Source organism: Pedobacter psychrotolerans (assembly GCF_004340665.1).
GTDB lineage: Bacteria > Bacteroidota > Bacteroidia > Sphingobacteriales > Sphingobacteriaceae > Pedobacter > Pedobacter psychrotolerans.
In genome coordinates this window covers 485,464-600,806 of record NZ_SLWO01000001.1, presented here as the reverse complement: position 1 = coordinate 600,806, position 115,343 = coordinate 485,464, and the positions used below count along the sequence as shown (strand labels likewise).

Below are 115,343 nucleotides of genomic sequence, written 5' to 3'. Positions count from 1 at the left end.
GCAGGTTAAAAAACAAGTAAATTAAATACCCTCCGCCCAAAACCAACAACAACAACAAAATTTTAGTGAAGTTCCCTTTAGTAATGGCCAGACTGAGCTTAATGGATTCAAATGGTGGTGCATTTTTATCGATAATAAAAAAAGGAAAAAAGGAAATCCTTAACCAGGTGATGAACAAAGCCAGAATCGCGATCCCTACGGCGATTTGTGTAATAACAACACCAGTAGTTTGAAAACTTTCTACCCAGCCAATTTTAACGAGATAACGCAAAACCGGATCCAGTACATACAGAATAGGAAAAAGGATTAATCCGATGAATAAGATACAGCCAATAAAATATAATGTGGCTACTAAAAACCTGATAATCTGTTGCCTTGTTGGAAGCGTACCAACAATGGTAACGTCCTCATCTTCGTTATCAATAAGGTGAAAAATGTACTTAAAAAGCGAAAGATTGATGGTAAAGTATAACATGATGAAAATAATCACCATAAAGAAACTAAGTACCTTGCTCACATCCTTAATAAAAAAAGCCATTAAACTAGATGCGCTCGCTGTGATAAACATCAGAAAACATAGCGTAGCAATAGAAAAATAATGCTTTGTCATGATGCTCCAGGCTTTGCGGATCACATCATTAACAGCAAATGTACTTTCTTTTAGATAGTTGATCATTTTAATTTCTGATTCTTATTTTTTTTGCAAGGTGTTCCACTTTCCGTATCATTTTTTCAATTTCCACTGAATATCCCCTTTCCTCTATTCCCTATTTCTCTTCTCTATTTTATTTCCCTGAAAAAATCACTCTTTTAAATAAATCCTGTATAAATCCTAACCCATAGGCAGTTAATTGGATGAACGAAGATATAATGCTCAAAAATGCAACTTTTAAAGATTTATTTACAGACCAGGAGTGAAAAAATATCAACATAAAATACAATAACACCATGAAATCCAAAACATATGCCAGAGGTGGATAGATGATGTTCATAAGCAATGTAACAATCATCCCAATGGTAGCAACTGCTGGAAAAAAATGGATTAACTTTAATTCCTTTGGAAAGTGTTTATAAATATTAATTCTCGCCCTGCCAAAAAAGTGCAATTGTTTGTAAAACTGACTGAAGCTTGTCCGGCGTTTATGGTACACTTTAGCTTCGGGAATTAAGCCAATTTTAAAGCCATTTTCATGAATGCGGATGCTGTACTCAATATCTTCCCCTAATCGGGTTAAAATAAATCCACCAACCTTTTCCCATGCCTGACGGGAAACCCCCATATTAAAACTACGTGGATGAAATTGCCCCACATGCTTTTTATTCCCCCTGATTCCTCCCGTGGTAAATGGGGAAGTCATGGCATAGCTGATGGCCTTTTGTACCGGAGTAAAACTTTCATGTGCCGCATCCGGACCGCCATAGGCATCCAGCTTATGCTCATAAAGATAATTCTTTACAATTTCCAGGTAATCCGCAGGAACCAGGATATCCGAATCAAATATGATAAAGTAATCTCCTTCGGCCCTTTCAAAAGCATAATTGCGGGCAAAACCCTGTCCGGCGTTTTCCTTAAAATAATATTTAATATCAAGCCGATCGGCATAACTGTCTACGATTGCTTTCGCATCATGGATGGAACCATCTTCAATAACCAGTACTTCAAACTGTGAATACGTTTGTTTGGTTAAAGTATACAAAAGCTCATCAATTTCTTGTGGACGGTTGTAGAGCGGGATAATGATGGAGAAAAACATGTCTTGAAGCTGAAAGTGTAAAGACTAAAGACTAAAGCAATTTTGCTTTAAGCTTTAGTCTTTAAGCCTATTTAAGTTCTTTTTCAATTAAGTACTGATTTCTTTCTGGTGCATTTCGCGACAAAAGTTCGGCAATAAAACCAGCCAGAAACATTTGAGAACCCACTACTATAGCCACTAACGACAAGTAAAATAGCGGTTGTTGGGTTACATCACGGTAAGCTAAACCATTCCAGATAAGATATTGCTTTTCGATTAATGTATAAAGCGACATGATAATCCCGACAAAGAAACTCAATACCCCTAAAGATCCAAAAAAGTGCATGGGGCGTTTTCCAAATTTGCCAACAAAGAAGATAGAAAGCAAATCTAAAAAGCCATTAATGAATCGGCTAAATCCAAATTTAGTGGTGCCATATTTACGGGCGCGATGTTCTACAACTTGTTCGGATATTTTATTAAACCCAGCCCATTTTGCAATTACAGGGATGTATCGGTGCATTTCACCGTAAACCTCGATGGTTTTGATCACATCGCTACGGTAGGCTTTTAAGCCACAATTAAAATCATTTAATTCAATGCCACTCATTTTTCGGGTTGCTGCATTAAATAACTTTGTAGGTACGGTTTTAGTAATGGGATCGTAACGTTTCTTTTTCCAGCCAGAAATCAGATCTAACTTTTCTTCCTTAATGCGACGATATAATTCAGGTATTTCATCCGGACTGTCTTGTAAATCAGCATCCATGGTAATCACCACATCACCCAGTGTGGCTTCAAAGCCAACATTCAACGCTGCAGATTTACCATAATTCCTCCTGAATTTGATTCCTTTTATCGCTGGGTTCTGTAACCTCAACGTTTCAATAACTTCCCAGGATTTATCGGTACTACCATCATCAATTAAAACAATTTCATAACTGAAATTATTTTCCATCATCACTTTATCAATCCATGCCGTTAATTCTGGCAAGGACTCATCTTCATTGAATAAGGGTACTACAACTGATATATCCATTTCTAATATTTAAACCTCACAGGTTTTAAAAACCTGTGAGGTTTGTGCAAAATAAAACGTGCAAATTTCATCAAATTAAATGATAAAACCTGCACGTTCAAAATTTTATAAAAATTAACCTTCCGTAGGGAAAGTATTAAAAGTAACCGGTGGTTTCTTTTTCAAGATCGCGGCCAGGATTAATGAGATTACACCATAAGATGCAATTGAAACACCAAAACTGGTGAAAGTATTCTTAAAACTAGGCTCCAGTTTTTCCTGCATATTGCCAGCCTTTGCCATTGCCTCATCAATTTCATCATTACCTAAACCAAATTTCGCCATCATCGCTCTTTGAGCTTCTTCAATTGCGGCTGCAGCTTTTGCTGGAAGATCAGGATCAATTAATTTCATCAAGATGAAATTATAAAGTGTAGCTGTAATCGCCAGAATCAATGAAATAATCAAAAAGGCTTTAAATGCTTCTCCGAATGTCCAAAAACCGCCAATTTCCTTACGGATATTGATACCTGAAACCACTAAGAGCGCAATAAAAACAACAAAAATACCAATTGAGGCCATTACATTAGTGTAAACCAAAACCGGATTGATGAAATGCATGGTGAGAGAAATTACCACTGAAACAGCGGCAAGTATAAAACCATACTTAAGAGATAACTGGGAAATTTGAGCACTTTTGTCCATTGTAATGAAGTTTAATTTAGTTATTAATCGTTGTAATTAATATATAAGTAGCAGAATCGAACGATTTGTTACTGCTAAATTGAATTATTTCTTTGGTGGTCGTTTCGCTTCCCTCTACATCAAGGAAAAATGCCATAAAAGGAACAAATAATTCCTGCATTTCTTCACTGATATTTAAGGTCGGCGCAGTTTTGCAAATTTCCTCCACACTACCTTCAGCCAATTGCTGGTTGCTGATCATTTCTTCATAAATTTCAAATTCATCCTGAAATTCATCATCTTCAACCAGTAAAAATTCTTTAAGGAAATCGCCCAATTCAGGGTCGATATCTTCATCCTTACACTCTTTAATGTAAAGCAAAAGATTCAACAATTCTGTACCCCTGTCAATGGTTTCTTCCTCAATTTTCGCCCATTCATCACTTTCCAGATAGTCGTCTTCCAGTTTCTGAACATCGCTGCTAAAGAAATTCACCATCAGTAAATCGAAAAATACTTCACGTAATTCTTCAAATTTAGGATAAGAATCAAAAACAGCATCAAACGCAATTACTTTGTCCAAAAATTTGGTTTCAAGCTCAAACGCAGCCAGTAACTCCGTTTCAAAACCTTCAACATTAATTGCCGCAACTTCAGCATATTTATTTAGTGATGCGACCAGCGCTTTTTTTACTCTATTGTCCATATTGTTAGTATCAAGTATTTAGTATCAAGTATCAAGCCCGGGCAAATTGCATTAACCATTTTGCTTAAACCTTTTTGTTTTAATCTTTTAACTTTAGTCTCTTAGCTTTCTTTATATTGATTATTGTTATAGACCAGAATTACTTTTCCGGTAAGTTCAGTTCCTAAAAGCGGGCTATTCGCTGATTTAGAAAAATTACTTGAAGAATTGTACAACCATTTTTCATTCGGGTTGAAAACCGTAAAGTTTGCTGCTGTACCTTCTTCAATCACCGGAATATTTAAATTTAGCAATTTACGTGGATTAATGGCTAATTTCTCAGCGATGATCCCTACATCTAAACCAGCCTTAAGTAATAAGGGAAGCACCGTTTGCAGCGCAATGATTCCATAATGGGCGATTTCAAATTCAACATTTTTAAATTCTATTTCCTCCGGACGGTGTTGCGAGGTAATGGCATCGATGGTTCCATCTTTTAAACCTGCAATAAGGGCCTTTACATCGGCTTTACCACGCAATGGTGGTTTCACCTTATAATTGCTATCAAAGTCGGCCAAAAGTTCTTCAGTAAACACCAGATGATGTGCTGTAACATCGCAGGAAACCTGAACACCGTCTTTTTTTGCTTTCCGAATCAAAGCCGCCGAACCAGCTGTAGAAATATTGCTGATGTGAATTTTTGTTTCATTGTAAGTAGCCAGAAAAATATCCCGGGCAATGTGCATTTCTTCTGCCAAAGCGGGCAAGCCCTTCATCCCAAGAAGGACAGAATTTTTACTTTCGTTAATTTGCGATTTACCTGCAATGGATTTATTTTCAGGATAAACCATCAATAAAGCGTCTAAACCTTTAGCATATTGAAGCGCACGACTCATAAAGCCATCATCCTGCAAAGCTTTATCACCATCAGAAAAAGCAACTGCTCCCGCTTGTTGCATATCAAAAAGTTCGGCAAGTTCCTTTGCTTCTCTGTTTTGGCTGATGGCCCCAACAGGTAAAACATCAACCAGGTTATTCTTAGTTTTATTAATAATATATTCTACCTGTGATTTAGATTGCACCACCGGATAAGCCTGCGGCAATAAGGCAAGGCCAGTAAATCCACCAGCTTTTGCAGCCGCGGTAAGGGTTTCAAGATCCTCCTTGGTTTCAAAACCAGGATCTCCAGCTACACAATTCAGATCAAAAAAACCTGGCGTAAGGAATGCACCTGATGCATCAAAAATAGTTTCGCCCTGTTGAGCCGTTAATTTACCTATGTTTTTAATTTGACCATCAACTACCCTCACATCACATTCTTGTTTATTGAATTGACTTTGAGGGTCGGCAATGATTACATTCTTAACCAGGAGATTCATATTGTTCTTTTAGTGTTGTTAAAAAATCGGATAAGGAAAATTTCTGCTGCAATAAAAATCAGTGACAAAATTAAACAAAGTTTCCATAAAGTTTGCCCGATTTTATCGGCTCCGGCGGTTAGCTTTATGGCGTCTTGATCAGTATCAAATATTTTTAAATGACTGTTTCCAGCCAGATTATTAAGTTCAGCTTTACTCAGGTAATGCATATCAGATTCTTTTCTTGAACTATTAAAAGCATACACAGCAAGAATAGAATCCGCAAGACTCAGGTTATAAAAACCAGCATTCCTAACCTGATCCGCAGTGTAAATTAATGTCTTACCATCCACCTGACGAATTTCAGGAATGGTTTCAAAGTTATCTGCTTTTAGCTTTAAGGTTTGATTTTTACCTATATCAATTTTCTTTCCTGATAGGACATTATCACTTCCAAGATAATGATAAAGCCCACCTGCCGTACCACCACTCAAAGCTATGCGATACATTAATGGCACAAAAACCGGATGACGAGCTAGGTTTCCATCCCCAGTATTTAAACCAGTTGCCGAAAGATAAACGGATCCATTCCCCATGCCATATTTGGCGAAGAATAGTTTCCTGCCAGGAAGCATTAAAATATTTTCCTTATTCGCAGAATTGTGTTCAACGAAATTATAATATCGGTTTATTACTGGCAAATCGAGGTTTTTAGGTATTTCCTCAAAAACAGTTTTAAAAATGGGATGCTGAAGATCTATCTGATCTACCTTAGTTTCTGTTTTATCTAAGTTTTGGATAGCCGGTAAGGATAAGGCTGATAGAAAAGTATTGTAAGTCTGAATATCTGCATCAAGATCTGGAAAGATGACCACCAAACCTCCCGCATTTAAATAAGTTTTTAACTGCTGAGCCAAACCCGTTGATGGATTTTGCAACCCATTCAGTACAATTAAGCTATAATTCGTAAAGCCATTATAATTAACGTTACGCTCATCATTTTCCGTAAGCTTATAATAATTATCAGCTCCAAAAAGTGCCTTAATATAATTCCCCGCACGGGTACCATTAATGCTTAATACCGGCAAGCTTTTATCAACCTTAAAACTAAAAGACAGTGCATCATCAAAGGTGACTGGAAAATCTTTTATACTCACTATCCCCTTTTGCCAACCAGCATTTAGCCCCGAAAAATTTAAAGTATCTCGCACGGTTTGCTCTGCAGGAATGGTAATTGATCCTAAACCTTTTTGCTGATTATTTATGGTTAATTTGAGGGGAATATTTTTGGCTGCTTCCTGCGAATAGTTTTTTAGTTGAACCACCAACCTTTCATTTGCACCAGGCTGATGATTGGGCGATAACATCCATACACTATCCACCGCCACATTAGGCAATGTTGTGGCATTTAACTTAACGAATGCATATTGGACATCAGGATTTGTACTTAGCTTTTTAGCTGATGTAATGCTTTTCTGAAAATCAGATAGTACAAAAACATATGGATTAGCTGAACCACTGAACACATTTTCTTGTCTGTTTAAAATTTGTTGAAGATTGCGGGTGGTTGCAGAAATTTTCACCTCATCAAGGGCTTTAAGAAACTCTTCCTGATTTAATAATCGCTGATGCTTGCCTTCAAAATCATTGGTAAGCAACTGAAACCGATCATTTATACCAAAGCCTTTCACTATTTCTTTTGCCCTTCGCCTCGCTTCATCAAATAGGTTACCATCCTTATTAACGGCTTCCATGCTGTAAGAATTATCTATATATATGCTAACTGTATTATTTTTAAGGCTTCCTTCTTGTGAATTTACTGGGATATAGGGCTGTGCAAAGGCCAATACCAAAAAGATAATGGCTAAAATCCGGGATAAAAGAATCAATAAGTTTTTAAGCTTTTCTTTAGATGAATGTTGCTGCTCTACCGCTTTCAGGAATTGAACATTAGAGAAATAAACTTTTTTAAATTTTCTGAAATTGAATAAATGAATGATAACCGGAATGGCGACCAATAATAGTGCGAAAAGAAAGCCTGGATACAGGAAATTCATTAAAAACCAAAGATAGAAAAATTATGGAAATTGAGAATATTTAATAGAATTCAATTAACTTCAAAAAATGAAATTTCACCAAAATATTGTGAGACTAAACTCAAACAAAATAAAAAGTATGTCTTTTTATTTATCTATAATATGTACTTTATTTTTTTCTTGCAAAACAAAAGAGCAAAAGGCAAATAAATTTGTAGGAGATTTTAATAAAATAATGGAGCATAATCCTCCTACAGCAGTTGTAAGTAGCAAAGCATATTATGTAAATGGAAGTGAAGTGACGATATCAGCTGGATTTAATTATGTTGAAAATCAATTCGAATCTAAAATAACTGAAGATACGGCACCAGAAATATTTATTAATATTATAAATTCAATTCCCTCAGGAAAAGATATCTATAATGACGGGGTAAAGTTTAATTTAAACTTATACGATAAAAACCGTGTAAAATTTGCAGAAACAACTATTAGCAAACAAACTGAAGAAAAAACACAGATTTAAATTTCATCATAGCTAAAATTAATAATAAAATGCCTTTTATTGATAACGAGACTGGAATTTCGTTATTAAAGTTAGCGCTAGATAACAATAGTAATATCACATATACATACGAGTATCCTGATGATGTTTTGAAAGTTTTAGAAATAGCTGGAGCAGAGAAGCTCGTTAAACAAAACATGGCAAACAACCCAACTTTAAAAGAATTAGTGTCAAATAAGAGCTTTTTTACCCTAAATAGTATTACATGTATAATACTTAATAAAAACAAAAAAGAGGTTAAAAGAATAAAAACTACTCGAGATGAGATGTTGGCACAAATTAAATCTAATAAGGTTGTTAATGAAAATGAAATAATTCTTCAAGGTTTAATAAATGAATTAAATAAACGCTTACCTGTAACAGATAAGGATTTTGGCTTTAAATATTTGAATTGTGAATTACAGAACAAAACTATAGTAAACACTTATCTTGTTCCAAATCAATATACCGAAGCACTTGATTTACTTGAAAAACAAGGAAAAGGTGCTATTAAAAAAGGGTTATTAGGAACCTCTTTAGTTGAAAAATTAGTGAATTCTGAAGAGTTTAAAATTGATAAAATAACATCAATTTATAGAAATGAAAAAGGAAAAGAATTAAAAAAATATACGCTTACAAAGCAAGAATTTAATAATATTAAAAATTAATTTTTCTATGATGATGCCTGCTTATGAGAAAATACTTAACATTAAAAGATTAAAAAAAATCATCATTGCGAGGCACGAAGCAATCTTTATATACGCATAAAGATTGCTTCGTGCCTCGCAATGACGACTTCTCGCCAACAATTAAAGGCATTAAAAATTCTTTGTAATTTATATTGTTTTTGTTAATCAATAACTAAACCCTGGAAATTCGATATTCACAATTTTCCAACGGCCATTTTGCAATGCGAAATATAACTTAAAAGGACCACTTACAATTTTAGATTCTTTCTTCAGCACTGCCCTGAAGCCAGCTACACCTTCTACAAAACCCATCCCCTTGCCACCATCAAGCAATTCATAATCGGTATCTATAATATCATATCTTCCTCCAACATACTCATCCGATTGGCCAAAAATACCTTTAAGCCGGGCGATAATCACCTGCTTATCCATTACTTTTCCCCCTGGAAGAATGAAAAAATCGCTCAGCTCTTCCGTAATCGTTTTAGATTGTTTAAACCATGCGTTGGTAAATCTGATCGCACTGTTTACGATATCGGCTCCATGATTGAAAGTTGATTTTTCTTGCATTTTTTGAAGGTGTCTTTCATAATTTAACCGACTAATCTGATGACTAGCCGGGTAAAAACTTGGCGAAGTTAACTATTCTTTAGCCTTTCTCTAATTTCGGCAAGAGAATAATCGATCAATAAGTTTCCATCTCTAAAAACTTCCTTCAATTCACCCTGTGCTTCTTCTGCCCAGGTACATTGATCTTTCAATTCATACTCGCCCTGAGCATTTTTGAAAATCTGCAATAACCCCTTAGCCGATTTCTTGGTTCCATCATCAGTAATGGGATCTTTAAAAATCTCACGTCCAACGCCATCCACTTCTCCGTAGGTAGCTTTCATCGCAAAACCAAAGGTATCACGGGTATTGTACTGATAAGTAAAGGAACCGATCCCAAAAACGACATTGGTAGAAGCAAAGCCTTTGGCTTTCAAGTGTTCACAAATCTGAGTAGCCCGGTCTGTGGTAATGCTATCACCATAAATTGCACCAATCTGTGGTACCAATTCTTTATAGCCTTTATCATTGGTTTTGCCACCAAAAACGTCCCAAAGCAATTCAATTACACCTTTTTTCTCGTTTTCATCTTTACCATCCGGATTCCCGCAAATTATATCAACCGGATCTCCCGAATCTGGCCGAATTACTACCTTGCCTTCTCTATTGATAATATCGTTTTTAAGGGCAGGTAGATATTCAGTAAGCACTTTCCACAAATCCCAGGTATCAGATACGATAGACACAACTCCTTTTGGATACACTTCTAAAATTAACCGCTTAAAAGTTTCCAACTCACCGGTATTTGTACCCATACACATTACAGAATGCTCGGTAGCGGCAACGGAGCCACCAATCAATTCGTGATCTGAATCTGCGTTATAGTATGTTTCCAGAAAATCAATGGCCGGAATAGTATCTGTTCCGGTAAAACTTAATAAGTGTCCTGCCGCAGAAGTTACTGCAGCTTCTATCCCACCCATGCCACGCATGGAGAAATCATGTCCTTGCCAATCTACGAACTCTGGCACAGATGAGGTTTCAGCCGCATATTGATCCATAATTGCCCGATACTGCTTCGCAATGGTAGCAGAATTACAAGGCAGCCATACAACAGCAGAGAGCAATGTCTCAAAATAATTAGTCAGCCAAAAAAATTGCGGTAACGTATTATACATGGTAAACATGGGCACACGTAAGGGAACTTCAGCTCCCTCGGGAAGGGATTTAAAAACCATTGGAATATAGCCCAAATCGTGTAAATCAGCAATGTGTTGCGTACCAACTAAATTTTCGCCAAGATAATTATTAATCCTGCGGGCGTACTTTTTTAAAATTTCATCTTTAGGTTGTTTAAAGAAATTCTGATTGAAATCTTCAATAATATATTTTTTGATAAAGTATTGCAAACCGAACAGTACAATGCGGTCAACATTTTCAAGCCTGCTTTTTCTAGGTGTCCAATTGGAATAAACCAAGGTTGTATTTTCAGGATATTGCCTGCGGTGATCTACTTTGTATCCGTCTGTTAATAATAATGGGTTCATCATGATATTATATTTATAATTTAACGTTTATTTCTACCTTTTTCATTTGGATAAAGGATTTGTAGGGTATCGCTCTGCCAGAAAGCCTTTGTTTGAATATCTAAACAGCTAAGTTTTCCGATAAAAGCAGCACCGGTGTCGATGTTCCAAACATTACATCCGTTCATGGGCACTTCAATATTGTAATATAAAGTTGGCGTATGGCCGATATAGATCTCATTATAAAGCAATAAGCGCTTCGGATAAATTGCAGAATTTTTTTCTATTCTGTTGTCCATGGTTAACGCCATTTCCCACAGGGTTCTGTCCCAAGAATAATTGGAAGAATAACGCTCTTTTTCAGGGCCATGCATAGAAGAAAAACCTGCATGAATAAAGAGATTGTTTTCTTCATCTACATAATAATCTTTCATTCTTGCAAAAAAATTCAAATGTTCCTGCATTTCAGAATCGGAAATTTCCCGGTAGCTTTCCATGGTTGACTGGCCACCATGAACAAACCAAACCTGACTAATGATTTCTTCTTCCAGCCAATCAATACACCAGGCATCATGGTTTCCTTTGATAAAAATGCAGTTATAGCTTTTTTCTAATTGTATCAGATAACTAATGACCTGAGCCGATTCGCTCCATCCATCCACATAATCGCCTAGAAAAACCAGCTTGTCATCTATTGAGATTTCAGCACGTTCGAATAACTGGATCAAACCTTTTAATCCTCCGTGAATATCTCCTATTACTAGTGTTCTCATAGATTAGTTTTAACAAAAATGATTTGAAACTGTTCAGATATTAAGTTTAAAAATCAACATGTAAATCACTAAGTTTCATTTCATCCCTTACCTCCATCAGTGCAAACCCCAGAAGATTTAAGCCTTTCCATTTTTCTGGAATCGTTGCATCTTGATGATCTTCAGCCAAACCAATCCCCCAAATGAGGTCAACCGGACTGGCCTCAGCCAAAACTTTTTCTCCGGTACGGATTAAAAATTCTCTGAGTTCCTGATTTTGGCTAAATTTATGGAAGTTACCTTCTTTAACAATATGATACCTGTTTTCCAACCACATCGCTTCATCATAATTTTTAACCTGCCGACCTAATTTTTTAACTTCTTCTGGAGAGGTTGCTGCCAAAATTTTATTTAACACGATATCATCATTAAATAATTCTGCCTTTTTACTCATCATCCAATGCTCAGCGGTTCTATAATTAACCTGATCAACAATAAAAGGTGCATCCCACCACTGCGTTAAACAAGATTTAGTGAGTATTCCATCTTCCGGTACCTGATGCTCCCAAAAGAAAAAGAATTCATCGCTTTCCTTAATAGCCGAAACACTGTATTTCTGTTTGCTCATAAATGCTTGATCCAATTGTTCACAAAGGTTTTCAATTTCTGTCCGTTTCACCAACACATTCATCCATTCTTGCGGAATGGATTCAAAACCATAAATTAAACCCGCCAGGCCGCCGGCAATTGCAGCCGTTGTATCGGTATCTTCGCCAAGGTTAACCGCTTTCAGCACTGCATCCTTATAGTTTTGCGTGGTGAGGACACACCATAAACTGGCTTCAAGGCTGTGCAGCACATAACCAGATGAATAAATTTCATGTTCCGGAACGTTTGCTATATCGCGCTGTAAAATCCTTTCAAAGAGATTAATTTCTTTTGGTTCGAAAGCATTTTGTGTGATGAACTTTTTAACTGTGCCCTTCATGTTTTGATATGCGGCTTTTTTATCGCAGCCTTTTAACAATTCCAAACCATAAACGATGTAGATAAAGCATGCAAAAACAGAACGGAAATGTGCATGGGTAATGGAAGAAACTTCCTCAACCTTCTCGAATATTACCTGAAGATTATCCTCATTTCGAAGATAAAAGAGCATTGGCAAAATCCGCATTAATGATCCGTTTCCATTATCTGTTTCGTTGTTTCCACCACATAAAACGGGATCAGTTCCATTGGCGATCTTATTGATGGCTTTACTGGTTGCGATGCCAATATCAAATACTTTGCCATGTGGTGTCCAAAGATCAGCGTTATACCATTTCAAAAATTTTTGAGCGATATCATCGAGGTTATAGCCATTACAAAGGCTTTCGGCCAAACAAAAGGTGAGGGAGCTATCATCACTCCAGGTTCCAACGGACTGATTATGCGTTCCATAACCTTTCATCTCTTCAACAGGATTTTGTGTTAGATATACCCTTGATTGAAACTCTACAGGTACACCAAGTGCATCGCCAATGGCTAAACCAAACAGTGCACTTTGAACAACTTTGCTTTTCATGTGATATGGATTTGGTATATATAACCTGTGATCTGATTAATAATAAGCACTAGAATACCCTTTAAACATCTTATTTTTCGGTTTCTAACCACCCCGCCCTCCAGGCACCCCTCCAAAGGAGGAGAATGGCGATTGTAATTCCGGCTTACTGAATATCCTGAAGTTTGATTTGCGTTACGCCCGGATGTTCTACTTCTTTAATGGAATCTGTGGTAAAAATCTGTTCGAAATATTTACCTAAATCATCAAAGCCTTTGCTGAAAATACCATGACTAATGGCCAAATATAATTTACCTGCATTTTTTGCTTTAAGTGCTTCAGCTAAACCATTAAATGTTCCGCCGCCATCGCAAATGTCATCAACAATCAGGCAATCTTCACCACCAAGGTCATCTGCATAAACTTTAAAGCCAGATAGTCTTCCGGTTTTCACATCTCTGCTTTTTGAACATTCCACCACTTCAGCACCACCTAAAAACTCTGAAACTTTATAAATTTTCTTCAGTGCGCCACCATCAGGAGAGATAAGTTTAACCTCTGATCCGATTTTAGCAATCACTTGCTTGATAAATTCATGATTGGAAATGGTGATGCAGTTATTAAGCAATGCAGGTGTTACTTCACTATGTGGATCAAAAACGGTTACACTAGCTAAAGCCATGCTGTTAATGATATCAGCATATACTTTTACAGATAAAGGCTCGCCAGGGATCATCACCCGATCTTGTCTGGCCGCAGGGAAGTATGGAATATAAAGGTGAATTTCCTTCACCCCCATTCTTTTCAAAGCATCAACCGTAATGCAGATTAGACCTAAATCGTTAAAAGAATTTATTCTTTGGGTAATGGTTACAGGCTCTTTCTGATCGAAATTTCCATCAATTTTAATGTGTGGTTCACCTCCTGCGAACAGAAAAGATTTGTGGGTTATGGAGTTGTTTTCGCCTAGCGGAGTAAAACTCGGATCTAAATTTAACATATATTTGCGTATTATTTACACAAATATATAAATGATTTTTATAATCCAAAAATAATTTGTGTTTTTTTTACGCAAACCTAATATCAAACTGAAAATTTTCTTTCATCAGTTGATTATATTTGAGCTTATCAAAGGTAAAAAGCTTGCCTGGTCTGCCACTGGCACCTATTTTTACCACCTTATCTGTTTCATTAACAATTCCGAAACTCAGAATTTTTTTTCTGAAATTTCTTCTGTCGATATCTCTTTCCAGAATGCAGCAGTATAAATTCTCCAAATCTGAAAACAAAAATTCTTCACCTAACAGATCAAAACCTATAGGCTGGTAAGTGAGTTTATTTTTCAACCGCTGATGTGCCAGCTTTACCATATCGCTGTGATCGTAGCCTAAAGCCGGAAGTTGATTCACTGGAAACCATTTGGCATCTTTAGCATCAGTATCCGCTTTCAAAACAAAATTTTGAGGATTTACCAATGCAAAATAGGCGACAGAAATTACCCTAAACCGATCATCTCTGTGAATATCATCACCAAAAGTATGGAGTTGTTCGAGGTAATTAACCGTAATTCCTGCTTCTTCTTTCAGTTCGCGTTCAACAGCTGCCAATAATGGCTCATCATCTTTTACAAAACCTCCCGGAAGAACCCATTGATTAGTCAGCTTTCCGAACCGTTGTTGTACAGCCAATACGTAAAGAATTCCTTTCTCGTAGCCAAATACTATACCATCAACAGCTATTTTGATATTTTGATCGATCATTCCTTATTTGTGTAAAAACAACACAAAGTTAAGAAATTTATATACTTGAATAACTTTTACGAGCCAACAATAATAAATTCGAAAGATTTAGTCTACCCCCTATAAAACTATTCAACAATATATCGCTGATTAATTTATAGCGTATAAATAACTACCTGAATTTCTTCATCGCCACCCAAAGTTTCTCATCCATTTGATATATATCCGGACGATACTCAATTTTATCATTTTGAGACCAGGCGGTGATATAGGTAATAATGATTGGCACTTGTTTTTTTGGTCCGAACCAAGCAGGTTTTAATTGAAAAGACTTTGATGTATCAGCCTTGGCAGCCATCCTTTTTTTATACCATTTCATATGCGTACTATCGATCGGAGGCAAATCAACTTCAGCCCTTAACTTATCATAAGTATAGGAGTCTCCAACTAATTTTTCCGCAAATTCTAGAGGTTTTTCTACGCGTACACAACCATGGCTGATTGCTCGGTTACTGAGGTTAAAACCATTCTTATTATTGGTATCATGAAGATAAATACTAGAGCTGTTATCAAAGATAAATTTAAACTTCCCTAAGGCATTTCCACCGCCCGATCCTTGCTTAAATTTAAAGGGCAATTTATCTCTGGAATACCGACTCCAATTGATGGTATCAGGCTCACCAATCAGCTTATCTTTATAGTAAACTTTGATGTTGCTATTTGATAAATAATAAGGGTCTTTTCGAGCCATCCAATAGATCTCACTTTGCGCAATACTCACCGGAATATTCCACACCGGATTGGCTTGAATAGAGTTTATTTTACTGAACAACATAGGAGTCTCATGGTTCTTCGGTTTATCATCTAAATTGCCCGATTTAGCAAAGGCTTTCAGCTTCTCTTCATAGCCATTTTGACGCTTTCCACCTACGCAAACTTTCATACTGATAACAGTGTCTGCTTTATCGAACCAGGTTAATTTAAAATCAGGAATATTAACCTGAACATAATTGGATCCGGTTTCAGGCATTTTCCATCGAAAACGCTCCATATTTACGAGCAATATCCGTCTCTCATTTTCGTCAGTTGCATTTAAAAAGGCTTTTTGAAGCGCTTTGTATTGTACAGATGATGGTTGTATTGCCCTTAAGGTATCCAGAATATTTTCAGAAGAAAGCAATCTGATCATTCCTGCACTATCAGGCCGTTTTACTTTAATATAGTACCGTGAAAAGATATTTCGTGGGTTTACTACACCATATTTCAGAAAATTATTATAATTTAAATATGCATTTGCAGAAAGTAATTCCAAACGGGCAATCACAGGGTAACTTTCTTCAACTTTCTTAAACTTGTTATCCGAAAGCTCCTTTAATAACGATTTAATTTGGCTAACCTTAAAAATTTCAGGATTAAAACCATGCACTTTACTATTGTCTAAATAAGCGGTAAGGGAATCCAATTCCCCATTAGTGTAGAATTTTGTAACCAATTCTGGCGACCCCTTGTGTTCCAGGTAAAAAGCTTTAACAGTCTTCGGATTGATAAACCCCTTAGCAAGACTATCCATTGTTTTTACGAAAACGCTATCATAAGCTACCGTATCAAAGTCTTTGTAAATCTTGTTTTTAAAGTGTTCTGATAGCACTTTTCCAATTTCAGGTGGTGATTTAAACCAGTTACAGGCTGAAACAGATATAATAAATGGAATGATTAGAAAGCGAAAGTTTTTCAACACGTAATAAGTTAATACAAAATAGATTTAATTATCTAAAGCTTAAATGGCAAATTAAGTGCCATTATTTTTTGATTTACCATTTCAAACACTATATTTGCCAACGCTAGTCAGCTAAAGCATTGATATTGGCAGAAATATATTTATGAACTTAACTTTGAACCATCACTTACATTTGCACCATCGCCGTTAGGCGATATGATATGTTTGTTTTGTACTTCAAAACTTTTTTTCCGTAAAATACTTTCTTGTTCACTCTATATTCAATACTTTGAAAACACTTAAAATTGCTATCCAGAAATCGGGTAGGTTAAACGAAAAATCCGTTGAAATATTAAAAAATTGTGGTCTTTCTTTCGAAAACTACAAAAGTTCACTGATATCAACTGTTACCAACTTTCCATTAGAAATCCTTTTCCTTCGTGATGATGACATTCCCGAGTACGTACAGGATGGCATTGCCGATTTGGGTATTGTAGGCGAAAACGTAATCGTAGAAACCAAAGCTGAAGTTAGTTATTTACAAAAATTAGGCTTTGGAAAATGCACCTTAAAAATTGCTGTGCAGGCCACCAGTAATATTCAAAATCTGGATGAATTAAATGGAAAAGCCATTGCCACTTCTTATCCCGTAATTCTAGAAAAATTCTTACAAGAAAAAGGAATAAAATCTGATATCAGAACCATTTCAGGTTCGGTAGAAATTGGTCCGGGTTTAGGATTAAGTGATGCCATTTTTGATATCGTTTCCACAGGCGGAACATTAAAAAGTAACGGGTTAAAACCTTTTGCAGATGTGATGCAATCGGAGGCAGTTTTAATTGGAAATAAATCAATTGCTGACAACCCTGAAGTAGCAGAATTACTCCAAAGAATCCGCTCGGTATTAAGTGCTAAATCAAATAAATATGTGGTACTTAATGTTTCAAAAGATAACCTTCAGAAAGTTGTTGATTTATTACCTGGTGTTAAAAGTCCAACGGTAGTTCCTTTGTTCGAACCGAATTGGGTTGCTGTTCATTCTGTAATTGCCGAAGAAGATTTCTGGGATAAAATTAACAGCTTGAAAGCTGCAGGTGCAGAAGGAATTTTAGTAATGCCAATTGAGAAAATTATCACCTAAAAAGTGATAAAATCATCTAAAAACACATTAACTAATAGTTAATTTAAAAACATAAGACATTGAAAATCTATAATTATACAGATTTATCTAAATCAAAAATTGAAGAACTCTGTTCGAGGCAAATTGAAGATGATAAATTGATTGGAGAGCGTGTCTCAGACATCATCGAAACAGTAAAAAAAGATGGGGATAAAGCACTCTTTAATTTTGCAAAAACCTTTGATAAAGTATCGCTGGAAAAACTTTTTTTAGATGCTGAAGAATTAAAAGCAATTGCCTCAACCATACCGGATGAAGCAAAACAAGCAATCAATACCGCTTATCAAAACATTAAAACATTTCATCAGTCACAGTTAAAAATTGAAGACAAAGTGGAAACCATGCCTGGTGTGGTTTGTTGGCGTGAATCTAGAGCAATTGAGAAGGTTGGCCTTTATATTCCAGGAGGAACTGCAGTCTTACCGAGCACATTTTTAATGCTTGCCATACCTGCAATAATTGCTGGATGTAAAGAGATTATTGTTTGCTCTCCACCGCAAAGCGATGGCAAAACGAATTGCTACCTGGCTTACTGTGCTATTCTTTTAGGTATAGATAAAATATACCTTGCAGGAGGCGCTCAGGCAGTGGCTGCGATGGCATTTGGAACAGAAAGCATTCCACAAGTATATAAGATTTTCGGACCAGGTAATCGCTATGTAACCACAGCCAAAACAATGGTTCAAAATAAGGTGGCTATTGATATGCCTGCCGGCCCATCTGAGGTTTTAGTGCTTGCTGATGAGACTGCCAATCCGTCATTTGTTGCCGCAGACCTACTTGCGCAGACTGAGCATGGCATTGATAGTCAGGCTATTTTAATTTCTACTTCAAATGAAATTATAGCTGAAACATTAAAAGAGATTGAAAATCAGCTAGCTGAATTACCAAGAAAGGATATAGCAGCCAAAGCAATAGCAAACTCTTACGCTATATTAACCGCTGATTTACAGACAGCTATGGGCTTTTCGAATCAGTATGCGCCAGAGCATTTGATTCTGGCTACTGATCAATTTGAAAGCCTCATTCCTTCAATCATTAATGCTGGATCAGTATTCTTAGGAAACCTTACGCCAGAGAGTGCAGGTGATTATGCCTCAGGAACCAACCATACCCTGCCTACCAGTGGCTTTGCGAAAGCTTACTCAGGTGTTTCACTTGATACTTTTATTAAAAAAATCACCTTTCAACACCTTTCAAACGAGGGATTACAGCATATTGGCCGTACTGTTGAGACACTAGCCGCTGCTGAAGGACTGCAAGCACACAAGAATGCAATTACAATTAGATTAAAAAAGATATAAGAAGATGTGCGATTTGAGAAACTAAACATATCCCTGTCTTATATCTCAAATCTCACCTCTCGAATCTTAAAAAAAAGAAAATGGATATCAACGATTTAGTTAGAGAAAATATAAAGAACCTTAAACCATACTCTACCGCCAGAGATGAGTTTAAAGGACAGGCATCAGTGTTTTTAGATGCCAATGAGAACAGTTACGGCTCTCCCCTACCCGCCAACTACAACCGCTACCCTGATCCTTTACAGCTAGATTTGAAAGATGCCATCAGTAAAATTAAAGGTGTACCAATTGAAAACACCTTTTTAGGAAATGGAAGTGATGAAGCCATCGATTTACTGTTTCGTGCATTTTGTAATCCAGGAAAAGACAATGTAATTGTGCTTCCACCAACCTATGGTATGTATGAAGTTTCGGCTAACATAAACGACATAGAAATTCGTAAAGTAAGCTTGCTTCCAAACTTCCAATTGGACATGGAAAAAATTGCGGAAACGATTGATCAAAACACCAAATTAATCTTCATTTGTTCGCCCAATAATCCAACGGGAAATTCTATAAATCGCGAAGATATTGAAACCATTTTAGCCAACTTTAAAGGTCTGGTTGTAGTAGACGAAGCTTACATTAATTATGCCCGACAAAAAACCTTTATTCAGGAGCTAACCGAGTATGCAAACCTTGTAATATTACAAACTTTTTCTAAGGCTTGGGGCCTCGCAGCTTTGCGTTTGGGAATGGCATTTTCTTCGAGAAAAGTGATTGATATTTTAAACAAAATTAAGCCACCATATAACATCAATCAGGCCACTCAGGATTTAGCTTTTGAAGCATTAAAAAATATCGATCAAGTGAACGATTGGATCAAAGAATCCGTTGCCGAAAGACAACAATTATCTGACGCATTAAATGACCTTAAAATCGTTACAAAAGTATACCCATCCGATGCAAATTTTATCTTGGTTGAGGTAACAGATGCTATCAAAATTTACGACACTTTGGTTGGCCAGGGAATCATCGTTCGTGATCGTTCAAAAGTGACATTATGTGAAGGATGTTTACGCATCACTGTAGGCACAAAAGAAGAGAATGATCATTTATTAAATGTGCTAAAAAACATATCATGAAAAAAGTATTATTTATAGATCGGGATGGTACGCTAAACATCGAACCAGATGATGAACAGGTAGACAGTTTTGCGAAGTTAAAATTTTATCCCCGCTCGCTTTATTACTTGTCTAAAATTGCTAATGAAATGGATTATGAATTGGTTATGGTAACCAATCAGGATGGCTTAGGAACACCATCAAATCTGGAAGAAAATTTCTGGCCGATACATAATTTTATGCTAGATACTTTCGCAGGTGAGGGTGTAAACTTTAGTGAAGTTATCATTGACAGAACTTTTGCAAAAGACAATGCACCTACCCGTAAACCCGGAACCGCATTATTGACAAAATATTTCAGCGAAGATTACGATTTAAAAAATTCTTACGTCATTGGCGATCGTTTAAATGATGTGGTGTTGGCCAAGAATCTTGGAGCAAAAGCAATTTTTCTCCGCCAGAATGATGCGCTGGGTTCTACCGAGGCTTTAGACAAACATGAAACTTTGCTCGACATTATCATTTTAGAAACCCAGAAATGGGAAGATATCTATAACTTGTTGAAGGCAGGTAGCAGGAAAATCAACCATGTTCGTAAAACGAATGAAACCGACATCACCATTAATGTAGATTTAGACGGAACGGGAAAAGCCAAAATCGAAACGGGTTTGAATTTTTTCGATCATATGCTTGATCAAATTGCCAGACATGGCAGTGTTGATTTAGAAATTATCGCCAAAGGTGATCTTCACATTGATGAACACCACACCATTGAAGATACCGGGATTGCCCTTGGAGAGGCTTTTGCCAAAGGTTTAGGTAACAAGCTCGGCATTGAACGTTATGGCTTCTGCCTGCCAATGGATGATTGCCTGGCACAGGTAGCCATTGATTTCGGTGGGCGCAATTGGATTGTATGGAATGCTGAATTTAAGCGAGAGAAAGTTGGAGATATGCCTACAGAGATGTTTTATCACTTTTTTAAATCTTTTAGCGATGCGGCCAAATGCAATTTGAACATTAAAGCCGAAGGAGATAACGAACATCATAAAATTGAAGCTATCTTTAAGGCATTTGCAAAAGCAATTAAAATGGCCATCAAGCGTGATGCAGAGAAAATGGTGTTGCCGAGTACAAAGGGAATGCTATAAGGTTGAAGGCATAGGGTTTAAATGCACAAACATTATTAAATAAACCTGATAGTAGTGGAAAGTTTTTTAATCTCTGCCATGCTGAGGCACGAAGAATCTGTTTCATGGATTGCAGGTGCTTCGTACCTCAGCATGATAGCATTTTCAGGGTTGCTGTAATTAAAAAACTTGCAATAAATAGCAGGACTACAGTACCCATGAAAAACTGACATTGCTTTTCAAATTTTAGAAAGAAAAATAAAGATCTTGTTCTGATACTCAATACCAACTACTTAACACTAATATGATTGGAATAGTAAATTACGGTGCTGGCAATATTTTTTCCCTTACCGCAGCTTTAGAGCGCTTGAACGTAAAATATGGAATGGTGAATACTGAAGCGGATTTGGAAAAATACAGCCATATCATCATTCCTGGTGTGGGTCACGCAGGTGCAGCAATGGAGAAATTAAAGAATACCGGATTAATAAAAGCAATAAAAGCATTAGCCAAACCGGTTTTGGGTATCTGCGTAGGTATGCAGCTAATTACCGAGCATTCTGAAGAAGGGGACGCTGCTTTATTAGATATCGTTCCGTTGAAGACTAAAAAATTCGATAAGTCATTGAATATCAAAATTCCACATATGGGTTGGAATGCGGTGCAGCACAAAAACAATTCTCTATTTCAAAGTATTGAAGATAATGAACAATTTTACTTCGTGCATTCGTACTTTATTGAATATAACCCTACTTTTGACATTGCATCTGCGGAATACGGATTAAGGTTCTCAGCAGCAGTGCAAAAGGATAACTTTTATGGCGTTCAGTTCCATCCCGAAAAGTCGGGCAAAGCTGGCGAACAGATATTAAAAAATTTTTCAAACTTAAGCTTATAAAATGTACATAATCCCTGCTATTGATATTCTGGATGGAAAAGTTGTTCGCCTTCGTGAAGGTGATTACAATCAGAAAACTGAGTATGATGTTTCTATTGCCGACATGATAGAAAAATACCGTTCTAACGGAACAGATTTCATCCATATTATTGATTTAAATGGTGCTAAAGGTGATTTTAGTAATCAGAAATCGCTGTTTGAAATCATCAAAAAAACCGAGATGAAGGTACAGTATGGCGGAGGTATTCGTACTATTGAGCAGGTTACAAATTTGCTCGATGCAGGAATTCACCGGGTAATTGTAGGCACACAGGCCATTACTAATCCCGACTTTTTACAGCAGTTAAGTGAAGCTTTCGCTAAAAAAGACGATTATGCCAACCGCATTGTAATTGCCATCGATGTTTTAGATGAAGTGATTAAATATTCAGGCTGGATGGAAAGTTCTCCAATCAAATTAATGGATTATGTAGATAAATGCCTGGCATTGGGCTTTTTCCGTTTCTTATGTACGGATATTAGCAAAGATGGAAAGTTAGGTGGTGCAGCTGTTGAATTGTATAAAAAACTGCTGGAGCATTCTCCAATGATTAAATTAATTGCATCAGGCGGTGTGAGTTCAATGGAAGATATTGATGAATTGGCTAAATACCCAATTAGAAGCGTGGTAGTTGGAAAAGCCATTTACGAAGATAGAATCACCATTGAAGAGATTAAGGAGTGGAATTTGAAGGCGTTGAGTTCAATTTAAAAAATCTTAACATAAATCGTCATTGCGAGACACGAAGCAATCTCTCTTATTAGATTGCTTCGTGCCTCGCAATGACGAAAAATCAAGCAGATGCTGAGTAAAAGAATAATCCCCTGTCTCGACGTAAAAGACGGACGCACGGTTAAAGGCGTAAACTTTGTTGATTTACGTGATGCCGGCGATCCGGTTGAACTTGCAGCACAATACGCACAACAAGGTGCAGATGAACTGGTATTTCTAGATATTACTGCCACCCATGAACGTCGTAAAACGATGATTGAAATGGTGAAATCTGTTGCACGCCAGTTAAATATTCCCTTTACCATTGGCGGTGGCATTACAGAAATTGCTGATGCAGAAGCTTTACTAAATGCTGGTGCTGATAAAATCAGCATCAATTCTGCAGCGGTAAGAAATCCAAAGCTTATTGAAGAACTGGCCAAAGCTTTTGGTGTTCAGTTTGTGGTTTTAGCCGTAGATACCAAATATGTTGATGGTAAAAATATGGTTCACTTAAATGGCGGACGATTAATTACTGAACTGGAAACTGAAAACTGGATTAAGCAGGCAGAAGATTTAGGTGCAGGAGAAATTTTATTAACCTCCATGGATCATGATGGCACTAAAGCAGGTTTTGATTGTGGTTTGTTAGGCCGGATTAACCAAATGATCAACATTCCGATTATTGCATCGGGTGGTGCGGGCAGCATGGAACACTTTACAGAGGTTTTTCAAAAAGCCAATGTAGATGCCGCATTAGCAGCATCTGTATTTCACTATGGCGAAATCCTGATACCTGATTTAAAGAAAGAGTTGCGAGGACATGGAATCCCCGTAAGATTATAAATTACTAAATACACTCGTCATTGTGAGGCACGAAGCAATCTATTTTGCTCAAGATTGCTTCGTGCCTCGCAATGAAGGCAACATCATAAAAATGAATATCGACATAAACTCCCTTGATTGGGATAAAACAGCTGGCCTACTTCCTGTAATTATTCAGGACCATAAAACCCTGGAGGTTCTAATGCTAGGCTATATGAATGCGGAAGCTTTAGAAAAAACGCAAGCTGACGGTAAAGTAACCTTCTTTTCCCGCTCCAAAAACCGCTTGTGGACAAAAGGAGAAACCAGCAATAACTTTCTTTACGTAAAAGAGCTTTTTGTTGATTGTGATAACGACACCATCTTAATCAAAGCAGATGCCATTGGACCAACCTGCCATACAGGTAGCCGCAGCTGCTTTAAAACTGAGTTTAATCAGAATTTCATTTTTGAACTGGAAAATATCATTAATGATCGCTATGAAAACCCTGTTGAAGGATCGTACATCAATAAGATGCGAAGCAAAGGTTTAAACAAAATTGCGCAGAAAGTTGGTGAAGAAGGTGTAGAAACAGTTATCGCCGCACTTGCTGAAACGGAAGAGGAATTAATAGGTGAAGCATCTGATTTAGTTTTTCATCTGCTATTTTTATTAAAAGAAAAAGGTTTATCAATTCAGGATATTGCGAAAAATTTAGAAAAGAGACATTAATAAGGTAGAAGGCTGGAAGGTTGAGGGGTGTAAGGTTCAGAATCTCTAACCACGCAGATCTTTGGAAAAAACCCCTAACCAAGCCTTATAAAAAAGAAACAATAGGAAAAAAAGATGGGGACATAAGGCGATTTGCCAAAAACCTTCAACCTTCAACCTTCAACCTTCTATCCTTCAACCTTCCATCCTTAAATTAAATATGCTTAAGCACCTCAAAACCCTTTCTGGCCATCAAAATCCTATTTATGCTTTAGCAAATTCAGATCAGGATGAAACATTCTTTAGTGCTGGGAATGATAAAGGTGTTGTAGAATGGTCGCTGGCAACAATGGCTTTCGTAAAGGTTAAAATGCCTGTACAGAGCTCTGTTTATTATTTGCATTATTATAACAAACAGCTTTTTGTTGGAGAGCGTAGTGGTGCTTTCAGTGTTTATGATTTCAAAGAAGAAAAAATAATCTTCAGAATTAACGCCCATACCAAGCCCATCTTCAATATTCAAACGATTAAAAGTAAAAACGAATTGCTAACAACAGGTGAAGATGGTACTGTCGCAGTTTGGTCATTAAATGATTTTACAGAAATTTATCGTTTTCAGGCGGCATATGATACAGTTAGAGCAATTGCGATTTCTTCAGATGAAACGGAAATTGCTTTTGGCTGCAAAGATCATCTAATCAAGATTTACAACTTAGCCGATTATAGCGTTAAGCAAAATTTAGATAGCCACAACTTACCGGTCACTTCTTTGGCATATCATCCCAATGGAAACTATTTGATTTCTGGTAGCAGAGATGCGCAATTGAAAATTTGGACTTTACCTGGCTACGAATTGACTCAAACTATTCCCGCGCATATGTTTACCGTATATGATATCGCCTTCCATCCTATCCTACCTTACTTTGCAACGAGCAGTCAGGATAAAAGCATTAAACTTTGGGATGCAGAAAGTTTTAAACTATATAAAATATTAAGTCTAGAAAAAACTGGTATTGGCCATTCGCATTCCATCAATAAAATCATATGGAGCAGTGATGGGAAGTTTTTGATTTCTACTGGAGATGACAGAAAAGTAATGGTTTGGGAGATGGAAAATTAAGTTTTTTTCTTTTCAAAACAGCAATATTGAGCTCCAATCAACAATATATTCAATATTGTGTGCATTTAAGAGTTCAATAAAATCCTGCTCAAACATTACAGTTTCCTTCTATTTACAACTCTTATTATCTTATCAGGGAAGGAGCCATTAAGCCATGTGAAGTAATTTTACGTAACGAAACCACAGTTTCCAGACGTGCTAAAACAGGTTGATTCAACCAAAAAAGAACATCAAGTTCATCTTCATCCTCCATTTTAACTCTATTAACAACCATTGCCATTTTTCTAACTTTAGGCTCCATAAGCTAAATATTGATACTAACAAATACAACGAAATTTACAATGATTTCTCTACCGTTTAGGTGTAAAAAGCTATTCCACAAACCGTTTAATAATCCTCAACTTATGGCTATATATCCCTAATTCTCTATTAAAAATTCCCTCATCATCAATCGGATCTACCTTTACCTTTGCTGAGGCATGGATAATCTCATTCGGCCCCAGCATAATACCTACATGGGTAATTTTTCCTTCTGCATTATCAAAAAAAGCTACATCTCCAGGCTTACATTCGGCTAAAAAACCAACCAGTTCACCTTGCTCTGCCTGCTGCGAAGCATCTCTGTTTAATTTGATATTCAATAGTTTAAAAACCGTTTGCACAAAGCCAGAGCAATCCATCCCAAACAAGTGCCTACCTCCCCATAAATACGGTATATTTTGAAAAAACTTCGCCGTTGTTTCAACATCCGCCTTAAAATCTACGTTTGTTCGATCATGCGGTTCGAAATTTACCTGATACTTTTCCTGACCAACATAGCAAAACCCTTCCGCTAAGTAAGGCAGGTTGCTTGCAGGACTCAGATGATACAAACTTCCATCGCTAGCAATTAATGTATTATTGAAACTCAAAGGAGCCAACCATTTACATTCCTGCAAGTCTACAAATTGATCCTGGGTAATTGTAGCCAGTTGCCTGAAATCCATCCAACCCTGATATCCATCATATCCATTTTGAATGAGCCACCAGCGCTCATCTCTTTGAAGAATTTCTACATGATCACCAAATAAGAGCTGAGAAACAATTTCTGCTTGATCTGAAGGTTCAGCTCTTAAAGGTGCTACAGCAACCCTACAAATTCCATATTGATTTTCCATCTGGTTATGATCGTATAAGATATCTGTAAAACTAATAAATTAATCAATTGTCTAACATTTAGACCCTAAATTTGTTATTTTTATGATGATTATTTAATCTTTCAGATATGAATTTTAAGAAAATATTAATTGCTGTGGATAACAGTACCTGTTCAGAAAAAGCAGCTAAAACTGGTTATGATATGGCTGAAAAATTTCAGGCTGAAGTGGCACTGGTTAATATTATAGAACCCGTTCCTGCTAATGTGAATCCCGATTTAACCTTAGCGCCTGTATTTTTAGAAACCTATGATAACAGTGAAGAGAATAGCCATATCCTACTTAAGGAAATTGAAAATAAATATGGTAACGGCATCCAGACAACCTATTTGAGTGTGGTAGACACTGCTGCTCATGGTATTATCCAGCAATCAGATGAATGGGGATCCGACCTGATCGTTATCGGAACTTACGGCAGAACTGGTTTATATCATTTTTTAATGGGCAGTGTGGCCGAGCATGTGGCCAGAAAATCTGCATGTCCGGTATTGATTATTCCAAATAAATGGGACGTAGCTGCTGAATAATTTAAAAAAATGAAAAAACTATTTTACTTCCCTGTCCTGTTTGTATTATTTACCTGCCAGTTAGTACAGGCGCAAACCAACAGTACTTCTTTTTCCGTTTCTGAAAAAAAGATCCGTCAAATTGATCAACTCTTTAAACAATACTTAGATAGCGGTTGGATAAAAGGAATTACCGCAAACATTTCCATTGATGGAAAAACGGTTTACAACAAGGCATTTGGCAATCAGGTGGGAAGGCCATTTAAAACTGATGACATTCTAAGAATAGCCTCACAAACCAAAGCGATTACCAGTGTTGCGGTAATGATGCTGTTGGAGGAAGGAAAATTTTCATTGGATGATCCCATTTCCAAATACCTCCCAACCTTTAAAAATCCTAAAATTTTAGATAAGTTCAATCCGAAAGATTCCACTTATACCACCAGGCCTGCAAAAGGCGAAATCACTATTCGTGAATTGCTCACCCATACCTCCGGACTTGGATATGCGCAAATTGGCTCTCCTGAAATGCAGGCCATTTATGCAAAGGCAGATATTTCAGCAGGATTTGTTAATCATAAAAAAAACTTAAAAACCGATATTGATAAATTAGGTAAACTTCCACTTTCATTTGAGCCTGGCCAAAAATGGCAATATAGCTTGGGAATGGACGTATTAGGCAGGTTAGTGGAAGTAACTTCAGGTTTAAATCTTGATCAGTTTTTTAAACAGAGAATTTTCATTCCGCTGGGCATGAACGACACTTATTTCGCTTTGCCTAAAAATAAACAGTCAAGATTATCATCCGTTTACACCGAAGATCCAAAAACCAAAGAAGTTAAATCCTGGAAGGATGGCGCGGTAAATGGATCAACCATTAATTACCCCATCAATGAGAATGGTTATTTTGCAGGTGGCGCTGGCTTGGTTTCTACCTCTAAAGATTATGGAATCTTTTTGCAAATGCTTTTAAATGGTGGCGAATACAAGGGTAAAAGAATTCTATCAAAAAATAGCGTAGCCTTAATGACGAAAAATCAAATTGGCAGTATCCCATTCGGAGATAATTATTTCGGGCTGGGTTTTGAAATTGTTTCGGATAAGGGAAGTAAAAAATTTGGACAAACAGCAGGTTCTTATGGATGGGGAGGATTTTTTGGTTCAACTTATTGGGTAGATCCTCAAAAGAAAATGACAGCGCAAATTTACGTTCAGCAATCACCATTATCTCACGGACAATTGCCTAATCAGTTCAAAGCATTAATTTATCAAGATGCTAAATAATTGAAGTATTGGAAATGATTTAAAATCTAAAGGATAATATTGAATCTGTTTTGCAAAGCAGTGCCATTTGCCTGTAAACCTGTTTTTATTCTTTTGGAATGTCCCAAATAAATGCGATGTTTAAGATTAAGTTTTCCAATCAAACAAAATGAAAATTCATTTATTTGGGGCTTCTGCTTCCGGTGTGACCACTCTTGGCAATGCACTCGGCAAAAAGTTAAATATTCCCTATTTCGATAGTGATCAGTATTTTTGGCTGCCTACTGATCCACCTTTTATATCAAAACGCGATCCTATTGAAAGAAATCAACTTATTAAAGCAGCTTTAACAGAGACTGATCATTGGATTTTTGGCGGGTCGAGCGTAAGCTGGGGCAACAATGTATTTCCCGAATTTGATTTGATTGTATTCCTCTGGATTCCACCTGAAGTAAGAATGAGAAGACTGAAAGAAAGAGAGTTTGAAAGATATGGATCAGCCATTTATGATGATCCTGAACGCATCAAAAAGTATAATGAGTTTATGGAATGGGCAGCCCAATATGATATTGATCCGAAGGAATCAGGCTTCACAGGCAGATCTTTAAAAGTACACGAAGACTGGATAAAGGGTTTGAATAGAGAAGTATTGGAAATTAGAGGAGATTTTAGTGTAGAAGAAAGAATTCAGAAAATTATGAAATATCTTTAAATAAAAAAGGCGCAAAAAGCGCCTTCACATTATATTTTTTTCTAGCTTAACCCTCCTGATGTAACCAGGCCTTTTTAGCTAGTAATTCTTCTTCAGTTTCGCGGATATCTTCATCATCCACACAACAATCTACCGGGCAAACCGCTGCACATTGAGGTTCATCATGAAATCCTTTACACTCAGTACATTTATCAGATACAATATAATAAACCTCATCAGAAACAGCCTCCTGTGCGGAATCAGCCTCTATTTGTTGATTACCAAAATCAATGATACCATCTAAATTCGTACCATCAGAAAATCGCCAAGCAGTACCGGCATCGTAAATTGCGTTATTAGGGCATTCCGGTTCACAAGCCCCACAATTTATACACTCATCTGTTATTTTAATCGCCATGTCTTCGTCTAATTCTTTTGCTTAGTTTACCTTTGCGCTGCAAATATAAGATATAATCAATTAATAATAATTCTAAATATGTCAGTTTTAACACAGGAAAAAGCAATAATTGCATTCAAAACACTTGGCAAAAAACTTGCTCATCCTACTGATGTTTTAGGAGACTCCATCTACCAGGTACAAAACAGCAATGCCTGGTTTACTTTAGAAAATATAGAAAAAGCTATTTTATCTTTTTCCGAAATGTTAAATGATGCAGATGTAGATCAATGGTTTGAAACTATTCAGTTTACTTCATCAGCAAAAAAAATCGGTTTAATCCTTGCAGGTAATATCCCCTTGGTCGGTTTTCATGATGTATTATGCGTGTTAGCCACTGGGAATATAGCACTCATCAAGCTATCCTCGTCAGATGATAAATTAATTAAAACAATAATTTCTGAATTAATAGCTATTGAACCTGCGTTCACTGACAAAATTGAATACGTAGAAAGGCTGAAGGATTTTGATGCAGTAATTGCTACTGGAAGCAACAATTCCTCACGATATTTTGATTACTACTTCAGTAAAGTGCCTAACATCATCAGAAAAAACAGGAATAGTGTTGCAGTTCTTGATGGAACTGAAAGTCAGGAAGATATTCATAATCTGGGTGCTGACATTTTCGATTATTTTGGACTGGGCTGCAGAAATGTTTCAAAGCTTTATTACCCTAAAGGATACGATATCGCCAAATTCTACGAAGGAATTGAAAGTTATCAAAACATCATCAATCATTTTAAATATCAAAATAATTACGACTACAATAAGTCGATTTACCTGGTAAATATGGCTAAACACTTTGACAATGGATTTCTGTTGCTAAAGGAAGATGAGCAACTCACCTCGCCACTTGCGGTTTTATTTTATCAGGAATATGAACATCTGGCCACAGTTGAAAATGAGTTAGCAGCACAAGCTGAAAACATTCAGTGCATCATTTCAAAAGCTGATATAAGTCTGCCAAAATTTCAATTCGGTGAAAGTCAGCACCCTAAGCTTTGGGATTATGCTGATAATGTAGATACAGTACAATTTTTAAATAAACTGGCATAAATCTGTTTTCTTGAATACCATAGGAATACTCAGCCCTATCATCTTTTGCCTTTCAGCTTTCAGCTTAAATAGTTATTTTTGAAAACAATGTATATCGTTAAAGTTAAAGGCATCGCCAAAATTCCAGATTATGTGCAATTAAGAGATGATAAATTTACGCTCTTGGCATATTTTCGGGTAGACAGACCAGATAAGTCCTTAGAAAAATTAGGGCTGGCAGAGAAACAAGATTACATTATGGAAATGATTAAAGATTTGCCTTTTGGGCAGATTGCAAAATTAGAAATATAAAATGGCAGGAAACGCAGTAATTCACTTAAGTAATGTTGATGTTTTTCAACAGAAACACTTGGTACTTTCTAACGTAAATTTACATATCGAAAAAGATGAGTTCATTTTTTTAATCGGCCAAACCGGTTCTGGTAAGAGTAGCTTATTGAAGATATTATATGGCGATTTACACATTGGTAATGGTGAGGGAAATATTGCCGGTTTTGATCTGAAAAATTTGAAAGAAAGCCAGGTGCCTTTTTTACGCCGTAAATTAGGTGTAGTTTTTCAGGATTTCCAATTACTAACCGATCGTACCATTGAAAAAAACCTGGAATTTGTTTTAAAAGCCACCGGCTGGACAGATGCGAAATTAATTAATGAGCGGATTAAAGATGTATTGGATAAAGTAGGCTTACGTTCAAAAATTAAAAAAATGCCCCATGAAATTTCAGGTGGCGAGCAACAGCGGATCGTAATTGCCAGAGCACTGTTAAATGATCCCGAAATTATTCTTGCCGATGAGCCAACAGGGAATTTAGACCCGGAAACATCTGAAGAAATTGTAACGCTGTTAAAGCAAATTTGCCAGGCAGGAACAGCCGTTTTAATGGCTACACATGATTATCACATTATCCGCACCTTCCCATCACGCATTATTAAATGTGAAAATGGTGCCATATTAGAAGGCGCACAAATCGCTTAGAGATTAGATTTGTAAAGAATTACGATTTTAGCCTATTTAAGATTAATTCTGAAGCTAAAATCGTAATTCTAATTTTCAAAATCAACGATCTCTTTCCTGCCAAAATCGTATCTCTAAAATCTACATTCTTACCTCCCCTGTCAATCTGTTCAGATTACTTCAAATAAATCTGCCAGCTTGGCTGATTTACCATAATGGCAAAATAGTTGACATTAACACAAAAAATTCAGCCTGTATATTATGTTTAATAAGAAGAAAAATAACGATAAAGACGAAAATATAGTGAATCCTGAAAATACATCAGAAAACCCAGTTGAAAATGCAGAACAAACTGATGCGACTGTAAATGAGACAGCGGAAGCTCCTGAATTATCGGCAGAAGAAAAATTGCAAGCAGAAGTTCAACAGCTTAATGATAAATATTTAAGGTTATATGCTGAGTTTGATAACTATAAACGCCGTACACAAAAAGAACGTGTAGAGCTGTTACAAACTGCCGGAAAAGACGTAATTGTATCATTATTACCAGTTCTGGATGATTTTGATCGTGCTTTAAAAGCAATGGAAACCGCTGCAGATGTTGCACCTGTTAAAGAAGGTATCCTTTTGGTAAGCACCAAACTAAAAAACACACTAGCACAAAAAGGCCTAAAAGATGTATCAAGCATTAATGAGCCATTTAATACAGATTTCCATGAAGCCATCACCAATATCCCTGCTCCTACCGAGGATTTAAAAGGAAAAGTAATTGATGAAGTGGAAAAAGGCTATACCCTTAACGATAATGTAATTCGCTTTGCTAAAGTTGTAGTAGGCGCGTAAATTAATTATTGAATGTAGAATGATCGAGTGACTGAATGGTTTATACATTCTCTAATTCAATCGTTCAATAATTCAATCATTTTAAAAAGAAGATGAGTAAAAGAGATTATTACGATGTATTAGGCGTTAGCAAAAGTGCCGCAGCTGATGAGATAAAAAAAGCCTATCGGAAGATGGCCATTAAATATCACCCGGATAAGAATCCTGGCGATAAGGCCGCAGAAGATAAATTTAAAGAAGCAGCAGAAGCTTACGAAGTTTTAAGCAGTGCTGAAAAGAAACAACGTTATGATCAGTTTGGTCATGCCGGAGTTGGCAGCAGTGCATCTGGTGGTTATGGCGGCGGCAATATGAACATGGATGATATCTTCAGTAATTTTGGAGATATTTTTGGTGGGCATAATCCTTTTGAAAGCTTTTTTGGCGGTGGTGGCGGTGGCCAGCAACGTGGCGGTCGTCGTGTAGCGAAAGGCTCCAATCTCCGCATTAAAGTTAAATTAACGCTGGAAGAAATTGCACATGGTGCAGAGAAGAAAATTAAGGTAAATAAACTAATTTCTTGTAAAACCTGTGATGGCTCTGGTGCCAAAGATCAATCATCTGTAAGTACTTGTGGTACTTGTGGTGGTAGCGGACAGGTAAGACGCGTAACCAATACTATTTTGGGCCAGATGCAAACTGCATCTACCTGCCCAACATGTAATGGTAGCGGACAGCAAATCACTGCAAAATGTAATGTTTGCCATGGTGAGGGTGTAGTGCGTGGAGAAGAAACCATTACCATTAACATTCCTGCAGGTGTAAGTGAAGGCATGCAGTTAAGCATGAGCGGAAAAGGTAATGCTGCTCCAAACGGCGGCGTTCCGGGAGATTTGATTATTTTAATTGAAGAAACTCCACACGAAACATTAAAGCGTGAAGGAAATAATATTGTTTATGACTTGCACTTAAGTTTCGCTGATGCAGCCCTGGGTTTAAGCATTGAAGTGCCAACTATTGATGGTAAGGCAAAAATTAAAATTGAACCTGGAACTCAGAGTGGAAAGTTATTGCGCCTTAAAGGAAAAGGTTTACCAGAGGTAAATTCTTATCACAGGGGAGATGAAATTATTCATATTAACATCTGGACACCAAAAGCATTAAGTAGTGAAGAACGTAATATTTTAGAGAAACTACGTGAATCACCAAACTTTAAACCGCAACCCGGTAAAAATGACAAAAGCTTCTTCGAGAGAATGAAAGAATATTTTGAATAATCATTTTCTAAATGAATACAACAAAAAACCCGATAGCAAAGCTATCGGGTTTTTTGTTGTGTTAAATATGTTCTTCATTTCCCTTATCTTTTCAGGGGAAAGTACCGATAGGAGAATAGAGGGTAAAGATTGCTTCGTCGTTCCTCATTGTAATTACCACTAATCTGATTTTATTAGCGTTAAATCGAAAAATCGTCATTGTGATGAGCGTCTTTCAGCTGGGGAAACAATATTATTCTACTGACTAACCTACAAAATAATTATAGGTAGTACGCATATACTCATGTTTTCTAACTAAATCTTCGATTTCACTTTCAGTTAATTTGCCTGCTGCAGAAGCATTTCTGAGCGTTTTTTTAGCTTCGATTAGGTATTCCTTAAAACTCTCATTGAATCGGCTAAAGGAACCGTCTTTACTTGGGAATTTTGTAGCATCCGGAGCATCCATTTCAGTGTGCTTTTTATTTTGTGCTTCCAAAGCTGCGTAGGCTGACTTTATTTTAGCTTCGTCTGCTTTAAAATTCTTTGTGTCCATGATTAGCTTGTTAAAATCTCCTACAGCTTTTCTATCATCTTTCATCGCAAAAATATACTCCTTTAAAGGATGTGTTTTTAAAATGATTCTTTCCGCATCATCTCCAATGACTTCAAGTTTTGCTAAAAGGTTCTCATCATATTTATAATAAGCTTTACTCATAGAATAAATAGAATCAATTAATTTTTTCCCTTTAACACTTTTGTCATCCTTCCAATCTTCTGCCTTTAAATAATCATCTAAAGATTTATAAGTATCCTTAATTTTCGTCATGGTTTCATTTAAACCAGCTACATTTTCTTTAAAGTACTTTTGATCATCGCTGCTTAAAGCTGACGGTGGTGTTTCAGGTCTAAGTTTTGAAGTGCTGAAAGCTGATGAAGAATAAGGTGATATAATACCAATAAAAGCAAATCGATCATTGGGATTATCCAACCCCTTATCTATCTGCTGCAAATTTTCATCAAGTCTTTTTAAGTATTCATTGTTTTCATCGGTTAAACCAACCAAAACGTTATTATACTCTACAATTTGATTGGCATCATCATTATCGGCTTCGGCATATTCTGTTTTTGCTCCATCTTCCTTTTTTTTATCTCCACTTTTGCAGGCGGTAAATGAGATAGCGACTGCCACGACTAATAGTTTGATAGTTGACTTCATTTTTTAGTTATTTATATTATCTGATAATTGTTTGAACCGCATTTACCTTCAGGCGAAAACTTTAACAATTACAACTACAAGTTGTTTTGAAAAAAATTCAAATGATCACAAAAAGGAATTTCTATCACTATAAAGTTATTCGTTTAAACGAAACCTTAATTTGATCCTAAAACTTTTAATAATACATCCTGTTTATCCAAATAAAATGGAAAATTAGGTGCTTAGCATTTATATTTAATGTTTCTGATTTTGCACTGACAACTCCAATCAATTTATGGAAAATTTATTTTTAGTTTGCCTCGTTCCACCAGTTTCGATTGTTGAAGATATTGATGCAATCAGAAATTATATTTCTGAAGAATTTAATGTTTATGAGTCTTTAAAAAGGCCTGCGCATATCACCCTATACAATCCGGTAAAAATTACTACACTAGAAATGGAAGAACGATTTTTCAATACATTGGCTTTCGCAACTTATCAGGATTCTTTTATGCAGGTGCTCTCCCATTTTGGTTCATTTCCATCGCATACCTTTTATCTTAATGTAGTGCAAAATCCCGGCATTATGAACCTTCAGGCTCAGATTAAAACTGCACTGAAACCATTAAAATTGCTTCCACAAACTGATCATTTTAAATACACACCACATTTAACATTGGCTTTCAAAGATGTGAAACCTCCTGTTTTTGAAGAGATTATTAAAACATTCAAAGACCGGAAATTTAAGAGAGAATTTTTAGTCTCTGGATTTTCAGTTTATAAACATGTAAACAAAAGATGGCAGCCGTACAAAGAATTTATGTTTAAAAACCCAAAAGATAATCCAAAAATACTTGATCTTTTTAGTTAACTAGAACGGCATTCCAATTCCAAAATTATATTGAACAAAACGATAAGTATCTGGTGAGTGAGTAGCATTATAACTCTCCTTAAATTCTTTTGTTCCTGAAAATAACTTACCAATTACCCATTGATCATTACCTGAAAACTGTGGATCTTTTAATTTGAGGCCAATATCAAAACGAAAAACAAAATACTGTACATCGTACCTAAAACCAATCCCTGTACCTATTGCCACCTGTTGAGCTAATTTGCTTAATTTGAATAGTGTTTTTTCCCTTTCTGCTTCATCTACGTTAAATATGAAGCTTGAATTGTTCAGGTTCCAAACATTTCCTGCATCAACAAACGCAGCTCCTTTTAAAGTTGCTCCAAAAAACTTCTTTACTAAGGTACAACGGTACTCAAAATTAGTTTCAATCTTCATCTCTCCCAATTGATCCAAGCCAAAAAAGGCTTTACGCGCCTCAGGGGTTGGAATCACGTCCCGGTTATAATTACCCGGACCTAAAGTTCTTGCCTGCCATGCCCTAATCCCGCTTGATCCTCCTGCAAAAAAGAGTTTTTCAAAAGGAATACCATAGTTAATTGCATTGCCGTAGGCATAACCTACACCTGCATTTACTCTGGCAATAAATTGTTTTTCTCCGCCCAAATGCTTGTACCATCTTAAATCAATCTCTGGCCTTACATACTGGTTAAATGGTAAACCAAAAATTGTCGCCGTATTACTACGCTCCGGATCGCGCTGGGCTCCTGTTATACTGGTTATAGCCTGTAATAAATTACCTGCTATATCAATTCCTCCCCTGAAATAAACAAACGTTCGATACTGATTTAATTTATCATTATTTAAGGTATAAACATATTTCATACCCAAGGTAAAATCTTTTCTGTTCAATAATGCAGCATAATAAATATTATTATTAAGTGTTACTGAATCTACACCTGGTTCAATATTTCCAAATCGATATTCAAAGTTTAATGGCGTAAAAGAGTGAAGTTTAGATTTGGTCTCAAACCAGTCATAAGTAATAGAGTTGATAAATATGTTTCTTACGGATATGTCTTTCTGCAAAGCATAGATATAACTGGAAGAAAAAGTAGTATGTGGCATTCCATTTCCTCCAAGTTCAGGGTTATAGAATGGAATGATTAAACGCGGAACAGAAATGCTTGCACTTACGGAAAAGTCTCGCTGATAAATATCTTTGAAAGGCTTTGCGCCATTGCCTAATCTAGATTGCAAACCACCTTTAATCTGTAGCTCAAATCGTTCAGCCCCCCTGAAAAAATTATTATTTGTATAGGTATTACTAAGGTTAAAACCTACTGTACCACCATTAAAAGGTACCTCTCCTTCTACCCGGTTACTCATTACCTTTTGAGGCGTTAACAGAATAATTGGAATAATTTTATTGGAGGTACTATCGCGATTGTAATAGTCAATTTTAACATTTTTAAAAATATTCAGTTCATACAGGCGATCGTAAGTTAAGTTTTCATTTCTGATATCGAACATATCACCCCTTTTCAGAAAATCATATCTTACGATTGGATTTCTTCTGTAACGTTTAGAAAAATCTGTAAAAATAACACCACCCACGGTGTCTTTACTTAATTTACTTCTTACTGAATCTGGAAACCCATCAGGGCTAGGCGCAATAAGCATATGCGTGTAATCAATGTTATATTGCTTATGTGGCCCTTTTGGCGGATTAGTGATATTTAACCTAACATCTACCTGATCCGGCTTTGCAGTTTCAATTACATCAAAATTTACATAAGGCCTAAGGAAATAAAAATAACCATTTTCCTTCATCACCCGATAAATCTGCTCACGTTCATACGTAAGTGAATCTACATCATATTGCATTCCCTCGTGCAAACGTGAAAAAGTTGGTTTAGTGCTATTGTAAACACTTTTAACGTTAGCCGTATAAATCGAATCAGATATTTTATCGATGTAAGAAGGTTTTCCTTGATCGGCTTTAAAACGGATATCAGCCTTTTTATCTTTGACCTTTACTTCCGCAGTAACCTTTGCTGAAAAATAGCCCTTACCCACCAAAAACTTCTGAATCTGGTTTCTGGAAATTTCAACCAGTGTACTATCTAAAATAGCTGGTGGTGTACCGAAGGGTTTTATGTTGTTTGTTTTATAACGTCCATCCTTCGTATTAAATAGGTTATAAAGGGGTACATTAATGCTAAAAGCAGAAAGTGGTCTGATATCTTTTTGCACATAATTATATGCCTGCTCTTCAAATCTTTTGTCTACACTATCAATAGTAACCTTCTTAACGATTGATTGATAATCTGCAATGTATTTTGTAGATGAACAAGCCTGAATTAAAACAATAAATAATAGTAATATTGCAAGACTTTTCAGTTTAGAATATATTAAAGATTGGTATGCTTTCAAAATCACAGATTAGTTTTATTAAATCATTACATCAAAAAAAGTATCGTAAAGAAAATGGGCTGTTCCTGGTTGAAGGTATAAAATCAATCAGAGAATTTATATCATCAGATTACCAGATCGACACCATTTATTACGATAAAGAGCAATATCAACACTTACCCAAATTACCTGCAAATATAAACTTATTTGAAGTAAACAACGTCGAATTAAGCAAGATTAGTACTTTACAAACTCCGCAAGGCTTTTTGGCATTGATTAAAACACCAGAAACTAAAAATATTATAAACAAAGACCTCAAAAATAAATTTACACTGGTGCTGGATGGTGTTCAGGATCCTGGAAATATGGGCACTATTATTAGAACAGCAGACTGGTTTGGTTTCGAAAATATTATTTGTTCAATGGATACCGTTGAAGCCTATAACCCTAAAACCGTACAGGCAACCATGGGATCTTTAGCTCGGATAAAAATATTTTATGAGGATTTACCTGCATTTCTTACTGATATTGATATTCCGGTTTTTGGCGCATTATTAGATGGAAATTCTATTTACAAAACCAAATGGGGCCAGGAAGGATTGGTAGTGCTCGGCAATGAGGGTAAAGGAATTACTGCGGAGGTAATTAAAAAAATTAATCATCCTGTAACCATCCCGCGGATTGGAGCAGCAGAATCATTAAACGTTGCCGTAAGTGCCGCTATTTTTTGCACTGAAATAGTGAGGGTTAAAAATTAAATACATATTTATTGCGATATTATTTGCGGACTTAGTAATAATTGCTATTTTTGCAACCTTGAATTTCAAGGTCGAGTGGCCGAGTGGCTAGGCAGAGGTCTGCAAAACCTTCTACAGCGGTTCGAATCCGCTCTCGACCTCCATTTGTACAAATAAAATAATTAAAAGGTTATTACCATGGCAGTTACCAGATTAAAAAGAAAAGACAGAAGAAATAAAAATACAGCTCACCAAGAGGTAGCATTTTTAAAAAGAGCAACTAACATCGAGTTAGGAAGCCGTTCTGCTCAACCTAAAAGCGATCAATTAGCTAAAAACAATGCTGTTTTAGCGAGTTTAGCAAAATAGTTTTTAGAAAGAAATTCTTCTTTAAGATTTAAAGCATCCTTCTGATCAAAGGATGCTTTTTTTATGTGGTGATTTTTGCTTTACTTCAACTGTTTATTCATTTGCGATCCTTATATATCCCCCTAATCAAATTGAAAATAAATTTGCCATGTAGTAACTTATAAGTTACCTTTGTTTATGAAGGTAAGAGAAGTTATAGCTTTTAAAGACTACTTTGAAAAATTCCTCCTTGATCAGTCGCGTAAAGTTCAGGATAAGATATTCAAAATTATTGAAGCTATTGAAACTCTTGAGCGTGTACCTGCATCATACCTAAAATTCCTTGTTGGCACGGACGGCCTTTATGAGGCAAGAATCCAGCTGGGTTCAAACATTTGGAGGGTATTCTGTTTCTTTGATCATGATAAACTGGTAATATTATTGAATGGTTTTCAGAAAAAGACACAAAAGACTCCAAAAAGTGAAATAGAAAAAGGATTACGCCTAATGGCAGAATACTTTGCGCAAAAAAACAAAAAAGATGGAAACTAAAAGTTGGAAAGAAATCAAGGATACAGTTTACGGAAAAAAGGGAACTGATAAACGTGATGAACTGGATAGAGATTTTGCAAGTTTTAAAATCGGATTAATGCTACGCAAGGCCAGGGAAGACAAACACCTTACCCAAAGCGAACTTGGAGAACTTGTAAATAGAAAACGTGAATATATTTCACGGATTGAAAACAATGGCAGCAACCTCACCTTAAAAACCTTATTCGATATTGTAGAAAAGGGATTAGGCGGTAAGGTTAAGATTTCGATTGAGCTATAATTCATAATAAAATATCTTGATAAAACGTAGTTCTGATCAAAAGATGCTTTTTATGTGTTTGATTTTCATGAATCAATTACCAAGTTCAATAATCTAAATGGCTGGTTAAAAAAAATGAAGGCATAACGATTGATGACACCATTGAAATTCTCAATTAAAGTATTTAATAAACCTTTCTAAATACAGGAGGAATAAGTTCAATTGTATGAACAAGCAAGAAAAAGAGCTTTACTTTATAAGCGACTTGCAAATAGATTTAATCAATCCTGGTCCTTCGTAAATAAAGCCAGTGTATAACTGAATCAGGCATGCTCCGGCATCTAACTTTTCTTTTGCGTCTTTAGGAGAGTGGATTCCGCCCACGCCAATAATTGGAAAAGCTTTATTTGATTTTTCTGAAAGGTATTTAATTACTTCGGTTGACCGCTCTTTTACTGGCCTACCGCTTAAACCGCCCATCTCTTCAGCCAAAACTTTTTCTGTAGCTAAGTTTTCCCGACTGATGGTGGTGTTAGTAGCAATGATACCGGCAATTTTTGTCTCTGCCACAATCTCAATAATATCATCTAGTTGTGCATCGGTTAAATCGGGCGCTATCTTCAGTAAAATCGGACGTGATATATCATTTTTACGATTACGCTGCTGGAGCGTATTCAGAATATTTTTAAGCGGTTCCTTTTCCTGTAACTGGCGTAAACCCGGGGTATTTGGAGAACTCACATTCACCACAAAATAATCCACTACATCAAAAAGCCTATCAAAGCATTTAATATAATCGCTTACCGCATCTTCATTTGGTGTGGCTTTATTTTTACCAATGTTCCCTCCTACTACAATATCAGGATGCCTGTCTTTAAGCAGGCGTAAACGCTCTGCCATCACATCTACACCTTTATTGTTAAAACCCATCCTATTGATCAGTGCTTCATCATTTGGTAACCGGAACATCCTGGGTTTATCATTTCCGGGCTGTGGCATTGGCGTAACTGTTCCAACTTCAACGAAACCAAAACCCAAATTACTCAGTGCTTCAACGTATTCGCCATTCTTATCAAAACCAGCAGCCAATCCAACAGGATTTCTGAATTTAATTCCAAAAACTTCTTTCTCTAAACCTTTAATATTGATATCGAAACTGCTTCGGATGATGGTTTTACCCAATGGAAACTTATCATTAAACCATTTGAGCCTTTTAACCACGAAGTAATGTACGTTTTCAGGGTCAAATTTAAAGAATATTGGTTTAATCAGGCGATACATGCCACGAAGATAAATAAAATATGGAAAAAAGGGATGATGTAATATGGAATTTGGATAATCACTTACCCCATCCTCAACACCACATCATCACTTTTATGATATTTTGTATTTTTTAGTATGCTGCTGTAAACTGTTCTTGGTGATGTGCCTTTTTTTCCAGTTCATCAGCAATCACAATTGATAAATCTTCAACAGATAATATTGAACGTCCTTCCTCATTAAAAACCGGGGAAGTTTTTCCTAAACGGTATTTACCTGTGCGGCCAATGGTAATTCCTGGATGCATTTCAATTGCCGGACTGAAGAATACCCAGTCTAATTCTTTTTCTTCTTTCAATTTATTAAAATAGTCTCTCACCGCTGATGCACCAGGGTAAATTTCTTTAGGAAATTCTGGTCCGTCTACCAACTGATTACCATCTATTTGCAAAGTACCGGCACCGCCGATAAAAACAAAGCGTTTTACACCAGATGCTTTAACGCCTGCCTGAATGGCTTCCGCTCCTGCAAGCGTATCTTGATAAAGGTTTGGATTAATCCAACCCGGGTTAAATGCGCTCACCACAGCATCTGCACCTTTCAAAGCCTCAGCTAATGCTTCAGTATTTAATACATCAACCGCAACTTTCGTTACTTTTTCATCTGTACTTTCAATTTTATCCGTATCACGGGCAATGGCAACTACTTCATTTCCTCGACTTACCAACTCATTCAAAAGGGCTTTGCCTACAAATCCTGAGGCTCCTATTAATGCTACTTTCATGTTCTTAAAATTTTATGTTTAACTTAATATTAATTTATAATTGTAATATTTTTAATTACAGTTTAAGATAAAAAAAATCTATTTAAATTTTAAAGCAAAATCTGCCAGGGTTTGCTTCGACAGGTTTTGAATTAAAGCATTTTCAGCATCACTATATAAACTGATTAAATGTTGATTAATTTGTTTTCCAATTGGACATTTCGGATTAGGTTCATTTTTATTCTGACCCAATATATAATCTGATTTTACCGCATTGTAAACTTCACCTAAATTAATGTCAGCTGCATTTTTCGCTAAAAATGAGCCTCCACCCTTTCCTTCCTTACTATCTACAAAGCCAAATTTTCGCAGGTTCATAATCTCTTTACGTACTAAAACCGGATTAATGTTGATACTTCCAGCTAAATAATCAGAACTCAGCAATTCTCCCTTTGCATCATCAAGCAAAGTCAGAATATGTAAAGACACTGGAAACCGATTATTCATTCTGTAATTATTTTTGTTACAGTACAAAGGTAAATACTTTTTTGATTTTTCAAAATTTATTTAAAATATAATAAAAGTGCCTGAATCAGAACGAACAGCAATGATCACTCTTAATCTAACAAATGATTAAGCTGGGCATATTGTAAAAGCATGATCGTTTTTCCATCTTTAATCTCACCTGTGGTAATCTTATTAACAGCATCATTAAAAGACATTTCTAGAACTTCGATATTCTCCTGCTCCTCATGATGACCGCCACCATCGCTCACCTTCATATCTTTTGAATATTCGGCCACGAAAAAATACAGGATTTCGGTAACAGAACCTGGTGACATATAGGCTTCAAAAACCTTTTTTACATCTGTAATTTTATAACCTGTTTCTTCTTCTGTTTCCCGTTTGATGGCTGTTTCCGCATTGTCCTGATCCAATAAACCAGCACAGGTTTCAATGAGCATTCCACTTTCATTGCCATTAACGTAGGTTGGCAAACGAAACTGCCTGGTTAAAATTACGGTTTTGGCCTGTTTATTATAAAGTAAAATGGTTGCGCCATTGCCCCTATCATAAGTTTCACGGGTTTGGGTTTCCACCGATCCATCTTTTTTATGGTATTGAAAAGTGACTTTGTTAAGGGTATACCAATTATCTGAAAGAAGTTCCGTGCTAATGATCTTAATGTTTTCGTTATTCATGTTAAATTACTTTGTGCCCAAATATATTATTAATTTTTAGCTGATGTAATTAAAAGAACGGTAGCGATGTGTTAAGATTGTGTGCATCAATCCTTACATGATAAAATCTTTTTAAACCATACCTATCTGTCTTTTGGCGTCACTTCCCTTCAGAAAGAGAAAACTTTAAATAGCACATTTCATCCTAATTATTTGCGTTTGCAAGTCATCTGCAAATAATTGAAAATGATGTTTTTTCTATTTCATTTTGAAACTGAAAAAAGCCTTTAAAATTCGTACTTTTGCAGCCGAAATGATTTCAATAAATAATTTAACATTCCTGATTGGCTCAAGAGCCTTATATGATGAAGCCAACTGGCACATTAAACCAGGGGACAGGGCTGGCTTAATTGGCGCTAACGGAACGGGAAAATCGACACTTTTAAAAATAATTGTTGGTGAATATGCACCAAGTTCAGGTACAGTTTCCATGTCTAAAGACCTGAAAATCGGTTACCTTAACCAGGATTTACTCTCTTACGACTCACACCACAGCATTTTGCATGTAGCCATGGAAGCTTTTGAGCGCCAGAACAAATTGCATGATGAAATTGAAGAGCTGCTAAAAAAAATAGAAACGGATTATAGCGAGGAAGTTTTATATAAACTAAGTGATAAACAGCAGGAATTTGAGGCGCTTGACGGTTACAACATCGAATATAGGGCCAATGAAATTTTAGCTGGTTTAGGTTTTAGCACAGCAGATCAGCTACGTCCGCTAAATACCTTTTCAGGAGGATGGCGGATGCGGGTAATGCTTGCAAAAATCCTTTTACAAAATCCAGATATTTTATTGCTGGATGAGCCGACCAACCACATGGATTTACCTTCCATTAAATGGTTAGAAACTTATTTAATGGGCTTTGAAGGTGCTATTGTAATCGTATCACATGATAGGTATTTTTTAGATAAAATTGTAAACCGCACCGTAGAATCTCGCAAAGGAAAGTTAAATGTCTATGCTGGAAATTATAGTTTCTATGTAGAAGAAAAAGCTTTACGCGGTGAAATTCAGAAAGGTGAATTTAAAAATCAACAGGCTAAAATTAAACAGGAAGAGCGTTTAATTGAACGTTTTAAAGCCAAAGCATCGAAAGCTAAAATGGCGCAATCGCGCATGAAAGCGCTTGATAAAATGGAGCGTGTGGATGATGTGGATGATGATAACCCTACGGTAAACTTTAGCTTTAAATTTACCAAGCCATCTGGCCGTCACGTGGTTCGTATTGAACATGCTACCAAACATTATCCAAATGTTCATATTCTGGAAGATGCTGAAGCTGTGATTGAAAAAGGCGACAAAATTGCCTTAATTGGTGCTAACGGAAAGGGTAAATCTACCTTATTGAGGATGATTGCAGGTACTGAGAAGTTTGAAGGTTTCTGCGAAACCGGACATAATGTAACCACCACCTTCTTTGCACAGCACCAACTGGAATCATTGCACCTTGAAAATTCAATTTTAGGAGAATTACAGGCATTTGCACCTAAACATAGTGATACAGAATTACGTGGTATTTTAGGTTGTTTCTTATTTACTGGTGATGATGTTTTCAAAAAAATCAAAGTATTATCCGGTGGCGAAAAATCACGTGTGGCATTGGCCAAATCCTTAACCACGGATTCGAACTTTTTAATTCTGGATGAGCCAACCAATCACCTGGATATTCAATCGGTAAATATCCTGATTCAGGCCCTTGATCAATTTGAGGGTACTTTCATTGCAGTGTCTCACGATAGGTATTTCCTGGATAACGTAGCAAATAAGATCTGGTTTATTGAAGGCGAAAAAATCAAGCAATACCCAGGAACTTACGAGGAATATGAAGAATGGAACAGCAAACGCGAAATTCCAATTTCAAAACCTATTCCGGTAAAAATGCCTGAAAAGGAAAAAGAGGCCCCAAAGCCTGTTACGCCTAATACCGCCAATCAGTTAAAAAAACTGAATGATGAGTTAAAGAAGATCGAAACTTCAATCTCTGAGTTAGAAACTGCTGTAAAAAACATTGAGGCAGAACTGGCAGATGAAAATGTTTATGGCAAAGCAGATAAACTGGCTGAAGCGAATAAGCGTTACCTAGCTGCCAAAAAAGATCTGGATCAGCATCAGGCTAAATGGGAAACCTTAGCTGCTGAAATTATGGAGTTAGAAGGATAACGAAATCAAGATATTTGCAAAAGCCACAGGATTATTTCTGTGGCTTTTGCATTATCATCCTTGCGGAGGAGGAACAAAGCGTTTTTAACTCTCTATCTGCCTATCTCTCCCTGTTATCGTCATTGCCTTTGAGGAACGACAGCCTGCCCCAACCTTTCGGGGAAGCAATCTCTTTTATAGACTCCTCGATGAAGATTGCTTCAGCAGATGAAGAATCTGCTTCGCAAAGACGGTTTTTCTTGGGGATGCACTAACCAAACCGTCATGCTGACCTGTAGCGCAGCGGAAAGCTACGCAGTAAATTCAGTTCAGCACCTATTTAGATTAGATCCTGAATCAAGTTCAGGAGGACGAGTCTTTAAAAGTTTCAAAGAGGCATACCAAACCACTAACCACATAACCCACTAACCCCTTTAACAAAATATCCATCAACCCACGCTATCTTTAACGAATACTTTTTACATTTACCTATGCAAAAACTAATCGTCATACTTTTATTTTTTATTTCCTCCCTAGCCTTTGCCCAAACCAATCAAACCTTCAGCAACGAGAATAAAACTTATCTGCCCAACATCAAAACTGTGCTTTGCTACAACAGTTCAAAAGAACAAAGCATTCCGGTTATCATGCTAAATTCGGCAGAAAAAATTATACTGTCATTTGATGATTTACTTGGCGGTACGAAGAACTACTGGTATACGATTGAGCATTGCACTTCAGATTGGCAAACATCCAGAATTTCAACAACAGACTATTTAGATGGCTTCAATGATGACCGGATTATTGATTACCGCTATTCATCAAACACGACCAGAAAATACACCCATTACCAGATCAGCTTACCCAACATGCAAATCCAGCCTAAAATTGGCGGCAATTATATTCTAAAAGTATACTTGGATAGCGATAAAAATAAGCCTGTAATTTCACAGCGTTTTTATATCCTGGATAGTCAGGTTGCAGTAGCGGCAGAGATTACCAACCCTTTGCAGGTTAGCGATCGCAATGCCAGGCAGAAAATCAATTTTAATATCAATTATAGTATGTCTATAGCAAATCCTTATCAGGAAATTAAAGCTATTGTGATGCAAAATTTTGATCCGAATACCGCCATCGTCAATACTCGTCCGGCATTCATCAAACCCAATCAACTGGTTTATAATGATATCAATACCAATGATTTTTTCGGAAATAACGAATTCAGGAAGTTTGATACCAGAAGTTTGCGTTATAAGGCCGGTAATGTAAAAGATATTTATCGAGATAATCAGTCGGTTAATGTAATGCTGTTTCAAGATGCACCCAGAAATACGGGAGCCTTCGGCAATCAATTCGATGAAAATGGAAACTTTTTTATCCGGAACACCGATGGCAGAGATGACCAGACAGAAGCTGAATATACCGATATTCTCTTTACACTAAATGCTACGGCACCCACTGCAAATGGCGAAGCTTATGTGGTTGGACGTTTCAACAACTATACACTGAATAAAGAAAATCAGCTGATTTATGATGCCGGTAGAAAACAATTTTATGCCAACATTTTACTTAAACAAGGCTTATATGATTATGAATATGCGTGGGTAAATCGCGATACTAAAACAGTAGAAACACAACCATTTGAAGGGGCTTTTTTCCAGACAGAAAACAGCTACCAGATTTTTGTCTACTACCATCGCCCTGGTGCCCGCTGGGAAACCCTGGTTGGATATACCAATATGACCAATAAAATCTCAGAGGGCAGATAAAACCTTTTAGCTAAATAATAAATGTCATTTATACTTTTATTGTTACATAAATTTTCTTCATTTTAAAATTGGATAATTACTTTAGTAATCAGATTATTGAGTAACTAAAAATGCCTGTTAACAGGTAAGTCTAACCAATTGGTATGTTGAAAAAAATTCTTGCATTTGCATTAATCATTACTGTTTACGGGCAAATTTTTGCTCAAGATTCAAAACCCTACACACAATCTATCAATGGAACTAAACTAAGTTTCGATATGCTGTCTATTCCGGCAGGTACCTTTAAAATGGGAAACAAAAATGGCAAACCAGATGAACAACCCGTTCACGAAGTTAAGCTGGATGCTTTTTGGATGGGCAAATATGAAGTAACCTGGGATATCTTTGAACCTTTCCTCTATCGTGATTACGAAAAGCAAGCCAGCATCAGTCCGATTCCTGCGGAGGTAGATGCAGTAACCCGACCTACTAAACCCTATTTAGACATGACTTTCGGCATGGGTAAAGAACATCAGCCTGCAGTTGCCATGACCCAATACAATGCCATTCAATTTTGTAAATGGTTATATGTGCGTACAGGTGTCTTCTATCGATTACCAACTGAAGCCGAATGGGAATATGCCTGCAAAGCCGGAACAACTACCGAATATTCGTTCGGCAACGATATAAACAACCTTAAAGATTATGCCTGGTACAAGGATAACAGTGAAAATAAAACACATCCCATAGGGCAAAAGAAACCTAACCCGTGGGGATTATTTGACATGCACGGCAATGTAAGCGAATGGACTTATGATCAGTATTTCGCAGATTTTTATTCAAGGGATAAAGCAAAAGTTGTCGTTAATCCGGTAGCCATTCCCAATCAACTCTATCCAAATGCCGTTCGTGGCGGCTCTTATGATGAAACACCAGATCATTTAACCTCTACCGTAAGGTTGGCTTCCGATCCTTCGTGGAAACAACTCGATCCTCAAATCCCTAAAAGTAATTGGTGGTTTCCAGAAGCGCCCTTTGTTGGTATGCGTTTAGTACGTCCGGCTAAAACGCCCACAAAAGCAGAAATTGATGCCTATTACGACAAGCAACCCATTAAAGATCTTTAACTAACCTCACTGAACCAATATAAACTAATGAAAAAAGAACCAAACACACACGAAAGACGTGATTTTTTAAAAGCCTCTGCCCTATTGGCCGGCGGTGCCATTTTAAGCAGCATCCCGCTCGCTGGTGCTTATGCATCTGGCAGTGATACCATAAAAATTGCACTGATTGGCTGTGGCGACCGTGGAACCGGAGCAGCATTTCAGGCCTTGAGCACTAAATTTAATTTAAAATTAGTAGCCATGGCTGATGCCTTTCAGGACCGTCTGGATAGCAGCTATCAATCATTAAGCACCAAGTTTGCCGCCAAAATGGATGTTCCAAAAGAACGGCAGTTTGTAGGTTTCGATGCTTATCAAAAAGCCATCCCCCTGGCAGATGTTGTTTTGCTGGTAACGCCTCCAGGTTTCAGACCCATCCACTTTGAAGAAGCAATTAAACAAGGTAAACATGTGTTTATGGAAAAACCTGTAGCGGTAGATGCACCAGGCATTAGAAAGGTGTTGGCTGCTGCAGAAGAAGCCAAGAAGAAAAAGCTTAACGTAGTGGTGGGTTTACAAAGAAGATACCAAAGCAATTATCGTGAAGCCATGAAGCGGATTCAGGATGGTGCCATTGGAGATATTGTTTCTGGCCAGGTATATTGGAACAGTGGTGGCGTTTGGGTTCGTCCGCGAACAGCTAACCAAACAGAAATGGAGTATCAAATGCGTAACTGGTATTATTTTAACTGGTTATGTGGCGATCACATTGTAGAACAGCACGTTCACAATATTGACATTGCCAACTGGATTACCGGGCAACATCCAATTTCAGTAGAAGGTACGGGAAGCAGAGCCTGGCGTACCGGAAAAGATTATGGCGAAATTTATGATAACCACGCCAATGAATTTACTTACGCCAATGGTGCTAAAATTTACAGCCAGTGCAGGCATTTTGAAGGCACCAGAAATCGGGTTGATGAAAGCTTTCAAGGCACAAAAGGTAAAGTTTACTTGTCGGCAGGCAACCAGGCCATTATCTGGGATGCCAACGGAAAAGAAATTTACAACCACAATACCAAGGGAAATGCCAATCCCTATCAAACTGAACATGATGAACTTTTTGATGCGATATCAAAAGGAGAATATAAATTTACCAATGCCGATTATGGTGCAACCACCACATTTTCTGGGATCATGGGGAGATATGCAACCTATTCCGGACAAACCATTAAATGGGATGAAGCACTGGCAGCAAACAACAGTTTAATGCCCGAGCGTTTCGCCTGGGATGCCAATCCGAAATTGATGCCAGATGAAAATGGTTTGTACCCTATCCCTACACCCGGAAAAACTAAAGTATTATAAACGGTGATGTATAAACTGCTGTTCCTTTGCCTGCCTCTTATTTTTGCTTTATTTCCTGCGGATGAAATGAAGTCGTACAAAATTAAAGGCTTTGCACAAGGAACAGATTACACCATCATGTATTATGCAAAAGATAGCGTTGCGACAAAAAGCGATATTGACAGTTTATTAAAACTGATTGATCAGTCGATGTCTTTATATCAAAAAGGCTCACTGATCAATCAGTTTAATGCCGCAGAGAAACAAATTCAAACAGACCGCTTTTTAAACGCGGTGCTAAAAAGAAGTTTTGAAATCAACTCGGATACAAAAGGTATATTCGACATTACCGTTGCGCCACTGGTTCAGGCCTGGGGTTTCGGGCCAAAGCCAGTAAGTGCCGAGCCAGATGAAAAGGAAATAAAATTGATCCTTAATCGCATCGGCATGCAAAACCTTAAACTGGAAAAAGGCTTACTCATTAAAACAAAACCCGGTATTCAGATTGATTTAAATGGCATTGCCCAAGGATATAGCGTTGATTTAATTGCAGATTACCTGAATCAAAAAGGCATTAAAAGTTATCTGGCAGAATTGGGTGGAGAGATTAGGGTTGCTGGCCCGAAGCCAGATGGAACACCGATGAAAATTGGTATTGAAGGGCCCGATCAAAATGATGAACCTGACATCAGGCATATTGCTGTTTTAAATCAGGGTGCCATCACCACTTCGGGCAATTATAGAAGATTTCACCAAAGCGGGAAGAAAAAAATCTCACACCTGATTAACGCACAAACCGGCTATCCTTTAGAAAATGAAATGATCAGTGTAACCGTTTATGCCGCAGATGCCATTACCGCTGATGGATATGATAATGCTTTAATGGGCATGCACCTTCATGAGGCTTTAAAATTTGTGGAAGAACGCCCAAATCTGGAAGCTTACTTTGTGTATCATAAACCGGATGGCACCATCGCCGATACCTTAAGCACAGGATTTAAGAAAATTTTGAAAAATTAAAACTGGCTTTTACATTTTAAAAACCAATAAATGAAAAGAAGTGAATTTATAAAAAGCAGCTTGCTTACGGCAGGTGCACTTACTGCGGGCACAGGCATAACCAATACTTTTGCCGCCGAAAAGCAAAACCCTTTTGCAGCAGATAAAACTTTTAACCTGGATTACGCCCCTCACCAGGGCATGTTTGAAAATCATGCAGGCAAAAATTTTCTCGATCAGATTCAGTTTATGTACGATAAGGGTTTCCGTTCCATTGAAGATAACGGTTTTCTAAATCGATCTGTTGAAGAGCAAAACAAAATTGGAAATCTACTTACAAAATTGGGCATGAGAATGGGCGTTTTCGTGGTAGATGGCGGCGACAACTGGAAAACCTCATTAGCTACCGGAAAAAAAGAATTTAAGGATAAATTTATCGAAACCTGTAAAAAATCTGTTGAGGCAGCTAAGCGCTGCAACGCGAAATGGCTTACCGTGGTTCCGGGATTTTATGAGCGCAATTTACCCTACGGCAATCAGTTTGCTAATATTATTGATGCCATGCGAGCAGGTGCAGAAATTTTCGAACCACATGGATTAATTATGGTGCTCGAAACTTTGAGCGATACACCTGAGTTATTCCTGCAGAAAACCAATGAAACCTATGCGGTTTGCAAGGCGGTGCAAAGTCCTTCGTGCAAAATTTTATATGACATTTACCACATGCAACGTACCGAAGGTGATTTAATTAAAACCATCGATCGTTGCTGGGATGAAATTGCTTATATCCAAATTGGAGATAATCCCGGCAGGAAAGAACCCACCACCGGAGAAATCAATTACAAAAACCTGTTTAAACACTTGCACGCTAAAGGCTACAAAGGTGTAATGGGCATGGAACACGGCAATTCAAAAAGTGGAAAAGAAGGAGAATTGGCGGTTATTGCAGCGTATCGTAAAGAAGATGATTTTTTATAGGGTTTGGGGCACCAATCGAAAAGTCGTCATTGCGAAGCAGATCCTTCATCTGCTGAAGCAATCTCCATCGAAGAATCTTCAAAATAGATTGCTTCATCGTGCCTCTTCGCAATGACGAGTTTGCTAGGAGAATCGTTCGTTTTGAAAAGTCGGCCTACTAAAATTGATTCAGGATCTTATCAAGATAGGTGCTGAAATAAATTTACTGCGTAGCTTTCCGCTGCGCTACAGGTCAGCATGACGAATTGGTTAGAGCGTCCGTACGAAAAGCCGTCTTTGCGAAGCAGATCCTTCATCTGCTGAAGCAATCTATATCGAAGAATCTTCAAAATAGATAGCTTCGTACCTCGCAGCAAGGACGAGTTTGCTAGGAGAATCTTTCCTTTCGAAGAATCGTCCTCCTGAACTTGATTAAGGATCTTATCAAGATAGGTACTGAAATAAATTTACTGCGTAGCTTTCCGCTGCGCTACAGGTCAGCATGACGATTCGTTTAGTCCATCCCCACGAAAAAACCGTCATTGCTTCAGCAGATCCTTCATCTGCTGAAGCAATCTCAATCGAAGAATCTTTAAATAGATTGCTTCATCGTGCCTCTTCGCAATGACGGTTTTGCTAGGAGAATCGTTCCTTTCGAAGAATCGTCCTCCTGAACTTGATTCAGGATCTTATCTAAATAGGTGCTGAAATAAATTTACTGCGTAGCTTTCCGCTGCGCTACAGGTCAGCATGAAGAATTGGTTAGAGCGTCCGTACGAAAAAACCTTTACAACAATGACGAGTTTCTCTATTGTCTTTCGCCCTTTCCCTTCAAGGAGAAAGGTGCCGATAGGCGGATAGGGGGTTACGGCCTTTACCTGACTAAAAAATATACAACCACCCCCAGCCCCTCCTTAAAAAAAGGAGGGGAGTTGATTTTACGATGTGATTCAATTTCGTGAAATCTATTGTCTCTCGCCCTTTCCCTTCAAGGGGAAAGGTGCCGATAGGCGGATAGGGGGTTAATCCGTACTAAAACCCTTCTGCCTCTTTCAATATCCAAACCGATACACTTCCGGCATTACAATGAAATTCTGCACAACCTTTATCATCTATCACAACTTCCTGTGGCCTATGACCTAAAGCATCAATAAATGTTTTGCCAGTGAAATTCTTGCCTATTTGCATGGTTTTATATCCTTCCTCACTATTACTCAACACCACTGCCAGGCCACTATTATTATGATCATCATCTCCGCTCCTTGTCCAGCCGATGCAGTTTCCATGATCAAAGTAATCATGCTGTTCACCATATGCAAAAGCAGCCCTAATTTTACTCATTATTTCCACTTCAGGAAGGATGGCGAGTTCGACATGAACCACATCACCTTCTTTATCCTTATCATCGTAGATGCCACCATATAAATCAGGAAAAAACAAACACGGAATACCCTGAGTCCGCAGCAAAATAATGGCATAAGCTATGGGCCTAAACCAGAAATCTACATAACTTTCTAATGCCTGGAGGGGCTGTGAATCATGATTATCAACAAAAGTAACTGCAGAATCAGGTGCCATCTCCACCAAAGTATTGTTTAAGATGGTGCGCATATCAAAAGTATTCCCTTCCTTACTCGCAATGAAAAAATTATGATGCAGCAACGAATCAAAAATTTGTGTCCGCCCCTCCATCAGTTTAATATATTCCAGTTGCGATTCGTAGTTGTCTACATTCCAGTCTTCGGCTACGATAAAAAATTGCTTATCATATTTAGTGTCCAGGTGCTCAAGCCATTCCTTTATAAACTCCGGGTTAATATGTTTAACAGCATCCAATCTAAAACCATCAATATGGGTATTATCCACCACCCACTCACCCCAATACTTCAATTCTTCAACTACTGCACGGTTACGGAAATCGATATCGCTAAACATCAGGTAATCATAATTTCCAAGCTCTGTAGAAGGAACCTCCTCAAAGCCTTCGCCAACAAAATTCTGAATAGAATAAATGGCCGTCTCTTTCCGGTCTTCTGCCCAATCTACCCCACTAAAACACTGATGGTCCCAGGTAAATGTAGAGTACTTGCCCTTTCTGTTCGGAAAAGTAAATTTAGTCCAGGCTTCAATTTCAAAAACATCACTGGTAAATTCATTTCTATTTTCGGGGTTTACTGTCCTAACCTTTACTTTTTCAACCTCATCGGCCCCCGCTTTATGGTTAAAAACAATATCCGCCATTGCAATGATGCCTTGCTGTTGCAAAGCTTGTATCGCTTCTAAATATTCTTGTTTTGATCCATACTTGGTATTGATACTCCCTTTTTGGTCAAATTCGCCTAAATCAAACAGATCATAAATATCATAACCTACCGAGATGGCACCTGTACTGGCCTTATACGCCGGAGGCAGCCAGACACCCGTTACACCTATTTCTTTCAGGTAAGCTGCTTCCTTTACAACTTTAACCCATAAATTTTGAGTGTCATTGTAATACCAATGGAAATACTGGATAAGCGTTTGATTTTGCATGTACGAATGTTTTTCAGGGTAAATATACGTTTGTTTGGTAATAGATCGGTTAGATGGGTTATTGTGGGTTAGATAGTTTAGGGGTTTAGGCGGTAAGTTGAAGAGTCGATGAGGTGATAAGTTATTAAGTTGATCAGGTGGTGAGTTGATCAGTTGGCGAACTGGTAGCTTAGCAAGAAAAGTTTCCTAGTTATTGTGGGTTAGATAGTTTAGGGGTTAGACGGTAAGTTGAGAAGTCGGTGAGGTGGTGAGTAGATCAGGTGGCGAACTGGTCGCTTAGCAGGAAAAGTTTCCTAACCAGCAAAACGTTTTCCTAACCTATACTAAACCATCTAACCAATCTAACCACCTCACCATCTAACCAACACTACCCCTCCAACCAATCTAAACACCTAACCCAACTAACCACCTCACCATCTCCCCACCTAACCTCTACCCACCTTTCCGTCTTTTTAATTACTTTTGCTGAATTATGAGTTTGAAAAATAAATTTGCCAGAGAGAGCTTTACCATTATGAATGAACTGGTATTGCCGAATGATACCAATACGCTGAACAACCTAATGGGTGGCCGACTGTTACATTGGATGGATATTGCGGCAGCTATTTCGGCTCAGAAACATTGCAACCGGATTGTGGTTACCGCTTCTGTAGATAATGTATCTTTTAAACACCCAATTAAACTGGGCGATGTGATTACCATTGAGGCCAAGGTAACCCGGGCATTTAATACCTCTGTAGAAGTACGTTTAGATGTTTGGGCAGAAAACATTCCGAGTGGTGCCCGACAAAAAAGCAACGAGGCTTATTACACTTTTGTAGCACTTGATCAAAGCGCCAGAACCATCCCCGTACCCGAACTCATTCCTGAAACGCCTGAAGAGCTGGAACTTTTTAATGGTGCCTTACGCCGCAGACAATTGCGACTGGTTTTAGGCGGAAAAATGAAACCGGATGATGCCAGCGAACTCAAAGCACTCTTCTTTAAAGCCTAAATTTTACATCAAACTTCTTTCAGGTTAAACTGTTTGTCTTATTTTAGCAGCTTACCATTCGCTCAAAATATATGACTACATATACCATACTTATTATTTTAAGCGGATTAGTGATCTTTTCCTATCTGTTTGATTTGGTGGCCAGTAAAACCAAAGTACCATCGGTTTTATTACTGTTGTTACTGGGCATTGGCCTGCGCTTTTTGGTCGAATACCTTAAAATACAGACTTTTAATTTCCTCTCCATTTTACCCACACTCGGAACCGTAGGTTTAATCCTGATTGTTTTTGAAGGATCACTGGAACTGAAATACGATCGCGAAAAAAATAAAATTATAAAAAGTGCTTTCTTCTCTGCATTAACCATTCTACTGGGAACAGCAACCATCATCACGCTGATTATTTACCAGATTACCCATAAAGATTTATATACCTGTATTGCCAATGCCATTCCGTTTAGTGTAATCAGTTCGGCCATTGCCATCCCCTCTGCAGCGGCACTAGGGAAACAAGACCGGGAGTTTGTAATTTATGAATCTTCCTTTTCAGATATCCTTGGCATTATCATTTTCAATTTCGCCATTACCAACCACTCCATCACCACATCTGCCTTTATTGGCTTAGGGTTAAGCACTTTTTTAATCGTTTTATTATCGGCGATTGCTTGCGTGGTGCTGCTTTATATAATGGGGAAACTGGTGCACCACATAAAGTTCTTCCTCATTATATCTATCCTAATCCTGGTTTATGCCATTGGCCAATCGTACCATTTATCTTCGCTGGTGTTGATTTTGAGCACCGGATTATTTTTGAACAATGCAGATACCATCCAGAATGCATGGTTCAGAGGAGTATTTCTTTATAAAAACCTCTCTGCAGATTTATCACAACTTTATCAGCTCTCTGCCGAAAGTGCCTTTATTTTAAGAACCTTTTTCTTTGTGATATTTGGCTTCACCATGAACATTAGCGAGCTTAACGACAAGCCCGTACTGGCCAATGGTTTTTTTATTTTGGTAACCATTTTCGCCGTACGGTTTTTCTTTTTAAAGGTGTTCAAAAAAGGCGCACTTACCCCTATCGCTTATATTGCGCCTCGTGGCTTAATTAGTATTTTACTTTATTTTAATCTGCCTAATTCGCTGAAAATTGCTGAGGTTGGACCTTCTTTTCTATTCCTCGTGGTGTTGGGTACCAGCATTGTGATGACTTTAGGTATTACGTTGAGCAAAACCAAAACAGAAGAAATCCCTACGGCTTAAGCAAATTAACTTCCCATTTCCAATATTTTATCAAATTCTGTTGCTTTTAAAGGCATCACCGATAAACGGCCCTGGCGAACCAAAGAGATATCAGATAGACTGGGTTCAGCCTTGATTTGCTCCAGTGTAACCGGATTTTTTAATGATTCTACAGGTACTAAATCTACCACCACCCAATTTTTATCATCGGTAGTTGGGTCTTGATAAGATTCTTTCACCACCTTTGCTACGCCCACTACATTTTTGCCTTCATTGCTGTGGTAATAAAGTACCAAATCGCCTTCTTTCATTTCCCTAAGGTTATTTCTAGCCTGATAATTCCGAACGCCATCCCAAAAGGTGCGGCCATCTTCATTAAATTTTTCCCAGCTGTATTTAAAAGGTTCTGATTTTACTAACCAATGGTTCATATTATATTTGATTTTAAAGGGGCTTTGAACTAAGCTCCAAAACTAATAAAATGGAATGGATTAGGAAATAAGGAGGTAGATAAGATGTAAATTAGATGGATGTACTTACTTATGTGTAATTACGGTTTACCGTAATTTGTTTTTAGATTATTAATATACATTCGTAAATATATTGAAGTGTTCGATAGCATACTTGTGCAGTATGCAGATAAAACATAAAATATGTTAGTCTCAAATGCAAACGAGGTACGTATTCGCTTGCGAATGGGATTAAGTAATTTGAGAACACGATTTTCAATCAATTACCCCTAATCAATATAAAATAATTAGCATACTCATGATAACTTTCATACATATAATAATCTCTATAATATTATTTTTTTTAATAAATATTATTGGACATTTTGCCCCTATAGATACTAAATATTATCAGATAACCAGTTTTTTAGAAACTGATGAAGCGCCTGCTTTTAACTTTGCATTTAGGATATTAACTCCTGTAGTCTTTATCATCCTATTAAGTTCAGTGCTATATCATTTTGAACAAGACCATTATGTGAGAAATATTTATTGGGTGAGCATTTATTATGTATCATTCCGCGCAATCTTCAATATTATAACAAATAGAACATATTTAATTAATTGGAAAAAACAGATATTTTATGCTTTATGCGTTGTTGGTACAACCTATTTTGTATATGAACGACTAATCTTCAAGAAAGAAAACTTGTTACCTGATTTCTCTAATATAGCCAATGAGCTTTGGATTATTATTTTAATATTTATTTATAATTTAATTAATAACATTAAAATTAGTGAAAGTGGTGCAGAAAATCGGAAACTTAAATATATTAAAAATGCCCTTAACAATATAAAGCATAGATATTCTAATATTATAAACTCTAAGGTTAGTGACATAAGACTTCGTCAAATAATTTATGCAATAATAATTCATGAAAGCTTCAATAGGCCAAAGATATTTAGAATATTAGAGTACATAAAAAGTAAATTTTCGAGCAAGGAGGTTTCATTAGGAATTATGCAAGTTAAATCGGAACATGCAATTACAGATTCAGAAAGCATTGAAAAAGGAATTGATATTATAATCAAACATTTTGAAACTTTAAAAGTCGATTTCAAAATTGAATATGAAAATGAAAAGGCAAATGAGTATTCACTTGAATATCTAGAACAAGATTATCAAGCCAAATTGATAAGAAAATATAATCATTGTGATGACTACACTTATGAAATTAAAGATCTAGCAGATTATATAAACGAGAAATTCTATCTAGCTAACAAAGACACTCGAAATTTATTTTTAAATTATATATCTAATAATTAAAGGTAAATGGTTCCTGAAAAGCTTAAAGAGGTTAAAAAAAAATTAGAAAACGGTGAAAGAGTTGAGCCAATCAGTGTTCGAGATTTCCTGTATTGGTTTTGGTCCCCTTGCTGGCGCACGCGTGCCGCGTGTGGATTTGATACTGATGCATCCTAATCTTTATTTCACAAGCGACACGCATGGGCCAGCGCAGTGAACTGCAAATACAGAACTATCAGCTACATGATCTGAACTATTGACTGCAAGCATAATGTTGTTAACTGCGCTGATAGAACTATGAGCTAAAAGCATAAACCTACCAACTGCAAGTATAATGTTGTTAACTGCAAGTTCAGAACTGCGAACTCCAAGCATAAAACTGCGAACTGCAAGCATAAAACTGCGAACGGCAAGTATAGAACTATGAACTGCAAGTACAGAACTACCAACTGAAAGTTAAGAACTGCCAACTGCAAGTACAGAACTGCGAACTGCAAGTACAGAACTGCGAACTGCAAGTACAGAACTATCAACTGCAAGTTCTGAACTACTAACTGCAACGATGGAACCACTAATTGCCTTCATTTATACCCATTCTTTAAAAAAATTTCGTGAATTATTTTATTGTATTTACCTTAGTCGTGCAGATTAATAAATAACATATTTTTTCACCTAACTAAGAGAGATCAATTTTCACAATTAAATTTTAAAAATATTCCTGGACGAGCGTTTTAGAAACGCATTTTCTAATTTCTCTGAAAAGAGTTATTTGTTAGTCTGCAGCGTCCAGGGACTTTTATTGTAATGTTATGCAGACTAACAATTGTAAAAACCCAAACACACAGCTCCCAAATCAGGTAGCAGCTGTAACAGAATTCCGGAAACTTATTGGAGGCTATTTTGAAATGAATAGTTTATCGGATGTAAATCAAATACTTACTGAAATGCTCAGCGCAACTACCGGGCCCGATCCTCGTTCAGGTAAACACAAACCCATTACTATTGCCAACGCACTTTATGATGTAAACAATATCATCAGCCTGTTTACCAAAACCAAACCTTTGGCCAATGAAGACACCTTTCAGCAATATGCCCAAAGCCAGACTTATCAATTGCAAGCCGTTGGCCATTTTGATGTAGAACACCTATCCGAACTGTTATATTTTGGCTTAAATGCCTACATCTTTCAAGAAGAAGGTTATGAAGGTGCAACCCTAAACTTTTCTGCCGAAATTACCACTGCATATAAAATGATTTATGATTGGTTTACAGATTGCGATGCTTGGTATACGGCTTTTAAACAAAGAATTCAAATCAATTAATTTGAGTAGCTGTATCACCAACTGATAGGTTATGGCAATCGATACACCCCTCCTTTTTTTAAGGAGGGGTGCCCATCGGGCGGGGTAGTTTAAGCCCCTATCCGCCTATCGGCACCTTTCCCCTGAAAGGGAAAGGCTTTGGAAAAATATTTATCGAAGCTACAAGCGAGCGGTTTAATCGCTTCGAAAAGCTCGTCATTCCGACCGCAGTGGAGGAATCTTTGAACTTCGTAAAGTAAATTTTATCAATCCTGATTTCAAAGATCTCTCCGTTTCGCTGCTGCCTGAAAAAGGCAGGCGCTTCAGTCGAGAAGACGACCTCGGAGTAAATTAACCCCTATCCGCCTATCGGCACCTTTCCCCTGAAAGGAAAAGGCTTTGAAATAAATATTTATCGAAGCTACAGGCAAGGTGGTTTAATCGCTTCTAAAATCTCGTCATTCCGACCGCAGTGGAGGAATCTTTGAAATCGTAAATTAAATTTATCAATCCTGACTTCAAAGATCTCTCCGTTTCGCTGCTGCCTGAAAAAGGCAGGCGCTCCAGTCGAGAAGACGACCTTTGAGTAAATTAGCCCCTATCCGCCTATCGGCACCTTTCCCCTGAAAGGGAAAGGCTTTGGAAAAAATATTTATCGAAGCTACAAGCGAGTGGTTTAATCGCTTCGAAAATCTCGTCATTCCGACCGCAGCGGAGGAATCTTTGAAATTCGTAAATTAAATTTATCAATCCTGATTTCAAAGATCTCTCCGTTTCGCTGCTGCCTGAAAAAGGCAGGCGTTCCAGTCGAGAGGACGATTTTTGATTAAATTTCACTATCGGTTGGTGTCTCACCAACCAAAACAATACTCCTTGTTTCTATCCCAACCGATAAATGAATATCATGCTAATGCACGATTTTCTTTGACTTAATCACCTCCCTAAAAAAAGATAAAACATCATCAATATGATGGTTAAAACTCAGGATTTCTCTTTTACCCCATATTTCCTGCCTCATGCGATTCATCTGTTCCTTATTACTGAGTTGCACAGCCAGATCGTCATAAGAATGATAAAAAATCCCGAATCCATTTTTACTGGTGAAAGATTGAGAGGCGCAGATATGCCCTGTATTATCCCGCTGAATCATCGGGAGGCCGGCGGCGCCAAGTGTAGACATCCTCGCCGCATAGTTGAGATCAAGCCAACTCGCCTTCATCAGCTCACCAAAATTCTCCGCATCATAAATATGTAGCCAGCCTGCATCATATTTAGAAAGTTCTGCTACCCAATGCTGTGGTGAACATGCCGGATGCAAATGAAGATAGCCCGGAGCCAATAAATTGGCCTCATCAATCCATGATTTATAAACACTATGGTAAAAATCTCCATAAAGATGTAAATGGATCTTCCTTTTAGATAATTCCTGAACATCAATCGGCGAAAGCCCCATCGGCCGTCCCGGAACTACGGTATGAATCTCCCCGTCCTCCTGCGAAATCAATCGACCAGGCTTGCCCTCAAATCTTTTTATATGTGGTAAATCTCCATCGAGGATCATACTTAAAGGCACATCAAAATGAAAAAACTGTTCATACCAGCATTTAATTTCCTCATTCAGATAAATTGTTCCGTCAGCATATTGAAAAAGATCAATCATTTTATCCCATAAGTCTTTTTGCCTGCAAAAGAATGGTCCTTCTTTAAAATGCCACACAAAGGGAATTCCCAAATCTGCACGGAGCACATCATGAATAAATGGTATAGCCCTAAAATTTAAGAGCGCATAAATGATATCTGGTTTGAGCTTTTGAACTGCTTGTTGCCAATTCTCTTTAGGGATGTCGATGATATTGCCAAAAGGAAGCGGACCAACCGAGTTATAAAAAGAGGGCTCATCCATCCATAAGCCATATAACTGATGGCCCTTTTCTTCGAAAGCCAAAACCCGCTCAGCATTATAGGCCAGCTCACCTACCAAAAGGATTTTTAAGGATGGCTCATTCGAAATCACAGGAAGATGATCAAAGCCCAAATATTCTACGTTTTCATCTATCAATCCTCCAAAGGCCGATTTGAACTTCAGTTTTTGATTGATCTGGTAAAACTGCTTATACAGGTTGATCCCGCCACCCCAGCGCTCGCTAATAATTTTGTGTCGCTGGCTTGGGTGGGAAGTCCATTCGGCTGTAATTTTCATGGTAAATTTTGGTTCGGCTCCATCCAGTAATTGATTCCAGAACAGAACATTCAGACTATCTGTAACCAATTCATTTCTTTCCAGCCATCTTTGAGTTGTTGTTTTGTGCATTACCTGCACCAACTGGTACCCAATATCTATAAAAAGCCCGAAACATTTTTGTCCGCCACTACCCGTATGATCATCCTGATAATTATGTTTTGCACCCGAACAGAAAAAAGCCGCATCGGGGTTAGACTGTGCCAAACTCCAAAGCGACTGGAGGTGATCTTCAAAGTATAAATCATCAGAGGGTAGGTAGCTAATATAATCATACTTGGCATGCTCCAGTCCCCGGTTAATAGCAGCACCAAGACCTTCATTTGATTTATTAGACAGGCATTTTATTCGATCATCGCTGACGTAGCAATTGATCACATCTATTGTTGCATCAGTACTGCCATCAACGATGATAATCAGTTCCCATTCGCGAAAGGTTTGAAGCTGCAAACTGGTAATTGCCCGGGAGATAAATGCGCCATGCTGATAAGTGGGCATGATTACACTAATGCCTTTATTTTTCATTTATTTGAGAGAAATGGTGATGGAATGCAACATCTGCACCCGATTACCGATACGTTAAAAAAAATTTAGATAGTTAAAAGAGATACTACTGTCACCCGTATCATACAATAATAAATATAATCTTTTACATTATGGAAAGGCTTTTTCCCACTGATTTTAATACCCAGTTCTGCGGAAATCTTCTAGATCTGCGGGGAAATTATTTTTTAGGATATCAATAAAGTGCTGAACTGAATCCGATAACTATCGGATCAGCATGACGATTCGGTTAGAGAATCCTCGAAAAATCCGTCATTGCGAAGCAAATTCTTCATTTGCTGAAGCAATCTCTATTGAAGAATCGTCCTCCTGAGCTTGATTCAGGATCTTACCATAGAAAGTTGCTGAACTAAATCCGATAACTATCGGATCAGCATGATGATTCGGTTAGTGCATCCCTTCAAAAAATCCGTCATTGCGAAGCAGATCTTTCATCTGCTGAAGCAATCTCCATCGAAAAATCCACAAAATAGATTGCTTCCCCGAAAGGTCGGGGCAAGCTGTCGTGCCTCCTCGCAAAGACGATTCTGCTAGGAAAACCCACGAAGAATCGTCCTCCTGAACTTGATTCAGGATCTTATCACAGAAAGGTGCTGAACTAAATCCGATAACTATCGGATCAGCATGACGATTTGGTTGGAGAATCCTTTCAAAAAATCCGTCATTGCGAAGCAGATCTTTCATCTGCTGAAGCAATCTCTATCGAAGAATCGTCCTCCTGAACTTGATTCAGGATCTTATCATAAAAGGTGTTCAACTAAATTCAGCATGATGCAAAAGTTGGTCCCGCAGATTTAAATGATTACCGCAGATTTTTAATACCCAGTTCTTCGGAAATCTTCTATATCTGCGGGAAAAATTATTTTAAAATATAGATATGCTACTAACTGTAGTAGAAGGAAGCCATCATGCGAGCGTTAGTTTAGACTGAAGTCTAGGCTTTAAGTTCACGCTTTATTACTCTATTTTTTCCCTAAGTGATTTCACCAGGTGAAGATGCCATACCGGCGGGAACATAATGGCTTTCTTTTGATGCCACAGACGCAGTAATGGATCAATAATGACTTCTTTCTGAAGTGCAGACACATCCTGTGTTGCTGCCATTTCCTCAATCTGATTCATTATTTTTTCGGCTTGCTGCACATCATTATTTTCTGTAGCCCATTTGGCAAAAGCGATTAAGGTGGTGATTTTGCTATCGAACAATACGTATTTTGGAATAATTCCGGTGCCATCCTCTCCTTCATCCAGCAAGTACAAAATTCTCTGAAGATCTTTTGCCAGAAATTTTTGAGGGAACTCTACCAATACAAAACCGAAATAATCAGATTGTTTTAGTCCTTCAATCAGATTCTCTAAATGGCTTTTAAGTACTTTTTCTGATGCTTTCAAATCAAACTTCCAGCTTCCCCAACTGCCCAAATGTTTGTTCTTACTGGTAAAATCGCCCGAAAGCCAGCCAGATAAATCATAATGAAAATGCCAGTCTTTTGGTAAAAGCGAAGGTTGCTTTTCCTGCCATTTCAAAATTAAACTGTGCTGTACTGCGAGGTTACAGAACAAGGTACTTTCATCTGCATCCAATTTAAACAGCATAAACAGGCGGTGGCCCGGCCCCTCATATTGATCATCATCAATGTCCTGATACCAAAGCCATGTTTTTTCAGGTTCCATGCCAACGTAGTGCCAACCTAAGGGTGTCAGATAGTTATTAATAAAAGGTTGTATTATGCTTATTTTCTCAGGCCCGGTTTCCAATGCCAGCTGATCTTTTTGGTATGCACTGCGTAACTGATCAATGCTTTTTGAAAATTCGAGCAGATAACGGATTTTATAAGTTTCCTCCAAACCTGTTGCGCTAGACAGATTATCTTTTAAATGGGGTAACAACAAATAATCATCCCTTTCGCTACTCGTTTTTTGTTCCATAAGCTGGTTGCGCAAGGCAATATCACGAATTTCAGAAAAATGATCATTCTGCAAAAAACCATCAAATGTGCCTGGCACACCTTCATCTTCTTCAAAATCACCTCCTAAAATGGCATTTGCAAGTAAATTATACCAGTGCTTTAATAAATTGTTATCATGTTGCCTTTCTGCTTCCAGCATAATCACTTTAACCAGTTGTGGCGTTGAAAGCTTTTGAGGGCTTTTATGATCGGCTTTTGGCAAAATATCAAGTTCACATAAACGCTTCCAAAACCAATCTCCAGCATCACAATACAGGTACATCTCGCCATTTTTGCTTTGCGCATAACCCATTTCCTTTTGATCCTGATCATACACCCAATCACCATACTCATCTGTAGGAAGCTGTTCATCGGTAATGCCCAATTGCGGGTATTTTGCTATGGGGATTTGATAGACAAACCGATTTTTAAGCAAAATATCCATCACTCTGAAATGAGTATAGCTGGTATCAAAAAATGCTTCAAAACAATATAGATTAAATAAGAGGTCTCTTTTCGTAATCAACTCATCATTCGAAGACCGATCTATCAAATAGGTGGTTTCTTCAACGAGGTCTTCAATTTCGTGCATTGACATGGCTTTACTTTCTGTTAAGGTCTGTAATCAATAATGGATTATCCACTTTTAAACGATCAATGAGGTCTTTTACGGCATCTGTAGTTGGATTAAGCTTCAGTTGTTCTACCTCAGCATTGGTAATGCCTACCATTTGCAGAAAGCTTACCTCACCGTGTGGTGTCTGGATTTTACCCAGTTCAGGGTCTAGTGTAAAAACAAAACCAGTAATTTCGGTTTCCGTATCCAGCCTGATGGGGCCATTAGCCGGAACAAAATGATTTTCTTCAAACCACTTTCCGCTCGAAAATACATAGCGGGCCAGGTTATTCATCACCTGTATGGCCCAGATGGGATCATTCTGATCATCCTTAAAGGGCACCAGCCTGAGGGTAAATTCAAAACCCCATTTACTAAATTCGCCACCAGCTTTCTCTTCATCATAATAAAGTTCACTCATACCATAACTTACGATGTGGCGGTGAAATTCCTGGTGGTTGCTATCATATACGCTGGCACCATCTATCGGGTCGCTGCCACCTGCCATATAATGGATACCACATAAAGGTGGATAATGACGTGGTTCAATACTGCCATAAATTTTATCCAATTGATGATCAATTGCCTGCCAGCCTGGTGTATCTTCTGTGGTGAATTGTTTTTGATATTCTTCTTTATTCATTACAATTGCTTTTGTGTTCAGGTTATAAGAAACATTTTTTAATGAATGATTATAAACGTATGAATGGATAACTTCTTATCGAATTACGCCAGATCTGCATAAACGAACCTTGCTGCAAACAATTAATCTGTTAACATTCCGTGGCCTTGCCAGCCCAGAATATGTCCATCATCATCACTTACCCGTACCAATTTACCGCTTTTATTAAATACCAGTTGCAGGCCATGCTCCTGTTCCCATTCGCAACTAAAGGTTAAACGAAGGTATACGCCCTTATCTTCATAAGGTTCGCGGGTAACATATATTTCCCGTGGTGTAACATAATTCCATATTTCCTCGTGATCTTTGATGTCCCATAAGTGCTGGTCTGCTTCATCATAACCTATCGCATCTAAAAAATCCATACAGTTTTGATACACATGTGCAGTGGTTGCTTCCCTGTCTTTAAGCGTTTTTGACATAAAATTACGGATGGCTTCATCAGCTTCCTCCATAAAATTTTCATCTTCATTAGGATTATAATCGGTGATGGTGAAGTTCATTTCAACATCATTCAAAAAGCCTATTTTATGCGGTTCAGATACCCACCAATCATCAAAATCTGCATTTTTTAACATGCCAATTACGGTAGAACTTACTTCTGTTTGGGTGATAGGTGCCCGTTGTTTTTGAGGCGGAATTTCATTATTAAGACTTGTGAAAGCAGCTTCCTTTTCTGCGTCCGTTTTAGGCGCAAAACTTTCCAGTTTTAAGAACAGTTCCTTAACATTCGTTACCCGAGTCATTTCTCTGCTGGAAATGGTAATGGCCAAATCTTGTATGTTTTGATCATACCGCACAGATAGCATATTGTAATTAAAATGGCTTGGCAACTCAAAAAAGAAATATGTACTTGCGGTATAATAGGCCAGGCACATCCTAAAACTATCTGATGGATGATTTTGATCATCAGGTGAACAGTTTAGCGTAGGATGATATTTGCGGATGATGAACAGCATTGTCCCATCAGGACTGAGTGCAGACAATGGATAGGCTTTCATAAAAGCCTTTAGATTTTTATCGTTAACAGCCAGGAGATTTTCTCCCGGATTTTCAATTTCCCAACCGGTCATGTCCATGTTATTTAAATTTAAACGTTCATTGATCTGTTTAATTGATTTACCTTTTCGTCAATTTAGCCTCAGCAACTACCGTGATCCCATCAAACAGCTAATGTTTTTTTCTTCAGGCTTTTGTGCCGTTGTTTTAAAACCTGGCAACATTATAAAAAGTGCTATGGCATAGCCATAACACTTAACTTGAGAGGCGCTATACATATTTTGAATAACGGCTTCATTTTAAATTTTTTAAATTTTACTTTCCTTTTCTGAAGCGAAGTTGAATTTGCCTTCAAATATTTTTCCGATGATGGGAACTGGTTTCTCTACTTCATTATTCGCAGCAATGATGCCCAATAACAAAAGCAAAAATGGAATGAGTAAAACGATATAAAAGATAAAACCCAATGAAGGGATAATCGCCAGGATGATGCTACTGATGATACTTAAGGCAAATGAGGTAATGATAATCCCAAGCGACTGACCTAAATGATAATTAACCAGTCTGCTTTTTTCTGTAGATTTTTTAAATTCCAGATAAGAAATGATCCACCCGATGAGGGTAATGTAGGCAACAATGGCCATCGTCTTGCTTTTCATAGTTTTATTTTTATGTGAATGAATACCACAAAATTACCAGTACAGACATTCATGACCAAGAAAACAGGGTCTACTCAGAGACTACGACAAAAAAACAGAACGTCTACAATGCGTCTACAAAAAACATTTAAAGCTCTTTACTTCAATCACTTGAACCAAAAACATCTTTTTGGGTGATGTTTATTTTTTCTATTTTTGGTCCATGCAGCTACCACTGAAATCATTACTATTGATTGTATCCATTTCCTTTCTCATTAATATAAATGCATCCGGACAAAAAATATATTTGGATTCACTAAATCGTTTATTGGCCCAAAAAGACATTTCCAAAACAGATCAGGTCAATACTTTATGTAAACTAGCGAAGGCCAATTTTGAACAACATCTACCACTTTCGTTTGAGCAGGCCAACCGGGCCCTTCAAATCAGTCAGACTTTGACCGATGGGCAAGGTAAAGCCATGGCCTATGCCACGTTGATTCATCTGTATGTTTGGAAAAAAGACCTAAAAAAGGCCTATGCCAGTCGAGACAGCGCCATGTACTACACCAGAAAAACAAAAGACCGGGCAACATTAGGTTTTGTATGGTTTAGAAACGGGTGGTTGGATCTGGTTAATGATGAGAATGATCAGGCAGCAGTGAAGCTCTTAAAAGCGCTTGATTTTTTTAAAGGGCAACAAGTACCGGATTATGAAAGTACAACTTATCATTATTTAGCCAGCATTCACAGCTATGGGAACAATTCTGCGAAACAAAAAAAATATGCCGATTTATGTTATCAAAAAGCATTGGAGAGCCAACAGGTAGATCAATTGAATAATGCTTATTATACCATCGGACAAACCTATTTCGATCAGTTTAAACTCAATACCTCCAAACGGGGCCTATTGGATTCAGCCATTTTTATTTATAAAAAATCTTTGTTGCTTTCTAAAAAACAAGAAGGTCGTTTAATTTTAAGAAGTAATACCGCAGCCATTGCCTTAAATACTGCTAATGCCTATTTCCAATATTTCCCTGTCACTTATCGTGATAGTGCAGAAAAATATCTGGATCAGGCCATCGAAATTGCTACTAAAACCAATTTGCAAGAAGTATTACTAAATTGTTATGGCTTACGTAGTGAATATGCTTTGCGAGACGGGCATCATGATGAAGCCGAAAAGATTCTGCTAAATGGCTTAAATAAAACAGATGGCGTAGTGAGTATGCCTATAACCAAAGCCAGAATTTACCAGGGACTGGCTAATATTGCAGAAAAGAAAGGTGATGATAAACTTGCCTTAAAATACATGAAGCAATATTTTGAGTATTACAAAAAGGCATTTAACGAAGAGAAAATCAATAGCATAACCCGGGTAGAAGCACAGTATCAATCAGCCAAGAAAGAACAGGAAATTGCCTATTTGCATCAAGAAGCTTTATTTGCAAAAAAACGCACTACCTTTTATGTTATGCTAGGGATTATGGGAATAGCGGTACTGCTTTTTCTACTTCGATCTTATAATTTTAAATTAAAAGCATCTGTCAGGAAACAAGAGTTGATAGATAAGGAAAAAACAGCCGCAGAATTAAGGGCACAATTAAAAGAGGCTGAAGCCATACAACTACAAACGGAACAGGTTTTACTTAAAGAGCGCCAGGAACGTTTACAAAAAGAATTGTTGGCTGGCACTTTACAGATAGAAGAGAAAAACGAGTTACTGGAGTTGCTTTCAGGCAAAGTAGATACAGAAAGCCACCTTTCTTTTGATGAACAGATGAAACGAATTTTGAACCAGCAAAAGAAAATGGATAAAGATTTTGAAGTTCAGAAAACCGATTTCTTTGAAACTAACCCAGCTTTTTTTGAACGTTTACAACAGCAAGCCAACCAAAGCCTCACCCGGCTCGACTTAAAATATTGTTCCTATATGCTCATGGGACTTTCAAATAAAGAAGTATCTGTACGTTTAGGTATCGAGCCTAAAAGTGTGCGCATGAGCAGATACCGAATTAAACAAAAGCTCGGACTTGGAAAAGATGATGATCTGAATTTGTTTCTACAAAATCAAAGTTAAAGTTCCCCTCATAAAATCCGTCTTTGCGAAGTAGATCTTTCATCTGCTGAAGCAATCTCCATCGAAGAATCCACAAAATAGATTGCTTCCCCTAAAGGTCGGGGCAGGCTGTCGTGCCTCCTCAGCAAGGACGATTTTGCTAGTAGAATCGTCCTCGGGAACTTGTTTCGTTATCATAAATGGATCAGTATGATGCAAAGGTTGTTCCCGCAGATATAAATGATCAGCGCAGATTTTAATGCCCAATTCTGCGAAAATCTTCTAGATCTGCGGGAAAATTATTTTTTAGAATATCAATAAGGTGCTGAACTAAATTTACTTCGTAGCTTTCCGCTTCGCTACAGGTCAGCATGACGATTTGTTTAGAGAATCCCCTAATAAAATTCGTCATTGCGAAGCAGATCCTTCATCTGCTGAAGCAATCTCCATCCAAGAATCTTCAAAATAGATTGCTTCGTCGAAAGGTCGGGGCAAGCTGTCGTGCCTCCTCAGCAAGGACGATGCGGCTAAGGGATCACTTTCGTGAACCCAAGAAGAATCGTCCTCCTGAACTTGTTTCAGGATCTTATCACAGAAAGATGCTGAAACAAGTTCAGCATGAAGGTTTGGTTATCGCATTCTCCGTTATTCATCCTTATAAACTCACAAAAGTTACTAACGCTACTAGTGATTAGGCAGATAGAGTTAGTAACTTTTCAATGTACTAATCTATCGTAAAATACTTCAGACCCAGCGTTGTACTATTCGCCTTTCTAATTTTATTTACTAAATCCTTATCTTCTGAAAGTTTCTTTTCATATGATGGAATCATTTCTTTCATTCTTGATTGCCATTCTGGCGTAGCCATTTGTTGTGGAAAGCATTTTTTCAATAACGTAATCATAATATCAACAGAAGTTGATGCACCTGGCGAAGCACCTAATAATGCCGCCAAACTGCCATCTTCGGCACTTACCACTTCCGTTCCAAATTGAAGTACGCCACCTTCTTTTTCATCTTTTTTGATAATCTGTACCCTTTGTCCTGCAGTTTCAAGTTTCCAATCTGAAGCCTTTGCCTCTGGAAAATACTCCTTCAAGGCATTTAAACGTTCCTCGTCAGACTGTGTAACCTGACCGATCAAATATTTAGTTAGTGGAATATTATCTGCTCCGGCCGACATCATTGGCCAGATATTTTTTAAAGTAATGGAGCGGGTTAAATCTAAATAAGAACCTTGTTTTAAAAATTTGGAAGAAAAACCAGCGTAAGGACCAAAAAGCAATGCTTTTTTACCATTAATAATTCGTGTATCCAGATGTGGAACAGACATGGGTGGTGCCCCCACTCCTGCTTTGCCGTAGACCTTTGAAATGTGTTTCGCAATAATTGCCTGATTGTTGCAAACCATCCACTCACCGCTCACCGGAAAGCCACCAAAACCTTTTCCTTCCGGAATTTTAGATTTCTGAAGCAGCCTTAAAGCACCACCTCCGGCACCAATAAATACAAATTTCGCCTTTATGTTTCGCTCCTTCGCCGTTTTATTATCCAATACGGTAACCAGCCAGGTACCATCTTCCAGGCGTTTAAGATTTTTCACTTCATGATTCAATTCTACCTTCACGCCATTTTCTTTTTTTAATGAAGCCACTAACCCTCTGGTTAAACTTCCAAAATTAACATCAGTACCAATGGCCATATAAGTTGCAGCAACCTTTTGTTTCCGGCTTCTTCCCGTCATCACCAGCGGCATCCATTTTGAAAGGGTATCAAAATTTTCAGAATATTGCATGCCTTTAAACAGCAGCTGCTTACTCAATACATCATATCGTTTCTTAAGGTAGGCTACATTTTTATCTCCCCAAACAAAGCTCATGTGCGGCACATTATTAATGAAAGATTTAGGTTCAGGAAGTTTTCCCTTACTCACCATGTAAGCCCAAAATTGTTTTGAAATTTCAAACTGTTCATTAATGGAGATCGCTTTGTTAAACTCAATGGTTCCATCCGGACGTTGCGGCGTGTAATTCAGTTCGCAAAAGGCAGAATGACCCGTTCCGGCATTATTCCAGGCATCAGAGCTTTCTGCAGCCACCAGATCCAGACGCTCATAAATATTAATTTTCAATTTCGGGTTCAATGTTTTCATCATCGAGCCTAGTGTTGCACTCATTACACCTGCACCAACCAACACTACATCAGTTTCTTCATCAGCACTTTTATTTTTGCAACCAATACTAAAACCAATCAGTAGAATGAGCAGGTATGTTATTAATTTTTTCATCATTTTTAATTATTATTTATTTTAAAACGAGCGCGTTAAGATTCGCTTTTTGAAATGACAAGCGCTGCAATGGCATGTCCAACAGTATTGGTAATGGCCCTGGCTTCGCTCATAAAACGATCAATGCTCAGTAAAACGGCTAAACCTTCAACCGGAATTTTATGTATGCTACTTACCGTAGTCACCAAAGCTAAAAACCCTGTTCCAGGAATCCCCGATGCCCCTTTAGAGGTGAGTAAAATAATGACAACAATGCCGGCAAGTTCAGAGACTGAAAAACTTACATTGTAAAGCTGTGCGAGAAAAATGACCGACATCCCGAGGTAAATACAGGTTCCATTCAAATTAAGTGAGTTTCCGGTAACGGTAACTAACCTCACCACCGGTCTTTTCAAGCCTATTTTTTCCAGTTTTTCGAGAAGTAAAGGAATAACAGAACTGGAAGATGATGTTCCTAAGGCATAAAGCAATTCATTTTTGATAGAACCTAAAAACGTATAAAGATTAACCTTTAAACCTGCCAATAAAGATCCCAAAATCACAGCAATGAACAAAAACATCGTAATGTAGGTTCCGGCCAGCATTTTACCAATGGGCACCAGGGTATCTAAACCAAAACGCCCTACCGTATAGGCAATGCCGCTAAAGGTAACGATTGGTGCCAGCAGAAAAAGATACCTTAATATCCGAAGCACTATAGATTTCAGCTGTTCAAAAACTTTAACCACCCGATCTCGATTTGATAAACGGTTGATTAAAATACCGATGGCAACAGCCAGAACAAATAACAGCAGCATGCCATTTTGCATCACAAATTTGAGCCAGCCCTCATAATGAGTAGAAATTACCCTCGCCGGTTCAATAGATTCTACTAAACTCCGGTCTATCTTTCCTGGGTGAATAATCAGTGCACTGCAAATCCCAAAAATAATGGCCAGTGTGCTTACCACTGCAAAATAAAAAATAGCTTTTGCGGTAATCCTTCCGGCCAGTTTAAGGTTTTCCAAACTTCCGAACACACTCACGATGCTTAGAAATATAACAGGTGGCACAAAGGGCTCAATCACCGAAACAAATAAACTCCCCACCCATTGCAGCCTGATGGCAAAACTTGGAAAGCAAACACCAGCCAGGGCGCCCAATATAATGGCCGCAAATATTTGTAAGCTGAGGGTTTTGTTCAGCTTATCAATAATCAGATCTGTTTTCTCTATCAGCCTCAAATTATATTCGATTGATCTTCAATATAATAATATTTCTACACAAATGATGGAGCAGCATCCTTAATTACCGTACTGGCCAATTCTGCATAGCTAGAAAAATGATGCTCAAATAAGAGTGCTAAGTCAATTGCTTTCCGGTCATATTCCTTCACATCCTCCCAAAGATTTCTCGGGTTAAGGATTTCTGCTGGCACACCCGGACAATCCTGAGGTACTGCAAATTTGAACACCTGATGATTTTCATATGGAACATGCTGTAAATCTCCCTTCATGGCGGCAGCAATAAGTGCCCTGGTGTATTTCAGGCTAATCCGGTTTCCCGTTCCATAGGCACCCCCAATCCACCCGGTATTCACCAGCCAAACATTAATATCAGGGTGTTCATCCAGTTTGCTCCCCAGCAGTTCAGCATATTTAAGCGGATGAAGCGGAAGAAAAACCCTTCCAAAACAGGCCGAAAAAGTAGATTGTGGTGCAGAAATACCCATTTCGGTACCAGCCACCTTTGCGGTATATCCGGATATAAAATGATACATGGCCTGCCCCTTATCCAGCTTGCTAATAGGAGGTAAAATACCAAAGGCATCGCAGGTGAGGAAGAAAATATTCTTTGGCATTCCCCCTGATGATCCCTTTTTGGCATTATGAATAAAATCAATGGGATAGGCCAGTCTAGTATTTTCTGTTTTTGTGGTATCAGAAAAATCAATTACTCCGCTGGAAGGATTTACCACCAGGTTTTCTAAAAGCGCACCGGGTTTAATGGCACCAAATATTTCAGGTTCTTTTTCAGGATTAAGATCAATGGCTTTTGCATAACAGCCGCCTTCGAAATTAAATATTCCTTCATCAGACCAGCCATGTTCATCATCGCCAATTAGTGCACGATTGGCATCAGCGCTCAATGTTGTTTTACCTGTTCCTGATAAGCCAAAAAACAGTGAAACATCACCTTCTATCCCTTCATTTGCAGAACAATGCATGCTGAGCACACCTTTTTCTTCAGGCAAAATATAATTTAACACACTGAAGATTCCTTTTTTCATCTCTCCGGTATAAGCCGTTCCACCAATCAGGATGATTTTACTGGTAAAGTTCACCACCGTAAAGTTTTTTGAACGTGTACCATCTTGTTCAGGATTGGCTTCAAAACCAGGAGCCTGCAAAATCAGCCAGTCGATTTCATCAGCTATCATATGCTGTTGTTCGGGCCTTAAAAACAAATTGTAGCAAAATAGATTTGCCCAAGGCGTTTCATTTACCACTCTAATACTTAAAGCATATCTCGGGTCGGCACACGCATAAGCATCCCTTACCCAAACCTCTCTATCCGCCAGATAAGTTCGCATTTTACTATATAACCCATGAAAGTGCGCCTGAGAAATAGGTCTGTTTACATCGCCCCAATCTATGGTATCCCTTGTGGTATCGTCAATTACGGTAAACTTATCTTTTGGAGAACGGCCTGTAAAGGTTCCAGTATCTACACAAAGTGCACCGCTATCGCTCAAACTACCCTGCCCACGCTCAAGCGTTTGACTGATCAGTTTTTCTGCACTTAACTGATAATGCACCTGTTTGCCATAAACGCTGAACCTTAATTCTTTGAATGTTTCTGAAGTATTCATTTGATTGGATTTAGTACACAAATTCTTGTTTCGCCAGTTTATTTTCTGATCGTATCGGGGTTTCATCTTCTTCTACACGAGGATGAAACTCATTTTCACTTTTCGAAATCACGATGGTGGCTACACCGTTACCGATAATATTGGTTAAGGCACGTGCCTCACTCATAAACTTATCTACGCCAAGCAAAAAGGCAAGACCCTCAATCGGAATTTTATGAATGGCAGCCAATGTGGAAGCCAGCACAATAAAACCACTTCCGGTAACACCCGCAGCCCCTTTTGAAGTCACCATTAAAATGCCGATGATGCTTAGCATTTCCCACACGGAAAGCTGAACGCCATACAATTGGGCCAGAAAAATAACGGACATAGAAAGATAGATGGACGTTCCGTCGAGGTTGAAAGAATAACCAGTTGGAATAACCAATCCGACAACAGATTTACTACAACCCATTTTTTCCAGTTTCAGCATGATGGATGGCAGTGCAGATTCTGAAGAGGAAGTTCCGAGAACAAGTAAAAGCTCTTCTTTAATGTACTTAATAAACTTCCAGATGCTCATTTTATAGTATTTCATAATCCCACCAAGAACTAGAAAAATAAAAAGCCCCATTGTTAAGTATACCGTACCCATCAATTTTGCCAAAGGAACAAGCGTGTGTAGACCGAATTTCCCGATGGTGTAAGCCATTCCGCCAAAGGCACCCAATGGTGCGAGGTACATCACATATTTTAACCCCATGAAAACAATTTTAGAGGCATAACTCAAACCACTCACCGCTTTTTCACGGTGTTTGGAATAGTTTAAAATAATACCAACAATGATGGCAACCACTAAAACCTGAATGGTGAGGTTGCTCATGAAAAAATTGATCCAGTCAAAGCCCTTAGCTGGCGCTGAAGTATACTTAGAGGCATTCTGGATTTGTAGATGGGATTTATCAATATTACCAGGCCTAATTAAGATCGCCATCAGGATACCAATCGCTAACGAAATGGTAGACACCACTTCAAAATAAATCAGCGATTTGAGTCCGATTCTACCCACCTTCTTTAAATCGCCCATCCCACTAATGCCCAGCACTATGGTTAAAAATATAATGGGTGCGATAAAAAGCTTAATGATATCGATAAACGTTTTACCGATAATTTCCATCTTAACAGCTGTTGCCGGTGCATAACTACCCAGTATCACACCGGCAATAATGGCAATAAGCACCCAGAAGGTAAGGTTAGAGAAAATTCGCTTCCAAAGGCTTCTGGGAAGCCTGGTTTGCTGATCTGCTGGTTGAGGATTTTTGTTAACTAACATATTACGCTGTTTTATTAATCTATATTGATATGGTACATCAGAACGAACATCATTTTCCTATCAGAAACTTTGAGTTCACTTCCCTGAAGGGTATAAATGGGTCTGCTTTGTGCATTAAATACAAATTTTGATGCATGATCACGAAGTAAAAGACTCAAACCGAGGTCATAGGTAAACATAGGATCGGCTAACCGTTCAAATTTAGAATACTGAATACCAATGGCAGGCATTAACCTGGTTTTCTTTTTCTGCTGATTAAAATAAGGGAGTGAAAAACCAGTCTGAAAAATGAAACTGTTTCCGGTTCCCACCACCGGATAGGCATTTCCTGATCCATTAAAGGAAGCTGTACTGGCATCAAGCCCGTTTGCCATATTATTGATTCCTAAATTACGCACATAGCCGGGGCCATAATCATGGTGAAAAACGGCAGCGTAAATATTTAATGAGGTTCCCTTTTGTACATTGATCGGCGTATCATAAAATACATCTGCACTATAAAGCTTCATATCATTCAGTACCGTATCCGCTCCGGCCATGTGCCACATTAAATCTTTTTGAAATTCAGCTCCGATCCCCATGGCAAGTACCTTTTTCTTTCCTAAATAACTTCCCACAGCGGTTGAACCAGCATTACTTTCCTGCTCAAAAAATTGCCATTTAACGTAAGCAGATAGATTTGGCTTTACGCTTAAATTATTAAATCCAGAAATTTGCTGTATCGGTTTTGTAGGGGCAGATATATAAGGCTTCGCCAGAATGATGCGATAATCTAACCTACCTAACTGACCTTTTGCAAAGATATTCAGGTTTCGCAAGGTCAGATCTGTGCGGTTTACATTACCCAAATCCAGAAATGGAACATCATAAAGCAATGTTGATGTAGGGCCGGAAGCAAACCGGGTAAGTCCTTTCCAATTGGAACGGCCTGCACCGATGCTCAATTTCTCGCTAAATTTATATTCCCCGAAAGCATCGAGCAGATCGAAAGAACTTTCACTATCATCCAGATAAGTAAGGTTGGTGGTACCGCCCTGAAAAATTAAAGTAAAATGATCAATCAGGTTAACCGTCATTTTCATCCTTAACCTTCTTAAAGACAAATCTGCTGTACTTTTACGGAGACTCTCATTTACTTTACTCCCAGGATTTAGCTCCGTGTACCTCGCCCATAATTGTGCGTAGCCAGAAAATTTTATGAAATGGGTCTTATCATCATTCAAATAAGCAACAAGAGGCTTATTCTGCTTTTTGTCTTGTGCAGATGCACGATAGAAAAATGCATTGCAGATGCAAAGAATAACCATAAACGGCAAAATACGAATTAGCGCATTTTTTTTATTTAAGAAAATAGATTGATCAGCCATCATTGATTCTTGCCTATTAATTGAAATAGTAAATCCTATGTTTATATTTGGTTAATTCAGATATGAAAAAGACATCACTGAAAATTAAAGATGGGTATAAGTAGTGCTGAAAAACATTTATATCAATAAACGACGTAAATTATAAACGAACTACAGAAACAAAACCAAATACCATGATCCTTTTGATCAATCTTGTCTTCCTGATACTGATTCTTCGCCTTTCATTTGATAAAAAAGTGATGGATTTTTTATTAAATGGTAAATGGCCCGGTGTAATCACTGTTCAGCATTTGCTCTTCTGGATGGCATTTCTTGGTGTTAGCAGTTACATTTATGTGAGTTTTTTTAATATTACTGAGGCGGCATTAGCCATGCTGTTTATGCTGGCCCTTAACATTCCGGTGTACCTCCTGTGTTTTAAAAAGCTGGTTCCAGAATTTTATCAGAAGGCCAGATATGGCGAGTATGTTCGGTACACCGCATCATTATTTGTAATCTCCAGCCTGATCAGGATACTGGTTGAACCAGAACTTTTTAGTGCATTTAAATCCACCGATGGCAAATACCTGTTCATGGTCTATCTAATGCAAGCCATTATTATTCTGGTTCCTTCTATGCAGGGTATTTCCAAATACAAACTTATTGCTGAGCGTGAATTATCGGCATTAAGCCTGCGAAAAAAAGAGGCCGATATGGAACTGCTAAAATCTAAAATCAATCCGCATTTCCTTTTCAATACACTCAACAATATTTATTCTCATAGTTATGCTACAGATGGAAGTTCAGCAGATTTGATTAAACAGCTGAGTCTTTTAATGCAGTACACCACCTATGAAATTGAAAAGAAAACCATTCCTATTGAACGTGAATTGCAAATGATTGCAGCACTAAGCAAGCTTTATCAATTAAAAAGTAACCGGAAATTAAATATTGTGATGAATTTTGAATCCAGCGAACTCACTGCTATTGTTGAAATTCCACCCACAATTTACCTGACACTTTTTGAAAATGCAGTAAAGTATTCGGCATTGGGCAGAGATGAAAAGGCACAGGTTTCCACAACACTATCTTTTACACCATCTGCGGCGGAATTTACAATCTCGAATTCCATATCCGAAAAAAAGCTAACAGATGATGCCTCAAACTATCGTGGTGCAGGACTTAAAGTATTGAAAATGATATTAGATCGGGAGTATGGAGAAAAATATGAAATGAAAACGGACCAGAATGAAACCTCTTATTCATCTAAATTGATCATAAGCATATGAAACCAATAAAGGCAATCTATGTTGATGATGAAGCCCCAGCCCTGGATCTCATTCGAAAGTATTGTGATACAATTGAAGAAATAGACCTTTTAGCTTGCTTTCAAGACCCTACAGAAGCTGTTATTTACGAGCGAATGGATGAGGTGGAATTGCTGATTCTGGATATTGAAATGCCTGGAATATCAGGTACGGAAATGGTAGAACTGGTGCCAAGCGGAAAACTTTGTATTTTTATCACTGCCGATCCTACCCATGCCGCTAAAGCTTATGAACTGGATGTAATTGATTATCTGGTGAAACCCGTATTTCCTGAACGTTTTGTAAAGGCTGTTCAAAAGGCTGCAGATTACCTGAAATTCACAGGGTTGGACCAGGAGAATGATTTTCTGGTATTTAAATCAGATTACATGGTGAATAAACTGCCATTAAAAGATATCTTATGGATTGAGGGATTTGGAGAATACCTGAAAATCATCACACGGTTTAAACAGTACATGGTTTTACAGCGCCTGTCAGATTTTATTGAGAAAAATGAAAAACTGGGCTTTGTCAGAATTCACAAATCATATATCGTTCATGTTAAACAAGTGAAATCTCACAATTCTCAATTTGTTTTCCTGGCAGATGAAAAGCAATTGCCAATAGGAAGGAAATTTAAAGACTGCCTTAAATAATTGATCATAAGGAAGAACTTCCTAATCAGATCTACCTATACCTATTTAAACCTGTAACAACTTTTTCCATACTCCATCTAAAAGATAACCTTAAAAAAGATGTTATGAAAAAAAGCTACCTAATCCTATTATTGTATGCCACCCTCCCACTCATCAGCTGGAGTCAGGAGTTAATCACCCCGAAAAAAAATTTAGTGGATAAAAAATGGATTCACAACCAAAACTACCAGATGGAATGGACCATGCTTAGAGACACCAGCAAGTTTACCATTGGTTTCGTAGATACAAAGGTGGACGTGTTAAATGATAAAATACAGGTGATTACAACAGTTAAAATGAAATCATCTCCATGGATTGATTCAACTATTGTTAAAAAGGCAGATCTTTCACCAATTTACCATGCTTCTTATAATGCGCAACGGGATATGTCACTTCACTTCGGAGCAGAAATTAAAGGTTTCTACCAAGAGAAAATCAGTGGTAAAAAGACAGAAATAGCTCAACAAGCTGCACCTGGTTATTTCGACAGTAATTTCTACCCAATGCTTATAAACTGGTTGCCATTGAAAACTGGTTTCAAAGCTGACCTCAATATTTTTGATTACAATCCAAAAGGAAAAACTGGTGTCATTAAGGCACATATATTAAGCGTAAGCGAAGGGAAATACCAGACCAAAAAATCAGGAGAAAGAAAGGTATGGATTGTAGAAGCTTCAGATGAGATTGGCAGCGCAGATGGAAAAAGCGTCTATCAAATCGACCAAATCACCAGGCAGCTTTATCAACAGCGGATTACTATGGGCAACCGCATCATGGAAATGACCCTCGTAGAACTTTAGTTTTTTCTACATTCGGTACATGCTGATTTAAAAAGGATGTACCGATCAAAAAATATATTTGTTTTTCAATATTCAATTATCCCCCAAAAGGCAATTGAAGTCCAATTTGGCAACATAAAATTTTGGTCAAAATAGATAAGTAGCAGCGATCAATCTACCTCATTTAATTTTTTAATAATGATTGCAATCGATCCCGTGAACGATTGCACAAATATTTCTACTGGAATAAGACACAGGCATAGTCATTATTTGTAATTTAAAAAATACATCCTGCATCATATTATCCGACAGCCAGAGAAACATCGCGCTCACACTCTTTTCAATTCTAACCAAATTTTAATTCAAAATGAAAAACAAGTATTTATTACTATGCCTTGTGGCTATGGCCATGGCATTTTCTATGCCTGCGTGCAAGAAAACAAATCAATCTGAAAGTGCTGATCTTAATGGCGAAACGGCTAACTCCACAATTGCGGCCACTGAAGCTGTTTGTCCATCAAAAGGTTGGTCATCTCAAAATGGAGGGACAACTGGCGGTGGAGAAGTAACCGCAACAGTGGTCACCAACTACACAGCCCTGAAATCGGCCATTCAAAATACCAGTGTTAAAGTGATTCAGGTAAATGGAACCATCACCATCCCTTCGGGAGGACGGATTTCTTTCCAGGATCAAACCGGAAAAACAATTTTTGGTTCATCAGGCGCTAAACTTATATCAGCCGACCAAACCAAAGACAATTCCGGGATCATGTATATTAAAAGGTGCAACAATATCATCATCAGAAATATTATTTTCGAAGGCCCTGGTGCTTATGATGTAGATGGACAGGACAATGTCACGGTTGATGCCTGTAACAACATTTGGGTTGATCACTGTGAATTCAGGGATGGCGTAGATGGTAACTTCGACATCAAAAACATTTCAGATTACATCACCGTATCTTACTGTAAATTTTCCTATCTCAAACCACCAAAAACGGGCGGTTCAGGCGGTTCAGATGATCACCGTTTTTCTAATCTGATCGGATCCAGCGATGGCGCAACCGCAGATAGGGGGCATTTACGGATTACCTTTGTACGCTGCTGGTGGGCGCAGGGTTGTGTATCCAGAATGCCTCGCGTGAGATTTGGCAAAGTGCACATTGTTAACAATTTATTTAACAGCACCGTTAGTAAAAGCTGTGTGCAGGCTGGTTTTGAATCAAATCTTTTAGTGGAATCAAACGTTTTTGAAAACGTAAAGACTCCGATTGATCTGATGGACAATACGGCCACTGCGGTGCAGGTGAGAAACAACCTTTTCACATCAGTTACCGGAAATACTTCGGGTAATGGAGTCAACGCTTTTACTCCTCCATATAGCCTGACTATTCTTAATGCTTCTAGTGTAAAGGCTACAGTAACGGCTTCAAACGGAGCAGGTGCAACCTTATCGGGTAACGTGTGTTCATCATTGTAAAAGCAAACCACATCTGAATAAAATGCGATAGTTGTCGGAAACGAATCGGATAATTTTTAAGTCATCGGATGAAGAATAGCCCTGTGCAGGTATTTATCTGATGACTTCCTTTACGTTCAACCGTAACGTGAATTAATGAATGATTTTAAAAACCAGTTCCTTTAATAATTCGCCATCGCTTACATTTCCAGAACTATCAAGGCCCTTACTTTTTAAATCATAAGCCCTTAGCAAACTAATCACCTGAAAAACTTTCGCCGTATTATAGTTTCTGGCTGCTACTTCATAATCCTTTACAAAAAACGGAGGAACGCCTAGCGCAGAAGCCGCATCAGCCTTATTGGGGATGTAATGGTATTTAAGCAACTTAGTAAAATAGCCACCCAAATTTGCTAAAACCATTACCGTTGGATTGGCTTTCGGGTTACTGGCAAAATAATTAATGATTTTATTGCATTTCAAGACGTCTCGAATGGCCAGTGCTTTCTGCAATTCAAAAACGTTATATTCTTTACTGATTCCGATATTTTTCTGAACCAAATCAGTATTAATGGTGACCTCTTTAGGAACATTAAGCATCAGTTTTTCAATTTCATTGGCAATTTTAGATAAATCAGTACCTAAATATTCTGCCATTAATGCTGAAGCCTGCTGATCGATTTTATATCCTTTTTCCTTTATAAATTCTTCTATCCAAGGAATCAGCTTATAATCACGAACTAAATCTGACTGAAAAATTAAACCAGATTTATTTATCGCTTTATAAATTTTCTTCCGCTTATCAAAATTAGCATATTTAAATGCCAGTACCAGGATTGTGCTGGGCAGAGGTTTTTCGAAATAATTGAGTACAAATTCGGCCTCTTTACTGCTTGCATCTTCTTTACCCCATTTTAAGTCCTGCGCCTCTTTTACAATGACAACCTGAAAATCTGACATCATTGGATATCGTTTTGCAGCGCCTAAAACGGTAGCCATATCGGTATCTTTACCATACAAAACAGTCTGGTTAAATCCCTTTTCAGCGTCATTTAAAAGCTTATCCTCAATGTATTCGGTAATCTGATCGATATAATAGGATTCTTCTCCATGTAATAAATACACAGGTTTAAATTTTCGGGCTTTTAAATCTTTGATAATTTCGGCAGCAGTCATTAGCGGTAAAATTACAATTTAGCTTTTAGGATTTAAGTAAAAGTTTATAAACAATATTACCTTTGAAGGTGCTAATAATAGTTTGAATGTTTCGTGTTAGGTTGTTAACCAGAAACATTCATTTGAAAACCGCCAACTGATAGAATGTTTAACCCTACTCCGCTTAACCTTCCGCCCTATCCTTTTAAAATTACCAGAAAAGATGATGTGGTTTTCATTTTTGATGAATTGAGAAAAAAGCATTTGGTTTTAACTCCCGAAGAATGGGTTCGTCAACATTTCATACAGCAATTAATTCTAGAAAAGAAATTCCCAAAAACATTGATTCAAATTGAAGGAGGTTTGGTTTTAAATCAATTGCAAAAACGGAGCGATATTCTGGTGTACAATACTGCCGGAGAAAAAGTGATGCTTATTGAATGTAAAGCCCCTAAAGTAAAAATTACCCAAGCGGTTTTTGAACAAGCATCGCGTTATAATTCCATTCATCAGGCCAAATGGATAGTTCTGACAAATGGTTTACAACATGTTTTCGCCAAAATGGATCTGAAAAAAGGAAGTTTTATTTTCACGCCTGAAATGCCTGATTACCAGGATTTGTAATTTGATTTAAAGCTATACATTAGCAGTATCGTCATTACCAGGAGGTATGAAGAAGCATTATATTTTGTAGATTCTTCGATAAAGATTGCTTCAGCAGATGAAGAATCAGCTTCGCAATGACGGATTTTTTGAGGATGCACTAAACGAATCGTCATGCTGACCTGTAGCGAAGCGGAAAGCTACGAAGTAAATTTAGTTCAGCACCTACCTTGATAAGATCCTGAAACAAGTTCAGGAGGACGAACCATCGAATATTATCGTCATTGCTAGGAGGCGCGACAGCTTGCCCCGACCTTTCGGGGAAGCAATCTATTTTGTAGATTCTTCGATAAAGATTGCTTCAGCAATGACGGATTTTCGTGACGATCCGCTAACCGAATCGTCATGCTGACCTGTAGCGAAGCGGAAAGCTACGAAGTAAATTTATTTCAGCACCTACCTTGATAAGGTCCTGAATCAAGTTCAGGAAGACGATTTAACGATAAAAACCCATTAAATAGCATATTCCTTTTTCCAAAACTGTTTATTACCAGAATAAATCGCCTCATTACACATCGCCACACAAATCGAAGCCTGGGTACCGGTATTTACATTTGATGCCGGAAGTTTACCAGAAATAATCGACTCATAAAATTCTTCCAAAGCATAATGGGTGCCGTCCATGGTTGGTTTATCTAAAATAGGAATTCCCCCATCGGTATTGACTACAATTTTTGATGCCCCGGTAACGCCATCTACAATTCCAAGTTCCTTTTTTGTTTCTTGCTCAGGGTAAAAAATGCCAGTATTAGTAAGCAAAGAAACTGAACCTTTTGTGCCTTTAATTTTAAAAAGATAACCATCATGTGCATTACCACAAGTTGCCCCAAAATTCCCGATCATTCCGGCCTGACGGTAACGAAGCATGGCCTGGATATTATCATAAGTTTCCCTTCCATCTTTAAAAACATCAATTCCTCCGGTTCCGGTAATTTCATCGGGCTGGGTTTCGAAGGCCCAGTTAATAAAATCGATTTGATGTGAAAGCAGTTCAGCAGCTAATCCACCAGAATATTCTTTGTACATGCGCCAGTTAATCTGACGCTCCAATTTGGGGTCGTTCACTTTTCTCCGCCAGTTTCCGTTTCTATCCCAGCGGCAATCAACCTGCGAAACCTTGCCCAAATACCCACTTTGGATCATATCCTTCACCTTGAAATATAATGGCGAATACCGGTATTGATAACCCACCTGATAAACCTGTTTAGGATATTTCAACACCAAATTTCGCAGTTCCAATGCCTGAATGATATTATATGTCATGGTTTTTTCGACATAAACATGCTTTCCGGCCAATACTGCATCTTTAGCAATTTTAAAGTGTTCGCTTAACGGCGTGGCGATAAAAACAGCTTCTATCTTTTGATGATCTAAAATTTGCTTGTAATCATTAATGGCCTTTGCAGATGATGGCACATATTTTTTAGTTTCTTCCAAACGAAAATCCAGTACATCACAATAGGCTACAATGTTAAATTTTAAGGGCATCGATTGAATAACAGACAGCACACCTTTACCACGGTCGCCACAGCCGATCATTGCCACGTTAATAATTTTCTCCCGATTAAGTGTCAGATTGGCCAATACTTTTTCCGAACCCAGAACCCCTGACCCAACCAATACCGACTTTTTTAAAAAAGATCTGCGATGCATTATAAAGTTTTAATTTTGATGGTTCTGAAATCAACCTTATTTCCATGATCCTGAATCAGAATGTGACCTTTTGGTGCCTCTCCAAAATTTTTCCAGTCTTTATATTTACTAATGGCCACTAGCTTTTTAAATTCCGCTGATCCACGCACATATTCCAAAACTTTTACGCCATTCAAATAATGCTCTACCTTATTATTTGGGTAAACAACCACTCGGGCATTATTCCAGCTTCCAATCGGGCGAAGATAACGAGCCTCTTTTTTCGCTGTAATTAAATCATATAAAGAAGCTAAAGTCCTGTTACCATCTCTCCCTAATTTCGCATCAGGGTGTAATTCGTCATCTAAAACCTGATATTCCAAACCAATGGCAGAACCCTTATTATTCTCGCTTAGCGTTACAAAATACTTTACGCCACTATTGGCACCGGGCGTAAGCTTAAATTCAAACGAAAGGTCAAATGCTGAAAACTCCGCCTTAGATACAATATCACCACCATTAGTAGATTCTGAACCACCGGAAGGCTCAACACTGATCACACCATCAGCAATTTTCCAGCCTTTTGCAGGGAAATCATTTTTATATGCACCAATCCAACCACTGTTTGTTTTGCCATCAAAAAGCAACTGATATCCTTCTGATTTTTCATAAGCCGATAAACTGTTTGGCGTTAAATTAACCGTATAAATCCCCTTTGGAAATGCTTTCGGCTTTATCCCTTCAGTTTGAATGTTAATATTTTTAAAATAAACCTTCTTTCCATCATTTTCCAAATTATTGCCAATACTATGCACCTGCAGGCCAATAAAACCTGACTGATCCAATGTATCAATCACATCAGAAACTGGCTTTCCATTTACCCATGTTTTAAGTTCATTACCAATGCATTCGATTCTGTAATGGTTAAATTCGTTCTTTTTATACAATGATTTGGCTGTGGGATTCAATTCTAAAGGATAAAGCCAAAGTCTTCGGGCTTCATCATAAATACCGCCAGTCCACGCACGAGCTGTAGGATCTATTTCTACTTGCCGACCATAAACCAAACCTTTTCCCCTATTTCCTTCAGGTTTAATATGGCTCCGTGTTTGGATCCCAGAATTTGTATTATCGCCTTCTAATTTAACATCCAGTTCCAGAACAAAATCTCCGTATTCCTTTTCTGTGATCAAAAAAGAATTGGGGGTATCCTTGGTCATTGTACCTATAATCATTCCATTCTCAACTTTATAAGGTGCTGCTCCGGCAACTGCTTTCCATCCCGTTAATGTCTTCCCATCAAATAAGGGTTTTGATTTTTGTGCAACTGCTGATAAACTGATTAAGGAAAGGGCTAAAATGCTGTACTTTTTGATTTTTAACATGGTTCTTATTTTGTTGTCATTGCAAGGAATGAAGCAATAACAAAATGCTTGAAATTAATATTTAAATACTTTTCCGTTGGCGATTACCTCTTGTCTGCCTTCATCAAAAACAGATTTTGCTCCTGTTCGGACTGCAGCATTCGTCATGATGTTGGCGATAGAATGAGAATAGCCGGCCTCCACAGGTGCATTTGGTGTTTTGCGACTCCGAACACATTCCATCCAGTTTCGCATATGTCCGGATGTTAAACCATCTCCACCCATATTGGCTCCCGTTGCCGCTTTAATTTCCGTTTTAGACAAATCAAATTCAGTTAACAAATTAGCCTTCATTCCCATTGCTGCGGCTTCCTGCTGTCTTAATCCACCTTTAGGGGAAACTTTATTGGTCATCAGATTTAACTCCCCTCCATTTGAATAGTAAACTTCACCCACATCGCCAACGCTATTTTGCATTCTTGATGTAAAAGTAACCTGAAAACCATCTTCGGAATTGGGCTGACCATAATCAAAAACTGCCACCATAGCGTCCCAGTTTCTGCGGCCATCCTTCCAGGTGTAAATGCCACCATTTGCCACTACACTTCGCGGATGTTTTAGATTGGTAAACCAGTGAACTGTATCAATCTGATGTGACATCCATTGACCCGGCATTCCTGACGAATATGGCCAAAATAACCTGTATTCTAAATATTTCCTTGGATCAAAAGCCTCAGAAGGACGATTCAATAAAAATCTTTTCCAATCGGTATCTTCTGCCTTAAGCTTTGCCACTAAATCTGGTCTGCGCCATCTTCCGGGTTGGTTTACATTCCAAACGAGATCCACTGCCGTGATAGGGCCAAACTTCCCATCCTGAATATACTTTGCCGCATTGGCATAATTTTCTCCACTCCTGCGTTGAGAACCTATTTGAACAATACGATCAGTTGCTTTTACAGCCTTAAGTGCTGCTTTTGCATCATCCATAGTTTCAGCAAAAGGCTTTTCAACGTATGCATCACAATTGGCCTTTACAGCTTCAATGGTATGTAGGGCATGCTGAAAATCGGCAGTACTTATAATTACCGCATCCAGATCTTTCATGGCATATAGCTCATCATTATTTCGGCAGGCTTTAATCTCATGCCCAAACTTTGCGTTTAAATGTGCTACCCCTAAATCTCTTCTATAATTCCATAAATCAGAAAGCCCGACAATATCGAAGTTTAATTCTTTGTTATTGTTTAGGAAACAAGGCAGCAAGGTGTCTTTAAAGCGATCTGAAAAACCTACCACACCTACACGAACCCGGTCATTGGCACCGATAATTCGTCCGTAACTTTTAGCACTCATGCCCATAGTACCCGCATAGGTTGCCGCAGCAAATATGGCAGATTGCTTGATAAATTTTCTTCTGGAATTTTCCATATAACGTTATAATGAATAGCTGATGTATGTTCTTATTTAGTATAAACTTCTTCAATTTGTTTGGTTAAATACTGATGGCAAAATGCCATTTGTGCTGGCGAATAGTTACTTCCGGCCTCAACAAATATGGGCCCTTTATATTTTGCCGTTCTTAAAGCCTGCAAATAAGGTCTAAAATCATCACCCATAATACCAGGCAGGGTTCTTTCTTTATCTTCTGCAATTTCACAATGGATCAGTAAATCTTTGGCATCAATAATACTTTGAGGCAATTCTCCCTCCCGCCGCATATGGAAAATATCAGCATTGAGTTTGAAATTTGGATGATTTACACGTCTTACAACATCTGCTGCAGATTTTACACTGGTTAGAAAATTGGTTTCTTTGCTTTGCAGGTTTTCAAGCGCTATTTTAACATTGTATTTTTTAGCGATTGCTGCAATTTTTTTACTTAAAGAAACAAAGTCTGCGGTTGCCTTATTAATATCGTAATGATCGGGCAACCTGCGGGCTGCCCCACTTCCTAAAACGATTACCTTAATTTTAGCCAGCTTCGCCCTGGAAAACAAACGATCAGCATAGTTTAACACAACCTGCTCTTGAACATCTGGACCAGCTATTTTCATCTGACCAGGAAACATAACATTACACATGTAGAGCTGAGATTTAGCATTTTCAATCAGCTTTAGGTTTTGTTTAATTTTCTCTTCAGATAATGATGGAGAGATCATTCGCCCAACAGATTCTCCAAATAATTTAAATCCAGACGCAGATATTAAACTATCTTTTTCTATTGGTGCTACAATACCAAGTGGAATGAATGTTTGATTAGCCGATTGAAAACTAAATAATAAAGGCGTAAGAAAAAATAGGATGGTTAAATTTTTTAAGCTCATTCTTCGTTATATTGGTTAGTCTTTTCGCAAAACAACATATAATTGCAGCTCCTGACATCTGATTTGGTTAGAAAAAGCTAAAGCCTTTTAATTACTCTAAAATAAGGTTTTTACCGGAGAGATTGTAAACTGGTTGGTAACATTTTAGAAACTGAAAAAAGTAGCCGTTCTAAATTAATCGAGTAGCAGAATTTAGTCCAGCATTTTAATAATTAAAAAGCCCTTTAGAAAATGAATTCTAAAGGGCCATTCAAACCTATCAGGTTTTTAAAACTTCATAGGTTTATTTAATAATTTATCCTAGCATCACCAGGCTTTCTTCAATGATCTTGATTTTTGCCTCAGCATCTGCTTTTTTATTGCGCTCGTTACTGATAATTTCTGGTTTTGCATTTTGCACAAAACGTTCGTTACTCAACTTCGCATCAACAGATTTCAAGAAGCCTTGCAAATAAACCAGATCGGCACTTAAACGGGTGCGTTCTGCTTCTACATCAATATTTTCAGAAAGCGGAATAAAAAACTCATCCTTTCCAGCCATAAATGCAGTTGCACCGGCAATTTTATCATTAACAATTTCAGCTTCAGAAACATTAGCCAATTTGAAAACAATGTTCAGCCATTTTTCGTAATCGATATCAGAATTCACTTTTAAACTAAGTGGCAATGCTTCCTTTGGAGATATTTGTTTTTGATTCCGTACATTTCTGATTTCTGCAACCACCGTTTTTATCACTTCAGCATCTTTCAATAATTTTTCATCTATCGCGCCAGCTTTTGGAAACTCGGCAACGATACAACAATCCATTTCTCCACGTTCAGCAAACAAATCATCATGCCATAATTCTTCCGTTAAAAAAGGCATATTCGGATGCAATAACTTAATAATCTGTTCAAAAAAAGCAACGGTAGCCCTATAACTTTCTGCATCAATTGGTTGCTGATAAGCCGGCTTAACCATTTCTAAATACCAGGCGCAGAAATCATCCCAAACCAGTTTGTAGGTAATCATTAAAGCTTCCGATAAACGATATTGTTTAAAATTAGCCTCAATCTCAACCAAAGCTTCATTGAAACGATTTTCAAACCATGAAATCGCTTGTGTATTTGGGTTTTCTAAGTTTTCATCAACTTCCCAACCTTTAACCAGACGGAAGGCATTCCAAATTTTTGAGGCAAAATTACGCCCTTGTTCACAGTAGCTTTCATCAAACATCAAGTCGTTACCTGCAGGCGATGACATTAACATACCCACACGAACAGCATCAGCACCATATTTTTCAATCAGTCCAATCGGATCAGGTGAGTTACCTAATGATTTAGACATTTTACGACCTAATTTATCTCGAACAATACCTGTTAAATACACATTTGTAAATGGTTTTTTACCCATAAACTCATGTCCGGCCATGATCATACGAGCCACCCAAAAGAATAAAATCTCTGGTGCCGTTACCAAATCATTGGTTGGATAATAGTAGTTAATATCTTTATTATCAGGATTTTTAAATCCGTCGAATACGGAAATCGGCCACAACCAGGAAGAGAACCAGGTATCCATTACATCTTCATCCTGTTTGATAAAAGGCTCAAGCTGATGTTTAAAGCCAGCTTTATCGGCTTCTGCACCATGATCATCCAAATGCTTTTTATTCCAGAATTCTTCTAATGCTTCGTCCTTTGTTTTGGCAACTACCCAGTTTCCTTTATCATCATACCAAGCTGGAATTTGTTGCCCCCACCAAAGCTGACGGGAAATGTTCCAATCGCGAACGTTTTCCATCCAATGGCGATAGGTGTTTTCAAATTTATTCGGAATGAGGTTAACCTCACCGTTCAAAACATCATCCAAAGCTGGCTGTGCCATCTCTTTCATCTTTACAAACCACTGCATCGAAAGTTTAGGTTCGATAGCAGCATCTGTCCGTTCAGAGAAACCTACCTGAGATTTATAATCTTCTACTTTTTCTAAATGACCCGCCTCATCCAACAATTTAGCGATCTTTTTACGGGCCACGAACCTGTCTTCACCCACTAAGATTACGGCCAGTTCGTTTAAAGTTCCATCATCATTTAAGATATCAGTAACAGGTAAATTGTGTTTTACGCCCAATTCATAATCATTTAAATCATGCGCTGGCGTAACTTTTAAACAACCGGTACCAAATTCTATATCAACATATTCATCCTCAATTACTGGAATTTCATGATTAACCAGCGGAACAAAAACTTTTTTTCCTTTTAAATGGGTAAAACGCTCATCATTTGGATTAATACAGATCGCTGCATCAGCCATAATCGTTTCTGGACGAGTAGTTGCAACAACAAGATAGTCCGGAGTCTGAAGTCCGGAGTCCGCAGCCTTATCGCCAACAATGGTATAGCGTATGTAATATAATTTTTGATTTACTTCCTTACGGATTACTTCTTCATCAGATACAGCCGTTTTACCAGCAGGATCCCAGTTTACCATACGGATGCCACGATAAATCCAACCTTTCTTATATAGATGAATAAATGAATCGATAACAGCTGCAGAGAGGTCCTCTTCCATCGTAAAACGTGTACGATCCCAATCGCAGCTTGCGCCCAATTTCTTCAATTGCTCTAGAATAATTCCGCCGTATTTTTCTTTCCATTCCCATGCGTATTTCAAAAACTCCTCGCGGGAAAGGTCTTTTTTATCAATGCCCTGCTCCTTTAACATGGCCACAACTTTAGCTTCAGTAGCAATAGATGCATGATCAGTACCCGGAACCCAACAGGCATTTTTACCCTGCATACGTGCTTTACGAATCAAAACATCTTGAATCGTATTGTTCAACATATGCCCCATGTGCAATACTCCAGTTACATTTGGCGGCGGGATGACGATGGTATAAGGCTCGCGCTCATCAGGCTCTGAATGGAAAAACTTCTTTGATAGCCAGTAGCTATACCATTTATCTTCTGTTTCTGCAGGATTGTACTTAGTGGAAATGCTCATGAAAAATTAATATAAAAGCCCAAAAATAGCTAATTAAGCGCAAAGCTAAAAGACTAAAGCAGAAAGATAAATTTTGAAAATTTAGTGTATAGCAATATCCCCTCTTAAAAAGTATTTCTCTTATTAAAAGAAATATTTATAGGCTTCATTCAGATGGATGAAATTGTCTTGCTAAAGCCAAAACCTAACCAAATCAAAATAATTTTTTCCAAATTTGTTGATGAGTAAATTTAATTGGCATTCTGAACCTCTGAGTGATCAAACAATAATCACCAAAGATTTTAAAAACACACAAAATGTACGGCGTTATTTCCAATCACATTTCGGGGAAAGTTGGAAAAACAATCGAACCTTTATGGCTAGGTTTAAAGAGAATGATGGAAAGACTTTAAAAGAGGCAGTAGAAGAGTTTAAGGAACAATATACTTAATTGTCAATCCCATAAGCTTTAATCCAGATCCTGAAAAACATCATCTAGTGCCAATTCAAAACCTGGTAAAACTGATGAAGTTACTTTTTCACTTAAGGTAAATATTTTTGAAGGTTGAAATTTACCAAACTCATTTAAGGTATAAATTAAAATACTTTGATCGCTTTGGCTCACCACCCAATATTCTTTCACACCAAACTCTTGATAAATCTGATATTTATGTAACAGCTCCACTTTAGTATTCCCTGGGGAAAGAATTTCGATAACTAAATCTGGTGCGCCAATGCAGCCCCGATCATCTAATTTATTTTGATCGCATATGATACAGATATCGGGCTGTAATACCGTGAATACATCCTTATCCTGTTTACTTTCTTTAGGGAAACGGACATCGAAAGGTGCGTTATAAACCTCACAAGTTTTACCTTTTAAAAAATGGGCTAATGAATAAGAAATTCTAATCGAAATTTTTTGATGTATGCGTGATGGTGCAGGGCTCATCTTAAAGATTTTACCTTTAATAAGCTCTACCCGATCTTGAAAAAGCCAGTTTAAATAATTCGCATAACTGTAAGTTAATGACGCATCAATATCATTAAATTCCCTTACAGGTTCATCATGTAAATCTGGATAAGGAACTGGCTTATTCATAACCAAATATACTAAGATTTATAGTATAAAAAAAACAAAAGCAAAGTATAGGCAATTTTCTTACTTTAATTAATTTTCAGTCATCTAATCCAAGTCCTGAAACACATCGTCTAGCGCCAATTCAAAACCTATTAAAACAGAAGAAGTTACTTTTTCACTTAAGGTTAATATTTTGAAGGTTGATATTTACCAAACTCATTTAAGGTGTAAATTAAAATACTTTGATCGCTTTGACTCACTACCCAATATTCTTTGACACCAAACTCTTGATAAACCTGATACTTATGTAATAGCTCCATTTTAGTATTGCCCGGAGAAAGGATTTCGATAACTACATCTGGTGCACCAATACAGCCCCGATCATCTAATTTACTTTTATCGCAAACCACACAAATATCTGGCTGAAGTACCGTAAATACATTTTTATCCTCTTTACTTTCTTTTGGAAAACGGACATCGAAGGGTGCAGAATAAACTTTACACAATTGATTTTTAAGAAAGTTCGCTATTGGATTAAAAATGTTCCTGGAAATTTCCTGATGCATCCTGGATGGTGCCGGGCTCATCTTAAAAACTTTACCCTTAATAAGCTCTACCCGATCTTGAAAAAGCCAGTTTAAATAATTCGCATAGCTATAAGTTAATGACGCATCAATATCATTAAATTCCCTAACAGGCTCATCATGTAAATCTGGATAAGGAACTGGCTTATTCATAACCAAATATACTAAGATTTATAGTAAAGTTAAAACTTCATTTTCTGAATTCTAACTGCATTCAAAATTGCCAGTAAAGCTACACCAACGTCAGCAAAAACAGCTTCCCACATGGTTGCAATTCCACCAGCGCCTAAAATTAGAACCAATGCTTTCACAGCAAAAGCCAACGTAATATTTTGTATCACTACCTTTCTGGTTGCCTTGCCAATTTTAATGGCAGTTACAATTTTTGAAGGCTGATCAGTTTGTATCACCACATCAGCGGTTTCAATTGCAGCATCACTCCCCATGGCACCCATCGCAATCCCGATATCGCTGATGGCTAAAACTGGAGTATCATTAATACCATCACCAACAAAAGCAACCACATTATTTTTATCCTCTTTAATTTCTTCTAATCTGGAAACCTTATCTTCAGGTAATAAATCTCCAAAGTAAGAGCTGATGTTTAAACTCGTAGCTACCTTCTTTACAATACTGGTCTTGTCACCACTTAACATTACCACCTGACTAATGCCATTATGATGAAGTTGAGTAATCGCATCAGCTGCATCTTCCTTAATTTCATCGGCAATTAAAACATAGCCAGCATATTTTCCATCAATAGCTAAAACCACGATACTTTCAACCAGGTTGTTAATTTCTGGATTAAAATCGATATTAAATTTTGTCAAGAGTTTAGTGTTCCCTGCTAAGATTTCCTGGCCATTTACCACTCCTTTCAGGCCCATTCCAGAAATTTCCTCTACGTTTTCTGCCTGATAAATGATGTGATCTCCTGCGTATTGAACTATCGCCCTGGCAATTGGATGCGTAGATTTCGCTTCTAATGCAGCTAAAAGACTTATAAATTCATCTTCGCCAATATTGCTTTCTATCTTTTGAACATTGAAAACGCCTTTAGTTAGCGTTCCCGTTTTATCCATCACTACCGTATTTAATTTTGTAATTAAATCTAAAAAGTTAGAGCCTTTAAAAAGAATTCCATGAGCAGAAGCCGCACCTATACCACCAAAGTAACCTAGCGGAATAGAAATAACCAATGCACAAGGACAAGAGATTACCAGAAATACCAACGCACGATATAACCAGGTTTGAAAATGATACTCATTTCCTAAAATTAAAATTGGAACAAGCACCAAAGCAAGCGCTAAAAAAAACACAATTGGTGTATATACTTTTGCAAACTTGCGAATAAACAATTCTGTTTTTGCCTTTCTGGTTGTAGCATTCTGAACCATTTCTAAAATCCGAGATAGTGCACTGTCAGCAAAGATTTTTGTCACCTTAATTTCGATCACCTGATCTAAGTTAAGCATACCTGCCAGTACACTTTCTCCTTTATTAATAGTCCTCGGACTGCTTTCTCCTGTTAATGCGGCGGTATTAAAACTACTCTTCTCTGATTGCATTTCGCCATCTAAAGGAATTTTTTCGCCTACTTTGATTTGTATGGTTTCGCCAATGATTACCTTTTCCGGATTAACACTTTCATACTGTCCGTTGCGTAATACATGGGCTACATCAGCACGCACGTCTAATAATGCGGAAATATTTCTTTTTGCCCGATTTACCGCAGCCATCTGAAATAACTCACCGAAAGTATAAAAAAGCATCACCGTTACACCTTCAGGGTACTCACCTATGGCAAATGCGCCAATGGTTGCGATAGACATTAAAGAAAATTCAGTAAAGAAATCTCCCGCTTTAAAAGTTTCCCAAACCTCCTTCAATACAGGAATACCTACCGGTAGATAAGCAACAACATACCAGTAAGGCCGGATAATAGTAAAGGCATCAACTTTCAAAATATGGTCGAAAACAATTCCAATCAACAACATGGCTAATGTAACCAACGCAGGTAAATATGTTCTAAATGCAGATGGATCGCCACCATGATCGTGGTCATCTCCATCTTCATGCGAATGTTTATGTTGAGGTTTAGAATGGGCTTTGGTACTGCAGCAACTATCTTCTTGATCGTGATTATGGCTCATTATATTTATGCTAACTATATTATTTATTTAAATGCTGAAGGAAATACATTTTGACATTAACAATCTAATAGATCAAAAAATTATCAAAGTAGTAAAATGTGGCGTAAGCGACATCCTATCCACCATAAACCTTCATTTTAAATCTGTTAAATAACAGATGACCAAATTTAGAGAAAATTAAATGCTTTACGCTTAATCATTCTTGATAGTGATTTTTTTGACAAGCACACAATAAATAATGTTAAAAAATGTTAATACTGTTATAAAGATTGAAATCATGAAATCCATTAAAATCTCATTTTCAGCATCAGAAATTATCAGACGTCTCGGTTTGGCAAAAATATACTATTGGTTTAACAAGTAATATTCTTGGTATAAAGCTTCAGTATTAATTAGTATTTCATAAATTTCGCAGTAATAACTAACTTATTCAAACGAATGAAATACCAAAATTTGAAAACATATTTTGCCGCACTTGGTATAGTTGCTGCCGGCCTTTCTGCCAACGCACAAACCACGAAAAAATTTATTGACCCGGCAAACATGGATCTATCCGTAAAACCTGGAGATGATTTTTACACTTATGCCAGTGGTACCTGGGTTAAAAACAATCCTGTTCCAGCCAAAGAAACTCGTTGGGGCTCATTTAATGAACTTCGCGATTTCAACATCAATGCTGTAAAAACGCTAGTAGAAGATGCTGCAGCTGATAAATCTGCACCTGCGGGTTCAGTTAAACGCCGTGTCGGCGATTTTTTTGCCGCAGCAATGGATACTGTAGCTATTGAAAAATTAGGCTACACGCCAATCAAAGCCGATCTGGAAAAAATAAATCAAATTAAAGACATTCAGGGTGTTTTAGACCAGGTTGCTTACATGCGTGTGAGTGGAATGGGCAGCCCAATGTTCGGTGTTGGTATTGGTCAGGATCGCAAAAACGTAAGCAAATACATGGTTAACATTGGTCAGGGAGGTACAACTTTGCCAGATCGTGATTACTATTTAAAGGATGATACCAGAAGTGTTAAAATCCGCGAGGCTTACAACACCTATATGACTACCCTGCTTACTTTAACTGGAAGTGATGCTGAAGCTGCAAAACAAAAGGCTGCCACAGTTTTCAAAATCGAAAAACAGTTAGCAGAAGCGCAAATGAGCCGCATGGAAATGCGTGATCCATATGCCACTTATAATAAATTTACCGTAACTGATCTGAATAAGAAAACACCTGACATTAACTGGGCTGCTTTCTTGCCAAAATTTAAAATTAAGGGACAGGATACCGTTTTGGTGTCATCACCTAAGTTTTTGGCCAGTTTAGATGGCATGTTGAAATCAGTTCCACTGGCAGATTGGAAAACATATTTACAATGGAATATCTTGAAAAATTCTGCAGGAAGTCTAAGTTCTCCATTTGTTAAGGCAAATTTTGCTTTTACTCAGGCTCAAACAGGTCAGAAAGTGCAAACTCCACGCTGGCAACGCATGTCATCTTTAACTGATGGCACTATTGGTGAATTATTAGGTCAGCTTTACGTTGCTAAATATTTCAAACCAGAAGCGAAAGCAAGAATGGATGCCATGATTGTTAATTTACGCAAGGCTTTCGAGATCAGAATTAATGGCTTGGAATGGATGAGTGCAGAAACCAAGAAAAAAGCATTAGAAAAACTTGCTGCCTTTAAACCAAAAGTAGGTTATACCACAAAGTGGGAAACTTATACTGGGTTAGACATTAAAAGAGATACATATTTTCAGAACTTACGTAACGCGAGTATCTGGAGTTACAACGATAATGTAAACAGACTAGGCAAACCGGTTGATCGCAATCGTTTTGGTATGACCCCACCAACGGTTAATGCGTCATATAGCCCAACCATGAATGATATTACCTTCCCTGCCGGAATTTTACAGTTCCCATTCTTTGATCCAAATGCTGATGATGCGGTAAACTATGGCGGAATTGGTGCAGTAATTGGACATGAAATGAGCCATGGTTTCGATGATAGTGGAAGTCAGTACGATGCACATGGTAACTTAAAAAACTGGTGGACAGCTGAAGATAAAGCTAAATTCGATGCTAAAACAAAAGCTTTAGGCGAGCAATTTGATGCCTATACTGTTTTAGATACCGTTCACGTCATTGGTAAATTAACCATGGGCGAAAACATTGGCGATTTAGGTGGTTTAAACGCAGCTTATACAGCCTTCAAAATGACGAAGCAAGGTCAAAGTAATGAAAAGATTGATGGTTTTACGCCAGATCAGCGTTTCTTCTTATCATGGGCACAAGTTTGGAGAGGTAATATTTTACCAGAAAGTGCGGCACAATTAATCAAAACAGATCCACATTCTCCAGGCCCATACCGTACCATTGGAGCACCTGTTAATATGGATGCCTGGTATACGGCTTTTGATGTGAAACCTGGCGATAAATTATACAAAAAACCAGAAGACAGAATTAGAATGTGGTAAATAAGGTGGAGGTTTGAAAGGTAGAAGGCGTAAAGCTATTCCTCATTCGACCTAAATCTATACTCTACTAATTCATACATTATGCAAACGCTCCCACAACCATGGGAGCGTTTCGTTTTATTTTTCATCGAGATTTAATTCAGGATCAAACCAAAATCCATGAGAATCATTATATCTTTGATCCACTTATGCATCCATCGTCATTATCCATGAAAGCTACACTTAAAATTTTTTCCCTGCTGGCCTTAAGCTTAATGGCTTTCAGTGTTTCCGCTCAGAATAAACTCATCAGTTTAGATAAATTAATTAATAAAACAGACCCCGCCTGGCCACTGGTACAAAAGTGGATTGATTCTGCAAAGAATAAAGTAGAAGTTTTACCTGTTGATTCATCCAAAGCCAAAGAAGTGCTGTATAATGCGCAAATGACTACCTATGCTACCCTTGGATCAGTTATTTACAATACCGGCGGCATTATGGTAGACAATGGCTGGATCAGAATTTTAGGCTCAGGCAGTGAAAGATTAACACGCAATATCGCTGAATGGAACAAGGGTAAAACCATCAAAGAATATGGAGACAATATTCCTTATCTACTCATTGCCGATGATGCCGTTGGCGGTTTCTTCGCGATTAATTATGGAGGTTTAGGACCGGATGTTAAAAACGTTTATTATCTGGAACCCAATACACTAACCTGGCAACCCCTTGGTGCTGGCTATGGCGAATTCTTAATCTTTTGCTTTGATAGCGACTTGTCTAAATTTTACAAAGGCTTACGCTGGAGCACATGGGATCAGTTTATTGGTAATTTGGCCGACACCAAAACCTATAGTTTTCGCCCTTATCTATGGGAACAAGGCACAGATATTGAAAAGTGTACCAGAAAACTCGTAGGCATTGAAGAAATGTATAATTTCAACATTATGAAATCAAAAGAGTTGAATGCAGATAAAGGAATAAAGAAAGACGACACGAAAAAAGACGAAACGAAACAATAAACTTAATCTCGATTGAATAAAATGCCAAGCAGTGAAGAACAGATCAATCAAATAAAAAACACTAGAATATATATTTTAGATTTAGTAAAAGATTTAAGCATCGAACAGCTTAATAAAATTCCTGCTGGTTTTAATAATAATATCATCTGGAATATTGCACATTTAACTGCTGCGCAACAAAACCTCTGTTATTCAAGATCACACTTATTGCCTACTGTGGAAGATAAACATCTTTTCCCTTTCTTAAGTGGAACGAAACCAGATAGCCTCCTTAGTGAAATCGAAATAAAGGATATTTACAATACTTTTTTAGCCAGCATAGATCAATTTAAAATTGATTACGCCAACAATCTGTTTTTAAAATTCGATCAATGGGATAAACGCTATGGAATAAAATTAAAAAACATTGAAGATGCCATAAACTTTGTTCCTTTTCACGAAGGCATGCACATTGGTTACATCATGGCACTTAAGAAGCTGGTTTAGGTTAAATATATTTTGCCTGGATTTTCTTTGGCAATTTAGCCAAAACCATTGCTCTTGAATCAGCCACCCTTGATTTTAGTTCCTGATCATTAAAAACTTCGAGATTTTCAACCATAATCCATTGCCTTTTTGCCAAATGATAAGCCTGTGCAATTCCATCTCTTGCAGTTAATTCATCAAAATCATCAGGATTGCATTTTATCGAAAACCTGCTTCCCTCCTCAATAGCAATAATGATGTATATTTTTTCTTCGATCATAAAACACAAATGATCCCATTTCATTCCCTCGGTTGTACCCGGCAGACTTAAACAGTATTCTCTAAAAGATTCAATGTCCATGGAGTTGGTTTGGTGGTTTGGTGGTTTGGTGGTTTGGTGGTTTGGTGGTTTGGTGAAACTAGGATAGATTGTACTATGTTTGTATCATTATAACTCACTGATTCACGAAAATAATAATTTTTGATCTATTATCTTAAAATCGTTTAATCCAAACCATGAATATTATAACCCCAACTGCCGACGGTTCCAACACCCTTTATAATGAAACCATCGGGGAGCATTACCATAGCAAACATGGTGCTTTGCAAGAAAGCAGGCATGTTTTTATAGATGCCGGATTAAAATTTGTTTCAGCAGAAAAATCAGATATTTCCATTCTGGAGGTTGGCTTTGGAACAGGATTAAACTTTATACTCAGTGTAGATTATTGTTCTCAACATAACATTCATTTAGATTACACCAGTATTGAGGCTTTTCCACTCACCACTGAAGTGATTAATCAAACCGGTTATTCAGCATATGTTTCGTCAGAAATCTGGAATAGTTTTATTAGCAATTATAATGAAGCTTTACATCACCCACAAGCCCTATCCGAACATTGTAAGCTTGAAATTCCACATACCACACTCGACAACTTTACAACAGTAAAAAGATTTGACCTTATTTATTACGATGCTTTCTCCGTGCAGCATCAGCCTGAAATGTGGACGAACGAAATCATTGCCCATGCCTGCAATTTCTTAAAACCTGGCGGTACTTTTGTTACCTATGCCATTACCGGAAACCTTAAACGTGCGGTAAAAGCATGTGGTTTTACTATCGAAAAACTACCTGGTGCACCAGGTAAAAGAGAAATGCTCAGGGCAATTAAAATCTGACAAAAAGTAGACTGCAAGCAAAAACCACCATTCTATTAGTTTGTTAATCTATACAAAAGCGAATATCATGGAAAAAAGAACATTAGGAAAAACAGATTTAAATATAGCGCCCATTGTATTTGGAGGAAATGTTTTTGGCTGGACGATTGACGAACAGAAGTCTTTTGAAATACTCGATCATTTTGTGGATGGTGGTTTTGATTTTATCGATACAGCCGATGTATATTCACGCTGGGTTCCGGAAAATAAAGGTAGAGAATCAGAAACGATTATCGGCAACTGGTTAAAAAAGCGCAACAGACGCCATGATGTTGTTATCGCAACGAAAGTAGGGTCAGATATGGGGCAAGGCAAGTCTTTAAGAAAAGATTATATCATTAATCAGGTTGAACATTCCCTTTCCCGCCTGCAAACAGATTATATTGATTTGTACTTTTCTCATTTTGATGACGAGACTACGCCTGTTGAAGAAACGTTAAGCGCATATGAAATTTTAATTAAAGCTGGTAAAGTACGTTGGATTGGTGCCTCTAATTTTTCTGCTGAAAGGTTAAAAGAATCTCTGATTTTCTCTGCACAACACCATATTCCGAGATATGAAGTTTATCAACCAGGATACAATTTATTTGACAGAGAAGAATTTGAACGCGAACATGAAAAAATTTGTCTGGATCATGATTTAGGTGTAATCAGCTACTATGCGCTAGCCAGCGGTTTTCTAACCGGAAAGTACCGCAACGAAGAAGATTTAAAGAAAAGTCAGCGTGGTGGCGGCGTTAAAAAGTTTTTAAATGACAGGGGCTTCCAAATTCTCGATGCATTGGATCAGGTAGCAGATAAATATCATGTAGAACAAGCATCTGTAGCCTTGGCATGGCTTATTCATCATCCGTCCATAACAGCACCTATTGCAAGTGTAACAGATCTCAGTCAATTAAAATCTTTTACAGCAGCAGCCAATCTACAATTGATGCCAGAAGATATTTCTCTATTAAACAAGGCGAGCAGCTATTAACAAATAATCACTTATATTTAAATGCCCGATTAATCAAACATTTAATCGGGCATTTTGTATTAAACTGAATTTATAACACGATGAAAGAAAAACTTACTTTTTTGCCTAAGCTGGCCCTTGTTCTTTTTTGCCTAATTAGTCTAACATACATCGCGATTTTAGGACAATCGCTTTTGGCGCCATTACTTTTTTCTTTCCTGATGGCTATTCTCCTGCTCCCTGTAGGCAATTTTTTAGAACATAAGTTCAGGTTTAAAAGAAGTCTGTCTACTATTCTTGCCGTCATTCTAATGATTGCTGTAATTGGCGGTATTATCTATTTCTTCGGAAATCAATTAAGCGATTTATGGGCAGACTGGCCTTTACTTAAACAAAAAGCCAATGTCTCCTTTCATGAATTGCAACATTGGATCTCAACCACTTTTCATGTGAATACTGAAAAGCAACTGGCATATCTAAATGACAGCACAGAAAAGGCCTTGGCTACGAGCGCTACAATTGTGGCTACAACACTCGCCACCTTATCCTCAACCCTTTTGTTTTTAGGTTTCACCTTATTATTTACCTTCTTTATTTTAAATTATCGCAGGGTATTATTTACTTTCCTCACATCCGTTTTTAAAGAAGAGCATAAAGAAAAGGTAACTGAAATTGTCAGTCAGATTCAATACATTATCAAGAAATATATCATCGGTTTATTTTTACAGATGTTGATTGTAACGGTTTTGATGATCGCCATTTTAAGTTTATTAGGTGTCAAATATGCTGTTCTATTAGGCCTTGTAGCAGGCATTTTCAATGTCGTTCCTTATCTGGGTATCTTTTTCGCCTTGCTGGTAAGCTGTTTAATCACTTTTGCAACAGCAGGTGCAGGTAAGGTTTTGCTGGTTTTAATCACATTTATAGGTATTCATGCCATTGATGGCAATATTCTAATGCCACTGGTTGTTGGCTCTAAAGTAAAAATCAATGCCCTTTTTGCCTTCCTCGGAATCATCATAGGCGAAATGATCTGGGGTATTTCAGGCATGTTTTTATGCATTCCTTACCTGGCCATGTTAAAGATCATATTTGACCGGGTAGACAACTTGAAGCCTTGGGGAATTTTAATGGGCGAAGAATATAAACCCCAAAAGAAAAAGCGTGTTTACCAAATCACCAAAAAAATCAAGTTAGAAGAAAAAGATTAATAGTAAAACTTACTTAATGAAACCTTTATTTGTTTTACTAATCGTATACGTGGCTATATTGGCCTTTGGCAGCCACACCACTTTCGACAAAGGAAATATTTTCGCGGGGAATATTGCCATGTCAGTGATGCTTCTTTTTACGGCAATTGGTCATTTTAAATTCAAAACGGCTATGGCTGCTATGATTCCAATATTTATACCCAGAAAGGTGGAGATTGTTATTTTTACAGGCGTACTTGAAATTTTATTTGCCATTGGCTTGGGCATAGAAAACACCCGGTATTACACAGGCATCGCACTTATTGTATTTTTGATTACCATTCTACCAGCCAATATCTATGCGGCTAAAAATCGAATCAATTACGAAAGTTTATTTAAACCCGGCCCCGGAATCAAATATTTGTGGTTTAGAATTCCATTTCAATTTTTCTTAATCGCCTGGGTTTGGTACTTTAGCATCAGATAAAATATAAATATGCCTAATCATCCAATTCCTGCAGCTGCTGATCATCCTGCTGGCGCCTTTAACAGATTACTTACCGTTCTTGATACACTACGTACGCAATGCCCATGGGATAAGAAACAGACCATGGAAACACTACGCCATTTAACGATTGAAGAAACCTACGAGTTAAGTGATGCCATTTTGGAAGGTGATTTGAATGAGATTAAAAAAGAATTAGGTGATGTAATGATGCACCTGGTTTTTTATTCACGTATTGCATCCGAAACCGATGCTTTTAACATTACTGATGTTTTAAATGGCGTATGTGATAAACTGGTGAATCGCCATCCACATATATATGGCGATGTTGAAGTGCAGAATGAGGAAGATGTAAAACGCAATTGGGAGCAAATTAAGCTAAAGGAAGGGAATAAATCTGTGCTTGCAGGTGTTCCTACTTCATTACCGGCTTTAGTAAAAGCATCACGTATTCAAGAAAAAGCCCGCGGTGTAGGTTTTGATTGGGAAGATAAAAATCAGGTTTGGGAAAAAGTAGAAGAAGAACTTCAGGAATTTAAAGCAGAATTTAATGTAGTCGATCACACGGCAATAGATATTGAAAAAGCTGAGTCAGAATTTGGTGATGTACTTTTTTCATTAATTAATTACGCTCGCTTTATCAATATTAACCCTGAAAATGCGCTGGAAAAAACCAATAAAAAATTTATTAAACGCTTTCAGTATTTAGAAGAGAAAGCCAAAGAAAATGGCAAGGCTTTAGCAGATATGACACTCGCCGAGATGGACATTTATTGGAATGAAGCGAAGAAACTATAAATATGAGTGCTGAATTTAAAGATTATCAAACACCTAAAAATCTGGTGAACATTATCACTTTCAATGTTACGGACACGAAAAGCTTGGATGGCGGTATTGTTCCCTGGGTAAATATTGGACATGCAAATGAGGAGATCCTGAATCTGGTTGATGCAGATGAAATTGTAATTCCTGAACATGATATTACGATTTCCATAGATTACCCACTTCAAAATCCGGAGACTTTTCAGTTCTACTCATCCATCGGATTTTCGAGAAAACTATTATTGATAGAAATCAGGGAGAAGTTTCTGGAACTTTCAACCAGGACTGATGAGTCATTCGACAGCAATGCTTTTGATCTGGTTGCTTTGGATGTTTATAAAACCGATGCCGGAAAAATTGAAATTACTTTAGATCTTGATGCGTAAACTCTTCGTAGGTTGATAAGTCTGGTAAAATATAGACTGAACGATTAAAACTCTAAAAAAGAGTAAAATCGCAAATTTAATATAAATTTTGCGATTACATTCGCAAAATTTATATTAAATTTGCGATTATGATTTCCAGGGCTATATCAAATTCTATCGAAAAGCATCTAAAAGACGAAAAAGCAATAATACTTTTAGGTCCGAGGCAAGTAGGCAAAAGCACTTTACTCCAACAACTCTCGTCAACGTTTTCTAGTCCTGTTACCTGGTGGAATGGAGATGATGCAGACATCAGGGCTATCTTAACCAACACAACCTCTACCGCCCTTCGTTCTTTATTAGGAAAAACAAAAACACTGGTAATTGATGAGGCACAACGAATTGACAATATTGGTATATCCATTAAATTAATCATCGACCAATTAAAAGATGTTAAGGTAATTGCTACAGGTTCTTCAGCTTTTGAATTGGCTAACCATATCAACGAACCCCTAACCGGTAGAAAGTGGGAATACAATTTATTTCCTTTCTCTTTTGGAGAAATGGTTAATGAACACGGATTACTTCAAGAAAAAAGACTCTTGAATCATCGTTTAGTTTACGGTTATTACCCTGAAATTGTTAATCATCAAGGCGAAGAGGAAACTAGATTAAAACAATTATCAGATAGTTATTTATATAAAGATATCTTAACCTGGGAAAAAATTCAGAAACCTGATAAAATGGAGAAATTAATTCAGGCATTAGCTTTCCAGGTTGGAAATGAAGTTTCTTATCATGAATTGGGCCAATTAACAGGACTAGATAATCAAACCACAGAAAAATATATTGATTTACTGGAAAAGGCATTTATTGTTTTCCGATTAGGTTCACTAAGCAGGAATTTGAGAAATGAATTAAAGAAAAGCAGGAAAATTTATTTCTATGATAACGGCATTAGAAATGCGGTGATCAATCAATTTAGTCCGGCAACTTTAAGACAAGATATTGGTGCGCTTTGGGAGAATTTTGTAATTAGTGAAAGGGTAAAGTTTCTTGCTTACAACCAAATTAATTGCAATCAGTATTTTTGGCGAACACATGCACAGCAAGAAATTGATTATATCGAAGAAAGGAATGGAGTAATGAATGCTTATGAAGTGAAATGGAATCAAAAAACCAAGGCTAAATTTCCAAAAACATTTTTAGATGCCTATGAAAATGTAGAAACTAAAGTGATTACGCCTGATAATTTACAGGAGTTTTTGTTATGAGTAAAACACCCCATCAACATAATACCACTTCCCATTTTCTAATATGAAGTTTGATTTTTCATGGAGTACCTCAGTTTGAAACTTTTTATTCAGGTAAAAGGCTTTAAATTCTACGATACTAATATCGGCAGCAATAATTTCCAGTTTTACCCATTTTGTATTTTTTGCACTTTGAAGATAGGCATCTTTTCCATTTCCCTTTTGCCTGCTTACATGTGTAGTTTCAAAAAGATAGTCGGCCTCTGCTAAAACAAAAGCCGAATACCTCGACCGCATTAAAGCCTCAGCAGTTGGTGCCGATTTGAGTTTAAGATGATAAGGTTGACAGCAATTTTCATATTGCAAACCACTTCCACAAGGACAATTCATATTATTAATTAACTTCATTTAAATAGTAAGAACTATTCATTTTCCTATTGGGCTCAAAATTATCATAAATCATTTTAACACCATCACTAAATCTGTATTTATGTTCTAAAGTAGCTTTTAAGCCATTGATTAAATTACATTCTTTTTCGCTGAAGTAAAAATTATGCTGGCTAAAATATTCCATGATGATGTTAAACCGACGCCGGTCAGTGTATTCAGCATCAACCAATAACCTAAGTTCTTCTATCTTTTTCAAAATATTCGAATGCATTACCTGGGGCTTTAATTCTGGAATAAGATTGATCATCCCATCCTCTGAAATAACAACCAAAACAATGCCCGTCTTTTTCTCCATAAACTCATAATACCTAATGGCTGAATTAAGCCTGGCTCCTCGAGATGAATCACCATAAGAACTGGCAATTCCATCCAGAATCACGCCTATTCCATAACACCAGCAATTGGTATCCAATAATACCGCACCATCAATAGATGTAATTTGCTGCATTAAACTTCTATTTAAAACAACAGGCTTTACTTTGAAAGATTGTTCACTAAGTCTTTCAGCCTCTTCTTTTGCCGCATTGGTAATTACTAGAATTGTTCCGTGTTTCTGATTTGTGGCTTCAATGGTAATTTCCCATAATTTATTCAGCCGATCACGTTCTATATCTTTAAAAACCCTGTTTAATGTAGAATAAAACTTTTCCTTGTTAATTTGTTCGCTATACAAACTGGGCATCCTGAAGGCAACGGAAAGCATAATTTTATGATGATGCAAAACTTCCCAATGAAAATGTTTAGTAAAATGAATTACAAATAACGATTCTTCGTGGTGGTTATATTTACCCGTAATTTTTCCCAGTCCGTAAATATAGACTGAATCAGAAATCAACAGATTTTTATGGTCGGCCAATTCTAAAAACTTTCTCACTTTCCTAAAATCTTTTATGAGAATAGGTTCTTCCAGTGCAATAGTTAAACTTATATTTTGGTGATTTTTTCTGGCAATGATCATTTTACCCAAGCCCTCTTCACCTTCATATTTTAATGAGGAGATGGTGTTACAGGCATCATACAAAATATGAAGGTTGTGTCCGTTTTGTCCGCTTGCCGAAACCGTCTTCATAAAATCATGCGCTGCGGAACTAACCAGTTCATCTCTGCTTTTAGATAAAATTTTAAATTCCGATAGCGATTTTGCTTTCAATGCATTTGTACTGGCATTTAAATAAGTTTTAATGATACTCTCAATAAACGAGCGACTTATTTTTTGCGTTTTGGTAGCGGTTGAATAATCCTTCGTTAAGGTATAATAAGTATTCATCACACTTTTATTCAGTTCTGTAACCACAAAAACCAAATAACCATTAATGTAAGCCGGATTAGAAATAAAACTTTCTACTGTTCTGCTTTTAGCATGATTTCTTAAAATTCGTTGTATTTCAGCTAAATATTGATTGGTAAGATAAGCAGAAACTTCGCTATCTGAATCTTTTGGTGCTGGAAGAATAACCTTTGGAATTGATTGCAAACTTATAAAATCCCTGACGCAATAATCACAGTCTTTACATTCTAAGTGAATGAAAGCCTTTTCAGGTTCATTATTTACCCTAACCCCAATCATGAAGACTTTTGGGTATAACCGCTCGTCTAATGAATCAAAAAGTTCTTCTGCGGCAAGCTGTAGCGATATTTGGCAGTGTAGCTGTTCTTCCCAAATTAAATTATTGCAACCCATCATAGTTGTTCACGAATTTAAATTAGGTACAGATTTCTACATGTTGAATATTACTTTAAAGATTATCTTCAAAGATATTTGATTTCGCAATATACCTTTGTTAAAAAAGGTTAAGCATCAGTAATTTTAATGAGATGTTTAAAGCAGGTGAATTAAACTATTTTTACGTAAAATTGCAGTTCGAAAAATGAGGTATTTCTTTCACATTGCATATCAGGGTCAGTATTTTAGTGGTTGGCAAAGACAACCTGGTGTTAAAAGCGTACAAGAAGTTATTGAACAAACGCTTTCCAAAATATTAAAATCACCAATCGCAATAAATGGTTGTGGAAGAACCGATGCCCATGTCCACGCCAGTCAGTTTTTTTTCCATGCAGATTTTGAAAAAGAAATTGAATTTGATTTACTTTTCATCCTAAACAAAGCCCTGCCTTATAACATTGCTGTTTTCGATATTATCAAAATGGAGGGAAAGCCACACGCCCGTTTTGATGCCGTTCAGCGGAAATACGACTACTTTTTACATACTTACAAAGACCCCTTTTTGAGCACACAAAGTTCGCTTTACCAGGAAGCAAATTTTGATTTACATAAAATGAAAGCGGCAGTTAATCTTTTAACAAAGTATAATGATTACAGGGCTTTCTGTACCCATCCAAATAAGTACGACCATACCAAATGTAACGTAATGGAAGCAGATTTATTTGTAAATGCTAAAGGAGATAGATTTCGTTTTAACATTGCCAGTAACCGTTTTTTGGGTAAAATGATTCGTATCATTATGGGTCAGCTTATAAAAGTTGGCAAAGGTGAATTAAGCGTAGATGCGTTCGAAAGTCATTTTATTGATTTGCAAATTGGCAATGTTATTGCACCTGCTCACCCAACAGGTTTATACCTTTCTAAAGTTACTTATCCTTACCTAAATCTAGAGCCAAGAACCGATTTGGTTTCGATGATTGAAGGCACACACTGGATTTCAATTTAAATAGTGTAGCACTTTTACTAAGAGCTCCGTTTAAGCTTAAAATAAAACCGAGAATTAAATGAAAAATCTATTAATCGCTTTCGCTTTATTATTATGTTTGACCAGCAGCTGTAAAAAAACAACATCAAAATCTTTAATTCCAAATGGTAATTATTCTGGTGTATTGGAAGTATCTTCAGATGTATACAAGATGCCGTCCATTTACCCAATCACCATCACTTTTGAAAACGAAAAATACAAGGTTAGTTCTGATCCAGCCAGCAAAGAAGTTGGTGGTTCCGGAACGTACTCATCAAATGGAAGCATCGGAAATTTCAATGATGAAAATATCTGGCAAGCAAATTTTGATTGGAACATGATTTTAAAGGGTGAATATGAAATTCGATCTAACGGGAATGATTTGATTTTAATCAAAAGATTTAAAGCATCTACCCAAACTCCGCCTCCAGCTGTAACCATCGTTCAAACGTACTACAAATACATTTTAAAGAAAGTCAAATAATACTATCTCAGCCATCTTTAAAAGAAAAACCCTCTTCAAGCTAGTGCTCAAAGAGGGTTTCATTTATTTAATATTCTGCTTTAGTATCTTAGCTTAACTAAGCATCAATCTTGGCATATTTTGCATTGCGCTCAATAAACTCTCTACGTGGCGCAACTTCATCACCCATCAACATAGAAAAAGTATGATCACATTCTGCAGCACTTTCAATAGTAGCTTGTAACAGCGTACGTGTAGCCGGATTCAAAGTGGTATCCCAAAGTTGTTCTGCATTCATCTCACCCAAACCTTTATAACGTTGGATGTGTACACTATCTTCTTTACCATTACCTTTAATTCGCTGTACAGCCGCATCACGTTGTACATCATTCCAGCAATATTCAAAATCCTTACCTTTTTTAACCTGATAAAGCGGTGGTGATGCAATATAAACATAACCAGCCTCGATTAAAGCCCTCATATAACGGTAGAAGAAAGTTAAAATCAGGGTAGTAATGTGAGAACCATCAATATCCGCATCCGTCATGATTACGATTTTGTGATAACGAAGTTTCGTCATATTCAAAGCCTTATCATCTTCCGGCGTACCAATGCTTACACCAATTGCCGTGAACATATTTTTAATCTCGTCGTTCTCGTAAATCTTGTGCTCCATCGCTTTCTCCACGTTCAAAATCTTACCCTTCAAAGGTAAAATAGCCTGAATGTTTCTATCACGACCTTGTTTAGCAGTACCACCCGCCGAGTCACCCTCTACTAAGTAAATTTCACACTTTACAGGATCACTATCAGAGCAATCGGCAAGTTTACCTGGCAAGCCAGAACCACCCATTACACTCTTACGCTGAACCATTTCGCGTGCTTTACGTGCCGCAGCACGAGCCGTAGCCGCTAAGATCACCTTGTTAACGATCATTTTAGCCTCCTTCGGATTTTCTTCCAAATAAGCACCCAATGCCTCGCCAACAGCAATATCTACAGCACCCATTACCTCACTGTTACCCAGTTTAGTTTTAGTTTGCCCTTCAAATTGCGGCTCTTGTACTTTTACAGAAACTACAGCTGTTAATCCCTCTCTAAAGTCATCACCGGTAATTTCCATTTTAAGGTTCTTTAACAAACCCGATTTATCGGCATAACTTTTTAAAGTACGCGTTAAACCTCTACGGAAACCAGCAATATGTGTTCCACCCTCATGTGTATTAATATTGTTTACATAAGAGTGAACATTTTCAGAATAACTGTCGTTGTATTGGAAAGCCAATTCAACAGGAACACCATTTTTAATCCCATCAATATAAATTGGTTCTGGTAAAAATGATGCCCTGGTTCCATCTAAAAAGGAAACAAATTCTTTTAAACCACCTTCTGATTGAAAAACTTCTGATAAGAATGTTCCATCCTCTAAAGTTTCACGCTCATCTGTTAAGGTTAATTTAATTCCTTTATTCAAGAAAGCCAATTCGCGCAAACGAGCAGCTAAAGTATCGTATTTGTATTCAGTTGTTTGTGTGAAAATTGAAGCATCCGGACTGAAAGTTACAATTGTACCACGTTTATCAGTCGTACCAACTTCTTTAACGTCATACTGCGGAACACCAATTTTGTATTCCTGCATCCAGATTTTACCTTCACGATGTACTTCGGCTTTTAAATCGGTTGATAGTGCGTTAACACAACTTACCCCCACACCGTGTAAACCACCAGAAACTTTATAGGTATCCTTATCAAATTTACCTCCTGCGTGCAAAACCGTCATTACGATTTCTAGCGCCGATTTATTTTCTTTTGTATTAATTCCGGTTGGAATCCCACGACCGTTATCTTCAACCCGGATCGAGTTTCCTTCTAATATTCTTACGTCGATTGTATCTGCATGACCGGCTAAAGCCTCATCAATAGAGTTATCCACAACCTCGTAAACCAAGTGGTGTAAACCCTTCACACCAGTATCACCTATATACATCGAAGGGCGCTTACGCACCGCTTCCAAACCTTCTAAAACCTGTATATTATCTGCCGAATAATTTGACTTTGAATCTTGTTCTTCGCTCATATTTTAATAAAAACTATAAGTACCAAAAATACGCAAAATTTGCCATTTATACTAAAATGTGGATAAGTTTTAAACCTGCAAATCATTAGAAAGATAATGCCTTCCAGGTGGTTTAAATCAGGTTTTGAAAAGCAAAACCTGTGTTTCAATTCAGTGTTAGGCCCGCTTTACGTTTCAAGGCCCGTAGAAAGAACGGGCGCTTTCCATTTCAATCGGGTTTAATAGGCAAAACAAGTCGTTCTTGGGTTGGTTTAGCCGCCATGCAACCGCCAATTTTATCAGAAAAGGGCCACCTAAACCCGATAAAAGCGAACATGGAGCAGCAGCCTTTTCGGCTGATTAGCGGAGTAAAGCGATTAGCGGGAACCAGCCTAAAAATGAAAAACTTAACCTGCTTTCCAAATCATCTTTAGCCATTAATCTAATTTGGCTGGCGCTAAGCGTAACTCTTAATTGCATTTAAAAACTAATTTCTATAAGTTTGTTAAAATTTATTAAACAATAATGGAAAGAAAAACCTTTAAAACCTTTGGTTTATTTGCTACAGCTGCTTTAATTACAGCATTTTCTGCATGCCAAAACAAAGACGCTAAAACCACTGAAACTAAAAAAACAGATAGCACCACTGCGGCAGTTTCTGTTAACGAAAAAATAGTATTTGTTAACCAAGACTCTTTGTTAACCAAATACGATTACTATAAAGACCTTAAAAATAAATTTGAGAAAAAAACCAAAGATGCGCAGTCAGATCTGCAATCAAAACAACAAGCTTACCAACGCGAAGTCACTCAATATCAACAATCTGCAGGCACACTTTCAGCTGATCAACGTAAATCTACAGAAGAGCGTTTAGGCAGAAAAGGTCAGGAATTACAAGCTTATCAGCAAAATGCTGGTGGTGCTTTACAAAATGAGCAAGCTGTAGAAACCGAAAAACTTTATGATAAAGTAGCTGGATACTTGAAAACTTACTCGAAAGAAAAAGGCTATAAAATGGTTCTAACTTTCTCTAAAGGCAATAGCGCAATTCTTTTTGCTGATGAATCTCTTGATATTACATCTGAAGTAATTAAAGGACTTAACGCAGAATACACTAAAAAATAATTACTAAAACATTAAATATAAATGCTCCGGTTAATCGGGGCATTTTTTTTGTGTCATCATTTAATATGGAGAATCAAAAACACGAAGAATTTATGAAGATGGCCATTGCGCTATCTGTTGAAAATGTAACAGAAAATGTTGGAGGGCCATTTGGCGCAGTGATCGTAAAAGATGGAAAATTTGTAGCAGGCTCAGCCAATAAGGTAACTTCAACAAATGATCCAACAGCACATGCAGAGGTTTCTACCATCCGCTTAGCATGTACTGAACTGCATACGTTTGATTTAAGTGGGTGTGTTATTTACACCAGTTGCGAACCATGCCCGATGTGTTTAGGTGCTATTTACTGGGCTAAAATTGATACGATTTATTATGCCAACACAAAAACTGATGCTGAAAACATTGGTTTTAGCGATAAATTTATCTACGAAGAACTGGAGAAACCAATGGAAAAAAGATCATTACCTGTGGTTCAAATGATGCGAGATGAAGCCTTACAGGCATTTAAACTTTGGGAAACCTCACCCTTAAGCATTAAATATTAATCAGGTACAGAAACAATTCGTACAGTTTAACGTCTGAATATAAAAGACGATACATGACTTACGAACAAAAGATAACGAGTGAACTGGATTTCTGGAAGTTTAAAACTTTACAGAAATCTTCGCTTTTTAATAAAGTTACCGATACTGTTCAGAAGAAGATTAACAGTTATATTCCAGATAAAATTCATATTGCCATTACCACAGCTATAAAACAGATGGTGAAGGCAGTGCTTTTCGGATCAACTTTTACAACAGCAAAGCCTGTTACCGATTTAACACTGATGCACCGTGAAGCCCTGATTAATCAAAAAATAGACACCTATAAAAAAACCGGTGCCGCCGAAGGTGGCATTACCGGTGCTGGTGGTTTTTTAATGAGTCTGGCCGATTTTCCCTTGCTATTGGGCATTAAAATGAAAATGCTTTTTGATATTGCTGCTTTGTACGGTTATGATGTTAAAGATTATCGCGAACGCCTTTACATTCTCCATATTTTTCAACTGGCTTTTTCCAGCAAAGAAGAAAGTAAAAACGTTTTTTTGAAAATGCAGAATTGGGATGATATTGCACACAAGCTACCTACCAATATTGATGAATTTGATTGGCTAACTTTTCAACAACAATATCGTGACTACATTGATCTTGCAAAATTAGCTCAGATGGTCCCCTTTATTGGCGCCGCGGTTGGAGCTGTTGCGAATTATAAACTAATAGAAAAACTTGGTAAAACAGCTATGATGAGTTACCGCATGAGGCATTTTAGTTTACAGTATGCAGTGATCAGTTCTCATGAGATCAAAAATGACAAACTGAAAATTGACAACTGAAAATTGCTTAATCTTCCTCAAACATTCCTCCTATCAGATCATCAGTTTCTCTTCTATCTTTTTTGGTTGGTCGGCCTGTACCTCGATCACGCTTTAAATTCGGTGCGTGGAAGGCAGATTTAAAAGCATGAGTTTCCTCAACTGGCGTTAAATCTTTGTATTTGGTTAAAGCTGTAGGAGAATCTGTCCTATTGTAAGAAAAATCTACCACTTCAATAATTTTCTTCTCTATTCCTTTTGATACCTGATAAACATCACCAATTTTTACAATTGCCGAAGGTTTAATGTTTTGTCCTTTCAGTTTAATACGCCCTGCTTTGCAGGCATCAGTAGCCAAACTTCTAGTTTTAAATAACCTGATCGCCCATAAATATTTATCAATCCTAAGTTTCTCTGCTTCTGCCATAATGGTTGGTTAGTTGATTGGTTCTTTAGTTGATTAACAACCATAGCCCAAAAATCTAAAAGAACAAAGTTAAGCAACCATATTCCAAAAAACGAAACGGCTAAGAATCTAAAAAATCAAACTAACAACCCTAGCCAAAAAACCAACCTCCTAAAAATCTAAAAAACCAAAAATTTTAAGTTATTTTGCGTAAAATTTAAAAACATCATGTATTCAGATTTAAAGAAATTAATTGAAGCCGCTTGGGAAGATAGAACCCTTTTAAAATATAGCAACTATTGCGAAGCGATCGAAACCATTATTCAGGGATTAGATAAAGGCGAAATTCGTGTTGCTGAACCAGTTCTAAATTCTTGGGGCATTAATGAATGGGTAAAAAAAGCTGTAATTCTATACTTCCCGATTCGTGAGATGAAGGAAATTAAGAGCGGTCCTTTTGTATACCATGATAAAATGGACTTAAAAACCGATTATAAAGCAACTGGTGTACGTGTAGTGCCAATGGCAAGTGCCCGTTACGGTTCATATTTAGCAAAAGGTGTAATCATGATGCCATCTTACATTAACATTGGTGCTTATGTAGATGAAGGTACAATGGTTGATACCTGGGCTACTGTGGGTTCTTGTGCACAAATTGGTAAACGTGTTCACTTAAGTGGTGGCGTGGGTATTGGTGGCGTTCTGGAACCGATTCAGGCTGCACCGGTTATTATTGAAGATGATGCATTTTTAGGTTCAAGAGCGATTGTTGTTGAAGGGGTTAAAGTAGAGCGGGAAGCAGTATTGGGTGCCAATGTGGTATTAACAGCATCAACTAAAATCATCGATGTTACTGGCCCAACGCCTATTGAATATAAAGGTGTAGTACCAGCTCGTTCAGTAGTAATTCCAGGTAGTTATACTAAGAAATTCCCTTCTGGAGATTATCAGGTTCCTTGTGCCTTAATTATTGGTAAACGTAAAGAAAGTACTGATAAAAAGACTTCTCTTAATGATGCCTTGAGAGAAAATAATGTAGCTGTTTAAGCCTAAAGCAAAAAGGTGAAAGCGGAAAGCGAAAAGCAAATTTCTAAAGCCGAAAGTTCTGAACTTGATCAATCAAGCTTTGGTCTTTCGGCTTTGAGCTTTCCACTTAAAATTAGTTTTGATGGCAAACGCGCTGCAAATAACTTAACAGGATTAGGGAACTATAGCCGATCTTTAATTGAATCACTTGCAAAGCAGTATCCTGAACATCAATATTTGGTTTACTCTCCTAAAGTAAAGCATGCTAAGCAAATTGATTCCTTTTTTGAAAAGGAAAATATTA

At 37.4% G+C, this 115,343-nt stretch carries 108 protein-coding genes and 1 tRNA gene (2 of these 109 only partly in view); 59 read left to right on the top strand and 50 right to left on the bottom strand.

Going from position 1 to position 115,343, the window contains the following annotated elements; genetic code table 11:
* The 7 genes from EV200_RS02620 to EV200_RS02590 all read right to left on the bottom strand — a co-directional run.
* Window positions 1–676, bottom strand: the 5' portion of a protein-coding gene (locus tag EV200_RS02620; RefSeq protein ID WP_132529246.1) for a hypothetical protein. Its footprint begins 152 nt before the window's first position; the window shows 676 of its 828 coding nt (coding positions 1–676); the start codon lies at window positions 674–676; the stop codon falls past the left edge of the window.
* A 109-nt stretch (window positions 677–785) separates the two neighbouring features.
* Window positions 786–1,754, bottom strand: coding sequence for a glycosyltransferase (locus EV200_RS02615; RefSeq protein WP_132529245.1), 969 nt, complete (start codon window positions 1,752–1,754; stop codon window positions 786–788).
* A gap of 67 nt (window positions 1,755–1,821) precedes the next feature.
* Window positions 1,822–2,772: a glycosyltransferase family 2 protein gene (locus EV200_RS02610; protein ID WP_132529244.1), complete on the bottom strand. Its 951-nt coding sequence runs from the start codon at window positions 2,770–2,772 to the stop codon at window positions 1,822–1,824.
* 114 nt (window positions 2,773–2,886) lie between these two features.
* Complete coding sequence (locus tag EV200_RS02605; RefSeq protein WP_132529243.1) at window positions 2,887–3,456, bottom strand: DUF4199 domain-containing protein; 570 nt, start codon at window positions 3,454–3,456, stop codon at window positions 2,887–2,889.
* Window positions 3,457–3,472: 16 nt separating this feature from the next.
* The gene (locus EV200_RS02600) at window positions 3,473–4,141 is read right to left on the bottom strand and encodes a hypothetical protein (RefSeq protein WP_132529242.1); all 669 of its coding nucleotides are present in this window, start codon (window positions 4,139–4,141) and stop codon (window positions 3,473–3,475) included.
* A gap of 101 nt (window positions 4,142–4,242) precedes the next feature.
* Window positions 4,243–5,499 (bottom strand): dihydroorotase, encoded by a 1,257-nt coding sequence (locus EV200_RS02595; RefSeq protein ID WP_132529241.1) that lies wholly within the window; start codon window positions 5,497–5,499, stop codon window positions 4,243–4,245.
* Window positions 5,496–7,535 carry a vWA domain-containing protein gene (locus tag EV200_RS02590; RefSeq protein WP_132529240.1) on the bottom strand — a complete coding sequence of 680 codons (2,040 nt, stop codon included), beginning with the start codon at window positions 7,533–7,535 and terminating at the stop codon, window positions 5,496–5,498. The genes EV200_RS02595 and EV200_RS02590 overlap by 4 nt, the downstream gene beginning before the upstream one ends.
* 67 nt (window positions 7,536–7,602) lie before the next feature.
* Here EV200_RS02590 and EV200_RS02585 point away from each other — a divergent pair, with 67 nt between their 5' ends.
* Together EV200_RS02585 and EV200_RS02580 are read left to right on the top strand one after the other, a co-directional pair.
* Complete coding sequence (locus tag EV200_RS02585) at window positions 7,603–8,037, top strand: hypothetical protein (protein WP_132529239.1); 435 nt, start codon at window positions 7,603–7,605, stop codon at window positions 8,035–8,037.
* A gap of 29 nt (window positions 8,038–8,066) precedes the next feature.
* A complete protein-coding gene (locus EV200_RS02580; RefSeq protein ID WP_132529238.1) occupies window positions 8,067–8,723 on the top strand; it encodes a hypothetical protein in 657 nt (218 codons plus the stop codon).
* Window positions 8,724–8,909: 186 nt separating this feature from the next.
* On the opposite strand, the gene EV200_RS02575 is transcribed toward EV200_RS02580, so the two are convergent.
* From EV200_RS02575 to EV200_RS02545, 7 genes are all read right to left on the bottom strand, one after another.
* Window positions 8,910–9,314 (bottom strand): hypothetical protein, encoded by a 405-nt coding sequence (locus tag EV200_RS02575; protein ID WP_132529237.1) that lies wholly within the window; start codon window positions 9,312–9,314, stop codon window positions 8,910–8,912.
* A 68-nt stretch (window positions 9,315–9,382) separates the two neighbouring features.
* Window positions 9,383–10,843 (bottom strand): nicotinate phosphoribosyltransferase, encoded by a 1,461-nt coding sequence (locus tag EV200_RS02570; protein WP_208864490.1) that lies wholly within the window; start codon window positions 10,841–10,843, stop codon window positions 9,383–9,385.
* 17 nt (window positions 10,844–10,860) lie between these two features.
* Complete coding sequence (locus tag EV200_RS02565; RefSeq protein WP_132529236.1) at window positions 10,861–11,592, bottom strand: metallophosphoesterase family protein; 732 nt, start codon at window positions 11,590–11,592, stop codon at window positions 10,861–10,863.
* Window positions 11,593–11,638: 46 nt separating this feature from the next.
* Complete coding sequence (locus EV200_RS21955) at window positions 11,639–13,135, bottom strand: ADP-ribosylglycohydrolase family protein (RefSeq protein WP_165877843.1); 1,497 nt, start codon at window positions 13,133–13,135, stop codon at window positions 11,639–11,641.
* Window positions 13,136–13,280: 145 nt separating this feature from the next.
* Window positions 13,281–14,114: a ribose-phosphate diphosphokinase gene (gene prs, locus EV200_RS02555; protein ID WP_132529235.1), complete on the bottom strand. Its 834-nt coding sequence runs from the start codon at window positions 14,112–14,114 to the stop codon at window positions 13,281–13,283.
* A gap of 67 nt (window positions 14,115–14,181) precedes the next feature.
* Complete coding sequence (locus tag EV200_RS02550) at window positions 14,182–14,874, bottom strand: NUDIX hydrolase (protein WP_188754083.1); 693 nt, start codon at window positions 14,872–14,874, stop codon at window positions 14,182–14,184.
* A 151-nt stretch (window positions 14,875–15,025) separates the two neighbouring features.
* Window positions 15,026–16,591 (bottom strand): L,D-transpeptidase family protein, encoded by a 1,566-nt coding sequence (locus EV200_RS02545; RefSeq protein WP_244312940.1) that lies wholly within the window; start codon window positions 16,589–16,591, stop codon window positions 15,026–15,028.
* A 268-nt stretch (window positions 16,592–16,859) separates the two neighbouring features.
* Here EV200_RS02545 and hisG point away from each other — a divergent pair, with 268 nt between their 5' ends.
* From hisG to EV200_RS02500, 9 genes are all read left to right on the top strand, one after another.
* Window positions 16,860–17,711: an ATP phosphoribosyltransferase gene (gene hisG, locus EV200_RS02540; RefSeq protein ID WP_132529233.1), complete on the top strand. Its 852-nt coding sequence runs from the start codon at window positions 16,860–16,862 to the stop codon at window positions 17,709–17,711.
* Between the two features lie 59 nt (window positions 17,712–17,770).
* Window positions 17,771–19,054 carry a histidinol dehydrogenase gene (hisD, locus tag EV200_RS02535; protein ID WP_132529232.1) on the top strand — a complete coding sequence of 428 codons (1,284 nt, stop codon included), beginning with the start codon at window positions 17,771–17,773 and terminating at the stop codon, window positions 19,052–19,054.
* 80 nt (window positions 19,055–19,134) lie between these two features.
* Window positions 19,135–20,178 carry a histidinol-phosphate transaminase gene (gene hisC / locus EV200_RS02530; protein ID WP_132529231.1) on the top strand — a complete coding sequence of 348 codons (1,044 nt, stop codon included), beginning with the start codon at window positions 19,135–19,137 and terminating at the stop codon, window positions 20,176–20,178.
* Window positions 20,175–21,308: a bifunctional histidinol-phosphatase/imidazoleglycerol-phosphate dehydratase HisB gene (gene hisB / locus EV200_RS02525; protein WP_132529230.1), complete on the top strand. Its 1,134-nt coding sequence runs from the start codon at window positions 20,175–20,177 to the stop codon at window positions 21,306–21,308. Before hisC ends, hisB begins: the two co-directional genes overlap by 4 nt.
* Before the next feature lie 283 nt (window positions 21,309–21,591).
* Entirely contained in the window at window positions 21,592–22,185 is a 594-nt protein-coding gene (hisH, locus tag EV200_RS02520) for an imidazole glycerol phosphate synthase subunit HisH (RefSeq protein ID WP_132529229.1), read from the top strand.
* Window position 22,186: 1 nt separating this feature from the next.
* The gene (gene hisA, locus EV200_RS02515; protein ID WP_132529228.1) at window positions 22,187–22,936 is read left to right on the top strand and encodes a 1-(5-phosphoribosyl)-5-[(5-phosphoribosylamino)methylideneamino]imidazole-4-carboxamide isomerase; all 750 of its coding nucleotides are present in this window, start codon (window positions 22,187–22,189) and stop codon (window positions 22,934–22,936) included.
* Window positions 22,937–23,026: 90 nt separating this feature from the next.
* Complete coding sequence (gene hisF / locus EV200_RS02510; RefSeq protein ID WP_132529227.1) at window positions 23,027–23,782, top strand: imidazole glycerol phosphate synthase subunit HisF; 756 nt, start codon at window positions 23,027–23,029, stop codon at window positions 23,780–23,782.
* Window positions 23,783–23,873: 91 nt separating this feature from the next.
* Window positions 23,874–24,473: a bifunctional phosphoribosyl-AMP cyclohydrolase/phosphoribosyl-ATP diphosphatase HisIE gene (gene hisIE / locus EV200_RS02505; RefSeq protein WP_132529226.1), complete on the top strand. Its 600-nt coding sequence runs from the start codon at window positions 23,874–23,876 to the stop codon at window positions 24,471–24,473.
* A gap of 199 nt (window positions 24,474–24,672) precedes the next feature.
* A complete protein-coding gene (locus EV200_RS02500; RefSeq protein ID WP_132529225.1) occupies window positions 24,673–25,572 on the top strand; it encodes a WD40 repeat domain-containing protein in 900 nt (299 codons plus the stop codon).
* A 124-nt stretch (window positions 25,573–25,696) separates the two neighbouring features.
* Here EV200_RS02500 and EV200_RS21695 read toward each other — a convergent pair whose 3' ends face one another.
* Both EV200_RS21695 and EV200_RS02495 read right to left on the bottom strand, forming a co-directional pair.
* Complete coding sequence (locus EV200_RS21695; RefSeq protein WP_165877842.1) at window positions 25,697–25,873, bottom strand: hypothetical protein; 177 nt, start codon at window positions 25,871–25,873, stop codon at window positions 25,697–25,699.
* 70 nt (window positions 25,874–25,943) lie between these two features.
* Window positions 25,944–26,729 (bottom strand): C40 family peptidase, encoded by a 786-nt coding sequence (locus tag EV200_RS02495; protein ID WP_132529224.1) that lies wholly within the window; start codon window positions 26,727–26,729, stop codon window positions 25,944–25,946.
* Window positions 26,730–26,836: 107 nt separating this feature from the next.
* Between EV200_RS02495 and EV200_RS02490 the strand changes: the two genes are divergently transcribed.
* The 3 genes from EV200_RS02490 (at window position 26,837) to EV200_RS02480 (ending at window position 29,249) form a co-directional block, all read left to right on the top strand.
* On the top strand, window positions 26,837–27,295 hold the full coding sequence (locus tag EV200_RS02490; protein ID WP_132529223.1) for a universal stress protein: 459 nt from the start codon (window positions 26,837–26,839) through the stop codon (window positions 27,293–27,295).
* Window positions 27,296–27,304: 9 nt separating this feature from the next.
* Complete coding sequence (locus EV200_RS02485; protein WP_132529222.1) at window positions 27,305–28,558, top strand: serine hydrolase domain-containing protein; 1,254 nt, start codon at window positions 27,305–27,307, stop codon at window positions 28,556–28,558.
* A gap of 148 nt (window positions 28,559–28,706) precedes the next feature.
* Window positions 28,707–29,249, top strand: coding sequence for a P-loop NTPase family protein (locus EV200_RS02480; protein ID WP_132529221.1), 543 nt, complete (start codon window positions 28,707–28,709; stop codon window positions 29,247–29,249).
* A 46-nt stretch (window positions 29,250–29,295) separates the two neighbouring features.
* Here EV200_RS02480 and EV200_RS02475 read toward each other — a convergent pair whose 3' ends face one another.
* Window positions 29,296–29,646 (bottom strand): 4Fe-4S dicluster domain-containing protein, encoded by a 351-nt coding sequence (locus tag EV200_RS02475; protein ID WP_132529220.1) that lies wholly within the window; start codon window positions 29,644–29,646, stop codon window positions 29,296–29,298.
* 78 nt (window positions 29,647–29,724) lie between these two features.
* On the opposite strand from EV200_RS02475, the gene EV200_RS02470 reads away from it, so the two are divergent.
* From EV200_RS02470 to dnaJ, 5 genes are all read left to right on the top strand, one after another.
* Window positions 29,725–30,741, top strand: coding sequence for an acyl-CoA reductase (locus EV200_RS02470; RefSeq protein ID WP_132529219.1), 1,017 nt, complete (start codon window positions 29,725–29,727; stop codon window positions 30,739–30,741).
* Window positions 30,742–30,828: 87 nt separating this feature from the next.
* Window positions 30,829–31,032: a fructose-6-phosphate aldolase gene (locus EV200_RS02465; protein ID WP_088302050.1), complete on the top strand. Its 204-nt coding sequence runs from the start codon at window positions 30,829–30,831 to the stop codon at window positions 31,030–31,032.
* A gap of 1 nt (window position 31,033) precedes the next feature.
* Window positions 31,034–31,717, top strand: a complete 684-nt coding sequence (locus tag EV200_RS02460) for a cell division ATP-binding protein FtsE (RefSeq protein ID WP_132529218.1) — start codon at window positions 31,034–31,036, stop codon at window positions 31,715–31,717.
* 240 nt (window positions 31,718–31,957) lie between these two features.
* The gene (locus EV200_RS02455; protein ID WP_132529217.1) at window positions 31,958–32,539 is read left to right on the top strand and encodes a nucleotide exchange factor GrpE; all 582 of its coding nucleotides are present in this window, start codon (window positions 31,958–31,960) and stop codon (window positions 32,537–32,539) included.
* Between the two features lie 92 nt (window positions 32,540–32,631).
* Window positions 32,632–33,795, top strand: coding sequence for a molecular chaperone DnaJ (gene dnaJ, locus EV200_RS02450; RefSeq protein WP_132529216.1), 1,164 nt, complete (start codon window positions 32,632–32,634; stop codon window positions 33,793–33,795).
* 244 nt (window positions 33,796–34,039) lie between these two features.
* On the opposite strand, the gene EV200_RS02445 is transcribed toward dnaJ, so the two are convergent.
* Entirely contained in the window at window positions 34,040–34,993 is a 954-nt protein-coding gene (locus EV200_RS02445) for a DUF3829 domain-containing protein (RefSeq protein WP_132529215.1), read from the bottom strand.
* Between the two features lie 274 nt (window positions 34,994–35,267).
* Here EV200_RS02445 and EV200_RS02440 point away from each other — a divergent pair, with 274 nt between their 5' ends.
* Window positions 35,268–35,843 (top strand): 2'-5' RNA ligase family protein, encoded by a 576-nt coding sequence (locus tag EV200_RS02440; RefSeq protein ID WP_132529214.1) that lies wholly within the window; start codon window positions 35,268–35,270, stop codon window positions 35,841–35,843.
* Here the strand turns inward: EV200_RS02440 and tamL are convergent, their stop codons facing one another.
* Window positions 35,844–38,264: a translocation and assembly module lipoprotein TamL gene (gene tamL / locus EV200_RS02435; RefSeq protein WP_244312938.1), complete on the bottom strand. Its 2,421-nt coding sequence runs from the start codon at window positions 38,262–38,264 to the stop codon at window positions 35,844–35,846.
* Here tamL and EV200_RS02430 point away from each other — a divergent pair.
* The 5 genes from EV200_RS02430 (at window position 38,249) to EV200_RS02410 (ending at window position 40,154) form a co-directional block, all read left to right on the top strand.
* The gene (locus EV200_RS02430; RefSeq protein WP_132529212.1) at window positions 38,249–38,995 is read left to right on the top strand and encodes a TrmH family RNA methyltransferase; all 747 of its coding nucleotides are present in this window, start codon (window positions 38,249–38,251) and stop codon (window positions 38,993–38,995) included. The genes tamL and EV200_RS02430 overlap by 16 nt on opposite strands.
* 69 nt (window positions 38,996–39,064) lie before the next feature.
* Window positions 39,065–39,138: transfer RNA gene (locus tag EV200_RS02425), tRNA-Cys, on the top strand.
* A gap of 34 nt (window positions 39,139–39,172) precedes the next feature.
* Window positions 39,173–39,343 carry a spore protein gene (locus EV200_RS02420; RefSeq protein ID WP_132529211.1) on the top strand — a complete coding sequence of 57 codons (171 nt, stop codon included), beginning with the start codon at window positions 39,173–39,175 and terminating at the stop codon, window positions 39,341–39,343.
* 177 nt (window positions 39,344–39,520) lie between these two features.
* Window positions 39,521–39,874 (top strand): type II toxin-antitoxin system RelE/ParE family toxin, encoded by a 354-nt coding sequence (locus tag EV200_RS02415; RefSeq protein ID WP_132529210.1) that lies wholly within the window; start codon window positions 39,521–39,523, stop codon window positions 39,872–39,874.
* Complete coding sequence (locus EV200_RS02410; protein WP_132529209.1) at window positions 39,864–40,154, top strand: helix-turn-helix domain-containing protein; 291 nt, start codon at window positions 39,864–39,866, stop codon at window positions 40,152–40,154. Before EV200_RS02415 ends, EV200_RS02410 begins: the two co-directional genes overlap by 11 nt.
* Before the next feature lie 228 nt (window positions 40,155–40,382).
* Here the strand turns inward: EV200_RS02410 and EV200_RS02405 are convergent, their stop codons facing one another.
* From EV200_RS02405 to nudK, 4 genes are all read right to left on the bottom strand, one after another.
* On the bottom strand, window positions 40,383–41,414 hold the full coding sequence (locus tag EV200_RS02405; protein WP_132529208.1) for a quinone-dependent dihydroorotate dehydrogenase: 1,032 nt from the start codon (window positions 41,412–41,414) through the stop codon (window positions 40,383–40,385).
* A gap of 112 nt (window positions 41,415–41,526) precedes the next feature.
* The gene (locus EV200_RS02400; RefSeq protein WP_132529207.1) at window positions 41,527–42,177 is read right to left on the bottom strand and encodes an NAD(P)-dependent oxidoreductase; all 651 of its coding nucleotides are present in this window, start codon (window positions 42,175–42,177) and stop codon (window positions 41,527–41,529) included.
* Window positions 42,178–42,255: 78 nt separating this feature from the next.
* Window positions 42,256–42,663: an Rrf2 family transcriptional regulator gene (locus EV200_RS02395; RefSeq protein WP_132529206.1), complete on the bottom strand. Its 408-nt coding sequence runs from the start codon at window positions 42,661–42,663 to the stop codon at window positions 42,256–42,258.
* A gap of 110 nt (window positions 42,664–42,773) precedes the next feature.
* Window positions 42,774–43,358: a GDP-mannose pyrophosphatase NudK gene (gene nudK / locus EV200_RS02390; RefSeq protein WP_132529205.1), complete on the bottom strand. Its 585-nt coding sequence runs from the start codon at window positions 43,356–43,358 to the stop codon at window positions 42,774–42,776.
* 292 nt (window positions 43,359–43,650) lie between these two features.
* On the opposite strand from nudK, the gene EV200_RS02385 reads away from it, so the two are divergent.
* The 6 genes from EV200_RS02385 (at window position 43,651) to EV200_RS02360 (ending at window position 51,715) form a co-directional block, all read left to right on the top strand.
* Window positions 43,651–45,558: an ABC-F family ATP-binding cassette domain-containing protein gene (locus EV200_RS02385; RefSeq protein ID WP_132529509.1), complete on the top strand. Its 1,908-nt coding sequence runs from the start codon at window positions 43,651–43,653 to the stop codon at window positions 45,556–45,558.
* A 470-nt stretch (window positions 45,559–46,028) separates the two neighbouring features.
* On the top strand, window positions 46,029–47,306 hold the full coding sequence (locus EV200_RS02380; RefSeq protein WP_132529204.1) for a type IX secretion system plug protein: 1,278 nt from the start codon (window positions 46,029–46,031) through the stop codon (window positions 47,304–47,306).
* A 143-nt stretch (window positions 47,307–47,449) separates the two neighbouring features.
* Entirely contained in the window at window positions 47,450–48,412 is a 963-nt protein-coding gene (locus EV200_RS02375) for a formylglycine-generating enzyme family protein (protein ID WP_188754084.1), read from the top strand.
* A gap of 27 nt (window positions 48,413–48,439) precedes the next feature.
* Complete coding sequence (locus EV200_RS02370; RefSeq protein ID WP_132529203.1) at window positions 48,440–49,759, top strand: Gfo/Idh/MocA family oxidoreductase; 1,320 nt, start codon at window positions 48,440–48,442, stop codon at window positions 49,757–49,759.
* A gap of 6 nt (window positions 49,760–49,765) precedes the next feature.
* Window positions 49,766–50,758: an FAD:protein FMN transferase gene (locus EV200_RS02365; protein WP_165877841.1), complete on the top strand. Its 993-nt coding sequence runs from the start codon at window positions 49,766–49,768 to the stop codon at window positions 50,756–50,758.
* Window positions 50,759–50,788: 30 nt separating this feature from the next.
* Window positions 50,789–51,715 carry a hydroxypyruvate isomerase family protein gene (locus EV200_RS02360; protein ID WP_132529201.1) on the top strand — a complete coding sequence of 309 codons (927 nt, stop codon included), beginning with the start codon at window positions 50,789–50,791 and terminating at the stop codon, window positions 51,713–51,715.
* A gap of 1,011 nt (window positions 51,716–52,726) precedes the next feature.
* On the opposite strand, the gene amyA is transcribed toward EV200_RS02360, so the two are convergent.
* Window positions 52,727–54,226 (bottom strand): alpha-amylase, encoded by a 1,500-nt coding sequence (gene amyA, locus EV200_RS02355; RefSeq protein WP_132529200.1) that lies wholly within the window; start codon window positions 54,224–54,226, stop codon window positions 52,727–52,729.
* A 472-nt stretch (window positions 54,227–54,698) separates the two neighbouring features.
* Here amyA and EV200_RS02350 point away from each other — a divergent pair, with 472 nt between their 5' ends.
* Both EV200_RS02350 and EV200_RS02345 read left to right on the top strand, forming a co-directional pair.
* A complete protein-coding gene (locus EV200_RS02350) occupies window positions 54,699–55,220 on the top strand; it encodes an acyl-CoA thioesterase (protein ID WP_132529199.1) in 522 nt (173 codons plus the stop codon).
* A gap of 71 nt (window positions 55,221–55,291) precedes the next feature.
* Window positions 55,292–56,482 carry a cation:proton antiporter gene (locus tag EV200_RS02345; protein ID WP_132529198.1) on the top strand — a complete coding sequence of 397 codons (1,191 nt, stop codon included), beginning with the start codon at window positions 55,292–55,294 and terminating at the stop codon, window positions 56,480–56,482.
* Between the two features lie 5 nt (window positions 56,483–56,487).
* Here EV200_RS02345 and EV200_RS02340 read toward each other — a convergent pair whose 3' ends face one another.
* Window positions 56,488–56,892, bottom strand: a complete 405-nt coding sequence (locus EV200_RS02340) for an EVE domain-containing protein (protein WP_132529197.1) — start codon at window positions 56,890–56,892, stop codon at window positions 56,488–56,490.
* A 337-nt stretch (window positions 56,893–57,229) separates the two neighbouring features.
* Between EV200_RS02340 and EV200_RS02335 the strand changes: the two genes are divergently transcribed.
* Complete coding sequence (locus EV200_RS02335; protein WP_132529196.1) at window positions 57,230–58,237, top strand: hypothetical protein; 1,008 nt, start codon at window positions 57,230–57,232, stop codon at window positions 58,235–58,237.
* 435 nt (window positions 58,238–58,672) lie between these two features.
* Here the strand turns inward: EV200_RS02335 and EV200_RS22065 are convergent, their stop codons facing one another.
* A complete protein-coding gene (locus EV200_RS22065; protein WP_262707921.1) occupies window positions 58,673–58,801 on the bottom strand; it encodes a hypothetical protein in 129 nt (42 codons plus the stop codon).
* Between the two features lie 224 nt (window positions 58,802–59,025).
* Between EV200_RS22065 and EV200_RS02330 the strand changes: the two genes are divergently transcribed.
* Window positions 59,026–59,538, top strand: a complete 513-nt coding sequence (locus EV200_RS02330) for a hypothetical protein (protein ID WP_132529195.1) — start codon at window positions 59,026–59,028, stop codon at window positions 59,536–59,538.
* Between the two features lie 886 nt (window positions 59,539–60,424).
* Here the strand turns inward: EV200_RS02330 and EV200_RS02325 are convergent.
* From EV200_RS02325 to EV200_RS02305, 5 genes are all read right to left on the bottom strand, one after another.
* Complete coding sequence (locus EV200_RS02325; protein ID WP_132529194.1) at window positions 60,425–62,281, bottom strand: glycosyltransferase family 2 protein; 1,857 nt, start codon at window positions 62,279–62,281, stop codon at window positions 60,425–60,427.
* Between the two features lie 996 nt (window positions 62,282–63,277).
* Window positions 63,278–64,867 (bottom strand): hypothetical protein, encoded by a 1,590-nt coding sequence (locus tag EV200_RS02320; RefSeq protein WP_132529193.1) that lies wholly within the window; start codon window positions 64,865–64,867, stop codon window positions 63,278–63,280.
* 4 nt (window positions 64,868–64,871) lie between these two features.
* Window positions 64,872–65,528 (bottom strand): suppressor of fused domain protein, encoded by a 657-nt coding sequence (locus tag EV200_RS02315; protein ID WP_132529192.1) that lies wholly within the window; start codon window positions 65,526–65,528, stop codon window positions 64,872–64,874.
* Window positions 65,529–65,650: 122 nt separating this feature from the next.
* Window positions 65,651–66,640 carry a DUF6985 domain-containing protein gene (locus EV200_RS21855; RefSeq protein WP_208864489.1) on the bottom strand — a complete coding sequence of 330 codons (990 nt, stop codon included), beginning with the start codon at window positions 66,638–66,640 and terminating at the stop codon, window positions 65,651–65,653.
* Window positions 66,641–66,874: 234 nt separating this feature from the next.
* Window positions 66,875–67,225 carry a DUF4870 domain-containing protein gene (locus EV200_RS02305; protein ID WP_132529191.1) on the bottom strand — a complete coding sequence of 117 codons (351 nt, stop codon included), beginning with the start codon at window positions 67,223–67,225 and terminating at the stop codon, window positions 66,875–66,877.
* A gap of 202 nt (window positions 67,226–67,427) precedes the next feature.
* Here EV200_RS02305 and EV200_RS02300 point away from each other — a divergent pair, with 202 nt between their 5' ends.
* Window positions 67,428–69,287: a LuxR C-terminal-related transcriptional regulator gene (locus tag EV200_RS02300; protein ID WP_132529190.1), complete on the top strand. Its 1,860-nt coding sequence runs from the start codon at window positions 67,428–67,430 to the stop codon at window positions 69,285–69,287.
* A gap of 703 nt (window positions 69,288–69,990) precedes the next feature.
* Here EV200_RS02300 and EV200_RS02295 read toward each other — a convergent pair.
* From EV200_RS02295 to EV200_RS02275, 5 genes are read right to left on the bottom strand one after another with little or no spacing between them, the layout of a single operon-like run.
* The gene (locus EV200_RS02295) at window positions 69,991–71,556 is read right to left on the bottom strand and encodes a malate:quinone oxidoreductase (protein ID WP_165877840.1); all 1,566 of its coding nucleotides are present in this window, start codon (window positions 71,554–71,556) and stop codon (window positions 69,991–69,993) included.
* A 32-nt stretch (window positions 71,557–71,588) separates the two neighbouring features.
* Window positions 71,589–72,776 carry a cation:dicarboxylate symporter family transporter gene (locus EV200_RS02290; RefSeq protein WP_165877839.1) on the bottom strand — a complete coding sequence of 396 codons (1,188 nt, stop codon included), beginning with the start codon at window positions 72,774–72,776 and terminating at the stop codon, window positions 71,589–71,591.
* A gap of 35 nt (window positions 72,777–72,811) precedes the next feature.
* Window positions 72,812–74,404, bottom strand: coding sequence for a phosphoenolpyruvate carboxykinase (ATP) (gene pckA, locus EV200_RS02285; RefSeq protein ID WP_132529188.1), 1,593 nt, complete (start codon window positions 74,402–74,404; stop codon window positions 72,812–72,814).
* A gap of 10 nt (window positions 74,405–74,414) precedes the next feature.
* Window positions 74,415–75,716: a cation:dicarboxylate symporter family transporter gene (locus tag EV200_RS02280; RefSeq protein ID WP_132529187.1), complete on the bottom strand. Its 1,302-nt coding sequence runs from the start codon at window positions 75,714–75,716 to the stop codon at window positions 74,415–74,417.
* A gap of 14 nt (window positions 75,717–75,730) precedes the next feature.
* Window positions 75,731–77,086: a hypothetical protein gene (locus EV200_RS02275; RefSeq protein WP_132529186.1), complete on the bottom strand. Its 1,356-nt coding sequence runs from the start codon at window positions 77,084–77,086 to the stop codon at window positions 75,731–75,733.
* Between the two features lie 236 nt (window positions 77,087–77,322).
* Here EV200_RS02275 and EV200_RS02270 point away from each other — a divergent pair, with 236 nt between their 5' ends.
* The 4 genes from EV200_RS02270 (at window position 77,323) to EV200_RS02255 (ending at window position 81,323) form a co-directional block, all read left to right on the top strand.
* The gene (locus EV200_RS02270) at window positions 77,323–78,351 is read left to right on the top strand and encodes a sensor histidine kinase (RefSeq protein WP_188754085.1); all 1,029 of its coding nucleotides are present in this window, start codon (window positions 77,323–77,325) and stop codon (window positions 78,349–78,351) included.
* A complete protein-coding gene (locus EV200_RS02265; RefSeq protein ID WP_132529184.1) occupies window positions 78,348–79,025 on the top strand; it encodes a LytR/AlgR family response regulator transcription factor in 678 nt (225 codons plus the stop codon). Before EV200_RS02270 ends, EV200_RS02265 begins: the two co-directional genes overlap by 4 nt.
* A gap of 104 nt (window positions 79,026–79,129) precedes the next feature.
* Window positions 79,130–79,864 carry a DUF3108 domain-containing protein gene (locus tag EV200_RS02260; RefSeq protein WP_132529183.1) on the top strand — a complete coding sequence of 245 codons (735 nt, stop codon included), beginning with the start codon at window positions 79,130–79,132 and terminating at the stop codon, window positions 79,862–79,864.
* Between the two features lie 346 nt (window positions 79,865–80,210).
* Window positions 80,211–81,323, top strand: a complete 1,113-nt coding sequence (locus EV200_RS02255; protein WP_208864488.1) for a pectate lyase family protein — start codon at window positions 80,211–80,213, stop codon at window positions 81,321–81,323.
* A gap of 132 nt (window positions 81,324–81,455) precedes the next feature.
* On the opposite strand, the gene holA is transcribed toward EV200_RS02255, so the two are convergent.
* Complete coding sequence (gene holA / locus EV200_RS02250; RefSeq protein ID WP_132529182.1) at window positions 81,456–82,478, bottom strand: DNA polymerase III subunit delta; 1,023 nt, start codon at window positions 82,476–82,478, stop codon at window positions 81,456–81,458.
* A gap of 144 nt (window positions 82,479–82,622) precedes the next feature.
* Between holA and EV200_RS02245 the strand changes: the two genes are divergently transcribed.
* Window positions 82,623–83,081 carry a type I restriction enzyme HsdR N-terminal domain-containing protein gene (locus EV200_RS02245; RefSeq protein WP_132529181.1) on the top strand — a complete coding sequence of 153 codons (459 nt, stop codon included), beginning with the start codon at window positions 82,623–82,625 and terminating at the stop codon, window positions 83,079–83,081.
* Window positions 83,082–83,573: 492 nt separating this feature from the next.
* Here EV200_RS02245 and EV200_RS02240 read toward each other — a convergent pair whose 3' ends face one another.
* The 5 genes from EV200_RS02240 to EV200_RS02220 all read right to left on the bottom strand — a co-directional run bounded on the left by EV200_RS02240 (window position 83,574) and on the right by EV200_RS02220 (window position 91,429).
* A complete protein-coding gene (locus EV200_RS02240; protein ID WP_132529180.1) occupies window positions 83,574–84,773 on the bottom strand; it encodes a Gfo/Idh/MocA family protein in 1,200 nt (399 codons plus the stop codon).
* On the bottom strand, window positions 84,773–86,137 hold the full coding sequence (locus tag EV200_RS02235; protein ID WP_132529179.1) for a 3-keto-disaccharide hydrolase: 1,365 nt from the start codon (window positions 86,135–86,137) through the stop codon (window positions 84,773–84,775). The genes EV200_RS02240 and EV200_RS02235 overlap by 1 nt, the downstream gene beginning before the upstream one ends.
* A gap of 54 nt (window positions 86,138–86,191) precedes the next feature.
* Complete coding sequence (locus EV200_RS02230) at window positions 86,192–87,547, bottom strand: Gfo/Idh/MocA family protein (RefSeq protein WP_132529178.1); 1,356 nt, start codon at window positions 87,545–87,547, stop codon at window positions 86,192–86,194.
* A 32-nt stretch (window positions 87,548–87,579) separates the two neighbouring features.
* Window positions 87,580–88,443: a sugar phosphate isomerase/epimerase family protein gene (locus EV200_RS02225; RefSeq protein WP_132529177.1), complete on the bottom strand. Its 864-nt coding sequence runs from the start codon at window positions 88,441–88,443 to the stop codon at window positions 87,580–87,582.
* A gap of 295 nt (window positions 88,444–88,738) precedes the next feature.
* On the bottom strand, window positions 88,739–91,429 hold the full coding sequence (locus EV200_RS02220) for a valine--tRNA ligase (protein ID WP_132529176.1): 2,691 nt from the start codon (window positions 91,427–91,429) through the stop codon (window positions 88,739–88,741).
* 220 nt (window positions 91,430–91,649) lie between these two features.
* Between EV200_RS02220 and EV200_RS02215 the strand changes: the two genes are divergently transcribed.
* Window positions 91,650–91,859, top strand: coding sequence for a DUF6434 domain-containing protein (locus EV200_RS02215; RefSeq protein WP_132529175.1), 210 nt, complete (start codon window positions 91,650–91,652; stop codon window positions 91,857–91,859).
* Between the two features lie 18 nt (window positions 91,860–91,877).
* On the opposite strand, the gene EV200_RS02210 is transcribed toward EV200_RS02215, so the two are convergent.
* The 3 genes from EV200_RS02210 to EV200_RS02200 all read right to left on the bottom strand — a co-directional run bounded on the left by EV200_RS02210 (window position 91,878) and on the right by EV200_RS02200 (window position 95,226).
* Window positions 91,878–92,510: a Uma2 family endonuclease gene (locus EV200_RS02210; RefSeq protein WP_132529174.1), complete on the bottom strand. Its 633-nt coding sequence runs from the start codon at window positions 92,508–92,510 to the stop codon at window positions 91,878–91,880.
* 164 nt (window positions 92,511–92,674) lie between these two features.
* The gene (locus tag EV200_RS02205) at window positions 92,675–93,226 is read right to left on the bottom strand and encodes a Uma2 family endonuclease (RefSeq protein ID WP_229676700.1); all 552 of its coding nucleotides are present in this window, start codon (window positions 93,224–93,226) and stop codon (window positions 92,675–92,677) included.
* A gap of 29 nt (window positions 93,227–93,255) precedes the next feature.
* A complete protein-coding gene (locus EV200_RS02200; RefSeq protein WP_132529173.1) occupies window positions 93,256–95,226 on the bottom strand; it encodes a heavy metal translocating P-type ATPase in 1,971 nt (656 codons plus the stop codon).
* A 438-nt stretch (window positions 95,227–95,664) separates the two neighbouring features.
* On the opposite strand from EV200_RS02200, the gene EV200_RS02195 reads away from it, so the two are divergent.
* The 3 genes from EV200_RS02195 to EV200_RS02185 all read left to right on the top strand — a co-directional run bounded on the left by EV200_RS02195 (window position 95,665) and on the right by EV200_RS02185 (window position 99,188).
* Entirely contained in the window at window positions 95,665–97,701 is a 2,037-nt protein-coding gene (locus EV200_RS02195) for a M13 family metallopeptidase (protein ID WP_132529172.1), read from the top strand.
* 209 nt (window positions 97,702–97,910) lie between these two features.
* Window positions 97,911–98,702, top strand: coding sequence for a DUF2625 family protein (locus EV200_RS02190; RefSeq protein ID WP_132529171.1), 792 nt, complete (start codon window positions 97,911–97,913; stop codon window positions 98,700–98,702).
* Window positions 98,703–98,723: 21 nt separating this feature from the next.
* Window positions 98,724–99,188 (top strand): DinB family protein, encoded by a 465-nt coding sequence (locus tag EV200_RS02185; RefSeq protein WP_132529170.1) that lies wholly within the window; start codon window positions 98,724–98,726, stop codon window positions 99,186–99,188.
* Window position 99,189: 1 nt separating this feature from the next.
* Here the strand turns inward: EV200_RS02185 and EV200_RS02180 are convergent, their stop codons facing one another.
* Entirely contained in the window at window positions 99,190–99,528 is a 339-nt protein-coding gene (locus EV200_RS02180; RefSeq protein ID WP_132529169.1) for an MmcQ/YjbR family DNA-binding protein, read from the bottom strand.
* Between the two features lie 155 nt (window positions 99,529–99,683).
* On the opposite strand from EV200_RS02180, the gene mnmD reads away from it, so the two are divergent.
* The 7 genes from mnmD to EV200_RS02145 all read left to right on the top strand — a co-directional run bounded on the left by mnmD (window position 99,684) and on the right by EV200_RS02145 (window position 105,496).
* Window positions 99,684–100,346, top strand: coding sequence for a tRNA (5-methylaminomethyl-2-thiouridine)(34)-methyltransferase MnmD (gene mnmD / locus EV200_RS02175; RefSeq protein WP_132529168.1), 663 nt, complete (start codon window positions 99,684–99,686; stop codon window positions 100,344–100,346).
* Between the two features lie 67 nt (window positions 100,347–100,413).
* Window positions 100,414–101,361 carry an aldo/keto reductase gene (locus EV200_RS02170; RefSeq protein ID WP_132529167.1) on the top strand — a complete coding sequence of 316 codons (948 nt, stop codon included), beginning with the start codon at window positions 100,414–100,416 and terminating at the stop codon, window positions 101,359–101,361.
* An 80-nt stretch (window positions 101,362–101,441) separates the two neighbouring features.
* Window positions 101,442–102,551, top strand: a complete 1,110-nt coding sequence (locus tag EV200_RS02165) for an AI-2E family transporter (RefSeq protein ID WP_132529166.1) — start codon at window positions 101,442–101,444, stop codon at window positions 102,549–102,551.
* 16 nt (window positions 102,552–102,567) lie between these two features.
* Window positions 102,568–103,017 (top strand): DoxX family protein, encoded by a 450-nt coding sequence (locus EV200_RS02160; RefSeq protein WP_132529165.1) that lies wholly within the window; start codon window positions 102,568–102,570, stop codon window positions 103,015–103,017.
* Window positions 103,018–103,026: 9 nt separating this feature from the next.
* Entirely contained in the window at window positions 103,027–103,833 is an 807-nt protein-coding gene (gene mazG / locus EV200_RS02155; protein ID WP_132529164.1) for a nucleoside triphosphate pyrophosphohydrolase, read from the top strand.
* A gap of 2 nt (window positions 103,834–103,835) precedes the next feature.
* Window positions 103,836–104,243, top strand: coding sequence for a hypothetical protein (locus tag EV200_RS02150; protein WP_132529163.1), 408 nt, complete (start codon window positions 103,836–103,838; stop codon window positions 104,241–104,243).
* 128 nt (window positions 104,244–104,371) lie between these two features.
* On the top strand, window positions 104,372–105,496 hold the full coding sequence (locus tag EV200_RS02145) for an ATP-binding protein (RefSeq protein WP_132529162.1): 1,125 nt from the start codon (window positions 104,372–104,374) through the stop codon (window positions 105,494–105,496).
* On the opposite strand, the gene EV200_RS02140 is transcribed toward EV200_RS02145, so the two are convergent.
* On the bottom strand, window positions 105,491–105,865 hold the full coding sequence (locus tag EV200_RS02140; RefSeq protein WP_132529161.1) for a YchJ family protein: 375 nt from the start codon (window positions 105,863–105,865) through the stop codon (window positions 105,491–105,493). The two genes, EV200_RS02145 and EV200_RS02140, sit on opposite strands and share 6 nt — an antisense overlap.
* Window positions 105,866–105,869: 4 nt before the next feature.
* Window positions 105,870–107,609, bottom strand: coding sequence for a diadenylate cyclase (locus EV200_RS02135; protein WP_132529160.1), 1,740 nt, complete (start codon window positions 107,607–107,609; stop codon window positions 105,870–105,872).
* Between the two features lie 184 nt (window positions 107,610–107,793).
* Here EV200_RS02135 and EV200_RS02130 point away from each other — a divergent pair, with 184 nt between their 5' ends.
* On the top strand, window positions 107,794–108,594 hold the full coding sequence (locus EV200_RS02130) for a tRNA pseudouridine synthase A (RefSeq protein ID WP_132529159.1): 801 nt from the start codon (window positions 107,794–107,796) through the stop codon (window positions 108,592–108,594).
* 58 nt (window positions 108,595–108,652) lie between these two features.
* Complete coding sequence (locus tag EV200_RS02125; protein ID WP_132529158.1) at window positions 108,653–109,096, top strand: hypothetical protein; 444 nt, start codon at window positions 108,653–108,655, stop codon at window positions 109,094–109,096.
* 97 nt (window positions 109,097–109,193) lie between these two features.
* Here EV200_RS02125 and gyrB read toward each other — a convergent pair whose 3' ends face one another.
* Window positions 109,194–111,152 carry a DNA topoisomerase (ATP-hydrolyzing) subunit B gene (gene gyrB / locus EV200_RS02120; protein ID WP_132529157.1) on the bottom strand — a complete coding sequence of 653 codons (1,959 nt, stop codon included), beginning with the start codon at window positions 111,150–111,152 and terminating at the stop codon, window positions 109,194–109,196.
* A gap of 504 nt (window positions 111,153–111,656) precedes the next feature.
* Here gyrB and EV200_RS02115 point away from each other — a divergent pair.
* The 3 genes from EV200_RS02115 (at window position 111,657) to EV200_RS02105 (ending at window position 113,628) form a co-directional block, all read left to right on the top strand.
* A complete protein-coding gene (locus EV200_RS02115; RefSeq protein ID WP_132529156.1) occupies window positions 111,657–112,256 on the top strand; it encodes an OmpH family outer membrane protein in 600 nt (199 codons plus the stop codon).
* A gap of 65 nt (window positions 112,257–112,321) precedes the next feature.
* Window positions 112,322–112,801 carry a nucleoside deaminase gene (locus tag EV200_RS02110; protein ID WP_132529155.1) on the top strand — a complete coding sequence of 160 codons (480 nt, stop codon included), beginning with the start codon at window positions 112,322–112,324 and terminating at the stop codon, window positions 112,799–112,801.
* A gap of 53 nt (window positions 112,802–112,854) precedes the next feature.
* Window positions 112,855–113,628, top strand: coding sequence for an EcsC family protein (locus EV200_RS02105; protein ID WP_132529154.1), 774 nt, complete (start codon window positions 112,855–112,857; stop codon window positions 113,626–113,628).
* Between the two features lie 7 nt (window positions 113,629–113,635).
* Here the strand turns inward: EV200_RS02105 and EV200_RS02100 are convergent, their stop codons facing one another.
* Window positions 113,636–114,034: an RNA-binding S4 domain-containing protein gene (locus EV200_RS02100; RefSeq protein WP_132529153.1), complete on the bottom strand. Its 399-nt coding sequence runs from the start codon at window positions 114,032–114,034 to the stop codon at window positions 113,636–113,638.
* A gap of 207 nt (window positions 114,035–114,241) precedes the next feature.
* Between EV200_RS02100 and EV200_RS02095 the strand changes: the two genes are divergently transcribed.
* Together EV200_RS02095 and EV200_RS02090 are read left to right on the top strand one after the other, a co-directional pair.
* Entirely contained in the window at window positions 114,242–115,060 is an 819-nt protein-coding gene (locus EV200_RS02095) for a 2,3,4,5-tetrahydropyridine-2,6-dicarboxylate N-succinyltransferase (RefSeq protein WP_188754086.1), read from the top strand.
* Between the two features lie 15 nt (window positions 115,061–115,075).
* Window positions 115,076–115,343: the start of a glycosyltransferase family 4 protein gene (locus EV200_RS02090; RefSeq protein ID WP_132529151.1), read on the top strand. Its footprint extends 950 nt past the window's final position; only the first 268 of its 1,218 coding nucleotides appear in the window; its start codon is at window positions 115,076–115,078; its stop codon lies beyond the right edge, outside the window.

Coding starts and splice junctions, on each gene's coding strand:
- EV200_RS02305 (WP_132529191.1), bottom strand. CDS start 67,225: ATGAAAAGCAAGACGATGGCCATTGTTGCCTACATTACCCTCATCGGG.
- EV200_RS02370 (WP_132529203.1), top strand. CDS start 48,440: ATGAAAAAAGAACCAAACACACACGAAAGACGTGATTTTTTAAAAGCC.
- prs (WP_132529235.1), bottom strand. CDS start 14,114: ATGTTAAATTTAGATCCGAGTTTTACTCCGCTAGGCGAAAACAACTCC.
- EV200_RS02240 (WP_132529180.1), bottom strand. CDS start 84,773: ATGCATCGCAGATCTTTTTTAAAAAAGTCGGTATTGGTTGGGTCAGGG.
- EV200_RS02195 (WP_132529172.1), top strand. CDS start 95,665: ATGAAATACCAAAATTTGAAAACATATTTTGCCGCACTTGGTATAGTT.
- EV200_RS02185 (WP_132529170.1), top strand. CDS start 98,724: ATGCCAAGCAGTGAAGAACAGATCAATCAAATAAAAAACACTAGAATA.
- EV200_RS21855 (WP_208864489.1), bottom strand. CDS start 66,640: ATGACCGGTTGGGAAATTGAAAATCCGGGAGAAAATCTCCTGGCTGTT.
- EV200_RS02180 (WP_132529169.1), bottom strand. CDS start 99,528: ATGGACATTGAATCTTTTAGAGAATACTGTTTAAGTCTGCCGGGTACA.
- EV200_RS02100 (WP_132529153.1), bottom strand. CDS start 114,034: ATGGCAGAAGCAGAGAAACTTAGGATTGATAAATATTTATGGGCGATC.
- EV200_RS02470 (WP_132529219.1), top strand. CDS start 29,725: ATGTCAGTTTTAACACAGGAAAAAGCAATAATTGCATTCAAAACACTT.
- EV200_RS02165 (WP_132529166.1), top strand. CDS start 101,442: ATGAAAGAAAAACTTACTTTTTTGCCTAAGCTGGCCCTTGTTCTTTTT.
- hisH (WP_132529229.1), top strand. CDS start 21,592: ATGATTGGAATAGTAAATTACGGTGCTGGCAATATTTTTTCCCTTACC.
- nudK (WP_132529205.1), bottom strand. CDS start 43,358: ATGAATAACGAAAACATTAAGATCATTAGCACGGAACTTCTTTCAGAT.
- EV200_RS02280 (WP_132529187.1), bottom strand. CDS start 75,716: ATGTTAGTTAACAAAAATCCTCAACCAGCAGATCAGCAAACCAGGCTT.
- EV200_RS02360 (WP_132529201.1), top strand. CDS start 50,789: ATGAAAAGAAGTGAATTTATAAAAAGCAGCTTGCTTACGGCAGGTGCA.
- EV200_RS02550 (WP_188754083.1), bottom strand. CDS start 14,874: ATGATCGATCAAAATATCAAAATAGCTGTTGATGGTATAGTATTTGGC.
- mazG (WP_132529164.1), top strand. CDS start 103,027: ATGCCTAATCATCCAATTCCTGCAGCTGCTGATCATCCTGCTGGCGCC.
- hisB (WP_132529230.1), top strand. CDS start 20,175: ATGAAAAAAGTATTATTTATAGATCGGGATGGTACGCTAAACATCGAA.
- EV200_RS02295 (WP_165877840.1), bottom strand. CDS start 71,556: ATGATGAAAAAATTAATAACATACCTGCTCATTCTACTGATTGGTTTT.
- EV200_RS02405 (WP_132529208.1), bottom strand. CDS start 41,414: ATGTATCGCCTGATTAAACCAATATTCTTTAAATTTGACCCTGAAAAC.
- EV200_RS02590 (WP_132529240.1), bottom strand. CDS start 7,535: ATGAATTTCCTGTATCCAGGCTTTCTTTTCGCACTATTATTGGTCGCC.
- EV200_RS02445 (WP_132529215.1), bottom strand. CDS start 34,993: ATGAAGTCAACTATCAAACTATTAGTCGTGGCAGTCGCTATCTCATTT.
- EV200_RS02260 (WP_132529183.1), top strand. CDS start 79,130: ATGAAAAAAAGCTACCTAATCCTATTATTGTATGCCACCCTCCCACTC.
- EV200_RS02135 (WP_132529160.1), bottom strand. CDS start 107,609: ATGATGGGTTGCAATAATTTAATTTGGGAAGAACAGCTACACTGCCAA.
- EV200_RS02500 (WP_132529225.1), top strand. CDS start 24,673: ATGCTTAAGCACCTCAAAACCCTTTCTGGCCATCAAAATCCTATTTAT.
- amyA (WP_132529200.1), bottom strand. CDS start 54,226: ATGCAAAATCAAACGCTTATCCAGTATTTCCATTGGTATTACAATGAC.
- EV200_RS02385 (WP_132529509.1), top strand. CDS start 43,651: ATGATTTCAATAAATAATTTAACATTCCTGATTGGCTCAAGAGCCTTA.
- EV200_RS02115 (WP_132529156.1), top strand. CDS start 111,657: ATGGAAAGAAAAACCTTTAAAACCTTTGGTTTATTTGCTACAGCTGCT.
- EV200_RS02320 (WP_132529193.1), bottom strand. CDS start 64,867: ATGTCAATGCACGAAATTGAAGACCTCGTTGAAGAAACCACCTATTTG.
- gyrB (WP_132529157.1), bottom strand. CDS start 111,152: ATGAGCGAAGAACAAGATTCAAAGTCAAATTATTCGGCAGATAATATA.
- EV200_RS02110 (WP_132529155.1), top strand. CDS start 112,322: ATGGAGAATCAAAAACACGAAGAATTTATGAAGATGGCCATTGCGCTA.
- holA (WP_132529182.1), bottom strand. CDS start 82,478: ATGACTGCTGCCGAAATTATCAAAGATTTAAAAGCCCGAAAATTTAAA.
- EV200_RS02400 (WP_132529207.1), bottom strand. CDS start 42,177: ATGAAAGTAGCATTAATAGGAGCCTCAGGATTTGTAGGCAAAGCCCTT.
- EV200_RS02150 (WP_132529163.1), top strand. CDS start 103,836: ATGAGTGCTGAATTTAAAGATTATCAAACACCTAAAAATCTGGTGAAC.
- EV200_RS02395 (WP_132529206.1), bottom strand. CDS start 42,663: ATGAATAATCGGTTTCCAGTGTCTTTACATATTCTGACTTTGCTTGAT.
- EV200_RS02345 (WP_132529198.1), top strand. CDS start 55,292: ATGACTACATATACCATACTTATTATTTTAAGCGGATTAGTGATCTTT.
- EV200_RS02255 (WP_208864488.1), top strand. CDS start 80,211: ATGAAAAACAAGTATTTATTACTATGCCTTGTGGCTATGGCCATGGCA.
- EV200_RS02430 (WP_132529212.1), top strand. CDS start 38,249: ATGCTTTCAAAATCACAGATTAGTTTTATTAAATCATTACATCAAAAA.
- mnmD (WP_132529168.1), top strand. CDS start 99,684: ATGAATATTATAACCCCAACTGCCGACGGTTCCAACACCCTTTATAAT.
- EV200_RS02465 (WP_088302050.1), top strand. CDS start 30,829: ATGTATATCGTTAAAGTTAAAGGCATCGCCAAAATTCCAGATTATGTG.
- EV200_RS02145 (WP_132529162.1), top strand. CDS start 104,372: ATGATTTCCAGGGCTATATCAAATTCTATCGAAAAGCATCTAAAAGAC.
- EV200_RS02130 (WP_132529159.1), top strand. CDS start 107,794: ATGAGGTATTTCTTTCACATTGCATATCAGGGTCAGTATTTTAGTGGT.
- EV200_RS02375 (WP_188754084.1), top strand. CDS start 47,450: ATGTTGAAAAAAATTCTTGCATTTGCATTAATCATTACTGTTTACGGG.
- EV200_RS02335 (WP_132529196.1), top strand. CDS start 57,230: ATGATAACTTTCATACATATAATAATCTCTATAATATTATTTTTTTTA.
- EV200_RS02600 (WP_132529242.1), bottom strand. CDS start 4,141: ATGGACAATAGAGTAAAAAAAGCGCTGGTCGCATCACTAAATAAATAT.
- EV200_RS02350 (WP_132529199.1), top strand. CDS start 54,699: ATGAGTTTGAAAAATAAATTTGCCAGAGAGAGCTTTACCATTATGAAT.
- dnaJ (WP_132529216.1), top strand. CDS start 32,632: ATGAGTAAAAGAGATTATTACGATGTATTAGGCGTTAGCAAAAGTGCC.
- EV200_RS02480 (WP_132529221.1), top strand. CDS start 28,707: ATGAAAATTCATTTATTTGGGGCTTCTGCTTCCGGTGTGACCACTCTT.
- EV200_RS02230 (WP_132529178.1), bottom strand. CDS start 87,547: ATGGAAAATTCCAGAAGAAAATTTATCAAGCAATCTGCCATATTTGCT.
- EV200_RS02095 (WP_188754086.1), top strand. CDS start 114,242: ATGTATTCAGATTTAAAGAAATTAATTGAAGCCGCTTGGGAAGATAGA.
- EV200_RS02265 (WP_132529184.1), top strand. CDS start 78,348: ATGAAACCAATAAAGGCAATCTATGTTGATGATGAAGCCCCAGCCCTG.
- EV200_RS02475 (WP_132529220.1), bottom strand. CDS start 29,646: ATGGCGATTAAAATAACAGATGAGTGTATAAATTGTGGGGCTTGTGAA.
- EV200_RS02140 (WP_132529161.1), bottom strand. CDS start 105,865: ATGAATTGTCCTTGTGGAAGTGGTTTGCAATATGAAAATTGCTGTCAA.
- EV200_RS02125 (WP_132529158.1), top strand. CDS start 108,653: ATGAAAAATCTATTAATCGCTTTCGCTTTATTATTATGTTTGACCAGC.
- EV200_RS02460 (WP_132529218.1), top strand. CDS start 31,034: ATGGCAGGAAACGCAGTAATTCACTTAAGTAATGTTGATGTTTTTCAA.
- EV200_RS02220 (WP_132529176.1), bottom strand. CDS start 91,429: ATGAGCATTTCCACTAAGTACAATCCTGCAGAAACAGAAGATAAATGG.
- EV200_RS02245 (WP_132529181.1), top strand. CDS start 82,623: ATGTTTAACCCTACTCCGCTTAACCTTCCGCCCTATCCTTTTAAAATT.
- EV200_RS02485 (WP_132529222.1), top strand. CDS start 27,305: ATGAAAAAACTATTTTACTTCCCTGTCCTGTTTGTATTATTTACCTGC.
- EV200_RS21695 (WP_165877842.1), bottom strand. CDS start 25,873: ATGGAGCCTAAAGTTAGAAAAATGGCAATGGTTGTTAATAGAGTTAAA.
- EV200_RS02615 (WP_132529245.1), bottom strand. CDS start 1,754: ATGTTTTTCTCCATCATTATCCCGCTCTACAACCGTCCACAAGAAATT.
- pckA (WP_132529188.1), bottom strand. CDS start 74,404: ATGAATACTTCAGAAACATTCAAAGAATTAAGGTTCAGCGTTTATGGC.
- EV200_RS02275 (WP_132529186.1), bottom strand. CDS start 77,086: ATGATGGCTGATCAATCTATTTTCTTAAATAAAAAAAATGCGCTAATT.
- EV200_RS02325 (WP_132529194.1), bottom strand. CDS start 62,281: ATGAAAAATAAAGGCATTAGTGTAATCATGCCCACTTATCAGCATGGC.
- EV200_RS02205 (WP_229676700.1), bottom strand. CDS start 93,226: ATGAATAAGCCAGTTCCTTATCCAGATTTACATGATGAGCCTGTTAGG.
- hisF (WP_132529227.1), top strand. CDS start 23,027: ATGCTGAGTAAAAGAATAATCCCCTGTCTCGACGTAAAAGACGGACGC.
- EV200_RS02495 (WP_132529224.1), bottom strand. CDS start 26,729: ATGGAAAATCAATATGGAATTTGTAGGGTTGCTGTAGCACCTTTAAGA.
- EV200_RS02190 (WP_132529171.1), top strand. CDS start 97,911: ATGAAAGCTACACTTAAAATTTTTTCCCTGCTGGCCTTAAGCTTAATG.
- EV200_RS02455 (WP_132529217.1), top strand. CDS start 31,958: ATGTTTAATAAGAAGAAAAATAACGATAAAGACGAAAATATAGTGAAT.
- EV200_RS02300 (WP_132529190.1), top strand. CDS start 67,428: ATGCAGCTACCACTGAAATCATTACTATTGATTGTATCCATTTCCTTT.
- EV200_RS02235 (WP_132529179.1), bottom strand. CDS start 86,137: ATGTTAAAAATCAAAAAGTACAGCATTTTAGCCCTTTCCTTAATCAGT.
- EV200_RS02200 (WP_132529173.1), bottom strand. CDS start 95,226: ATGAGCCATAATCACGATCAAGAAGATAGTTGCTGCAGTACCAAAGCC.
- EV200_RS02490 (WP_132529223.1), top strand. CDS start 26,837: ATGAATTTTAAGAAAATATTAATTGCTGTGGATAACAGTACCTGTTCA.
- hisIE (WP_132529226.1), top strand. CDS start 23,874: ATGAATATCGACATAAACTCCCTTGATTGGGATAAAACAGCTGGCCTA.
- EV200_RS02365 (WP_165877841.1), top strand. CDS start 49,766: ATGTATAAACTGCTGTTCCTTTGCCTGCCTCTTATTTTTGCTTTATTT.
- EV200_RS02595 (WP_132529241.1), bottom strand. CDS start 5,499: ATGAATCTCCTGGTTAAGAATGTAATCATTGCCGACCCTCAAAGTCAA.
- EV200_RS02420 (WP_132529211.1), top strand. CDS start 39,173: ATGGCAGTTACCAGATTAAAAAGAAAAGACAGAAGAAATAAAAATACA.
- EV200_RS02410 (WP_132529209.1), top strand. CDS start 39,864: ATGGAAACTAAAAGTTGGAAAGAAATCAAGGATACAGTTTACGGAAAA.
- EV200_RS02585 (WP_132529239.1), top strand. CDS start 7,603: ATGAAATTTCACCAAAATATTGTGAGACTAAACTCAAACAAAATAAAA.
- EV200_RS02380 (WP_132529204.1), top strand. CDS start 46,029: ATGCAAAAACTAATCGTCATACTTTTATTTTTTATTTCCTCCCTAGCC.
- EV200_RS02225 (WP_132529177.1), bottom strand. CDS start 88,443: ATGAGCTTAAAAAATTTAACCATCCTATTTTTTCTTACGCCTTTATTA.
- hisC (WP_132529231.1), top strand. CDS start 19,135: ATGGATATCAACGATTTAGTTAGAGAAAATATAAAGAACCTTAAACCA.
- EV200_RS21955 (WP_165877843.1), bottom strand. CDS start 13,135: ATGAAAAGCAAAGTTGTTCAAAGTGCACTGTTTGGTTTAGCCATTGGC.
- EV200_RS02565 (WP_132529236.1), bottom strand. CDS start 11,592: ATGAGAACACTAGTAATAGGAGATATTCACGGAGGATTAAAAGGTTTG.
- EV200_RS02575 (WP_132529237.1), bottom strand. CDS start 9,314: ATGCAAGAAAAATCAACTTTCAATCATGGAGCCGATATCGTAAACAGT.
- EV200_RS02160 (WP_132529165.1), top strand. CDS start 102,568: ATGAAACCTTTATTTGTTTTACTAATCGTATACGTGGCTATATTGGCC.
- EV200_RS02415 (WP_132529210.1), top strand. CDS start 39,521: ATGAAGGTAAGAGAAGTTATAGCTTTTAAAGACTACTTTGAAAAATTC.
- EV200_RS02170 (WP_132529167.1), top strand. CDS start 100,414: ATGGAAAAAAGAACATTAGGAAAAACAGATTTAAATATAGCGCCCATT.
- EV200_RS02210 (WP_132529174.1), bottom strand. CDS start 92,510: ATGAATAAGCCAGTTCCTTATCCAGATTTACATGATGAACCTGTAAGG.
- EV200_RS02610 (WP_132529244.1), bottom strand. CDS start 2,772: ATGGATATATCAGTTGTAGTACCCTTATTCAATGAAGATGAGTCCTTG.
- EV200_RS02340 (WP_132529197.1), bottom strand. CDS start 56,892: ATGAACCATTGGTTAGTAAAATCAGAACCTTTTAAATACAGCTGGGAA.
- EV200_RS02330 (WP_132529195.1), top strand. CDS start 59,026: ATGCAGACTAACAATTGTAAAAACCCAAACACACAGCTCCCAAATCAG.
- hisA (WP_132529228.1), top strand. CDS start 22,187: ATGTACATAATCCCTGCTATTGATATTCTGGATGGAAAAGTTGTTCGC.
- EV200_RS02215 (WP_132529175.1), top strand. CDS start 91,650: ATGAGTAAATTTAATTGGCATTCTGAACCTCTGAGTGATCAAACAATA.
- EV200_RS02315 (WP_132529192.1), bottom strand. CDS start 65,528: ATGAATAAAGAAGAATATCAAAAACAATTCACCACAGAAGATACACCA.
- EV200_RS22065 (WP_262707921.1), bottom strand. CDS start 58,801: ATGAAGGCAATTAGTGGTTCCATCGTTGCAGTTAGTAGTTCAGAACTT.
- EV200_RS02440 (WP_132529214.1), top strand. CDS start 35,268: ATGGAAAATTTATTTTTAGTTTGCCTCGTTCCACCAGTTTCGATTGTT.
- EV200_RS02270 (WP_188754085.1), top strand. CDS start 77,323: ATGGATTTTTTATTAAATGGTAAATGGCCCGGTGTAATCACTGTTCAG.
- EV200_RS02105 (WP_132529154.1), top strand. CDS start 112,855: ATGACTTACGAACAAAAGATAACGAGTGAACTGGATTTCTGGAAGTTT.
- EV200_RS02570 (WP_208864490.1), bottom strand. CDS start 10,843: ATGATGAACCCATTATTATTAACAGACGGATACAAAGTAGATCACCGC.
- EV200_RS02580 (WP_132529238.1), top strand. CDS start 8,067: ATGCCTTTTATTGATAACGAGACTGGAATTTCGTTATTAAAGTTAGCG.
- EV200_RS02605 (WP_132529243.1), bottom strand. CDS start 3,456: ATGGACAAAAGTGCTCAAATTTCCCAGTTATCTCTTAAGTATGGTTTT.